75 protein-coding genes, 1 tRNA gene and 9 pseudogenes (1 of these 85 running past the window's edge) are annotated in these 86,904 nt (G+C 65.3%); 33 read left to right on the top strand and 52 right to left on the bottom strand.

What is annotated here, in order from left to right:
* Together AC2W7L_RS02495 and AC2W7L_RS02500 are read left to right on the top strand one after the other, a co-directional pair.
* Positions 1-711 carry the 3' portion of a calcium:cation antiporter gene (locus tag AC2W7L_RS02495; RefSeq protein WP_486003130.1) on the top strand. Its footprint begins 486 nt before the window's first position, so only the last 711 of its 1,197 coding nucleotides appear in the window; the start codon falls outside the window, past its left edge; it ends in the stop codon at positions 709-711.
* A gap of 136 nt (positions 712-847) precedes the next feature.
* Positions 848-1,297: a PaaI family thioesterase gene (locus AC2W7L_RS02500; RefSeq protein ID WP_486003131.1), complete on the top strand. Its 450-nt coding sequence runs from the start codon at positions 848-850 to the stop codon at positions 1,295-1,297.
* A gap of 18 nt (positions 1,298-1,315) precedes the next feature.
* Here AC2W7L_RS02500 and AC2W7L_RS02505 read toward each other — a convergent pair whose 3' ends face one another.
* From AC2W7L_RS02505 to AC2W7L_RS02515, 3 genes are all read right to left on the bottom strand, one after another.
* A complete protein-coding gene (locus AC2W7L_RS02505) occupies positions 1,316-2,917 on the bottom strand; it encodes an AMP-binding protein (protein WP_486003132.1) in 1,602 nt (533 codons plus the stop codon).
* 120 nt (positions 2,918-3,037) lie between these two features.
* Positions 3,038-4,060: a GmrSD restriction endonuclease domain-containing protein gene (locus tag AC2W7L_RS02510; protein ID WP_486003133.1), complete on the bottom strand. Its 1,023-nt coding sequence runs from the start codon at positions 4,058-4,060 to the stop codon at positions 3,038-3,040.
* 408 nt (positions 4,061-4,468) lie between these two features.
* Positions 4,469-4,708 carry a hypothetical protein gene (locus tag AC2W7L_RS02515; protein WP_486003134.1) on the bottom strand — a complete coding sequence of 80 codons (240 nt, stop codon included), beginning with the start codon at positions 4,706-4,708 and terminating at the stop codon, positions 4,469-4,471.
* Between the two features lie 412 nt (positions 4,709-5,120).
* Here AC2W7L_RS02515 and AC2W7L_RS02520 point away from each other — a divergent pair, with 412 nt between their 5' ends.
* Positions 5,121-6,020: a LysR family transcriptional regulator gene (locus tag AC2W7L_RS02520; protein WP_486003135.1), complete on the top strand. Its 900-nt coding sequence runs from the start codon at positions 5,121-5,123 to the stop codon at positions 6,018-6,020.
* 18 nt (positions 6,021-6,038) lie between these two features.
* Here the strand turns inward: AC2W7L_RS02520 and AC2W7L_RS02525 are convergent.
* From AC2W7L_RS02525 to AC2W7L_RS02570, 10 genes and pseudogenes are all read right to left on the bottom strand, one after another.
* Positions 6,039-7,600 (bottom strand): annotated as a pseudogene (locus AC2W7L_RS02525) (tripartite tricarboxylate transporter permease).
* A 6-nt stretch (positions 7,601-7,606) separates the two neighbouring features.
* A complete protein-coding gene (locus AC2W7L_RS02530; RefSeq protein ID WP_486003136.1) occupies positions 7,607-8,134 on the bottom strand; it encodes a tripartite tricarboxylate transporter TctB family protein in 528 nt (175 codons plus the stop codon).
* A gap of 5 nt (positions 8,135-8,139) precedes the next feature.
* On the bottom strand, positions 8,140-9,150 hold the full coding sequence (locus tag AC2W7L_RS02535; RefSeq protein WP_486003137.1) for a tripartite tricarboxylate transporter substrate binding protein: 1,011 nt from the start codon (positions 9,148-9,150) through the stop codon (positions 8,140-8,142).
* A gap of 42 nt (positions 9,151-9,192) precedes the next feature.
* Complete coding sequence (locus AC2W7L_RS02540) at positions 9,193-10,314, bottom strand: CaiB/BaiF CoA transferase family protein (protein ID WP_486003138.1); 1,122 nt, start codon at positions 10,312-10,314, stop codon at positions 9,193-9,195.
* Between the two features lie 2 nt (positions 10,315-10,316).
* On the bottom strand, positions 10,317-11,030 hold the full coding sequence (locus tag AC2W7L_RS02545) for an enoyl-CoA hydratase/isomerase family protein (RefSeq protein ID WP_486003139.1): 714 nt from the start codon (positions 11,028-11,030) through the stop codon (positions 10,317-10,319).
* Between the two features lie 274 nt (positions 11,031-11,304).
* Positions 11,305-12,105: a sulfite exporter TauE/SafE family protein gene (locus AC2W7L_RS02550; RefSeq protein WP_486003140.1), complete on the bottom strand. Its 801-nt coding sequence runs from the start codon at positions 12,103-12,105 to the stop codon at positions 11,305-11,307.
* A gap of 15 nt (positions 12,106-12,120) precedes the next feature.
* Entirely contained in the window at positions 12,121-12,927 is an 807-nt protein-coding gene (locus AC2W7L_RS02555) for a thioesterase family protein (protein WP_486003141.1), read from the bottom strand.
* A gap of 125 nt (positions 12,928-13,052) precedes the next feature.
* Positions 13,053-13,364, bottom strand: a complete 312-nt coding sequence (locus tag AC2W7L_RS02560; RefSeq protein ID WP_486003142.1) for an enoyl-CoA hydratase-related protein — start codon at positions 13,362-13,364, stop codon at positions 13,053-13,055.
* Positions 13,279-13,545, bottom strand: a complete 267-nt coding sequence (locus tag AC2W7L_RS02565) for a hypothetical protein (protein WP_486003193.1) — start codon at positions 13,543-13,545, stop codon at positions 13,279-13,281. The genes AC2W7L_RS02560 and AC2W7L_RS02565 overlap by 86 nt, the downstream gene beginning before the upstream one ends.
* A gap of 38 nt (positions 13,546-13,583) precedes the next feature.
* Positions 13,584-14,465, bottom strand: coding sequence for a LysR family transcriptional regulator (locus AC2W7L_RS02570; protein WP_486003143.1), 882 nt, complete (start codon positions 14,463-14,465; stop codon positions 13,584-13,586).
* 79 nt (positions 14,466-14,544) lie between these two features.
* Between AC2W7L_RS02570 and AC2W7L_RS02575 the strand changes: the two genes are divergently transcribed.
* The 6 genes from AC2W7L_RS02575 to AC2W7L_RS02600 all read left to right on the top strand — a co-directional run bounded on the left by AC2W7L_RS02575 (position 14,545) and on the right by AC2W7L_RS02600 (position 21,352).
* Positions 14,545-15,480 carry an EamA family transporter gene (locus tag AC2W7L_RS02575; RefSeq protein WP_486003144.1) on the top strand — a complete coding sequence of 312 codons (936 nt, stop codon included), beginning with the start codon at positions 14,545-14,547 and terminating at the stop codon, positions 15,478-15,480.
* On the top strand, positions 15,477-16,133 hold the full coding sequence (locus AC2W7L_RS02580; RefSeq protein ID WP_101543537.1) for an NAD(P)-dependent oxidoreductase: 657 nt from the start codon (positions 15,477-15,479) through the stop codon (positions 16,131-16,133). The genes AC2W7L_RS02575 and AC2W7L_RS02580 overlap by 4 nt, the downstream gene beginning before the upstream one ends.
* A 97-nt stretch (positions 16,134-16,230) precedes the next feature.
* The gene (locus AC2W7L_RS02585) at positions 16,231-17,655 is read left to right on the top strand and encodes an MFS transporter (protein WP_486003145.1); all 1,425 of its coding nucleotides are present in this window, start codon (positions 16,231-16,233) and stop codon (positions 17,653-17,655) included.
* On the top strand, positions 17,652-18,293 hold the full coding sequence (locus tag AC2W7L_RS02590) for a GntR family transcriptional regulator (RefSeq protein WP_486003146.1): 642 nt from the start codon (positions 17,652-17,654) through the stop codon (positions 18,291-18,293). The genes AC2W7L_RS02585 and AC2W7L_RS02590 overlap by 4 nt, the downstream gene beginning before the upstream one ends.
* A gap of 302 nt (positions 18,294-18,595) precedes the next feature.
* The gene (locus AC2W7L_RS02595; protein WP_486003147.1) at positions 18,596-19,606 is read left to right on the top strand and encodes an aldo/keto reductase family protein; all 1,011 of its coding nucleotides are present in this window, start codon (positions 18,596-18,598) and stop codon (positions 19,604-19,606) included.
* 294 nt (positions 19,607-19,900) lie between these two features.
* Positions 19,901-21,352 (top strand): MDR family MFS transporter, encoded by a 1,452-nt coding sequence (locus AC2W7L_RS02600; RefSeq protein WP_486003148.1) that lies wholly within the window; start codon positions 19,901-19,903, stop codon positions 21,350-21,352.
* Between the two features lie 54 nt (positions 21,353-21,406).
* Here the strand turns inward: AC2W7L_RS02600 and AC2W7L_RS02605 are convergent, their stop codons facing one another.
* Positions 21,407-21,955 (bottom strand): TetR/AcrR family transcriptional regulator, encoded by a 549-nt coding sequence (locus AC2W7L_RS02605; RefSeq protein ID WP_486003149.1) that lies wholly within the window; start codon positions 21,953-21,955, stop codon positions 21,407-21,409.
* A 114-nt stretch (positions 21,956-22,069) separates the two neighbouring features.
* Here AC2W7L_RS02605 and AC2W7L_RS02610 point away from each other — a divergent pair, with 114 nt between their 5' ends.
* A complete protein-coding gene (locus AC2W7L_RS02610) occupies positions 22,070-22,585 on the top strand; it encodes a DoxX family protein (protein ID WP_486003150.1) in 516 nt (171 codons plus the stop codon).
* Between the two features lie 10 nt (positions 22,586-22,595).
* Here the strand turns inward: AC2W7L_RS02610 and AC2W7L_RS02615 are convergent, their stop codons facing one another.
* On the bottom strand, positions 22,596-23,111 hold the full coding sequence (locus AC2W7L_RS02615; protein WP_486003151.1) for an SRPBCC domain-containing protein: 516 nt from the start codon (positions 23,109-23,111) through the stop codon (positions 22,596-22,598).
* A 16-nt stretch (positions 23,112-23,127) separates the two neighbouring features.
* On the opposite strand from AC2W7L_RS02615, the gene AC2W7L_RS02620 reads away from it, so the two are divergent.
* Positions 23,128-23,469: an ArsR/SmtB family transcription factor gene (locus tag AC2W7L_RS02620; protein WP_486003152.1), complete on the top strand. Its 342-nt coding sequence runs from the start codon at positions 23,128-23,130 to the stop codon at positions 23,467-23,469.
* 77 nt (positions 23,470-23,546) lie between these two features.
* Here the strand turns inward: AC2W7L_RS02620 and AC2W7L_RS02625 are convergent, their stop codons facing one another.
* Complete coding sequence (locus tag AC2W7L_RS02625; protein ID WP_486003153.1) at positions 23,547-24,779, bottom strand: MFS transporter; 1,233 nt, start codon at positions 24,777-24,779, stop codon at positions 23,547-23,549.
* 110 nt (positions 24,780-24,889) lie between these two features.
* On the opposite strand from AC2W7L_RS02625, the gene AC2W7L_RS02630 reads away from it, so the two are divergent.
* Positions 24,890-25,453 carry a hypothetical protein gene (locus tag AC2W7L_RS02630; RefSeq protein WP_486003154.1) on the top strand — a complete coding sequence of 188 codons (564 nt, stop codon included), beginning with the start codon at positions 24,890-24,892 and terminating at the stop codon, positions 25,451-25,453.
* Between the two features lie 105 nt (positions 25,454-25,558).
* On the opposite strand, the gene AC2W7L_RS02635 is transcribed toward AC2W7L_RS02630, so the two are convergent.
* Positions 25,559-26,635 (bottom strand): hypothetical protein, encoded by a 1,077-nt coding sequence (locus AC2W7L_RS02635; RefSeq protein WP_486003155.1) that lies wholly within the window; start codon positions 26,633-26,635, stop codon positions 25,559-25,561.
* A gap of 272 nt (positions 26,636-26,907) precedes the next feature.
* On the opposite strand from AC2W7L_RS02635, the gene AC2W7L_RS02640 reads away from it, so the two are divergent.
* On the top strand, positions 26,908-28,041 hold the full coding sequence (locus tag AC2W7L_RS02640; RefSeq protein ID WP_486003156.1) for a helix-turn-helix transcriptional regulator: 1,134 nt from the start codon (positions 26,908-26,910) through the stop codon (positions 28,039-28,041).
* Between the two features lie 283 nt (positions 28,042-28,324).
* Positions 28,325-28,828, top strand: a complete 504-nt coding sequence (locus tag AC2W7L_RS02645) for a hypothetical protein (protein WP_039208605.1) — start codon at positions 28,325-28,327, stop codon at positions 28,826-28,828.
* Positions 28,829-28,905: 77 nt separating this feature from the next.
* On the opposite strand, the gene AC2W7L_RS02650 is transcribed toward AC2W7L_RS02645, so the two are convergent.
* Entirely contained in the window at positions 28,906-29,349 is a 444-nt protein-coding gene (locus AC2W7L_RS02650) for an NUDIX hydrolase (protein ID WP_486003157.1), read from the bottom strand.
* Positions 29,346-29,966: a DNA-3-methyladenine glycosylase I gene (locus AC2W7L_RS02655; RefSeq protein WP_180954340.1), complete on the bottom strand. Its 621-nt coding sequence runs from the start codon at positions 29,964-29,966 to the stop codon at positions 29,346-29,348. The genes AC2W7L_RS02650 and AC2W7L_RS02655 overlap by 4 nt, the downstream gene beginning before the upstream one ends.
* A gap of 115 nt (positions 29,967-30,081) precedes the next feature.
* On the opposite strand from AC2W7L_RS02655, the gene AC2W7L_RS02660 reads away from it, so the two are divergent.
* Entirely contained in the window at positions 30,082-30,966 is an 885-nt protein-coding gene (locus AC2W7L_RS02660; RefSeq protein ID WP_486003158.1) for an aspartate dehydrogenase domain-containing protein, read from the top strand.
* Between the two features lie 144 nt (positions 30,967-31,110).
* Here the strand turns inward: AC2W7L_RS02660 and betT are convergent, their stop codons facing one another.
* The 4 genes and pseudogenes from betT to aztD form a co-directional block, all read right to left on the bottom strand.
* Positions 31,111-33,192 (bottom strand): choline BCCT transporter BetT, encoded by a 2,082-nt coding sequence (gene betT, locus AC2W7L_RS02665; RefSeq protein WP_486003159.1) that lies wholly within the window; start codon positions 33,190-33,192, stop codon positions 31,111-31,113.
* A 320-nt stretch (positions 33,193-33,512) separates the two neighbouring features.
* The gene (locus tag AC2W7L_RS02670) at positions 33,513-34,892 is read right to left on the bottom strand and encodes a short-chain fatty acid transporter (RefSeq protein WP_486003160.1); all 1,380 of its coding nucleotides are present in this window, start codon (positions 34,890-34,892) and stop codon (positions 33,513-33,515) included.
* A gap of 166 nt (positions 34,893-35,058) precedes the next feature.
* Positions 35,059-36,436: pseudogene (locus AC2W7L_RS02675) on the bottom strand (NAD-dependent succinate-semialdehyde dehydrogenase).
* A 228-nt stretch (positions 36,437-36,664) separates the two neighbouring features.
* Entirely contained in the window at positions 36,665-37,933 is a 1,269-nt protein-coding gene (aztD, locus tag AC2W7L_RS02680; RefSeq protein WP_486003161.1) for a zinc metallochaperone AztD, read from the bottom strand.
* A gap of 181 nt (positions 37,934-38,114) precedes the next feature.
* Between aztD and AC2W7L_RS02685 the strand changes: the two genes are divergently transcribed.
* The gene (locus AC2W7L_RS02685) at positions 38,115-38,468 is read left to right on the top strand and encodes a nuclear transport factor 2 family protein (protein ID WP_062241413.1); all 354 of its coding nucleotides are present in this window, start codon (positions 38,115-38,117) and stop codon (positions 38,466-38,468) included.
* A 107-nt stretch (positions 38,469-38,575) separates the two neighbouring features.
* On the opposite strand, the gene AC2W7L_RS02690 is transcribed toward AC2W7L_RS02685, so the two are convergent.
* From AC2W7L_RS02690 to AC2W7L_RS02700, 3 genes and pseudogenes are all read right to left on the bottom strand, one after another.
* The gene (locus AC2W7L_RS02690) at positions 38,576-38,914 is read right to left on the bottom strand and encodes a 3-hydroxyacyl-CoA dehydrogenase family protein (protein WP_486003192.1); all 339 of its coding nucleotides are present in this window, start codon (positions 38,912-38,914) and stop codon (positions 38,576-38,578) included.
* 102 nt (positions 38,915-39,016) lie between these two features.
* Positions 39,017-39,064: pseudogene (locus AC2W7L_RS02695) on the bottom strand (hypothetical protein); the annotation flags it as partial.
* A gap of 107 nt (positions 39,065-39,171) precedes the next feature.
* Positions 39,172-39,495: pseudogene (locus AC2W7L_RS02700) on the bottom strand (3-hydroxyacyl-CoA dehydrogenase NAD-binding domain-containing protein); the annotation flags it as partial.
* A gap of 175 nt (positions 39,496-39,670) precedes the next feature.
* Between AC2W7L_RS02700 and AC2W7L_RS02705 the strand changes: the two are divergent.
* Both AC2W7L_RS02705 and chrA read left to right on the top strand, forming a co-directional pair.
* Complete coding sequence (locus AC2W7L_RS02705) at positions 39,671-40,534, top strand: hypothetical protein (RefSeq protein ID WP_052239896.1); 864 nt, start codon at positions 39,671-39,673, stop codon at positions 40,532-40,534.
* A gap of 44 nt (positions 40,535-40,578) precedes the next feature.
* On the top strand, positions 40,579-41,802 hold the full coding sequence (gene chrA, locus AC2W7L_RS02710; RefSeq protein ID WP_486003162.1) for a chromate efflux transporter: 1,224 nt from the start codon (positions 40,579-40,581) through the stop codon (positions 41,800-41,802).
* 73 nt (positions 41,803-41,875) lie between these two features.
* Here chrA and AC2W7L_RS02715 read toward each other — a convergent pair whose 3' ends face one another.
* The 5 genes and pseudogenes from AC2W7L_RS02715 to AC2W7L_RS02735 all read right to left on the bottom strand — a co-directional run bounded on the left by AC2W7L_RS02715 (position 41,876) and on the right by AC2W7L_RS02735 (position 47,658).
* Positions 41,876-43,507, bottom strand: coding sequence for a long-chain-fatty-acid--CoA ligase (locus AC2W7L_RS02715; protein WP_486003163.1), 1,632 nt, complete (start codon positions 43,505-43,507; stop codon positions 41,876-41,878).
* Positions 43,508-43,744: 237 nt separating this feature from the next.
* Positions 43,745-44,506: an enoyl-CoA hydratase gene (locus AC2W7L_RS02720; protein ID WP_486003164.1), complete on the bottom strand. Its 762-nt coding sequence runs from the start codon at positions 44,504-44,506 to the stop codon at positions 43,745-43,747.
* 283 nt (positions 44,507-44,789) lie between these two features.
* The gene (locus AC2W7L_RS02725) at positions 44,790-45,362 is read right to left on the bottom strand and encodes a GNAT family N-acetyltransferase (RefSeq protein ID WP_486003165.1); all 573 of its coding nucleotides are present in this window, start codon (positions 45,360-45,362) and stop codon (positions 44,790-44,792) included.
* A pseudogene (locus tag AC2W7L_RS02730) lies at positions 45,362-46,608 on the bottom strand (trans-sulfuration enzyme family protein). The gene AC2W7L_RS02725 and the pseudogene AC2W7L_RS02730 overlap by 1 nt, the downstream one beginning before the upstream one ends.
* A gap of 132 nt (positions 46,609-46,740) precedes the next feature.
* Positions 46,741-47,658 (bottom strand): LysR family transcriptional regulator, encoded by a 918-nt coding sequence (locus tag AC2W7L_RS02735; RefSeq protein WP_486003166.1) that lies wholly within the window; start codon positions 47,656-47,658, stop codon positions 46,741-46,743.
* 86 nt (positions 47,659-47,744) lie between these two features.
* Here AC2W7L_RS02735 and AC2W7L_RS02740 point away from each other — a divergent pair, with 86 nt between their 5' ends.
* Both AC2W7L_RS02740 and AC2W7L_RS02745 read left to right on the top strand, forming a co-directional pair.
* On the top strand, positions 47,745-48,866 hold the full coding sequence (locus tag AC2W7L_RS02740) for a YeiH family protein (protein WP_486003167.1): 1,122 nt from the start codon (positions 47,745-47,747) through the stop codon (positions 48,864-48,866).
* A 218-nt stretch (positions 48,867-49,084) separates the two neighbouring features.
* The gene (locus AC2W7L_RS02745) at positions 49,085-50,458 is read left to right on the top strand and encodes an SLC13 family permease (protein ID WP_486003168.1); all 1,374 of its coding nucleotides are present in this window, start codon (positions 49,085-49,087) and stop codon (positions 50,456-50,458) included.
* A 91-nt stretch (positions 50,459-50,549) separates the two neighbouring features.
* On the opposite strand, the gene AC2W7L_RS02750 is transcribed toward AC2W7L_RS02745, so the two are convergent.
* Positions 50,550-51,137, bottom strand: a complete 588-nt coding sequence (locus AC2W7L_RS02750; protein ID WP_486003169.1) for a GNAT family N-acetyltransferase — start codon at positions 51,135-51,137, stop codon at positions 50,550-50,552.
* A 162-nt stretch (positions 51,138-51,299) separates the two neighbouring features.
* Here AC2W7L_RS02750 and AC2W7L_RS02755 point away from each other — a divergent pair, with 162 nt between their 5' ends.
* Both AC2W7L_RS02755 and AC2W7L_RS02760 read left to right on the top strand, forming a co-directional pair.
* Positions 51,300-51,626 carry a GNAT family N-acetyltransferase gene (locus AC2W7L_RS02755; RefSeq protein ID WP_486003170.1) on the top strand — a complete coding sequence of 109 codons (327 nt, stop codon included), beginning with the start codon at positions 51,300-51,302 and terminating at the stop codon, positions 51,624-51,626.
* 179 nt (positions 51,627-51,805) lie between these two features.
* Positions 51,806-53,263: an NAD-dependent succinate-semialdehyde dehydrogenase gene (locus tag AC2W7L_RS02760; RefSeq protein ID WP_486003171.1), complete on the top strand. Its 1,458-nt coding sequence runs from the start codon at positions 51,806-51,808 to the stop codon at positions 53,261-53,263.
* A 203-nt stretch (positions 53,264-53,466) separates the two neighbouring features.
* Here the strand turns inward: AC2W7L_RS02760 and AC2W7L_RS02765 are convergent.
* Positions 53,467-54,465: pseudogene (locus AC2W7L_RS02765) on the bottom strand (zinc-dependent alcohol dehydrogenase); the annotation flags it as partial.
* Positions 54,359-55,765 (bottom strand): shikimate transporter, encoded by a 1,407-nt coding sequence (gene shiA, locus AC2W7L_RS02770; protein ID WP_486003172.1) that lies wholly within the window; start codon positions 55,763-55,765, stop codon positions 54,359-54,361. The gene shiA and the pseudogene AC2W7L_RS02765, both read right to left, overlap by 107 nt.
* A 156-nt stretch (positions 55,766-55,921) precedes the next feature.
* On the opposite strand from shiA, the gene AC2W7L_RS02775 reads away from it, so the two are divergent.
* Together AC2W7L_RS02775 and AC2W7L_RS02780 are read left to right on the top strand one after the other, a co-directional pair.
* Entirely contained in the window at positions 55,922-56,719 is a 798-nt protein-coding gene (locus tag AC2W7L_RS02775) for an IclR family transcriptional regulator domain-containing protein (RefSeq protein WP_486003173.1), read from the top strand.
* A gap of 43 nt (positions 56,720-56,762) precedes the next feature.
* Positions 56,763-57,269 (top strand): annotated as a pseudogene (locus AC2W7L_RS02780) (putative immunity protein).
* A gap of 193 nt (positions 57,270-57,462) precedes the next feature.
* Here AC2W7L_RS02780 and AC2W7L_RS02785 read toward each other — a convergent pair.
* From AC2W7L_RS02785 to galU, 3 genes are all read right to left on the bottom strand, one after another.
* Positions 57,463-59,631, bottom strand: coding sequence for a hypothetical protein (locus AC2W7L_RS02785; RefSeq protein WP_486003174.1), 2,169 nt, complete (start codon positions 59,629-59,631; stop codon positions 57,463-57,465).
* Between the two features lie 118 nt (positions 59,632-59,749).
* A complete protein-coding gene (locus tag AC2W7L_RS02790) occupies positions 59,750-60,346 on the bottom strand; it encodes a GNAT family N-acetyltransferase (RefSeq protein ID WP_167198999.1) in 597 nt (198 codons plus the stop codon).
* A gap of 65 nt (positions 60,347-60,411) precedes the next feature.
* Positions 60,412-61,314 carry a UTP--glucose-1-phosphate uridylyltransferase GalU gene (gene galU, locus AC2W7L_RS02795; RefSeq protein ID WP_486003175.1) on the bottom strand — a complete coding sequence of 301 codons (903 nt, stop codon included), beginning with the start codon at positions 61,312-61,314 and terminating at the stop codon, positions 60,412-60,414.
* Positions 61,315-61,359: 45 nt separating this feature from the next.
* Here galU and AC2W7L_RS02800 point away from each other — a divergent pair, with 45 nt between their 5' ends.
* A complete protein-coding gene (locus AC2W7L_RS02800) occupies positions 61,360-62,121 on the top strand; it encodes a 5-formyltetrahydrofolate cyclo-ligase (RefSeq protein ID WP_486003176.1) in 762 nt (253 codons plus the stop codon).
* Between the two features lie 189 nt (positions 62,122-62,310).
* Positions 62,311-62,451 (top strand): annotated as a pseudogene (locus AC2W7L_RS02805) (FmdB family zinc ribbon protein); the annotation flags it as partial.
* Positions 62,452-62,465: 14 nt separating this feature from the next.
* On the opposite strand, the gene AC2W7L_RS02810 reads toward AC2W7L_RS02805, so the two are convergent.
* Positions 62,466-62,666, bottom strand: a complete 201-nt coding sequence (locus AC2W7L_RS02810) for a hypothetical protein (protein ID WP_486003194.1) — start codon at positions 62,664-62,666, stop codon at positions 62,466-62,468.
* 211 nt (positions 62,667-62,877) lie between these two features.
* On the opposite strand from AC2W7L_RS02810, the gene AC2W7L_RS02815 reads away from it, so the two are divergent.
* Positions 62,878-63,387 carry an SAF domain-containing protein gene (locus tag AC2W7L_RS02815; protein ID WP_486003177.1) on the top strand — a complete coding sequence of 170 codons (510 nt, stop codon included), beginning with the start codon at positions 62,878-62,880 and terminating at the stop codon, positions 63,385-63,387.
* Between the two features lie 229 nt (positions 63,388-63,616).
* Positions 63,617-64,078 carry a large conductance mechanosensitive channel protein MscL gene (gene mscL / locus AC2W7L_RS02820; RefSeq protein ID WP_486003178.1) on the top strand — a complete coding sequence of 154 codons (462 nt, stop codon included), beginning with the start codon at positions 63,617-63,619 and terminating at the stop codon, positions 64,076-64,078.
* A 136-nt stretch (positions 64,079-64,214) separates the two neighbouring features.
* Here mscL and AC2W7L_RS02825 read toward each other — a convergent pair whose 3' ends face one another.
* Together AC2W7L_RS02825 and AC2W7L_RS02830 are read right to left on the bottom strand one after the other, a co-directional pair.
* Positions 64,215-64,502, bottom strand: coding sequence for a hypothetical protein (locus tag AC2W7L_RS02825; protein WP_486003179.1), 288 nt, complete (start codon positions 64,500-64,502; stop codon positions 64,215-64,217).
* Positions 64,495-69,405 carry a DUF4011 domain-containing protein gene (locus tag AC2W7L_RS02830; RefSeq protein ID WP_486003180.1) on the bottom strand — a complete coding sequence of 1,637 codons (4,911 nt, stop codon included), beginning with the start codon at positions 69,403-69,405 and terminating at the stop codon, positions 64,495-64,497. Before AC2W7L_RS02830 ends, AC2W7L_RS02825 begins: the two co-directional genes overlap by 8 nt.
* A 107-nt stretch (positions 69,406-69,512) precedes the next feature.
* Between AC2W7L_RS02830 and AC2W7L_RS02835 the strand changes: the two genes are divergently transcribed.
* Positions 69,513-69,588, top strand: a tRNA-Arg gene (locus tag AC2W7L_RS02835).
* A gap of 153 nt (positions 69,589-69,741) precedes the next feature.
* On the opposite strand, the gene AC2W7L_RS02840 is transcribed toward AC2W7L_RS02835, so the two are convergent.
* From AC2W7L_RS02840 to pdxH, 6 genes and pseudogenes are all read right to left on the bottom strand, one after another.
* On the bottom strand, positions 69,742-70,806 hold the full coding sequence (locus AC2W7L_RS02840) for a universal stress protein (protein ID WP_167199018.1): 1,065 nt from the start codon (positions 70,804-70,806) through the stop codon (positions 69,742-69,744).
* Between the two features lie 182 nt (positions 70,807-70,988).
* Positions 70,989-71,489: an HNH endonuclease gene (locus AC2W7L_RS02845; RefSeq protein WP_486003181.1), complete on the bottom strand. Its 501-nt coding sequence runs from the start codon at positions 71,487-71,489 to the stop codon at positions 70,989-70,991.
* A gap of 621 nt (positions 71,490-72,110) precedes the next feature.
* Entirely contained in the window at positions 72,111-72,929 is an 819-nt protein-coding gene (locus AC2W7L_RS02850) for a C40 family peptidase (protein ID WP_486003182.1), read from the bottom strand.
* A 460-nt stretch (positions 72,930-73,389) separates the two neighbouring features.
* Entirely contained in the window at positions 73,390-74,076 is a 687-nt protein-coding gene (locus AC2W7L_RS02855) for an iron-dependent transcriptional repressor DtxR (RefSeq protein WP_167199027.1), read from the bottom strand.
* 263 nt (positions 74,077-74,339) lie between these two features.
* Positions 74,340-75,823: pseudogene (locus tag AC2W7L_RS02860) on the bottom strand (aldehyde dehydrogenase family protein).
* A gap of 29 nt (positions 75,824-75,852) precedes the next feature.
* On the bottom strand, positions 75,853-76,524 hold the full coding sequence (gene pdxH, locus AC2W7L_RS02865) for a pyridoxamine 5'-phosphate oxidase (RefSeq protein WP_486003183.1): 672 nt from the start codon (positions 76,522-76,524) through the stop codon (positions 75,853-75,855).
* A gap of 147 nt (positions 76,525-76,671) precedes the next feature.
* Here pdxH and serC point away from each other — a divergent pair, with 147 nt between their 5' ends.
* Positions 76,672-77,853, top strand: a complete 1,182-nt coding sequence (gene serC / locus AC2W7L_RS02870; RefSeq protein WP_486003184.1) for a phosphoserine transaminase — start codon at positions 76,672-76,674, stop codon at positions 77,851-77,853.
* Positions 77,854-77,863: 10 nt separating this feature from the next.
* Positions 77,864-78,994, top strand: coding sequence for an NAD(P)/FAD-dependent oxidoreductase (locus AC2W7L_RS02875; RefSeq protein ID WP_486003185.1), 1,131 nt, complete (start codon positions 77,864-77,866; stop codon positions 78,992-78,994).
* Positions 78,995-79,034: 40 nt separating this feature from the next.
* Here AC2W7L_RS02875 and AC2W7L_RS02880 read toward each other — a convergent pair whose 3' ends face one another.
* From AC2W7L_RS02880 to AC2W7L_RS02905, 6 genes are all read right to left on the bottom strand, one after another.
* Complete coding sequence (locus AC2W7L_RS02880; RefSeq protein WP_101554599.1) at positions 79,035-79,532, bottom strand: DUF456 domain-containing protein; 498 nt, start codon at positions 79,530-79,532, stop codon at positions 79,035-79,037.
* 173 nt (positions 79,533-79,705) lie between these two features.
* A complete protein-coding gene (locus AC2W7L_RS02885; RefSeq protein ID WP_486003186.1) occupies positions 79,706-79,867 on the bottom strand; it encodes a hypothetical protein in 162 nt (53 codons plus the stop codon).
* The gene (locus AC2W7L_RS02890) at positions 79,804-80,982 is read right to left on the bottom strand and encodes an MFS transporter (protein WP_486003187.1); all 1,179 of its coding nucleotides are present in this window, start codon (positions 80,980-80,982) and stop codon (positions 79,804-79,806) included. Before AC2W7L_RS02890 ends, AC2W7L_RS02885 begins: the two co-directional genes overlap by 64 nt.
* Before the next feature lie 8 nt (positions 80,983-80,990).
* Positions 80,991-81,950, bottom strand: coding sequence for a DUF3027 domain-containing protein (locus AC2W7L_RS02895; RefSeq protein ID WP_486003188.1), 960 nt, complete (start codon positions 81,948-81,950; stop codon positions 80,991-80,993).
* Positions 81,950-82,330: a cold-shock protein gene (locus AC2W7L_RS02900; RefSeq protein WP_167199047.1), complete on the bottom strand. Its 381-nt coding sequence runs from the start codon at positions 82,328-82,330 to the stop codon at positions 81,950-81,952. The genes AC2W7L_RS02895 and AC2W7L_RS02900 overlap by 1 nt, the downstream gene beginning before the upstream one ends.
* 314 nt (positions 82,331-82,644) lie before the next feature.
* Entirely contained in the window at positions 82,645-82,875 is a 231-nt protein-coding gene (locus tag AC2W7L_RS02905; RefSeq protein ID WP_101543627.1) for a hypothetical protein, read from the bottom strand.
* Positions 82,876-82,948: 73 nt separating this feature from the next.
* On the opposite strand from AC2W7L_RS02905, the gene AC2W7L_RS02910 reads away from it, so the two are divergent.
* A complete protein-coding gene (locus tag AC2W7L_RS02910) occupies positions 82,949-85,078 on the top strand; it encodes a helicase-associated domain-containing protein (RefSeq protein WP_486003189.1) in 2,130 nt (709 codons plus the stop codon).
* Positions 85,079-85,214: 136 nt separating this feature from the next.
* A complete protein-coding gene (locus AC2W7L_RS02915) occupies positions 85,215-86,849 on the top strand; it encodes a DNA repair helicase XPB (RefSeq protein WP_486003190.1) in 1,635 nt (544 codons plus the stop codon).
* The last annotated feature ends 55 nt before the right edge of the window (positions 86,850-86,904 follow it).

Raw genomic sequence — 86,904 nt, forward strand, 5'->3', positions numbered from 1 at the left:
GCCCTCATCGGCACCCCCGACGGTGCCTATGAGATCTGGCAGGAGATCCCGATCATCGTGGTCACCGTCGGTGCCTACGTCTTCTTCCTCTACCGCCAGATGGGACCGCAGGCCCGGGAATTCACCGAGGTGGTCCCCGTCGGTGCTGCCGCGGCGAGCGCCTCGTCGAATGCCGGAACGTCGCACTCCTCCCCCACCGAGGCGGCCGTCGAGGCTGACGACGGACCTCAGGGAATTGTCGAGATCCTTTCGACCCACCGTGTGGAGATCATCCTTCGGCTGGTCCTCCTCGTCGCCACGGTTCTGCCGATCGTCCTGCTCTCCCACGATATGGCCACGCTGCTCGATGACGGCCTGGGCCGCCTCGGCGCTCCGGTGGCGCTGTCCGGAGTGGTCATTGCGATGATCGTGTTCCTACCTGAGACGCTTACCTCTCTGCGCGCGGCGTGGAACGGGGAGATCCAACGTGTGAGCAACCTCTGCCACGGCGCACAGGTCTCAACGGTGGGACTGACGATTCCGACCGTTCTGGTCATCGGCATGCTCACCGATCAGCAGATCGTGCTCGCCGAGTCGCCGATCAATCTCGCGCTGTTTGCGATCACGCTCTTGGTCTCTGTCATCGGGTTCGCCGGCAAAAAGGTCACCGCCGTTCAAGGTGCCGCCCACATCATCATCTTCGTCGTGTTCGGTCTCGCACTCTTCGCATGAGTTGCCGGCACGGTGCCGGGACGGCAGGCGCGGGCGGCAGGCGCGGGCGGCAGGCGCGGGCAGCGAACCGTCACGGGTAGGCTGATTTCCGAACGTTCAATCAGCCTCCGGCGCTGCCCCGTACGAAGGAGAATCCATGGCCAACGACACTTCCTCGCAGCCCGCTGCGCCACTGCCCGACGTCTCACCCGAAGGCTCGAGCCGGTTCGTCGCGGCCACCGGACTCGTCGTCGATGAGGTCAGCGCCACCTCGGTGCGGGCACATGCCGACCTGGACGAGAATCACCACACTCCGTGGGGCGTCGTCCACGGCGGCGTGTACGCCACCATCGTCGAAAGCGCCGCCAGCATCGGGGCCAGCACGGCTGTGGCCGAGCGCGGCGAGTTCGCCGTCGGCGTCCACAACGCCACCGACTTCCTGCGCCCGACCGCGGCCGCACGGGTCACGGTCACCGCCGAGGCGCTCCACCAGGGTCGCAGCCAGCAGCTTTGGGACGTCGTCATCACCGACTCGGCGACGCAGAAGGTGCTCGCACGCGGACAGCTGCGCCTTCAGAACGTACCGCTTCCCACAGACGCGCAATAGACGCGAGAGTGGAAGGCCTCAGTTCCCGGCCATGTCCCGCAGAGCGTTCTTGCGGATCTTACCGGTCGACGTCGTCGGCAGCTCCTCGACGAACTCGACTCCGGCCGGTGCCTTATACGAGGCGATGCGGGTCTTGACGAACGCGATGAGGTCGGTTTCGGTCACCTCGGTGCCGGGCCCCAGGACGACGTAGGCCAACGGTCGCTGTCCCCACTTCTCGTCGGGCATTCCGACCACGGCCGCCTCGGCGACGGATTCGTGGGCGACGATGGCCTGCTCGACCTCGATGGTGGAGATGTTCTCTCCGCCGGAGATGACGATGTCCTTGGCGCGGTCGAGGATCTGGACGTAGCCGTCGTCGTGCATCACGGCGAGGTCGCCGGTGTGGAACCAGCCACCGCGGAACGCCTCGGCCGTGGCGTCGGGAGCGTTGAGGTAGCCCTTCATGACGTTGTTGCCGCGCATGATGATCTCGCCCATCGTCACTCCGTCGCGGGGCACGTCGGTGAGCACATCATCGTCGCGCAGTTCGACCACGCGCATGCGTTCGGCGCTGATCATGCCGATCCCCTGCCGGGATTTCAGCTTCGCGCGCTCCTCCACCGGCAGGCCGGTCCACTCGGGCTGCGGTTCGCACGAGGAGTACGGACCATAGGATTCGGTGAGTCCGTAGACGTGGATGACCTCGATGCCGAGGCCCTCGAGCAGGGCGATCGTCGTCGGCGACGGCGGGGCGCCGGCCGTGGTGATCGACAGCGAACCGCCCAGATCGTGGGCCTCCTTGGCCCCGGCGATGGTGTTGAGCACGACGGGGGCACCGGCCATGCGGGTGACCTTCTCGTCGTCGATGAGTCGCCACGCCTCGGGCCCGCGCACCGCCCGAATGCACACGTGAGTGCCCGACACCGCGGTCAGCGCCCAGGTCGTGCACCAGCCGTTGCAGTGGAACATCGGCAGCGTCCACAGGTACCGGGTCAGCGACGCGAAGTCCTGTGTGATGACTTCGCCGAGCGAGTTCAGGTACGCCCCGCGGTGGGTGTACATGACGCCCTTCGGCCGCCCTGTCGTGCCCGAGGTGTAGTTGACTGTGATCGTCGCGGTCTCGTCCTCGACCTCGTAAGCCCGGGGTGTTTCCGGCGCCGAGGCGGTCCAGTCGGCATAAGCTTCGACGTTGAGATCGGTCGCGGTGACCTCACCGGGGGTTCCATCTTCGTCGGGGTGGACGACGATGGTTTCGACCGCGTTCGCGGCACCGGCGTCGATGACCGGCTGGAGGAGTCCGGCATCGCCGAAGAGGAACTTCACCTCGCTGTGGCCGAGGATGTATTCGACCTCGGGCGGGGCCAGTCGGGTGTTGAGCATGACGAGCACACCGCCGGCCAACGGGACCGCGTAGTGGGCGATGAGCGCTTCGGCGCTGTTGGGGGCGAGCACCGCAACCGTGTCCCCAGTTTTGAGTCCGCGGCGAACCAGACCTTCGGCGAGGTTCTGCACGGTCTCGGCCATCTGCCGGTAGGTGAAGCGGCGCGGCCCATCGACGATCGCTTCCCTGTCGGGGTGAGCCTCGAGCGAGCGCTCGAGGAAGCGCAGCGGAGTCAGGGCGGTATCGAGTCCGGACATTGCAGGTCTCCTCATCGTCGATGATCGTGGCGGCCGTCGCCAGAAGCAGCTGCGACGGTGTTCGACATCAGACTACCGAGCGAGTGTGATCGCGTGCACACCACCCCTCGCCGAGGCGGCCTATTCGCAGGCGATTCCGTCGCCGTCGCGGTCGAGGTGCGACCCGTATCCAGGGTCACCGTTGCGCACGGGTGCCGCACCGGCCTCGCGGGCTGCCGTGCAGTTTTCGAAGAAGGTCGACGAGCTGGAACTCGAGGACTTCTGCTTGGCGGGGCGGGTCTCTTCCTTCGTGGTGACGTTGTCACCGTCGCCGGGACCGGGCCAGTCGGCATCCTCGGTGAAGGCGGGCTGGTCATCGCAATTGCCGAGGACGCGTTCCATGGCGTCCTTCTCGGCTGGGACGACCCACAGGTCGTATTTGTGTTTCACGGCGATCTGCCGGGCGACGTATTCGCAGCGATAGCTCTTGTTCGGCGGCAGCCAGGTCGCGGCGTCGCCGTCGCCCTTCTGCCGGTTGAGGCTCGAGCTCACGGCGAGCAGATTGAGCGGATCGTTGCCGAATTCCTTGAGCGTCTCCTCGTCGAACTTGAAGGCGCCCGTCTGCCACGCGTTCGATCGGGCGACGACGTGGTCGATGTCGACGGCATTCGCGCTGCGATCGAAGTCGTAGGTCTCGCCGGCATAGGGGTCGGCGAGAGTCCCGGCCAGGACGATGCAGCCTTGGGTTCCGGTCTTGAGGGTGATGCTCGTGAGATCGCGACGGAGCACGTCGTTGCGGGTGTCGCAGCCATTGTGGTCGGTGTCCGATCGCCATTTGAACAGGTCACCGTCGTAGCCGGTCTTCGGCGCCCGGCCCTTGACCGTGAGTTTGTCCAACATCGCCGAGGCGGTCCCCGTCGCCGAGCTGCCTGCGCGGCCTTCGTCCCCTTCCGCGCTTGCGCTCTCGTCGTCGGAATCATCGGACTTCGACGGCGAAGGAGTTTCCTCGCTCGGTTCCGCGGCCTCTCGAGTGGGTTTCGGATCGGCCGAGCTGGATGAGGCGGTGTCGATGGTCGGTTGGGCATCCTCGGCGCATCCGGAGAGGAGGCCGAGGGACAGGACTGCTGCAAGTGCCGCAAGAGCGCGGCGTGAGGAAGAGAGCAAGGGCATGGGCTTTCGGGCGTGCAGGCTCGCCGGTGGGGCGAGATGGTTCAGACGTGGTCGTGGACCGAGGCGACACGAATGTCGCGGCTCGATCCACTTCGATCAGTCTAGAGCCGGCGGTGCGGCAATGGCGCGCGGTCGGCAGGAACGTATCCCATTCGTTAGATACCCGGCGATCGGCAAGGTGAGATTCTCGGCGGCTACGTCAGGTTTCCAGACACGGGGGTGAGGTCACCGGCGGGTGGGTGCATGATGGAAGGGAACGGCGACCAGCCTCGGCGAGGAGGATTTTCGATGCGACACGATGAGGAGCGCCCGCGCACCAACGGGTTCCTGGCCGACGGGACGGTGCCGGGACATTGGACGCAGGTGCTCGGGTCGATGCGCGCGAATCCGTTCACGCATCTTTCACTGGATGAGGTGCACACCGAGGCGGCCCGCCACCTCATCGTCGCGCCGTCCCCTGAGGTGGCCCGAGCGTGCTTCGGGGAGATGCTCGATGCGTGCGGGGACTCGGTCGAGATCGTCACCGTCGAGGAGCTCGTGCCGGATCGCCGTCCCGGCGGCGTGGATGTTTCTGCCACACAGGCAGGACGGGTGGACGGATCTCGAGGCCGCCTCGGCGAAGTTGCGGGCGGTTCTGGTCAAGGAGAACTCAACGCGGGAGTCCAGCGACAAGCTGATCCTCATGGAGTACGGGATCAACCTGTGGATGTGGGCCGAACCGCCGTCGGGCGGAGGCGACCCCGTCTGCCACGCCGGCGAGCTCATCAGCTGGGAAAGCGCTTGGGCGCTGAGTGCGGGCGGAGGAAGTGAGGGTGACGCCGGGGCCGCGCGGAAGGAGCGAATGTCGCAGGCAACGCTGCCGCCGCGAAGCCTTCAACATCGGCGGTCACAGAAACTGGGCGTCCTGCCTCAGCACGCCCGCCGATCTACTTCGGCCTGCCGCCCGTCCTGCGCAAGCGCCGCTGGGACGGGTAGCCCGGAGACGACCGAGAGCTGTTCGCACTAGGCTGGAGTTATGTCGACAACCTCGCCGGCCGCGTCCAGAACTGCGGATATGCCATCTGCTCAGGAGCTGCTGGTCTTCATCACGTTGAACGAATCCGGAAGCATCACTGACGCCGCTGAGGAACTGCATCTGTCTCAATCTCAACTGAGCCGGATTCTGCAGAGGCTGGAGCGAAAGCTCTCCGTCTCACTGTTTCGACGCAGCACCGCCGGACTCAAGCTCACCCCGGAGGGTGAGATCTTCACCCGAACCGCATCGGCGCTGCGGAATTCCTACCTCCACAATATGCGACAGTTTCGCAACGAACTGGCCGGAGAGACAGGTGAGGTCCGACTGTCGATTCTGCCGTCCATGGCGTTTGAGTTCCTGGGGTCGTGGACCGACGCGTTTCGACAATCGCACCCACAGGCGACCATCACGGCAACGGATGACATATCGGGCAGCGCCTTGCAGCAGCTCGAGTCCGGAACGGTCGACGTCGCCATCTCCGCCTGCCTGCTCCGTTTGCCAGATGGCAGAGAACGGCAGCTGTTCCCCGAGCTCGACGACCTCAACCTCACAGCGATACTCTCCGAAGGTTTTGCTCTTGTCAGTCCTCCCGGCACCGATGTGCCGAGCGAGCTGACCTGGGACTACGCTCTTGGCCAATCCACTGTCGGATTCACTCCTGCAGCAAGCGTCCATCGCTGCATGTCGCAGATCAGCCAACTCGAGGGCATCGTCTATCAGCCGGAAACTCTGACGAACAGCCCGCTGACGATCGCCGGCATGGTCGAATCCGGCTTGGGCTCATCCATCGTGCCGGAATCGAATCTCGGCATCATGCGGATCCGCCAGTTGGTGACCACACCGCTCGAGGGGTACCGACGAATCGTCTGCGTCGCAACCGCTGATTCCCAGCACACAGCACTGGTGCGTCACTTCGTCACCATGTTGACAACGAAATGACGCACCGCGGCAGTCTGCTCAGTGCTTCCGCCTTGCCGGGTCAGTGGATCCGGCCGGTTCCTCCACGGGAAGCCCTGGAACGCTCGAGAACTTCTCGTAACTGCGCTTCTTCCGCAGAGCAGACCACGTCTTGAACCCGATGAACGCGGTCAGCACCACAATCAGCGCGAGCGAAATCGGCCGGGTGAAGAAGATGTCGAGGCTTCCGTCGGACATGATCAGCGACCGTCGGAACTCGGACTCGATCATCTCTCCCAGCACTACACCGATGAGCATCGGTGTCACCGGCAACCCCACCTTTGTGATGACGAAGCCGATCACCCCGAATGCAGCCATAACGAGGACATCGAAATATGAGTTGTTCAGCGCATACGTCCCCAATACACAAAGCAGCACCACAATCGGCATCAGAATCATATTCGGTATCCGCGAGACTCGGGAAAACAGAGGAAGCAGGGTTCGGCCCATGAAGTACATGAGGATGTTGATTACGATGAACCCGACGATGATCGAGTAGACGAGAACGGGCTCATCCGTGATGAGAAGCGGACCAGGAGTCAGTCCTTGGACCAGAAACGCCCCCAGCAGAACTGCGGTGACCGCATCGCCGGGGATGCCCAAGGTCAACAACGGAACCAAAGTGGCGCCGGAGGTGCCGTTGTTCGCTGCTTCTGCCGAGACCACGCCTTCTTCCGAACCCCGCCCGAAAGCCTCCGGCTTCTTCGAAACAGCTTTGGCCCGCGAATACGCCATATAGGCCGACACCGTGGGCCCAAGCCCTGGAATCACGCCGATCACATAGCCGATCAGGCCCGACCTGCCCGCCGTCTTCGCATACAGCCCCCGCGAAATCCGGTCTTCATGTGGCCGTTCAGGCTCTTTCACTGTCAAGGGGCTTGCAGTCGTGACCACCAATTTCGGTGCACTCACCTGGCGGAACACCTCGGCGAGGGCAAAGAGACCGATGATCACCGGGATGAAGTCGATACCCGACATCAGCGAGACCTGATCGAATGTGAACCGCGCGTTCCCGAAATCGAGTCGATGCCCACTGTCGTGATGAACAGCCCGATCGATGCTGAGATCAGTCCCCGAACAAATGACGATCCTTCGATGCCGGCGACGAGGATCAGACCTCCCAGAGCCAGCAGTAGGAACTCCGGAGATGAGAACTTCAGAGCGGCGGCGGAGATGACCGGGGCACCGACGAGCAACCCGATTCCGGAAATCAAAGCACCGAGGACAGACGCCGTCAGCGACAGTGACAGAGCACGTTTCGCGAAGCCACGCTTGGCCATGGCGTATCCGTCGGCGACTGTTGCCGCCGATGCTGCGGTTCCTGGTGCTCCGATGAGAATCGCTGAGATGCTGCCACCATAGATCGCACCGCAGTAGCAGCCGACCAAGAGCATCATGGCCGCTGTGACGTCCATCGAAAACGTGATGGGCAGCAGCAGTGCCACTCCCATCGTCGCGCCCAGACCGGGCAAGGCCCCGATGACGATTCCAGCGAAGAGACCCAACACCATCGCAAGCAGCGAAGCGATGGTGAAGACCGAACCCAATATGTCCATGATCATCAGTGATCACCAACCAATCAGTGAGAGTTGAACTTGCAGGAGCTCAGCGAAGACGACATAGGTCACACCTATCGTCACCACGAGAAGGATGATGATCTGCACTGGTCTTCTCAGTCCGAACGCGACGGCAGTCAGAGCCATGAGGATCAGTGAACTCAGCCCATAGCCGATGAGAACGGTCGTGTAGATCCATACTGCGATCCCAACCAGGATCAGTCCGTAAGCAATCAGCCGAGCCTTTCGGTCCGGACGACAGCCGGCGTCGGACGGACCCGCCGAGCCCGAGGTGTCGTCGGAGCCCTCGATCGAAACTGGCGATCCTGCTCGCAGCTGAATGAGCAGGTCCACCAGCCCACCGACTGTCACGGCCACACCGCTGAGGAAAGGGAGGAACCTCGGACCAACTGGATCCGTGGTCGATTCGATGACTTGCCGCGGGGTCAAGATCAGAATCAGGATGCCGATGAAGATGAGAACGAGCGGAAGGATCAGACGTGGCCACACCGTTCTCATCGTTGAGCTGCTTCGGGTCATGGCCCTCATTTCAATGGCCCTCCGTTGAACTCGTTGGCTTTGTCGACGACCGTTCCCATACCGTCGATATCCGACTGGAACGCCTCGCTGTCCTTGAATGCCGGCTTCATCTTCAGATTGGCGAAGCGCTTTTCGGTTGCATCGGTCGCCAACGCCGCCTTGACCTTCTTCTCCAAAAGAGCGACCAACTCCGGGCTCATGTCTGGTGGCCCCGCGATGCCGAAGAAGAGATCGTTGTCGATCGTGTATCCCAGTTCCGTGGCCAGGGGAACATCCTCAAAACCCTCGGGCTGGTGCGACCCGAGTACCAGCAGAGGCCGGAAGTCACCGGATTCCACATTGGGCACGGCGTCGACGGATTGGATGACAGCACTGTCGAGGTTATTGCCCAGGAGTGCGTTGATCATCGGGGCGTTCCCTTCGTAGGGAACGTCGGAAGTCTGCATCTCTGCCTCGCCCGACAGCGCCGCGAAACTTACATGCGCCGACGAACCGACGCCTGTCGTCCCGTAGCGCAAGCCTCCGGGTCGCGAATTGGCTTCGGCGACATAGTCTGCGAATGATTTGATCTCGGAATCCGCACTGACTACGAGAACGCTGGGCAGCGCAGTCAGCTCAGCAATCGGAGTGAGGTCGGTTGGTCCATACGGTGTGGATTCGAAATGCGGCTGCGAGCCGTAGGACGTTCCAGTGACGACCGTCAGGCTGTATCCGTCGGGATTCTTATTCATCACCTCGACCGTGCCGACGATTCCTCCGGCACCCGGCTTGTTGACCACCGGTATCTGTGCCCGCTGACCACCCGTACCCAATTCCTGTGCCAAGCCATCTGCGACGACGCGTCCGACGATATCTGTCGGTCCGCCGGCAGAAAACGGTACGACCAGTTCAACCGGTCGATCCGGAAAGCCGTCAGTTGTGCCCTCCACAACGGGAGTGCAGCCGACCACTGCACCGGACAGGCTCCCGAGGAACACCATGGCGATTCCACGGCGACTCCATTGTCTGTGTCTCATCTCTTGCCTTCTTCTTGTTCGTAATCACTGAGTGTCGCGGCGTCATCGCCATGACGGGTGATCGGCACCAAGTTTTGGTGCCGCTCTGTAGCCTTCGACAGGTGTGCGGTCGAACGTCACCGGGAACTTCACGGCCAGCGTCTCCGGGGCGTCTTCCAGCGGCTGGAGGATTCCGCGTTCAGCGGTGAATGGGCTCTCGACGATGTCCGTGAGTGTGTTCACTTTCGACCCCGGCACCCCCGTTTCCTTCATCACTGTGTCCAGATCATCGGCGCTGTACTTCGTGGTGACCTCTTCGATGAGACAGATAAGCACGTCGCGGTGTTCGACCCGGAGGTCATTCGTCGTGAAGCGTTCGTCGTCGAGCAAGCCGTTCAGTCCGACCGCCTGGCAGAAACGTGTGAAGTGGGTATCGTTGCCGCAGCCGAGCATGTATCCGCTGTCTGCTGTGGCGATGATCTGGTAAGGCGAAAGTGCCGGGTTGCCTTGGCCCATCGGCTGCGGGGCGGATCCGGTTGAGAGTGCTGAAAGCAGCCAGTTGTTGAGCATCCCGTACTGCGCGTCGAACATGGCGACATCCAGGTACTGCCCTTGCCCCGAACGCTCCCGTTCGTAGAGAGCAGCCAGCAGTCCCATTCCTCCGTAGAGTCCGGTAGTGATGTCGGCGATCGACGGACCGATCTTGACCAGGTCGCCCTCGGCTGTTCCCGTGATCGACATCAGCCCGGATTCTGCCTGCATGACGATGTCATAAGCAGGCCACGTGGCTCGGGAACCAGTTCGGCCGTAGCCGGAAACCGAGAGGTAGATCAGCCGCGGATTCTTCTCGGCCAACGTGGGGTAATCGACGCCGAGGCGCTCGGCCACACCTGTCCGATAGCTTTCGGTGACGACATCGGCGTCTGCTGCCAGTCCGTAGAACACCTCGAGATCCGCTGGATCTTTGAGGTTGAGTGCCACCGATCGTTTATTGCGGTTGACGGCGTGGAAGTAGCAGCTCACGCCGTGGTAAGTCGGCGGGGTGAATGATCTCGATTCATCACCGCTGCCGGGCTGTTCGATCTTGATGACGTCGGCGCCCAGATCGGCCAGCACGTGGCCGGCGAAGGGACCGGCCAAGGTGCGGGACAGTTCGAGGACGCGGACTCCGCTGAGGATACCCACCCTCAGTCGTTCTTCCGTGCGAAGGCCAGCGAGAATTCCTTGCGCGAATCAGTGACGGCCTCGGCCTCGAACATGTTCTTCCACGTGTGGAACAGGCGCTTCTGCTGGGCGATGACCGTGCGGTCGGACTCCATGGTGTCGCGCAGCAATGCCGCGGCAGCCTCGTCAACCGTTGCGTCGTCAACGACTGTGTTGAGGAATCCGCACCGCTCCATCTGCTCCGCAGCGTAACGTCTGCCGGTCAGGATCATCTCATTGGCCTTCGTCCATCCCATCAGTCGATGGAGGTTGACCGATTCGAGGACTGAGGGGATGCCGATGCGGACCTCAGGCATGGAGTACCACGAGGAGAGCCCACCGACGCGGAAGTCGGCGGCCGCCGCGATCTCGACGGCGCCGCCGATGACGTATCCCTTCATCGCCATCGCGACGGGCAGTTCGCAGTCTTTGACCGCTTCGCACACGCTGCCGAGCAGCGTGATGGTGTCAAGGGCCCGGGTGGAGTTCTTGTGTTCGAACTGTGAGGTGTCCATCCCTGCGGAGAATCCCTTGTCGCCGACAGCGTTGACGAGCACTCCACCCAGATCCTGATTGGCGGATGACTCCTGGAAAGCTTCGCGCAGCTCGACAAGTGCCTCCGCGGTCAGCGAATTGGCACGAGATGCGTTGTCGATGGTGACGGTGAGAATGCCGTTGTCGACGGACTGGCGGATCATGGGTTCTCCTCTGATGATGACGATGGTGTGAACTGAGAATCATCGTCGCACCAGCCTTCACCGCTCCGCTCGGCCTCTATTCTCGAATTGCATGCATAAGATGCATGAAGGATGTGTCCACGGATGACTCGCCTGCCCTCCACGGGAGTGTCATCCAACTGTGTCCGCGCCCCTTGATCGGACCGCCCACCACAGAGGGAGCCTTCTATGGCCCGGGCGGTCAGCGCTAAGACGGCCAGTCGGCAAAATCAGGCTTCGCTCTTCACCCCTCCGCTCAGACGAGTGCCACCACGATGCCCGCGGCGATGAGCAGCACGAAATAGCCCCAGGCGTGGAGGATCTCGGGGATCTTCGGCACTCGGCGGCGCAGGAACACGATGACCGGCAATCCGCCGATGAGCAGCGCCGCGGCCGCCACCAGGTCGAGCGATCCGACGATGCCCGGGGCGTCGATCGCTGCCGGAGTCAGGATCGTCACGAGCACGGCCGGGCTCATGATCACCAAGGTCAGCGGGTTGGCCAGGGTCGTGGCCACGGTCATCGTCGCCCCGGATCGGCGCATCATCGGCACCGTCATCACCGACCCGCCGACGCCGAGGAACGACGCCAGACCACCGATCGGCACACCCCAGACCGCTGCGATTCCGCGTCCGCCTTCACTGACCTCGCCGACCTCATCGACAACTGCAGCCTTGCGCCGGAAGAATCCGGGCCGGGCGAGCAGATCGATGGCAGTAGCCGCGATATACGCAACGAATCCCCACTGCAGCATAACTTCCGGAGCGAACCGTCCCGCGAAGGCACCGAGGCCTCCCCCGAGTGCGAGCAAGCCGAGCAGCCACCACCGCCCCTTGAGATGAGCGAGCGTGGATCGTTTCGTCGACACCGTCGCGACGATTGCGTTGACGAGCATCACCAGCGCCGAGGTGGCCGCCGCCACCCGCGCCGTGTCCTGTCCGAGGTCCGCATCGACCAGGGTGATGATCGGGACCGTGACGAAGCCTCCGCCGAACCCGAAGAGCACGGTGGTCAGGCCGACGAGGCAGCCGATGAGGACGAGCCCGAGGAATTCCACGCGGTCAGGCGAGCCTCAGAGCCGGGCGATGAGCAACGGTTGGGTCACGGCTCCAACGTAGCCGATCTCGTCGGCCAGGTCGCCGTTGGCAACACCGCGACCATCGGGTCCGACATGAGTGCGAACGTTCATGTTCAGCCATTCGGACTTCGGTTCGCGTGCAAAGGTCAGCGACAGCGACGGTGGGATGAACGTCCACTCGCCGTACGGCACAGCCGCCGAGACGCCGTTCGCCGAGTCCGCCACGATGACGAAGCGCTGCATCGGGCTGGTGTCCTCCCCTGCGACGAGCGGGATGCGCGGACGCACCCAGACGTCGGCGGCTCCGAGTTCCTGAAGGCCGCCGGAGACGAATCGCCATTCGATGGCACGCCCGTAGCCCCAGTCAGGGCTGATGCCGGGGAAGTACTTCTGCTCCTGCGGTTCCGGCACCGAGGATGTGTCGAAGTTCGCAGCCACCTCGGCGCTGGATTCGGGTGTCGAGCGCATCCGCCACGCGGTCGCGGTGACGGCAAGACGGTCTTCGGCCCAGAGTTTGGCTTCGACGAGTTCGATGCGCTTTCCGGGTCGGACGATGGTCGCCTCGGTGCGGATCCGACCCTGAGGGATCGGCCCGAGCATGTCGATGGTCAGCCGGCCGATGCTCATCGCCTCGTCTTCGCGGATGTGTTCGACGGCACGCGCGAGCAGTGCCGCGGGCGGCCCGCCGTGCTGCATCCGCTCGTCCCACGGGCTCGTCGTGGCCCCGGTCGAGTCGAATTCGTTCTCGCCGCGAGGAAGGTAGAAAGCCTCGGGCAGTGGTGTGACCTCGTTGTCTGTCACGCGTCCTCCTCAATCGTTCGTTAAGTTCTCAGGCTATAGTCTCTCGGCCTTCGCGGCGAAGGCGAGCGCGAATTCCTTCTGACTGTCGGCGATCGCCTCGACCTCGAAGGTGTTCTTCCACGTTCTCAGCAGTCGTTTCTGCTGGGCGATGACTGCACGGTCGCCTTCGTCCAGCCCATGAGGCGGTGGAGGTTGACCGATTCGAGCACCGAGGGGATGCCGATGCGCACCTCGGGCATCGAATACCAGGAGTCGCTGCTGCCTATGCGGAAGTCCGCGGACGCTGCGATCTCGGCCGCTCCGTCGATGCAGAAGCCGTCGATCGCGACGGCGACCGGAAGGTCGCAGTTCTTAATCGCTTCGCACACCTCGCCGAGGCGGCTGATCGTCTCGTACGCTCGTTCCGCACTCGTATGTGCGAACTGCGCGGTGTCCATTCCGCCGAGAATCCGCGCCCACCGGCAGAGGTGAGGAGAACTGCGCGCAGATCTCGTTCGCGCTCGCCTCGGTGAAGGCGTCGGTGAGTTGGCCCAGCATCTCCTCGGTCAGTGCGTTTTCCTGCGCAGTGTTGTCGATGGTGAGGGTGAGGACGTTGACGGTGCGGTCTTCTCTGATCATGCGGGGCTCCTGCCAATGAGATTGTCGCTGCCACAACCTTATTCCGCATCGAGGCTCGCCAGGGCAGCCTCGATAAATGCCGTCGCGGCGGGACTCGGATTGAATTCGCTCCATGCGAGGTATTCGACGCGCTTCGGCCCGTCGGTCACGGGCACGGTGACAAGTCCCCGTCCCTTCGGTACTACCGCCGGGGCAAGCAGCGCAATACCGAGGCCCTGGGCAACCAGGTCGAGCATCATGTCGACGAGCATCGATTCGAACGCGACAGTGCGGGTCAGTCCCGCCTCGGCGAAGGCCCGATCGGACTGCGAACGGCCGGGACTGTCCGAGGGGAAGTCAACGAATGTCTCATCAGTCAGATCAGCCAGCCGCAGCCGCTTGCGTCCGGAGAACTGATGACCGGGTCCGAGCACGGCCACGAGCCGTTCCCGTGCCAGAACGGCTTTCGCCACCCCCGTCGGCTCCACGTACTCAGGTAGACCGAGGACTGCCGCATCGAGACTGCCTGCTCGGATCCGTTCGATGAAATCGAGACTTCCGCCCACGCTCATGCCTATGCTCACCTGCGGGTATGTGCGATGGAAGCGGCCGAGCACCGCGGTGAGGTCGAGCCGTGTCACAGTCGGGATCGCCCCGACGCTCAGACTTCCTCGCATCTGACCGGTCGTGGCTACCGCCTCGGTGACGGTCCGTTCGGCGGCATCGAGAGTGGCCCGAGCACCGGCTACGAAAGCATGTCCGGCTTCGGTGAGTTCGACGCGTCGGCTTGTCCGGGCGAAGAGCTGGACACCGAGTTCGCGTTCGAGAGCTTTGATCTGATGGCTGAGCGCCGATTGGACGACATGCGTATTCTGAGCCGCTCGGGTGAAATTCCGCTCCTCGGCGACAGCGAGAACATAGCGCAGCTGCTGCAGTTCCATTTGTCCATGATCGCAGTTCATTAAATCAATGAAAACTATGTGTTGGACTCATATACCGTCGCGGGTCGACTCTGGAGGCATGACAACAGCGACTACTTCCGCACCACCGACCGCCTCCCCGTCCGGTCCACAGATCGGCACAACCCTGCTCACAGCACTGGCCCCCGCGGTATGGGGCACGACCTACATCGTGACCACCGAGTTCCTGCCCGCCGGCCACCCGCTCCTCGCCGCACTCGTGCGCGCCCTGCCGGCCGGACTCATCGGCCTCCTCATCGCCCGCCGCCTGCCCACCGGATCCTGGTGGTGGAAAGCCGCGGCTCTCGGAACGCTCAACATCGGGGTCTTCTTCCCACTCCTGTTCGTCGCGGCCGCCCGCCTGCCCGGCGGAGTCGCCGCGACGCTGGGTGCTGCCCAGCCGATCCTCATCACCATCCTCGCCATCCTCGTCCTCGGCGAACGCCTGTCCGCTTGGCGACTGGGCTGGGGAATCGTCGGCGTCATCGGAGTCGGTCTCGTCGTCCTCGGGCCAGGCGCCGGCTTCGACATCGTCGGAGTTGCGGCTGGCATCCTCGGTGCCGCCTCGATGGGAACCGGCGTCATCCTCGTCAAGAAATGGGGACTGCCGTCCGGCATCGGTCCGGTCGGCTTCGCAAGCTGGCAGCTCAGTGCCGGCGGGCTCGTCCTTCTCCTGCCCACTCTGCTCATCGAAGGCGTCCCTGCTCATGTCGACGTTCCGGGCATCGCTGGTTACCTGTGGCTGGGCGGCATCGGCGGGCTACTCGCATACACCCTGTGGTTCCGCGGCCTCGGTCGCCTGCCAGTCACCGCCACCGCCCTACTCGGGCTGCTCTCCCCACTGGTGGCCGCTGGACTCGGAATCGCCTTCGCTGGCGAGAGCCTCAACCCCGCACAGATCGCCGGCTTCGCCCTGGCTCTGGCGGCACTGGCATGCGGGCAGCTCTCCCCGACAGCATTCACCCGCGCACGCACAGAAAATGAGACCGCAGCATGAGAATCACCGTCATCGGAGCCACCGGCATGGTCGGGTCCTGCATCGTCGACGAGGCAGCTAATCGCGGCCATAACGTCGTCGCCGCCTCACGCCACCCGAACAGCACTTCCACCAGTTCGACCACCGCGACTCGACCCAGGGTTCAGCCGATGACTGTCGACGCTCGCGTCGCCTCCGACCTCGACATAGCGCTGACCGATGCCGATGCGGCCGTGCTCACCGTCCGGGCAGCGCCCGGCCAGACAACACAGTTCCTCTCCCTCACCGAGGCGGTGCTGTCCGCGACCGCACACGCGCAGGTCCCGCTACTCATCATCGGCGGTGCCGGACCGCTCCAATCACCGAACGATCCTGAATCCTTTGTCCTCGACGACCCGGAATTCGTCGCCGAGGAGTGGAGAGAGCTCGCCGCCGCCAGCGTCGCTCAGCTCGAGGCCTGCCGGAACCATTCGACAGACCACTGGGCCTACCTCAGCCCTCCGGCCGTGCTCGAACCCGGCGCCTGCCTCGGCGAGTATCGGCGCGGAACAACGGCTCTCCTGGTCGGGCAGGACGGACGCTCACGAATCAGCGTCGAAGATCTGGCGGTGGCCGTCGTCGACGAAATCGAGGTGCCGAGCGCCGAACGCCACTTCACCGTTGCCTCTCGCTGACCCGATGCGTTCTGTGCGGCCAGACTCACTCTTGTATCCAAGATGGATGCAAGTTAATGTGAGTGAGTCTTGACCACCACGACGACGTGAGACCGATATGGCCAGCCACATCCGCGAACAGGCCAAACTCATCACCGCCCAGCTCCTCTCCGGGGCCGGCATCGCCTCCGGATATGCCGTCGGCGGACTGCTCGCCGAAGAGATCACCGGGCAGACGTCGATGGCCGGATTCGCGCAGATGAGCGTCATTCTCGGCGCCGGTCTCATCGCCTATCCCCTCGCCGTCCTCGCCGGTCGCTCCGGCCGTCGCAAGGCGCTGACCTTGGGGTTCGGAATCGGCGCACTCGGGGCGGTGGTCGTCCTCATCGGCGTCGCCCTCCAATTCCTCCCCCTGTTCATGCTCGGGATGATGATGTGCGGTTCAGCGACGGCTTCAGGCCTGCAGGCCCGTTACGCCGCCGTCGACCTCGCCGACCCGGCCGCCGCCGGTCGTGCCATGTCGCTGGTGGTGTGGGCAACGACCGTCGGCTCCGTCCTCGGCCCGAGCTTCACCGCCCCCGGTGCCCACCTCGGCGAGACGTTGGGCATGAACGGTCTGGCCGGGCCCTACCTCATCTCCATGGTCGCCTTCGCACTGGCCACGCTGTCAGCCTCGACCCTGACGAAGTCAGCCTCGACCTTGACGAAGTCCGTGGCCGCCGGCACCGATCACCCGGGCGAACCCGACCTCGATGATCCCAGCCACGACGGAGAGGCCACAACCGAGGCCAACGCCAGCGCCGCCTCGGCGAGGGTACCCGCCGCGCCCAACGGATCTGCCGCCGAGGCGGCCGCCCCTCCCCCGATGAAACTCGGCGAAGCACTGCGCTTCGCTCTGGCCCGCCCGGTGCCGCTGTTCGCGATGATCACGATCATCGCGGGGCAGATGATGATGACCAACGTCATGGTCATGACCCCGGTGCACATGGATCATCAGGAGTTCAGCCTCGGCGCGATCGGCATCGTCGTGAGCATCCACATCGCCGGGATGTACGCCCTGTCCCCCGTGTTCGGCTGGATGGCCGACCGGTGGGGCTCGGGCGTCGTCATCGCAGGCGGGGCCGGTATCTTCGTCCTCACGATCGTCCTCGGCGTCATCGACGCTGTGGCCCCGGAGTCGTCGATGGTGCTGCTGTCGATCGCGCTGGTCCTGCTCGGAATCGGATGGTCGATGTTCCTCATCGGCGGATCGTCCCTGCTGACCGCCTCGGTGCCGGCACATGCGAAGGTGCCCCTGCAGGGCGCATCGGATTCGGCAATGAACCTCGGCGGGGCCCTCATGGCAGCGATGGCCGGGTCCGTGCTCGGCGCCGGCGGGTTCCTCTGGATCAATCTCATGGCCACGTTCGTCCTGCTCATCGCCGTCGGATTCTCGATTCGGGCGATCCCGCTCATGAGCTGGCCGGGACGTCGCGCCTCCACCCTCACCGAGGATGCCGACCAATCCGCTTCCGCCGCGGGACAGGACGGGGCGGGGAAATGAGCACGAAGACTGAGTCGATGAGCGCGGCCGAACGCGCCTATGCCTACGTTCGCGGGCAGATCCTCGGCGGCGAGCATCCGCCGGGAACGATGCTCGGCGAGGCCGCGCTGGCCACCGAGATCGGGGTCAGCCGCACCCCGGTGCGTGTGGCCCTGGCCCGTCTGCAGGACGAGGGGTGGATCCACATCTACCCCAAGCGCGGGGCGATCGTCCAAGGCATCGACGAACGCACCGTCGCCGAGCTCGCCGATGCCCGCTTCGTACTTGAGACGACCGCGGTCGAACGCGCCTCCGAACCCATGCGGCAGCGCTTAGCGGAGAAACTCGACGGTCTCATCACACAGCATCGCGCCGCCTTCGCCGAGGGGGATGTCGCCCGGTTCATCGAACTCACCCTGGAGTTCCACCGCGGTTTCGTCGAGGCCGGGGACAATCGGGTCATGCTCGAGATGTATGCGCTGCTCTCCGATCGACACCGGTTCAGCCTGCTCATGAACAGCCGGCACCTCCTCGATCGCTCAGACGAGCTCATCGCCGAACACGAGGCACTCGTCGCACATCTGCGCGCCGGCGATTCAGCAGCGTTCGCGACGACACTGCAGGGGCATATCGCGGAGAATGCCGGCCCGGCGCACTGAGGCACCGACTACTCCTCTTGGCGGCCCACTCCAGGGCGAGCAGAGCCTTCCGAGCGACGTATTCTTCACGGCACGCTTTAAGTCGAGAAGCACTGATTTGAAACAGTGCTTCCTGACTCAAACCGTGCCGGGGCCGCTCCGTGGCCGCACGCGCCAGCCGCGCACTCACCACCTGCGTCGCGTACTCACCACGATCACCCGCCGCGCACTCGCCACGAACACCCGCCGCGCGCTCACCGCTTCCGCCACCGCCGCCTCGCCGAGGGGTTCCCCACTCCCGCGCCCAGTCGTAGGCTGAGGTCATGGAGCACAGATATCTGGGAAACAGCGGACTCAAGATCTCCGAGATCACTTACGGCAACTGGCTCACGCACGGTTCGCAGGTGGAGAACGACACCGCCACGAAGTGCGTGCACGCCGCCCTCGACGCGGGCATCTCCACCTTCGACACCGCCGACGTCTACGCGAACACCGTCGCCGAACAGGTCCTCGGCGACGCGCTCAAGGGCCAAAGGCGCGAATCGCTCGAGATCTTCACGAAGGTCTACTTCCCCACCGGACCCAAGGGACACAACGACACCGGGCTGTCGCGCAAGCACATGATGGAGTCGATCAACGGCTCGCTGCGCCGACTCGGCACCGACTACGTCGACCTCTACCAAGCCCACCGCTACGACTACGAGACCCCGTTGGAAGAGACGATGCAGGCCTTCGCCGACATCGTCCGCTCCGGCAAGGCCCTCTACATCGGCGTGAGCGAATGGAACGCCGACCAGCTGCGCGCCGCCCACCACCTGGCCCGCGACCTCGGCATCCAGCTGGTGTCGAACCAGCCGCAGTACAACATGCTCTGGCGCGTCGTCGAGGAACGGGTCGTCCCGACGTCGAAGGAACTCGGCATCTCGCAGATCGTCTGGTCCCCGATCGCCCAGGGCGCACTGACCGGCAAATACAAGCCCGGCCAGCCGGTCCCCGCCGGATCCCGGGCGACCGACGAGGACGGCGGCGGCGCGGAGTCGATCAGAAGCCGCTATCTTCACGACGACAAACTGACGGCCGTGGCGAAGCTCGAACCGATCGCCGACGAGCTCGGAATCACGATGGCGCAGCTCGCGATCGCCTGGGTGCTCGCCAACGACAACGTCGCCACCGCCCTCGTCGGCGCCTCCCGCCCCGAGCAGATCGCCTCGAACGCCGAGGCGGCCGGAGTCACCCTCGACACGGACGTGCTCACCCGCATCGACGACATCCTCGGCGACCTGCCGGAGACCGACCCGAACAAGACTCAGTCACCAGCCACGCGCCTGACCTGACCCCTCACCGAGGCGGCCGACCGTCACGATTCCGACCGCGATCCCCATGTGGGGCCGCGGTCGGGTTCTTCCGCACCAGCGGTGGGTGGCCGGTACCCGGCCGGGAGATGAACTCGATGTATCTCACACCGACCCGGGACCACCTCGGCGGGGGCTGTGAGTTAAACTGCATAAAGCGGTTATATAACCAAGGAATTTACTTCCGGGCGCGAAGAGGGGCCGATTCAGCACACCGCCCGGGGAGGGCTGTCGCTGAAGGACGAGAAGAGACACAGACGACGAACAGGTCAGGGGATGCCATTGGCGAACGGAGACGACATTCAGAAGGACCCGGCAGAAGGCACCCCGGTCAACCGGAACCTCGTACTTGCGGTGCTCGTCTCCGGCGCGTTCGTCATCATCCTCAACCAGACGCTGCTCAACACCGCACTGCCGGCGTTCATGCACTACTTCGACATCACTTCCGGCGCCGCACAGTGGGTGACGACGAGCTTCATGCTCGTCAACGGCATCATGATCCCGGTGACCGCGTTCCTCATCGAGAAGTTCACGACGCGCGGCCTGTTCTTCACCGCCATGGGCCTGTTCATCATCGGCACCCTCGTCTGCGCGATCGCTCCGGTCTATCCGGTGATGCTCATCGGCCGTGTCATCCAGGCCTCGGCCGGCGGCATCATCATGCCGCTCATGCAGACGATTCTCTTCGCAATCTTCCCCGTCGAGAAGCGCGGTTCGGCGATGGGCACCTTCGGTCTCGTCATCGCCTTCGCCCCGGCCATCGGCCCCAGCCTCTCCGGCTGGATCGTCGATCACCTGCCGTGGCAGACGCTGTTCTACATGATGCTGCCGATCGCGATCATCGACCTCATCATCGCCTACTTCCTGCTCACGAACGTCACCGAACGGACCTTCCCGCGACTCGACGTTCTCTCAATCATCCTCTCCACCCTCGGCTTCGGCGGACTGCTGTTCGGCTTCGGCACCGCAGGTGACGCCGGGTGGCTCAGTGCCGAGGTTCTCATCCCGCTGGTCGTCGGTGCGATCGCGCTGACGTTTTTCATCACCCGCCAATTCAAACTCGAACAGCCGATCCTCGAGTTCCGCATCCTCCGCTACCGCATGTTCACCCTCAACACCCTGCTGGGCATGTGCGTGTTCATCGTCATGGTCGGCGGCATGATGGTCCTGCCGCTGTACATGCAGAACATGAACGACTTCTCGGCCATGGAGTCGGGCCTTGTCCTGCTTCCCGGTGCCGCGGTGATGGGACTGATGTCGCCGGTGACCGGTCGCGTGTTCGACGCCATCGGTGCGAAATGGCTCGCCATCGCCGGATTCGTCCTGCTCACCGGAACCACGTTCCTCTTCGCACGGCTGGAACCGGACACCGGTTTCATCTACCTCGCCGTGGTCAACACGATCCGCATGTTCGGTGTCGCCATGATCATGATGCCGGTGACCACGGCCGCACTCAACCAGCTGCCCGCGCACCTCATTCCGCACGGCACCGCTCTGAACAACACGATGCGTCAGATCGCCGCATCGGTCGGCACAGCAGCGCTCGTGACGATCATGGTCTCGGCCGCACGGAACCCGGAGACCTACGGCATGGCGGGCCTCGTCCACGGCGCGAACGTCGCCTTCTTCGTCGCCGCCTGCGTCGGCGTCCTCGGCATCATCGGTGCGTTCTTCATCAAGAACTCCCACGGACTCGAATCGGGGCGGAAGAAGGTCACCGGCAAGTGATTCCGGGGTACCGCAGGTGCCTCACCGCCACATCAGCGGATCCGCCCCGACTCCTCAACCGCTCCTGTCCGCACCCTCAAAGAGGTGGCCTGCCACGATGCGCGCCTGTTTGAGTGCGTCTTCGGACTCCACTGCGCCGCTGAGCACCAGCGTGGCGTATCCGTGGACGAGTGACCATGCCGCCACCCCGAAATCGGAGTCCGGCCCTGATCTGGTCTTCGCCACTCCGACCGAGAGCGCAGCCCACGCCCGCTGACGTGCCGCAGTCAGTTCGGCGTCGTCATCGTCGAGCAGCCGGGGCTGGAACATCACCGTGAAGTGGGATGGGCAGGCGAGCGCGAATTCGACATAGGCGACTCCGCGGTCGATGAGTCCGCCGTCGTCGACTCCGGCCAGCGCCTCTGCGAGACGGTCGTACCCTTCGGCCGCCAGCGCCGTGAGCAGACCGGATTTGGCACCGAAGTGATAGGTCGGAGCGGCGTTGGAGACTCCGGCCCGTTTCGCCAGCGCACGCATGCTCAGTTTGGCCACGCCGTCCTCGGCGATCGCCGAGGCGGTCTCCTCCAACAGGGTCCGACGCAGATCCCCATGATGATAAGTCACAGTTCGATCGTACCGGAGCAAACTTTTCATTGACAAGATACTTGTCGGCGGCCTATCTTTTCAGTGCAAAGATTCCTTGGGGCCGCGAGGCTTCGCTCATCGAAGGAGCCTCTCATGGCACCCTTGCTCTTTCTCCTCATCACAACTCTCGCCGTCTACGCCGTCGGGCGCTTCAACTCGGCAACGGCCGAACATGGCCTCGGCACGTGGCCGGTGGCGATCAGGTTCGGGCTGGCCGTGATGTTCATCGTCACCGGCATCTCCCATTTCGTCGGCATGCGCGAGGCTCTCATCGACATGGTGCCGCCATGGCTTCCGGCAGCAGCCGCGCTCGTCACCGTGACCGGGGTACTCGAACTGTTCGGAGCCATCGGCCTGCTGCTGCGCCCGACTTGCCCATGGGCGGCCGGCGGGCTGGGGCTGATGCTCATCCTCATGTTCCCGGCGAATGTGCACCTGGCGCTGACCGGCGAGAATCTGCCGTGGGACGACCAGCTGGTGCCGCGCACAGCAATGCAGGCCGTCTTCCTTGCCGCGGTCCTCGCAGTTCTCATTCCGGAGATCCGGGCACAACGGGGAACGCAAAGGCAGTACGCGCCGGGCGCGACGTCGAAGCCGTCCGCACTCTGACGCTCCGGGCCTATTTGTAGTAGCCCTCGCGGAGGTTGATTCCGTGCTCGATCCAGACCTTGAGCGCCGAGAGCATCCCGGTCCAGCCCATGCAGTTGCCGAAGGCGCCCTGAGCTCCGCCCTCGGTGAGCTTCCAGGACTTCTCCGTGATCGTTACGAGCGTCCGCGCACCGTCATCGACGGGAGTGAATTCGAAGGTCGTTGTCGTGCCCTTCTCCACGGAGTCGTCGGAGCCCTCCCAGCGGATGACGATCTTCTCGTCCTGGATGTTCTCGACGACCTCAATGGGGAATCGGCCCGGGAAGTCGGCGAAGTCCCATGTCACGTCGGCCCCGGCCTCCAAACGTCCGTGGGCGCCGCCGGTCGTGAAGTAGCGCGAGAGCTGCTCGGGATCGGCGACCGCTTCATAGGTCTCATGCGGAGTCTTCGAGATGTAGCCGGTGACCGTGAAGGACAGCTCCTCCAGTGGACGGGACTGATCGTTCTGCTCGGCGGGCGTGTTCTGGGTGCTCTGCTCATCTGTCATGTGATATTTTTACCACATGTCACGGGAGTTGGGAACAGGATCGGATGAATCCGACGATGCGGTCTTCAAGGCCCTGGCCAACTCCACCCGCCGACGCGTCCTCGACCTGCTGCGGACTCGACCGCGGACGACCGGTGAGGTCTGCGAGGCGTTTCCCGACCTCGATCGCACAACTGTGCTGCAGCATATTCGAGTGCTCGAGGGCGCTGAGCTGGTCACCGGCCGCAAGGAGGGACGCACCCGACTGCTGGCTCTGGCACCGCTCCCGATCAAACGGATCCACGATCGCTGGATCGGTGAGTACACACGTGCGGCCGTCGGACTGCTCGCGCAGCTCGATGGGGATTCCCAGCGCTGACCATTCAGCCCTACCCTTCAACCACAGGCTCAGTCGCACCCCGCAGTCTCCGGGTCAGCAGCGCCCACACTGACAGCTCAGCCGTGCCCGTTGTTCCGCATCTGCAGAGTCCGCGCGATCCACGACAGGGCACCGGTGAACAGCAGAAGCAGAGCACACACCAGGAAGGTCGACGACGACCCGAGATAGGTGAAACCGAGTCCGCCGACCACACCGGCGACAGCCAGCCCGATGTCGAAGTTCATATTCCAGGCGACGCTGGCCCGGCTCGGCGAACTGACCGAGGCGAAGGCCAGGACGAGACTTGCCGACTGCATGGCACCCAGACCCAGTCCGATGATGAGCATCGAGACGAACAGTGTCCCACCGTAGGAGACGACGGCGCAGACCAGCCCGATCGACGTCAGGACGAGTCCCAAGATGTTGAGAGCGAACGGCGGGAAGCTGTCCGAAACGGCCCCGACGACGAAGCGTCCGATGACCGCCGATGTCTGCATCCCGGCGATGAACAGTGCCGCCACGGCGACGTCTTCGCCCGGACCGAAGCCGACGATGATCCCGAAGACGATCATGCCGACGAGGAATGGAGAGAGCATGAGGACGAGCCCGAGTGCCTCCCCCGCCCGGCGTCCCACCTTCCGCAAGCTCCGCTTCTCGTTGCGACCGGGTCGAACCCCGACCGTCTCGTTGCCGCTCGGCGATTCTCCCGCATCGTCATTCCCTCGCCGAGGCGGCCGACCGGGTACGTATTTGAGCACAGTGGGGATGGCCAAGAGGAGGCAGGCACAGACGATGACGCGGAAGATCCAGATGGGGATCGTCTCGACCAGCCACAGTCCCAGTGGAGCTCCGACGGCCGCCGCCAAGGAGGTGATCCCACCGAAGAAGCCCAGCGCCTTGCCGATCCGTCCCGGCGAGGTCGTTCCCGGGACCGCTGCGTTGGCGAGGACGACGAAGAGTCCGAATCCGACGCCTCCGCAGAGTCCGGCGAGGACGAGTGCCAACAGGGGCGGGGTGACGAAGAGTCCGAGGAGTTGGCCGATGAATTGCAGCAGGAGAGCCAGCATGAGCGAAGCCTTGAAACCGAAGACCCGACCGGCCCACGGAGCGAAGGGCTGAGCGACGATGACTCCGATCATCATCGTCGTCAGCACGGTCCCGCCGGTGACGGTCGACAGTCCGTCCGTCGACGCAATCGTCACCATCGTCGAATAGCTGAAGAAGAAGGCGGAGAACCCGAACATCGCCGTCCACACCAAGCCCAGCAGGGCCGGGGTGTACGTCGCCTGAGACGGCTGTTCGGGGTTCATAGTCTGAGGTTACGACATCGGCACTGCATCTGCCGTATCAGAATCGTCTGCCTCTCCTGCAGCGGAGAAGTGTTCACCTGCGCGTCAGAAACGTCGCCTATCATCGGTTCATGAACTCATCGGAACTCAGCTCGGACCTCAAGCGCGACGCTCCCAGCGGCACCATCGACACCGCCTTCGTCCTCAAGTTCGAACCGCTCTATGTCCTCACTGATCTCGAGTCAGAGATCTTCAATGACATCGGTCCGAAGACGAAGGTCCGCGAATCGTTCAAACGCAAGCATTTCCTCAAGGTCGCCGAGTGGAAGGCCATAGGAGTTCTGCCGAGCCTCGAAGAGATCTCGTCCGATGACATCGATTTCGTCACCGGCGTTGCCCTCGACGACGACACACCCAACCGCTTCCGTCTGCCGTTGCTGCAGATGCTGCCCGGAGTGGGAATCCCGATGGCCAGCACGCTGCTCACCGTCGTCAATCCCAAGAAGTTCTCCATCATGGATTCCCGGGCGCTGACCGTTCTGCACGATTTCAATCTCGTGTCCACGGACAATCCGGCGCAGATGGACTATCAGACCTACCGCAAACTCATGAAGTCCCTGGCCAAGGGCGCCAACTGCGCGCCGATCGACCTGTATCGGGCTCTCATCGCCTGTTCGCGACGGGAACGGGACTGAGGCTGCAGTTCCCGGGCTCGGCTCTGCCGACGGTCAGGGAACGTCTGGTTCAGCCGTCAGCCGACGACCGTGCGGCTCTGCCGACAGCGTGGGAACGGACCGCACTCAGGCGGCAAGCTCCTGCAGACGCCTCTGCCAGAACACGATCTCCTCGGTCAGTCGGGCCGGGTCGAGACCATCCGCGTACTGGGTGAGCTCGTCCTCCTGCGTCGGTGACATGACTCCCGCTGCCCGCAGACGTTCGAACGGTGTGCGCGGTTCGTCGTAGATTCGCCGCTGCTCGCCATGACCGCCATCGGACCAGCCAGCCGGTTTGCGCGTGGGAGTGAAGTAATTGAGCCGGTCATCGACCGCGCGCCAGAGTCCGTTGAGTGCAGACCGGGCCTCGTCGGTGTCATAGCGGCGGATATTTGCGTACTCATGGACGAGATGCTGATGCCGCGACGCTTCCGGAAGTCGATCGCGGCGGAGATCTTTGAGCACCGGACTGAAGTGGATGTCCAGTCCCCGCGCCCACCTGTCGGTCGCCTCGTGGACGGTGTCATCGGCATTGCTCAGCTCGATGGCATTGACCCAGAAGGGAATCCCCTGCACCTCATCGAGTGACCATTGCAGCAGGTCCACCATGGTGTCCGGACCATTGTCGGCAAGACTGCGGGTGAAGACCCAACCGGTGTGCAGGCAGGAGGCGCTGATCGTGAACACACAGTTCGAGGCTCGGGTCGGTCCTGCGTGGGCGATGGTGTCGACGAGGAAGAACCCGGGTTCGTACTCGTTCGGTCCCGAAGCGAAGTCGAGGAAGTCTTCGCTGGGACTGGTGAACCGTTTCGTCGACACCCGACGGTCTCGGAAGTCCTCGGCTCGCGCGGTGCGCAGGTACCGGTCGATCGATGCCGGACTGACGGCGAGCAGCTCGGCCCGGACCTCGAGGCTGTAGCCGTCGCGGTCGGGCACCAGCGCGCCATGGCGTTCGGCCGCATCGAGCAGCTGCGGCATCACTGCGGCCAGGTACTTACCGCTCTGGAACCCGGACCATTCCCAGATCCGGACGAGGAGTGCACGCGATTCGGGTGAGTATTTGCAGCACCTCGACGACGGTTGGTCGGCGGGCGGATCATCGTAGGCATCGTCTTCTCCGACGCGGAAGGCCGCCAGGCGGCGCCGCGCATGGTCACGTGACAACCGGTGAGGATCATGACCTCGTCGAGGATCCACCCTTTGTCCTTCTTCCGTGCCGACGAATACAACTCGAGATAGTCATCGACATCGAATTCTGTTTCAGTCGTCTCTGGGGAAGGAATGCTCTGAATATTCTGCTGATCGTGCATCAATTTTGTTAGTTCCTCCGATTTCGGGGAAGCCACTTCTTTGTTTTCGCTCTGCCCCGGAACGATTTGCATAATGCTATTCTGAGTTCAGGCAGGAGGTCTTCCTAAACGACAGAAGACGCAGAGATGTCACAGACTGCAGCACGACTGCTCGGGTTATTGTCACTGTTGATGGTGCCCCGAACCTGGTCGGGAACCGAATTGGCAGATCGTCTGGAAGTGAGTCCGCGGACCGTCCGGAACGATATCGGCACGCTCCGCGATATCGGCTATTCGATCGACGGCACACGCGGAACCGAGGGCGGATACCGTCTCACCTCCAACGGCGTGGGCATCCCGCCGCTCATGTTCGACGCAGATGAAGCGGTCGCGGTCGCCGTCGGCCTCCACTCGGGGCTGAGCTGCATCATCGGCGGAATGGAAGAGACCTCGGCACTGGCGCTGGCGAAGCTCGAGACGATTCTCCCCGCCGCAGTCCGAGCACGGGTGCAGAGTCTCGCGCACTTCACTGTTCCGGTCGTCGGCAATCAGCCGATGCCGATTGTCGACCCCAACCTCATCGTCACTCTCATCGATCACTGTCGCCGGCGCGAACGCCTGCGCTTCGCGTATCTCGGTGAACCGTCCGACCACTCGCCCGGCAACACAGGCGACTCATGCGCCACAAGCCCAGGCGCAGCGGACCCAGACACAGGTGACTGCCCACAGCGGGACGACCCGAGCAGCGCCTCGGCTCACGAGGCCCATCTGGAAGTCGAGGCCTATCGGCTCGTCAACCGTCAGCACCGCTGGCACCTGCTGGCCTTCGATCCCAAATCCGAGGCTTGGCAGGTCTTCAGCGCCGAACGCATCGTGCCGAAGACCCCGAGCGGCCGCAGCTTCACTCCGCGCCCGCTGCCGGCCGACGATATCGGAGACTTCGTCGAACGACATGCGACGGAACCCAGGTGGCGACATTCGGCCCAGGTCGTCGTCGACGCCCCTGCACCCACGGTGATGAAGAGGCTCGCATCCGCCGAAGGCACGGTCGAAGCGCTCGAGGACGATCGCTGCCTCGTCACTGTCGGCGGGCAGAGCCTGGCCACCATGGCCCTGACACTGGCACGGCTGGACACCGACTTCACCGTCGTCGACAGCCCCGAACTCCGCGACACCCTCGATCGAATCTCGCGCCTGCTCGGTCGCGCGGCCGGCGACCACGCCGTGCCTGACCTCGCGACTGCCCGATCGAAGAATGCGCCTCGGCGAGCAGCCAAATAGGGATAAAGTCACAACCCGGCATAAAAGCCTTTGTGCGAATATGTGAAATTTCGCGGGCATGACACCTGAGTCATGACCATTCCTTGTCTCGTGAGAACACCGAGCGGTAACTTTCCTGGATACGTTTCAGGTTTCGACCCGCCTTGATGACGACTAATCCATTCGCGCCATTGTCGACCACAATCCCCTAACTCCCTGATTGGAGAAATGCGATGCTTCTGCCGTGCTTCGGCACAGCAACGAGTCCTCGTGCCACCCGCCTCGACACCGAGGGCGGGCCACGGTGACGGCGACAGACGACGACCGGTCGATGACGACCGGGCAGCTCCGCCGCGCCGACGACCTCGCCCAGCGCATCCGACGTACGAACATCGTCTATGCCCGCCTCTATGGACCGTTGGTGGTGATGGTCATCGCCGCTTCGTTCTTCCCCTACTACTCCCCCGAACCGGACAGTTCGGTCACGTACGGGAACCTGTGGCAGGAAGTCCTCATCATCGGACGGGGAGTCGATGTCTTCGCGCTCTTTGCTCTGCTGTTCACCACCGGTCTGCTGTGCCTGGCTGCGGTGGGACGAACGACGATCGCCGTCCTGATTGCGATCCTCACCGGCGCAATCGTCATCGGCTGCACCCTCCTGCAGGCACCCGGCTATGTCAGCCCACCGGCACTGACGATCTTCGGCATCATCGACATCTCACTGAGCTTCCTCATCGCAGCGATCACCCTGGTGCACTCCCTGCACCTGTTCACCCTCGACCTCGCGTTCCAACGCCGCGCCGTGTGAGAACAGCCGCCGCGCCGTGTGAATCGAATGGCGCACCACGTGAACCCAGTGCCACACCGCGTGCGCGGCGCCGCCGGTCAGCCTGACGATCTCCCCGCTGCTTGCAACGCCGGGATCACCTCATTGCGGGTCAGCGGTGCGAACTGGCGGGTCTCGGTGTCCGCGGGCAGAGGATCGATGGGAAACCACTCGGCTTCGGCGATCTCGGCCAGATGCGCGATGTTCTCCACATCGAGCCCCTCCGGCTGGCCGTCGTAGCAGAACACGTCGCCGATGACTCGGTGATCGGCCTCGTTCGCCGCCGCCGCGGCGAACGTACCCAGGGCGTGCAGCCGGTGTCGGTCCAGATCGAGTCCGAGCTCCTCGGCGATCTCGCGCACGATGGTGTCCTCAGCGGTCTCCCCCTCTTCGGGTTTGCCGCCAGGCAACATGAATGACGTCGTCCCGGCCTTGCGCACCATGAGCAGCCCCGGACGCTGCGGGTGGAGGAGGACGAGCGCGGAGACTCGGATGTCGTTCATTTCGACCACACTCCGGAGGCACCTCGCCGGTGGGAGTCGAGCAGGTGCGTATCGACCATGCCGATGGCCTCCATCAGGGCATACATCGTGGTCGGTCCGACGAAGCGGAATCCCTTCTTCTTCAGAGCCTTCGACAGGGCCACGGACTCCGGTCCGGTCGTCGGGATCTCGGCGACGGTGCGCGGCCGCGGCGTCTGCGCAGGCTGGAACGACCACAGAAACGCATCGAGCCCGCCATCTTCACGCAGCTCGATCACGCGAGCAGCGTTGTTGATGCAAGCTTCGATCTTGCCCCGATGGCGAATGATCCCGGGGTCGGTCAGCAGCTGCTCGATCTCGACGTCGCCGAAGCGGGCAACGGCCTCGGGATCGAATCCGGCGAAGACCTCACGGAATCGCTCCCGCTTCTTCAGAATCGTCAGCCAGGAGAGTCCGGCCTGGAATCCTTCGAGGCTCATCCGCTCGAACAGCCCCGCCTCGTCATGGATGGGCAGGCCCCATTCGCTGTCGTAGTAGTCCAGCAGCATCGGGTCGCCGTACGCCCAAGGAGTGCGGGCCAGTCCGTCGTCGCCGATGACGGCTCCGCCGGAATGGCTTGGCTGTGTTTCGTCGTCCATTCTGCAACCGTATCGCGTCGCACTGACATTGCCCGCACGCCCCATACTCCGGCCCCCCAGGTCATGGTCACGCCGGTCTGAGCCCCATGTCAGTGATCTCCGATAGGGTGCGGCCATGACCTCAGTGCTCCTCCTCGGATTCGGTGCCATCGGCCGTCACGTCGCCCAGCTGCTCTCTCCCGAGCTCGCCGCCGGGACGCTCAGCCTGACCGCTCTGGTCTCTGATCGAGCCAAGCATGACGGCCGCCCGAATCACGGCGCCGAGGTGGTCGACCTCCCTGGTCTTGCCCGGCTCGCCGGTCGTGCCGACATCGACACTTCACCCTCACCGAGGATGTTCGACGGTTTCGACGTCATCGTCGAATGCGCCGGTGTCCCTGCCGCCGCCCAGCTCGGTCCGTCGGCTATTGCGTCCGGTCGCCCTCTCGTCCTCACCAGTGTCGGTGCCCTGGCAGCGCCCGAGGCCCGTGCGGGTCTGCTCGCTGGCCCCGGCCGGTTGTATGTGACCAACGGGGCGATCGGTGGACTCGATGTGCTCGAAGCGGCGGCGCAGGCCGATGGCCTCGACACCGTCGAAATCACCACTTCGAAGGAGGCGAGCGGACTCATCCGACCGTGGATGTCCGAGACCGAGGCCGCGCGTCTGCGTGACCTCCGCCCCGGGGACGGACCCTTGACGGTGTTCACGGGCAACCCCGCCGAGGCGATCGAGAAGTTCCCGGCCAACGTCAATATCGCCGTCGCTCTCGCTTGGGCCACCCGCGGACAGTCCGCCGGCACGTCCGATGCCGACATGCTCGGCGCATCGTTGGAGCGGGTGCAGGTCGTACTCCAAGCGGTGGCCGGTCAGACCCAGTCCGCCCATCGGATCCGAGCAGCCGGGTCGGCAGGAGAGTTCACCTTCGACATCCGCTCGACGCCGAGCCCGGAGAACCCCGCCACCAGCGGGCTCACGGCCCTGTCCGTCACCCGCACCCTGCGCAATGTGATTGCGGGGTGATCGCCTGACCTTTCCCGGGCTCGCCACGCACCGTCCGGCCGCCTCGATGCGGGAGAAACGTGCCGCCTCGGTGCGAGAAACGACAACGCCCGGGACCGCCGACCATCAGGCCAGGATCCCGGGCGTCGCTCTCACCCAGCGGATTCAGTCATCCCGGTGGATGATGTTCTCCTGCAGCTGGAGGAATTCGACGTGGCGTTCGTACTGGTCGAGCACGTCATCGATGATCTGCTCCTTCGAGAAGCCCATGATGTCGTAGCCCTGACCGGTGCCGCCGTCGAGGTAGACCTCCATCCGGTAGTAGTCCTCGCCGGTTCCGCGCGGAACCATTCCGCCGAACGACGGCACACTGACCTTGTGCGGCCAGACCTGATAGCGGAACGGGTATTCCCCGTCTCCGTCAACCTCGAACTGGAAGAGTTCGCCGTCGTCGACGAACACGCCTTCGGAATCGACGCGACCGCAGCGCGAGGAGATCCCACGGCCTTCCATCTCTGCGGCCACCTCGTTGAGGGTGGGGATGAGCACCTTCTGCTCGAACTCCTGGGCACGCGCCTGATTCGGGAAGGACAGCACTCGGCCGAGCTGACGCTGCCAGGTCTCGTGACCGGGGCCGCGGGAACGACGCGCCAACGAACCGGGCAGGGTCGTATCGACGCTGTCGACGCGGTTCGCCTCCACCCGCAGTGCCTTGTACAGGCCGATCATGACGAGGATAACGACGAAGGCGAAGGGCAGACCCATGATCACCGTCGCGTTCTGCAGTGCGCCGATGCCCCCGACGAGCAGCATCGCCACCGTCAGGGCACCGGTGAGCACGGCCCAGAAGATGCGCAGACCGGCGCGACCGTCCTCGGAGGGGTTGCGCAGATTCGACGACAGGTTCGCCATCACCAGGGCCGCAGAGTCCGCGGTGGTGACGTAGAACAGCAGAGCCGTGAGCGTGGCCAGACCCGCGATGAGGAAGAAGGCCGGGTAGCGGGAGAGCAGGTCGTAAAAGCCGCCTTCGGGGCTGACCATGACCGCTTCGCCGAACTTCTTGTCACCGCTGCGGATGATGTCCAGGGCCGAGTTTCCGTAGATCGAGATCCACATGAAGATGTAGATGAACGGAATCGTCAGGGTGCCCAGCACGAACTGACGGATCGTGCGTCCGCGGGAGATGCGGGCGAGGAAGAGCCCGACGAACGAAGCGAAGGCGATCCACCAGGCCCAGAAGAACAGGGTCCAGTCGGTCATCCATGTGCCGGTGTCTTCGAAGGCGAAGGTCTGTCCGGCCATGTCCGGGAACAGGCGGACGAAATCCGTGATGTTGAGGACGAAGGCGTTGAGCAGGAACTTCGTATTTCCCGCCACGAGCACCCAGAGGCTCAGCGCGATGGCGAACACGACGTTGAGGACGGAGAGGAACTTGATGCCTTTGTCCACACCCGAGACCGCCGAGAGCGTGGCGACTCCGACACCGACGACGACGATGCCGACCTGGGTAGCGGTGCCGATCGGGATCCCGAAGACCGTGTTGAGGCCGACGTTGACCATGACGACGCCGATGCCCAGTGAGGTGGCCACGCCGAAGATCGTTCCCAGCAGAGCAGCGAAGTCGACCGTCTCGCCCAGAGCACCGTGGACACGTTTGCCGAAGATCGGGGCCAGCGCCGAACGGATCGCCAGCGGCATGTTCATCCGGTAGGCGAAGTAGGCCAGAGCCATACCCATGAGGGCGTAGAGTCCCCAACCGCTCAGGCCGTAGTGGAAGAGCGCCCAGACCGTCGATTCGCGGGCGGCATCGACCGTTTCGGGTTCGGTGCTCGGTGGGGTGAGGTACATCGTGACCGGTTCGGCCACGGCGAAGAACATGAGGTCGGTGCTGATGCCGGCGGCGAAGAGCATCGACGCCCAGGCGACGAGGCCGAATTCGGGCTTCGAGTGTTCGGGGCCGAGCTTCGTGTTTCCGTAGCGGGAGGCCGCCAGGTAGATCACGAAGACGAGGACGGCGAGGACGAGGAGGACGTAGAACCAGCCGAACCAATCGGAGGTCCAGCCGACGACGGCACCGAGGACCGTCTCGGCATTGGTCGGTGAAATGAGAGCCCACACGGTGATGGCGAGCGCCACCAGGGCCGCCGCCAGGAACACCTTCTTATTCACGGGAGGAAGCGAGGGCTTCACCTTGGCCTTCGCCTCTCCCTTCGGGTCACCCGGCGGGGTGTCGACTGATGCTGACATGGTTGTACTCCTTATCCGGACGCGTTGGCGTCGTGGCATCGGACTCGGTCGAGCAGAGTGCTCAACCGAGCATAATCAACGGCTGTTGCTTCAAGATTCTCCGTCATCGCCGCATCCCCGGTTCCACGGGGACGGCCAACAACGGAGGTTACCACATAGACACTTAAGGTCACTTTATGCCAAGCGAATCTTCAGATCAGCGACTCACCCTCGCCGAGGTGGGGCTTCACCGACCATGGCAGCGTCGGTTCCGCTCCGCCCACCTCGGCGGGACATTCATCGAGGCTCGGAGTAAATCGAGCTTCAGAGTGAATCGAGTCTCAAAGTGAGACGAAGAGCAGCGCGGCAGCCATCACCACCCCGGAGCCGAGGAACGTGATGACGGTGTAGCCGAGGATGTCGCGCATCTTCAGCCCGGCGATCGCCAGCACCGGCAGCGCCCAGAAGGGCTGGAGCATGTTCGTCCACTGGTCGCCGTAAGACACGGCCATGATCGCAATCGACGGGTCGACGCCGAGCTGGTTGGCCGCATCGAGCATGATCGGTCCCTGGACCGCGAACTGGCCGCCGCCGGAGGGGACGAAGAAGTTCACGAGTCCGGCCGAGAGCAGGGCGAGAACCCCGAACGAGGCCGGGTTCGCGATCGAGACGATGGCGTCGGAGAACACTGCGATGAGTCCGGTCGAGGACATGATGCCCAGGATTCCGGCGTAGAGCGGGAACTGCAGGAGGATCTCGCCGACGTTCGACGCCGCCTCCTTCGTCAGATGGATGAGCTCGAACGGGTTGCGCACGAGCAGGAGGATGAGCGCGAGGAACGACCAGTTGACGATGTCGAGGGTCAGTCCCCCGCCCTGGGCGAAGTGGATGACGAGGTAGGCGACGAGCGCGAGACCGACGACCAGGGTGAGCACCCGTGAGGCGTCGATGCGGTCGGCCGGGGTGACGACCTCTTCGTCGACCTGCGACTGTTTCTCCGAGCTCACCGAGGCAGGGAGTTCGTAGACGGGGGCGCCGGCCCTCGGAGCGACGAGGAAGAAGAGGAGCCCACAGACGATGATGACGCCGAGGATGGCCAGCAGGTTCCAACCGGCGAAGATGGTCTCCGACACGGGAACCGTCTTCCCGCCGAGGGATTCGGAGAGGAAGGAGTCCGGAGTGGCGGCGGTCAGCGGGCCCGATCCCGAATAGCCCATATGCCAGACGACGAACCCGGAGTAGCCGGCGGCGACGAGCAGCGGGAAGTGCACCTTGATACCGCGCTCACGTGACTGCACGGCGATCTCCCGGGCCAGCAGTGCGCCGACGACGAGGCCGAGCCCCCACGTGATGAGGCTGGCGAGGGCGGCGACGAGGAAGACGAAGACGTAGGCGAAGGTGGCGTTGCCAGGAACGCGGGCGAGCCAGGCGAGCAGCTTCCGCACGGGTCCGGTGTTGGCGAGGATGTGTCCGAGCAGGAGGATCAGACACATCTGCGTCATGAACTCGAGCAGACCGGCCAGTCCCTCACCCCAGCCGGTGACGACGTCAGTCGGGCCGGCATCGGTGAAGATGAATGCGAGGACCGCGACGATGAGGGTGAGGACGATGGCGAAGGTCAGGGCCGAGGGGATCCACTGTTCGAGGAATCGGTTGACCGGCCGCATGATCCCTTTTGAGGCTGCGGCGTTGACCTGGGTTGACGGCTTCGGTGCCGACATGGGAAGACCTCCCGCTGAGAAGTATGAGAAATAGCTGTGTGTGGTCTCAGCATACAATCAGGGCGCTGCCCCCTGGTAGGAAACAGCGCCCTGACGGCGATCACAACCCTGTCACGATCGGAACCCGCGCTCTCGGGTCCCGAGCGCACCGATCAGTTCTGACCGATCAGCTCTGTTTGTACACGAGCTGCTTGTTGACGAATTCGTCCATCGCCAGCGGCCCGAGTTCCCGGCCGACGCCGGAGCGCTTGACTCCGCCGAAGGGCAGGTATTCGCGGCTTCCTTCGGGAGCGTTGAGGAAGACCATTCCGGAATCGATCTGGTCTCCGACGCGTTCGGCCCGGGCGATATCGGTGGAGAACACGGCGGCGCCCAGACCGAAGGGGGTGTCGTTGGCGAGCTCAACGGCTTCTTCTTCGCTGCTGACCTTGTAGACGATGACGGCGGGCCCGAAGAGCTCTTCGTAGTATCCGCGCATGCCCTTCTGCACATCGGTGAGGACGACGGGTTCGACGTAGGCTCCGCCAACGTCGTACTTCTTACCCCCGGCCAGCAGGGTCGCGCCCTCGCTGACGGTGTCCTGGACCTGTTCGACGAAGCGATCGGCGGCGGCCACCGACGACAGCGGGGACAGGCGGGAGCCTTCCTCGCCGGGCACGGCGGGGGTGTTCTTCTTGGCCGCCTCGGTGATGGAGGAGACGAAGTCGTCATAGATGTCGTCCATGACGATCATCCGCTTGGGCGAGTTGCAGGCCTGGCCGGTGTTGCCCATGCGGGTGTCGAAGAACGTCTTTGCGGACTTCTGGACGTCGTCCGTGTCGAGCAGAATATAGGGGTCGGATCCGCCGAGCTCGAGCACGACCTTCTTGAGGTTCTTTCCGGCTTCGGCAGCGACGGCGGCACCGGCACGCTCGGATCCGGTCAGGGACACACCGTGGTTGCGCGGGTCGGGCAGGATGATGTCGGCGACCTGCTCGTTGCTGGCGTAGATGTTGATGTAGGCGCCGCGGCAGACCTGCCTCGATGAAGATCTCTTCCATGATCTGAGCCGAGCGGGGGCACTGCGGAGCGTGCTTGAGCAGGATCGTGTTGCCCAGGGCCAGGTTCGGGGCGGCGAAACGGGCGACCTGGTAGTAGGGGAAGTTCCAGGGCATGATGCCCAGCAGCGAGCCGACGGGCTTGCGGCGGATCATGGCGGTCGCGTCCTTGGGTCCGCGCAGAGGTTCGTCGGCCATGAAGGCCTCGGCGTTGTCGGCGAAGTACCTGTAGATCATCGAGCTCAGCTGGACTTCGCCCTTGCCTTCGGGCACGGACTTGCCCATTTCGACCCTGATGACCTCGGCGAGCTCTTCGGCACGTTCGGCGTAGATCTCGGACACGCGGGTCAGCAGCGCAGCGCGCTCGGCCACCGTGGTCCGGCTCCACTCGTCGAATGTCGTCGACGAACGATCGAGGGCCGCGAGGATCTCGGCATCGGTGGCGGTGGGGAATTCTTCGGCGACTTGGCCGGTCGCCGGGTCGGTCACGCGATACATGGTGGTCATGGCTGTCCTCTTTCACTTCGACGGGGTTGCGCGGCCACCGGTGGTGGGACCGCAGGTCCATCCCCCACGCTAAGGCCGAACTCCGGCGTGGGCAACGGTGGTCTTGTTTCCTGGGCGGATTCCCAGCCGACCCCGAGGCGGACGGCCCGGTCCGGCGGTGCGTTCACGGGCACCGCCGGGTCGGGTCCAGTCCGGTTTCGCGTCGCTGTCAGCGTCTGCCGAGGGTCCTCAGCCGGTGACGCCGGTGAGTTCGTTCGGTGCGTGCGGCAGCGTTTCCTCGGCCATCACCTCACCGGATTCGAGATCGACGATGTGGATCTTCTTCTCTCCCGGATCGCTGACATAGGCGACTTCGTCCTGGACGAAGAGCGTCGGGCGGGCCTTCTGCCATTCGACGGGTTCTTCCCATTCGTCGATGACCGGGTATTCCTCCGTCACCGAGGCGGTGGCGGGGTCGATGATTTTGAGGTTCCCGTCCGTGGTCAGGACGACGCCCTCCCCGTCGGGTCCGCGGCCCAGGGATCGGAAGCTGTAGGAGGCGTCGAGGTCGACGAGCGAGAGCTTGCCCGACTTCGTGTCGGTGACGCTCACCCGTTCGGGGCGTTCGAGTTCGGCGTCTTCGTCGACCTTGTAGTCGCCGAGGATGTACTGCGATTCGTCGCTGCCGGACTGGTTGCCGATGCGACCGAAGGAGTCGGGAGCGTCGATCTTCTCGAACTTCCCGTCCTTGTACAGAAGGATTCCGTTCTCGCAGCCGAGCGCGATGACCTCGTCCTTCGCAGCGGCTTCGCCGTGGACTCCGGGGCACTCGTCGCTGCTTGCGATCTCTTTGCCGGAGCTGTCGACGACCTTCGCACCCGAGCGTTCGTCCTCGGCTCCGACGGTGTGCAGCATCGAACCATCGGCGAGTTTCACGGCGACACCGTGGTGGGGTTCGTCGACCTCGGTTACCTGGGGCTTCGGGGCGCCGTCGGAGAAGTCCTCGGTGTCGAAGGTCTGGATCTTGCCGTCGCCGTCGCCGAAGAGCACGGTGGCCTCGCCGTGGTTGACGACGTGTCCGGGCAGTTCGGTGTCGAAGACGGTGTCGGTGAGCTGCGGGTCGGCGGCGTAGCTGTGGGTGTGGTCGCCGTGCGGCTGGGTCCAGACTCCGGCGTCGAAGAGGCGGAAGCCTTCGGCGACGGAGACCATGAGGTGGCGGCCGTCGCCGACGGGGTTGAGGCGGTTGAAGCCCTTAATCTTGGTGTCGTCGATGACCTCGAGCGTCGTCGCGTCGAGGGTGAGGATCCCTCCGTCGTAGGTAGTCACGATCCGCGGCTGGGCACCGGCGAGCTCCTGGGCGTGCCCTTTGTCGTCCTTGCCGTCTGCGGCGCCCGCGGTCTTCTCGTCCTTGCCGACCGCGTCGTAGTCGGTGGCGTCGTCGCCTGCCTGGCATCCGGTGAGCAGCAGCGCCGAGGCGACCACCGCCGATCCGAGCATCGTGTGGTGTCGTTTCATCATTCGCACTCTCTAGTTAGTGAGACTCGTTATCATTAGCAGGTCGATACTAACCCGATGCAGGATGGATATGCGAAATCAGGTGACGATCGAGGTCGACGAGAAGCTCGGTGGCCCGAGGGGTCCGGATCGATCCGCCGAGGCCGGGCCGGACTATGTCATGGGTCACTGTTACGGTAGTGCCATGCCCAGTGTGACTGAACTCGTGAAGCGCTACTACTCCACCGTCGATGCCGGAGATGCGGGCGCCACCTCGGCGCTGTTCGCCGCCGACGCCAGCTATGATCGGCCCGGCTATCCGACGATGGTCGGCCAGCAGATCACCGACTTCTACCACGGCGAACGCGTCATCGATTCCGGTGCGCATTCGCTGCAGGAGATCATCGTCGACGGCGACCGCGCATCCAGTCGCGGAGTCTTCAGCGGCCGCCTCAAGGACGGCTCGGAGACCTCGGTGGGATTCGCGGATTTCTTCCTCTTCGACACCGAGGGTCTCATCGCCGAACGCACCACGTACTTCTACCAAGCAGCGGTCTGAGCCTAGGCGGATGAGTCCTCGGCGGCCGAAATTCAGCGGGCCGACGGTTCAGCGGCTGAGACCCCGCTGTTGAGCCTCAGCGGACCGGCGATCCAAGGACTGACGGTTCAGCGGCCCTGGCCGCGGGCGTCGAGCACCGCCTTCTGGATCCGATCGCGGGCGGCGGCGGCCTGCGGAGTCGGCGTCGGGCCATAGGCTTCTTCGACCTGCTCGAAGACGTCTTCCATGCCTGCGGGGTCGACGTCGACGGGCAGATCCTCGATGGCGGCGAAGGCCGGGCCGATATGGTCCATGAACCCGCGGATCCCGGCCTCTCCCCCGCCGAAGTGCATGCCTTCGAACTGACCGACGGCCGACCATCGCAGACCCAGCGAATTCTTCATCACGGTGTCGAGGTCTGCGGCGGCGACGACTCCGTTCTGCACGAGCGAGATCGCTTCTTTCATCAGCGCATTCTGCAGCCGATTTCCGACGAACCCGCGGATCTCACGTCCCAGCACCACCGGTTCGCGGCCGCAGCTGCGGTAGAACTCGACCGTGGCGTCCACGGTCTCGGTAGAGGTCTGCGGTGATGGCACGACTTCGACGAGCGGCATGAGATGCGGTGGATTGAATGGATGGCCGACGATGACGCGGGAGGCCTCGGACTCCGGCAGCGCGGCGCGATCGATGAGGCCGGGATCGTCGACGATGAGGTTGCGAACACGGTCTCGGTTGGAGCCGCCTCGGCGATCTGGGAGAACAGCACCGGCTTCGATTCGGGATCCTCGGGACCGGATTCCTGGACGAAGACTACACCGGCGACGGCGGCCTCGACGGTCTCGGCGATTTCGACGGTGCCGACCTGCGAGGCCAGCTCATTCCGGGCGGAAGCGTCGGCGGTGACGTCGGCCTGGAGCTCGGCGACCACTTCGGCGAGGTCGGAACGCGGGTCGAAGACCCGCACCGTGTACCCGCTGCGGGCGAAGAGATAGGCGAACGACCGGCCGATGGTTCCGGCGCCGATGACGGCGACTGTTGAGCTCATGCGTCCAGGCTATACCCGGCCCATCCCGGCCGGCGGCGGAGTTCACTCAAGCGTGCGGGGACGTTCACTCACGCGCGTGTCGGCCGTATCTCGGCATGCACTGGCCCGTTCGCCGTAGTCGAATCGTTGCCCTGGACCTCCCGCCGTGGCCGGGATCGGGTGGCACAATGTCACCATGAGCGCGAACCCAGAACTGAGAACAGTGGACTCGGAGATCCTCGCCCTGGCGGAGGACGAATACGCCGCCGCTGCGGAGACCGCGCGCATCGACGTGCGCGAGATCCACACCGCCGACGAGGCGGCCAGGGCCTCGATGCTGCTCGACGAAGTCTGGAACGTCGACGAGACCGGCACGAACGTGTTCGAACCCAGCCTCATCATCGCCTTCGCCCACGCCGGCAACTATGTCTCGGCCGCGTACAGCGTCGACGAACCCGACGAGATGATCGGTGTGACCATCGGCTTCTTCGGCCAGCCTCTGGGCACGGTCATGCACTCGCATATCGCCGGCGTCCGCCACCAGATCATCGGCCGCGGCGCCGGATCCGCGATGAAGCTGCACCAGCGCCTGTGGTGCCTCAACCTCGGCATCACCGAGATGACCTGGACCTTCGACCCCCTCATCGCACGCAACGCGTACTTCAACTTCCAACGCCTGGGCGTCGGCATGGTCGAATACCTCGAGGACTTCTACGGTCAGATGCGCGACGGAGTGAACTCCGGCCAGGCCAGCGACCGGATGATGGTGTCCTGGCCGCTCGACCGTCCGGCACGGGCCTCGGTCGTCGATCCCGGATCGGCCTTCCCCTGCCTGCGCGCCGATGATGACGGCGAGCCGCTGCTGAGCGAAGTGCCGAAGGAGACCGAATTCGTCTCACTCGACTTCCCCTCCGACATCGAGGACCTGCGCGGCCAGGATGCCGACCTCGCCAGCCGCTGGCGACTGGCGCTGCGCACCGCGCTGACCGGCCTCGTCGGCGACGGTTGGGTCGTCGACACCTGCCTCAAGGGCGGCACCTATCTCCTCCACCACCCCTGAGGCCCGTTCACCTCTGCGTCACCTGATTCGTGTTCACTGATCCGATGACCACTGCACCTGCCCGCACCGCCGAGGTGGCCGGATCGTTCCTTCGCCTGGGCCTGACGTCGTTCGGCGGCCCCGTCGCCCACCTCGGGTACTTCCGCGAGACCTTCGTCGGCCGCCGCTCCTGGCTGGACGACCGCGAATACGCCGACCTCGTGGCCCTGTGCCAGATGTTGCCCGGCCCCGCGTCGAGTCAGGTCGGCATGGGACTCGGGCTGCGCCGAGCAGGTCTGCCTGGGCTCGCCGCCGCGTGGGTGACCTTCACTCTGCCGTCGGCGATTCTGCTCACCCTCTTCGCGCTCGGGCTCTCGGCCTTCGGCGAGCTCGGCGATGCCGGATGGCTGCTCGGACTCAAGGCCGCCGCGGTGGCCGTCGTCGCCGGTGCCGTGCAGTCGATGGCGAAATCGCTGACCCCGGATGCCCGGCGCGCGAGCATCGCCGGTCTCGCCATCGTCCTCATGCTCGTCATCCCGAACTCGATCGTGCCGACGGCGCTCGTCCAGGTCGCCGCGATCGTCCTCGGCGGAGTGCTCGGTCTGGTCTGGCTGAAACGGCCCCACAGAGGGGCGAAGAATCGGGAAACCCCCGCCGAGACTCGCGTTGCCTCGCGTGGCGCCAGGCGACTTGGCATCTCCGCCCTCATCGCCTTCGTCGCGCTGCTCGTCGGACTGCCCGCGCTCACCGCAGTGACCGGGGACGCGACGATTCGTCTCATCGACATCTTCTATCGGGCCGGGGCGCTGGTCTTCGGCGGCGGTCATGTCGTCCTGCCGCTGCTCGAGGCCGAGCTCGTGCCCACAGGGCTCGTCGACCACGACACGTTCCTCGCCGGCTACGGTGCCGCTCAGGCCGTGCCCGGTCCGCTGTTCACCTTCGCGGCGTTCCTCGGAGCGTCGATGACGACGGGACCCAGCGGCATCCTCGGCGCCGGCATCGCACTGCTCGCGATCTTCCTTCCCGCCGGTCTGCTGGTGATCGGGATCCTGCCGTTCTGGGAACGGCTGCGCTCCTGGGAACCGGCGACGGCGGCACTGACCGGAGTCAATGCCGCCGTCGTAGGGCTGTTGGGGGCCGCGCTCTACGACCCCGTCTTCGTCGAGGGGATCACCTCGCCTGCGACCCTGGCGCTGGCCGTCGCCGCCTTCATCGCCGGGACCATGTGGAAGGTCCCGGCGTGGGCGACGGTCATCGGCGCCGGGCTGCTCGGCTGGCTGCTGCTGTGAACCGGACGGTTCACGTGGCAGCGATGACCGTAGTCAGGACACCTGCCGGTTCATGCGGTCTCGATAACCGAGATCAGGACTCTTCCCAGTCCTTGCGCAGTCGCTTCTTGTCGAGCTTGCCCACCGAGGTGCGCGGCATCTCGTCGACGACCTTGACCTCATCGGGCATCTGCCACTTGGCGAAACGAGAACTCAGGGTCTCGACGATCGACTCACGGGTCACCTCGGCGCCGGGGTTGGCGACGACGTAGGCGACGGGCCGCTCATCCCATTTTTCGTCGGGGACGCCGATGACGGCGGCCTCGCTGACGTCGGGGTTGTCGAGGATCGCGTTCTCCATGTCGATCGACGAGATCCACTCGCCTCCGGACTTGATGACGTCCTTGAGCCGGTCGGTGATCTTGAGGTAGCCGTGTTCGTCGATGGTGCCGACGTCACCCGACCGCCACCAGCCGTCGAGGAACCGGTCGGCGTTGTCGGGCAGCTGGAAGTAGGATTCGGTGATCCACGGGCCACGCATGACCAGCTCGCCCATGGACTTTCCGTCGCGCGGAAGCTCATTGCCCTCCGGATCGACGGTCTTCAGTTCGACACCGATGATGGGCAGACCCTGTGAGCGCTTGAGATCCCACTTCTCTTCCGCGTCGAGGTCGAGACCGGGTCGGATCTTCCAGTTCGTCGTCGCCAGCGGGGTGGTTTCGGTGGCCCCGTAGCCGTGGATGACGTCGGCCCCGGTGAGCTCCTTGAACCCGCGCATCATCGACAGCGGCGGCTCCGAGGATCCGGAGACCAACCGGACGCCGGAGAGATCCGGAGCCTGCGGCATCTTCTTCATCATCTGCAGCATCGGCCCGAAGATGGCAGGGGCGCCGTTGGCCAATGTGACCTTCTCCTCGACGAAGGCCTGGGCGATGGCGCCGAACTCCTCGGCGGCGAACTTGCCCGGCAGGACGATTTTGGCACCGGCGGCCACAGCGTTCTGCGGGAAGCCCCACGACAGCACATGGAACATCGGGGTGATGGGCATGACGCAGTCGTCGAAGTTCGCGTGCAGTGCGGCAAGACCGCCCATGGTGTGCAGGTAGATCGAGCGGTGCGAGTAGTACACGCCCTTGGGTCGGCCGGTGGTGCCGGTGGTGTATCCGGCGTAGGCGGCGGTCTTCTCGTCGACGACGGGCCAGTCGAAGGTCTCGGATTTGTCGGCGATGAGGTCTTCGAAGGACACGACGTTGGTCAGGCTCGTCTCGATCTCCGCGATCGGCTTGTCGGTCATGACGACCCAGCCCTTGACGTCGAGCTTCGGCGCCAGCGATTCGGCGACCTGCAGCAGGGATTCGTCGACGAAGATCCAGTCCGACTTCGAGTGGCTGACGACATAGGCGAGGTCTTCGGGAGCCAGGCGCAGGTTGAGCTGGAGCATGGTCGCGGCCACACCGGGGACAGCGAAGTAGAGCTCGAGGTGGCGGCGGGAGTTCCAGTCGAGGACTCCGACCATGGAGCCGGCGCCGATGCCGAGGTCGGCGAGACCCTGCGCGAGCTGAGCCATCCGCTTGAACTCGTCGGCGTAGTTCGACCGACCCCAGGAACCGTCCGAACGGCGGTAGACGACTTCGACATCGCCGAAGACGGTGGCAGCGTGCCGGATGAGGGTGGTGGTGTTGAGCTGGTAGCTGTCGCCCAGGGTGGACGGAATTCCTGTCAGCATGAGACTCCTTCGTTCGTGCTACGGTCCCTCCTCGCCGCTGTGGCCGCGGCGGGAGAAGTATCGTGATCGCCGGTTTCGTGGTGGGCGATCGTCACCATCACATCAGCTCCGCAGGTGGCGCGGATGCAGTCGCATCGATTCGTGGTCAAACAGTTATGAACCAGTCCGCGGTCGGGCGGTGGTGGACCTGCCCGTGGCCTGGCGGTCATGAGCCGGTCCGTCCGTGCCATCCCGCGATCATTCCCCGGTGAAGCCGGGTGCCCTCTTCTCGAGGAAGGCCGCGACTCCCTCGGCGAAGTCCTTGCTCGCCCGCAGCGCATCCTGGCCTTCGACCTCGCGGCCGAAGGACGAGTCGACTTCAGCCAGGCTGGCCCGATTGATCGCTCGCTTCGAGGCGGTCAGGGCGCGAGTCGGACCCTGCGCGAAGACCGCGGCGACTTCCTCGGCCCGTGCCAGGTGGCTTCCGGCCGGAACGACTTCGCTGGCCAGCCCCCAGTCGAGAGCATCGGCGGCCTGCAGCTTCTCTCCCGTCAGCGCCATGCGCAGGGCCCGGTGACGCCCCGCCGAGGCTGCGACCAGCGCAGTCGACCCACCGTCGGGCATGAGACCGATCTTCGTGAAGGGAAGCATGAGATAGGACTTCTCGCTCATCACCAGATAGTCGCAGGCCAACGCGAGCGAACAGCCGATGCCGGCGGCCGGTCCGGACACTGCCGCGATCGTGGGGATAGGCAGGTCGAGGATCGAGGCGATGATCCTATTCGCACCGTCGAGGTCGATGCCGTCTTGTCGTTCCAGCCCTCCCTGCAGATCCGCCCCGGAGCTGAAGGACCGCTCATTGCCGGTGAGGATGAGGGCTCGGGAGTTCGCTGCCGCCTCGGTGACGGCCGTGCCGATGGTCTCGAACGTCGACTCGTTGAGCGCGTTGAGGCTCTCCGGACGATTGATGGTCACGGTCGTGACATCGCCGCTGACTTCGGTGAGAACACTGGTGGACAATGCGACTCCTTCGTACGAATCCGATGATCCGAGTAGCTTTCGGGGCGACTGCTTCCGTCCGTCGGGGAGGAGTGCGGAAGCATCTACCGCCACTTTAACGTACGTTAAGTTGATCTGCGTCTCATAAGCGAGGCGGATTGCTCGCTGCCGAGAAACGTGCTCAGCGTCGAGAAACGGGTTGTGGCAAAGCTGCTTCACCGAAGAACGGGTTGAGCGTCGAGAAACGTGGGCGCACCCGCGTGCCTCGACGTTTGACCCGTTTTTCGGCAGAATGCGACGAGCGTCAGGCCAACGTTGCCTCGAGCTGGGCGGCGGTGAGGTCCCGATCGGCGAAGACCAGTCGCACGGCAGTCGGGTCGGAGTTGCCGGCATCGGGTGCCCGGTGGACGAGCTCGAGTCCGAGCCTGCGGGCGACCACGGCCGAGGCGGCGTTGGCCTCGAGCAGATACGCCACCACCGGCAGTGCGGGGTCCACGGCACCCGCGGCTGCGATCGCATCTCGCGAGACCGCGGTAGCCAGCCCCTGGCCCTGTGCTTCGGGTCGGAACCGGTAGCCGAGGTTCCAGAACGCTCCGGGTGTGCGGCGGGAGGCGCCGGGGCCTGCGACTCCGCGCAGCGAGTAGCCGCAATAGCCGAGGATCTCCCCACCCGGAACCCGTCTGACCATCCACGGCCCGATTCCGTCGAGCTCCCACTGTGAGACCAATCGGACGAGGATCGCTTCGGCGTCTTCCCCATCGGTCAGGCGCCCGCTGGGCAGGTGCGTCCAGACCCGCGGGTCGGAGTCGATGGTGAAGAACTGATCACGGTCGTCCGTGCTGGGCCGGTCGAGCACGTAATCGGGCGCCTGCCCCATCAGGCCAGGGCCGCCTCGAGGTCGGCCCACAGGTCCTCGAGGTTCTCGATGCCCACGCTCAGACGGATGAGCCCCTCGGGCACGGTCGCCGGTTCCGCGGGGTGCCGGCGGCGACGTTCGATGAGGGATTCCACCCCGCCCAGGGACGTCGCCGGCGTCCACAGTCGGACCGCCTCGGCGATGGCGGTGGCCTTCTCCGCGGAGTCGACGGTGAAGGAGATGATCGCTCCGAACCCGTTCATCTGCGCGGCTGCACGAGCATGGCCGGGATCACCTGGCAGACCCGGGTAGCGGGTTTCGACGACGGTGGGGTGGGCGGCCAGGCGTTCGGCGATGGCGTGTGCGTTGGTCTGCGCGCGGTCGAGGCGCACGGCCAGGGTGCGCAGTCCACGCAGGGCCAGCCAGACCTCGAAGGGTCCGGCGATGCCACCGCGCATGGATCGTTCCGTATGCAGGTCCTCGCGCAGTCCGACATTGCCGGTGACGACCGCGCCGAGGACGACGTCGGAGTGCCCGGCCAGGTATTTCGTCACCGAGTGCACGACGATATCGGCGCCCAGATCGAGCGGCGTCTGCAGCAGCGGGGTGGCGAAGGTGTTGTCGACGGAGACGAGGAACCCGCGGTCCTTGGCGGCGGTGGTCAGCGCGGGAACGTCGGCGACCTCGAGCATCGGGTTCGTCGGCGATTCGATCCACAGCATTCCCGGGGATCCGGCTTCGCCGGCACTCGCCGAGGCGGCCGCCCCGTCCGCTGCCACCTGACCCGGCGTCGCGTGCCCCGCTTCGTCGAGGGCGGCGATGACCGCCTCGGTGTCGGAGATGTCGACGGTGACGATGTCGAAGTTCTGACGCCCAGCGATCTGCTCCGCGGAGGCGAGCGCCCCCTGATAGCTGTGGGTCGGGATGATCAGCGTGCCGCCGGCGGCACGAGGCTGACCACCGCCGAGATCGCCGCCAGGCCGGAGCCGAAGACCAGCCCGGGCAGGCTCGCATGTTCGAGCTGACCGAGCGCCTCTTCGAACGGCGTCCACGCGGGAGTGTCGAAGCGAGCATAGGCATAGGGCGAGGCGGTGATGTCGCCGGCGCTGACGAAGGTCGAGGACAGATCGATCGGCGGGTTCACCGCGGCACCGTCGGCGCGCTGCGGGCGTCCGGTTTCGACGACGAGAGTGTCCGGGGCGAAATCCGACGAAGCGGCGGGCTCGGACGAAGCGGCGGATGAGGTGGAGGGCTCAGGCTGTGTCATGTCCCCAATATATGCCCCACTCCATCACACGAATTCGGCAGTCGCATGACGAGAATGTTTCGGGAGTCCGCAGAGGTGCGTGCCGATTCCTCCGCTTCTCGCTGTTCCGAATTCTCTGGTCGTCCGAACCTTCTACTCGACGCTGTCGACCATGTGCTCGAGCAGCAGTTGCGCTCCGGGTGACGGCCGTCTGCTGCCCGACCACACTGCATGGAGTTCGCGGGTGAGATCGACGTCGTCGGCCACCGGCAGCGGCACCAGACGTCCGGCCCGGAAGTCATCGCGCAGAGCGAGTTCCGACAAGACCGCCGGGGCCACAGAGGTGGCTGCGGCGATGCGCAGGGCAGAGTTCGATCCGTACTCCCCCGCCACGCGGACTCCTCCCACACCGAGCAGTGCCGCGTCGATGGCCTCCCTGGTGCCCGAGCCGATCTCACGCACGAGCAGCGGCACCTGCGCCAGATCCTCGGCGGTGATCGGCTTCGTCCAGGCGTGGGCGAAGTCCGGGCCGCAGGCGATCATGAGTCGGTCACGGCCGACCACCTCGGCGTTGAGGTCCTTCGGAAGGGACACGGATTCGATGAGTCCGAGGTCGCAGGTCTGCCGGCGCACCCGGTCGATGACGGTCGCGGAGTTCTCCACCGACAGTCCGATGTCGATTGTCGGGTGTGCGGCGCGGAATGTCGTGAGGTGGTGGGGCATGAGGTATTCGGCGACCGTCAGCGAGGCGCTGACCTTGACGGTTCCGGCACGGGCCTCCTGGATCGCGCGGGCCCCGGCGTAGAGCGTGTCGTAGGCTTCGATGACCTTCGACGCCCATTCGGCGACGGCGCGGCCCTCGACGGTGAGTTCGGTGCCCCGCGGAGAGCGCCGCAGCAGCGGCACCTTGAGATCGCGTTCGAGGTTGCGCAGGCTGCGGGAGGCATTCGGCTGGGCGAGATCGAGTTTCGCTGCGGCCTGGCCGATCGACCTGGCGTTGCCACTGAGGGCCACCAGCAGCCCCAGAGCCTGGAGCTCGGGCCAGTTCTTCATATTCCCGAGATCGTGCATATGCTCATCATGACATATCAGATCCATATGGGTTGCGAAGAAATCACCGTCTACTGCGACCGTGCAGGCGTTGACAGACTGAAGTCATGAACCGCTTCGTCTCCCTCTTACCCGGACTCGCCGTCGCCGCTGTGGCCACGGCCGTCGCGTGGCCGATCTCCATGCTCGCCCCCGTGCTCTCACCGCTGCTCGTGGCGATCGTGCTCGGCATCCTCCTGGGCAATCTCGTGCCCAACCTGTCCGAGGCGTTCATGCCCGGACTCAACTTCGCCGCGAAGCCGCTGCTGCGCCTGGGCATCGTCGCCCTCGGCGCGCAGGTGGTGCTCGGTGACATCCTCGAACTCGGCTGGCTCGTCCTCGTCCTCGCCTCCGTCATCGTCGCCGCCGGCATCCTCTCCGCCCTGGCACTGGCCAAGCCGCTCAAGGTCGACCGCCCGCTGGCAGTGCTCATCGGCAGCGGCTTCGGCATCTGCGGTGCCGCCGCCGTCGCCGGAGTCGAGTCGACGCTGAAGTCGAAGAAGGAGGATGTGGCCGCCGCGATCGGCCTCGTCGTCCTCTTCGGCACCCTGATGATCGCGATCGTCCCCGGGCTCTCGACTGCTCTGGGCCTGTCCCCGGAGACCGCGGGAATGTGGGGCGGAGCCGCCACGCACGAGGTCGCGCAGGTCGTCGCGATCGGCGGGATCATCGGACCCGCGGCCCTCGAGGTCGCCGTGCTCGTCAAGCTCGCCCGCGTCATCATGCTCGCGCCCACCGTCGCCGTGTTCAGCTATGCCGTGCGCCGCAGTGAGGACACGGCGATGGCGAACTCCACCGTCACCGAGGCGGCCGCCGGTTCCGCCGAGACCTCCGCAGGTGCGGGCTCGGGTGCAGGGAATGCCGACCGGGATACCCAGACCCCGGGGTCGGTGTCGACCGCGACGAAGAAGGCTCCGGCCCAGGGCAAGCGCCCGCCGATCGTGCCGCTCTTCGTCGTCGGCTTCCTCGTCATGGCGGCGCTGCGCACCTTCGGTCTGCTGCCGGAGTTCGCGGTCACCGGACTCAGCTGGGTCCAGACCGTGTGCCTGGCGATGGCGATGTTCGCCCTCGGTCGTGGAGTGCAGTGGCGATCGCTGAAGAACCTCGGCGCCCGGCCGATCGCGCTGGCCACACTGGTCACGATCATCGTCGCCCTCATCGCCCTCGGCGGAGCCCTCCTCCTCACCTGACCCCGCCCAATTGCTACCTGACGGCGGCCCAGATACCTCGCGCGAGGTTGCTGGGCCGCCGTCAGGTAGTAATTGGAGGCGCATCGGCGAGGATTTCCGATAATCGGGACTTTCTGACGGATCGGACACGCCTCACCTGTACCCGCCGGTAACACTGGTAGTCTCTCAGCGAATCAGCCAGCGATGCTCAGTGTCGCTTCAGCCTTCGCAAGGACATCATGCTCACTCAGATCATTGCTCTGCTCATATTCGTCGCCCTCTTCGCCATCGGCGCGGTCCGCGGGGTGCAGATCGGCGTGCTCATGCTCGTCGGAGCGGCCGGAACCGGGCTCCTCTTCACCGATATGGTCGTCGACGACATCGTCGCCGAGTTCCCCTTGGACATCATGATCCTCCTGGCCGGGGTCACCTATTTCTTCGCAATCGCGCAGGAGAACGGGACCGTCGACAAGATCATCGACTGGGCCCTCGAACGCGTCGGATCCTCGGCGGTGCTGCTGCCCGCGGTGTTCTTCGTCATCACGGGCTGCATTGCGGCCATGGGTGCTCCGCTGGCCGGCCTGGTGATGATGCCGGTGGGCATGCAGGTCGCCCGCAAGTACGGCGTCGACTACGCACTCATGGGCCTGGCGATCTGCTTCGCCATCGGCGCCGGCGGCTTCGCCCCGACCAGCCTCTACGGAATCGTCACGTACTCGACCGCCCACGATGCCGGAATCGACCTCTCCCCGTTCCTGCTCTTCGGCATCGCCGTGGCCGTCTACCTCGTCATGCTCGTCGTCGCCTACTTCATGTACGGTCGGTCGCTGTTCTCGACGACGACAGTGTCGGCCGCCGAGCATGCTTCGGTCGGGAGTGCCCAGTCGAAGATCTCCCGCGGTTCCGCCTCGGCGTCGAGCGTCGCCTTCGGTGAGGACGACGAGGACGAAGCGCTCTTCGACTCCTCCACCACCGACGAGGCGGGAGAATCCAGGCCCTTCACCTTCGTGCAGATCCTCACCGTGATCTTCATGGTCGGCCTCATCGGCAGCGTGGTCGTGCTCGCGGCCCTCGGCCAGGAACCGGACATCGGTCTGCTGTGCTTCATGTTCGGAGCGATCCTTGCGCTCGTCGACCCGAAGACCGGCAAGGCCGCGATTCCGAAGATCGACTGGCCGACCGTGCTGCTCGTGGGCGGCATCATCACCTTCGTCGGAGTGCTGCAGAACATGGGTGCCGTCGACCTGCTCGGAGAGGGCGCCGAGTCGATCGGTTCGCCGCTCATCGCCGCCTTCGTCCTCTGCATCGTCGGCGGTCTGGTCTCGGCGTTCGCATCGACGACGGGCATCCTGGCCGCTCTCGTGCCGCTGGCACTGCCGCTCATCGCCGCCGGCGGGGTACCCGGCTGGGCGCTCATTGCGGCACTGGGCGTATGCTCGGCCGTCGTCGACGTCTCACCGTTCTCGACGCTGGGTGCCACGGTCGTCGCGACCGCCCCGGTCGAGGACAAGCCGCGACTGACCCGCATCCTCGTGAAGTTCGGCATGTCGATGGTCGTCATCGGACCGGTCGTTCTGGTCGGCGGCCTCGTCATGCCCGCCATGATGTTCTGACCGGAGTTCATCGAAAAACGGGCTGGGTGCCGACAAACGCGTGTGCGCATGCGTGCGTCGACGCCCAGCCCGTCTTTCGGCGTCGTAACCTTCAGCCCAAGGGCTTCGACAGCAGCACGAATTCGAGGTCGTCGACCTTCGGTTGCCCGAAGCGGTCGTCGCCATAGGGGAAGGGCTCGACTTCTCCGGTGCGCACGTAGCCGCGGCGTTCGTAGTAGGCGATGAGTTCGTCACGCTTGTTGATCACGCTCATCCGCATGGATGTCGCGCCCCAGTGTTCGGCCACCCACGCCTCGGCGAGACCGATGAGCGCAGACCCCACGCCTCTGCCCTGACCCAGCGGAGACACGGCGAGCACTCCGAGGTAGGCCGCTCCGTCCTCGGGTTCGCGCACGTAGACGCTGGCCACCGCGCGCCCCTGCTCATCGCGGGCGAGCAGGATCTGGGAGTCCGCCTCGGCGAGCATGTCCTCGGCCATGGGAACGTCGAGCCGCTGTCCGCCCAGCAGGTCCGCCTCGGTGGTCCACCCTTGTTTCGACCCTTCGCCGCGGTAGGCCGAGGACACGAGCTCGACGTAGTCGGGGATGTCGGCGGGCAGGAGTTCGGCGACTTCGAATCCGGCTGCGCGCAGCTTCTGTCGGTGCGCATCGACCACGGTCGCTGAGGGGTGTGCGGTCATAGTGGGGACTCCTTCACGGCTTTCAGTGGGGCTTCAGCACCAGGCTAGTCGGATCGTTCTCGGCAGACCTATAGTGTCAACTATCAGGACGCGACGAACGACGTTCGATCGCCAACGACCATTGCGCAGTGCCGCCGGCACGGACATTCGGGAGGAATGACCATGGACATCGACATCTCGGGAGAGACCTTCACCATCGCCGAGGATGCTGCGGCCAAACGCTTCACCGTCGCCCACGCGGGCAAAGTCATCGGCCTCGCCGATTACATCGACCGTGCGGCCGGAGTCGATGACACCGCCGAGGGCACGGTGCGCATCTTCACCCACACAGAGGTGTCGCCCGAGTGGGGCGGGCGCGGCTTGGCAGCCAAGCTGGTGCGCTATGCACTGGAGACCAGCGCCGAGGAGGGGCTGAAGTTCCGCACCACGTGCTCCTATGTGCAGAATTTCCTTGCTAAGAACGGCGAGTTCGACAAGTTCGTCGCCTGAGTCCGCTCCCCCGGAGCTCGTCTTCGCTCCAGCGCCGCTGGGCACCGTCAGGGAAATCGCCATGACACAGCTGAGCGCAGAGCACTAAACTGGAATTGGCCGCGTTCCGATTCTGCGGCGGGGACGTTCTCACGCCGACCACGCGGTTCAGCTCTGACGACGCTCAAGGAGGATTCGTCGTGGACATCACCCCGATCATCGACAAGCTGGGCACCGGACTGTTCATCGGCGGCAGATGGCGAGAGGCCGAAGGCGGTAAGACCATCGACGTCCGCAATCCCGCAACCGGTGAGGTCATCACCACCGTGGCCGACTGTTCCGCCGCCGATGCCCAAGAGGCCATCAAGGTCGCCGGTGAGGCACAGGCCGGCTGGGCGGCCACGTCGCCGCGAGAGCGCTCCGAGATCCTGCGGCGGACCTTCGAACTGCTCATCGATCGTGCCGACGACATTGCCGCTGTGATGACCGCTGAGATGGGCAAGCCCTTCGCCGAGTCCAAGGGTGAGGTCACCTATGGCGCCGAATTCTTCCGTTGGTTCTCCGAAGAGGCGGTGCGCATCGAAGGCGACTATTCCCAGTCGCCGGACGGCAAGAACCGCATGCTCATCTCTCGCGAACCCGTCGGGCCCTGCATTCTCATCACCCCGTGGAACTTCCCGCTGGCCATGGGCGCGCGCAAGATCGGTCCCGCCATCGCCGCCGGCTGCACCATGGTGTTCAAACCTGCGAAGCTGACCCCGCTGACGTCGCTCATGCTCGTCGACGTCCTCGTCGAAGCCGGACTCCCCGCCGGGGTGCTCAACCTCGTCACTTCCGAGTCTGCGCGCCGTGTCGTCACTCCCTGGATGGAGTCAGGCATCGCCCGCAAGGTCACATTCACCGGGTCCACCGAGGTCGGGGTGGGGCTGCTCAAGCAGGCTGCCGACACAGTCATGAAGACCTCGATGGAGCTCGGGGGCAACGCTCCGTTCGTCGTCTTCGCCGATGCCGACATCGACAAGGCTGTCGAAGGCGCGGTGGTCGCGAAGATGCGCAACGGCGGCGAGGCCTGCACCGCGGCGAACCGCATGTTCGTCCATTCCTCACTGGCAGAGGAGTTCTCCTCGCGGTTGGCCGAACGCATCGGCGCGATGAAGGTCGGCAACGGCCTCGACGAGGACACCGAGATGGGCCCGCTCGTCGATCAGGATTCCCTCGACAAGGTCGCCGGCCTCGTCGATGAGGCCGTGGCCAAGGGAGCAAAGGTCCTCACCGGAGGGTCCCGGATCGAAGGCAATGGGTTCTTCTACACCCCGACGGTGATGACCGACATTCCCGATGACGCCGAGATCCGCACCACGGAGATCTTCGGCCCCGTGGCACCGATCGTCACTTTCGACTCGGACGAAGAGGGCATCGCTCTGGCCAATGAGACGGAGTTCGGGCTCGTCGGCTACCTGTTCAGCGAGAACGTCGAACGCGCCCTCGGCCTTGCCGACAAGATGGAGGTCGGCATGGTCGGACTCAACACCGGACTGGTTTCGAATCCGGCGGCGCCATTCGGTGGAGTGAAGATGTCCGGCCTCGGCAGGGAGGGCGGCCGTGTGGGCATCGACGAGTTCCTCGAGGTCAAGTACGTGGCGATGCCCCGCAGCTGACCCAGGCCCGGAAAGCCGCTGCTGCGCGCGATCTTCGACGGCGGCTGACTCCCTCGGCGCTCCCCGGGACGGTCAGCCGCGCAGGTCCACCCACTGTTTGACCCCGGGTCGACGGCCGGCATTGATACCGAGCAGATGGGGTGCTTCGTCGAGCGAGAGTGCCGGGCCGACGATCGCCTCGGTCGCAGCGTCTCGAGCATGGCGACCGCGGTCGCCATATCCTGCGGATGTTCGTAGATGAAAGAGCCACGAATACTCAGCTGCCGTTGGACGATATCGAAGCTCGACGCGCCGAGGCGGCCCTGATCCTCTCCGACGATTGTGACCTTTGCGAAAGGAGAGAGCTGGTCGACGACTGCGGCGAGTCCCTCTGAGACGCCGGCCGCATCGATGACGACCTGGGGTGCCGGGCAGGCGCCGGGGACGAATGCCCGGGCTCCGAGCTCGACCGCCGATCGGAGCCGGGTCTCGTCCGGTTCACTCACCCAGGGACGATAGCCGAGATCCACGAGAACGAGTATTGCCAATAGTCCTTGAGCTCCGGCACCGATGATGAGGACGTCTTCCCCTCCTTGCAGTTCGGTGCGGCGGATCGCCGATGCCGCTACTGTCAGCGGTTCGGCGCATACGGCGCGCTCCACAGGTATCCCAGCCGGCACGCGGTGGCAGAATCCGCTGGGATGGTCGACCACCTCGGCGAGGAATCCCGGCTGAGTGAGCACGCCGGCGCTCAGCCGGGAGACACATGCCGAGGTCATGCCCCGAAGACAGTACTCGCACCGCCCACAGGTGATGTTGGGTTCAAGCGCGACTCTGTCGCCGATCGCCCATTCCTCGGCCCCGCTCCCCACCTCGATGACCTCTCCGATGCCTTCGTGTCCGAGTCGCCACGGCAGCTCGGGAGGCGTCCGCGAACCGGAGGCCAGGCTGAGGTCGGTGCCGCAGATTCCCACCGCGAGCATCCGCACCCTCACATGCCCGGAGGCAGGGCGCCCAGGCGGTCCCGGTCGAGTGAGGACCTCGACGCGACCGGGCGCGGTGATCTCGACAGACCGGATCGTTCCGCTCGAGGCAGACTTCGCTTCGACGCGCTTCTCACCGGTCGGCAGGGCGGCGGCGAAAGAGGGGCGGCGAACCATCAGGCGGACACGACCTGAGTGGATTCGACAGTGGAGCGTTCGGCGCGGCGGCCGATCTGCCATTGCGCACGAGGTGCATGGCGATCGAGATCGAGATGAGGCAGCCTCCCCCGAGGTAGGCCGCCACGAGGTACCAGGTCCCGTTGCCGAGTCCGACGAGGAATGTCGCGATGAAGGGGGTGAAGCCGCCGGCGATGGCACTGGCGAGCTGGTATCCGACGCCCGCTCCGCTGTAGCGGAATTCTGGGCTGAACATCTCGGCGAACAGCGGCTGCTGGACGCTGACGACGGCATCGTGGGCGATGTTGATGAGCAGCACGGCGAAGATGACGATGCCCACGATGTTGCCGGCCTCGAGGAAGAGGAAGAACGGGACCGCGCTGACGAGGCCGATGACGCCGCCGGTGAGGTAGACCCGCAGCCGTCCGTAGCGGTCGGAGAGGTAGGCGAAGGCAGGGATCGTGACGATGCCGAGACCGCCGACGAGGAGCGTGATGTTGAGCATGATCTGTCGATCGAGCCCGAGCTGCTCGGTCGAATACGACAGAGCGAAGGTCGTGACGATGTACATGGTCAGCAGTTCGATGAACCGCAGGCCGACGATCTGGAAGATCTGTGCCGGATAGCGTTTGAAGGCCTCTAAGATCGGCAGCTTCGCGGTCTTATCGGTCTTCGCATTCTTCACACGCTCGACGTACTCCTCGGATTCCTCAACGCCTGCACGGATCCACAGCCCGACGAGGACGAGGACGGCGCTGAAGAAGAACGGAATGCGCCAACCCCAGGCAAGGAATGCCTCAGCGGAGAAGTTGCTGCTGAGCAGAGCCACGAGCCCGGTGGCCAGCAGCAGCCCGAAGGAATAGCCGATCTGCACTCCGCTGGAGAAGAATGCCCGCAGCTTCGACGGTGCGCTTTCGACGGCCATGAGCGCCGCACCGCCCCATTCCCCGCCGACGGCGATCCCCTGGATGCAACGCAGCAGCACCAGCAAGGCAGGAGCGAGCCAGCCGACGGATTGGTAGGTCGGCAGGAATCCGATGAGGGCGGTGGCCACGCCCATGATCGTCATCGTCCACACGAGCATGGACTTGCGCCCGAGGCGGTCGCCGAAGTGGCCGAAGATGATGCCGCCGAGCGGGCGGAAGATGAATCCGACGCCGAAGGTCGCGAATGCGGCGAGTGTTCCCGCATGGGAACTGTAGTCGGGGAAGAAGAGCTCCCCGAAGACCAGTGCGGCGACGATTCCGTAGAGGAGGAAGTCGTACCATTCGACGACTGCGCCGATGAACGACCCGGCGGCGGCCCGCCTGGCCCGCTTGAGTTCCGCGGAGGCTCCCGCGTGCGTGCTGTCCGGTGCTGACATGACATTCCCCTTCGAATGATGGCCTCGCGGTTCCTCCGCGATGAGGGCGTGCTCGTGCTTGTCGCAGATCACAGTATCACGATGTGCGGTAAACGTACACGTGTGCACATAGCGCACAATGCAGAATGGGTCGGACCTTGCCGATACCCTGGGACGGTGAAGTCAGAGAAGAATTCAGGAGCAGATGCGTCGACCGGCGACCATTACGTGAAGTCTGCCGAAAAGACGCTGTCGGTGCTGTTGGCGTTCACTTCTGACGATCCGCGACTGACGGTCACTCAGGTTGCCGAGTCGACGAGTCTGACTCGGGCTGCTGCCCGCAGGTTCCTTCTCACGCTCGTCGATCTCGGGTATCTCAGCAGTGACGGCACCCAGTTCTCGCTCACCCCGCGCGTGCTCGACATCGGTGCAGGGTTCCTCGCCGGGCTCGACCTTCCGAAGGTCGCTCAGCCCCATCTCAACCGGCTCGCGAACGATCTCGACGAATCCGCGACGCTGAGCATCCTCGACGAGGACGATATCGTCTACATCGCCCGCGCCACTGCCCCGCGGCTGCACACCGTCACCGTCAATCTCGGCAATCGACTGCCGGCCTGGGCGACGTCGATGGGCCGGATCCTCGTCTCCGAGCTGCCGTCGACGGATCGGCAGGCTTTCCTCGACCGCACCGAGATCTCCACATTCACCGACAGGACAGTGTCTTCCAGGGAGGAGCTCGGCAGGGAACTCGAGCGCATCCGCGAACAGGGATGGTGCCTCGTATCTCAGGAGCTCGACGAGGGGCTGCGAGGATTGGCCGTGCCCGTCCGCCGAGGCGATACCACCTTGGCCGCGCTCAATGTCTCATTGCATACATCCCATCTGCGTGGACTCTCGATCGAGGACGACGTCGTTCCGCGCCTGCAGGCCGTCGCAGCGTCGATCGCCGAGGACTTCGGCGGGCGCTCCCAATGACGAACAGCTGCCCCACCGCAAGGGTGACCGTCCGGGTTCTCCTGTGATCCTGCCGGAGGTCCGTGATCCTCGCCTGATCACGATTCGCCGAGGCGGCTCCCTCACCGATGCCGACCACCGCCTTCTCGCGCTGTGGGCCGCCGACTGCGCCGAACACGCCCTGCCCTTCTTCGAAGCCGTCTGCCCCGAGGATGAACGACCTCGCGAAGCCATTGCCGCCGCCGGCGTGGGCCGCCGGTGAAATGCCGATGAAGGAGGCTCGCGCCCTCGGCGGTCATGCCATGGGTGCCGCACGGCCGCTGCGTGGACCGCCCGGTTCGCCGCCTATGCGGCGGGTCAGGCAGCCTGCGTCGGACACGTCGCCGAGCACGATCTCGGGGCGGCGGCCTACGCGATCAAAGCCGCTCGCGGAGCCGCCGGGAAGGACATTGCGGCCGGTCGTGCCGAACGCGACTGGCAACGCGACCGTGTGCCGCCCGGCGTCCGCGACCTCGTACTGGAGGACCAGGCACGCCGCGATGCGATCTGTTGGTTCGTCTTCAGCGCCTGATCGCTGGCGGCCCACTCCACGACAGACAGCACATGTTTGAACGTGTGCTCTCTGTCGTGGAGTGTGCTGCTGGCGACTCACCAGTTCGTGGACACTCGAGCCTTGACGCGCAGAAGCCCCGCACGTCTTGTGCGGGGCTTCTGCGTCTGCGCTGCGAAGGCCGAGTGGCCCTCGAGTCAGCTGCGATTGGGCATCAGGCGCGGCGGCGTGCGAGGACGTCGTTGACGGCGCCGAGGTCGGCGGCCTTCGTCGTCCGGATCGCCTTGCGCCCGTGGCCGAGCGGACCTTCCTCGCGGGCGGAGTCGCTGAGCTCGGGACGGTAGCCGAGCTCTTCGGCGAACTGAGCCGCGATGTCCTCACGGCTGCGGGCTTCGGTCTCGTACGAGCTGGCGTCGGCCGCACTCGCTGCGGGCACCGAGTGCTCGGCTTCGGGCGCATCAACGTAGCTGGGCACCGGCAGCGGAGTCGGCGACCAGCCGTCACGCGACTTCAGTCGCTGCATGAACGGATCGTCGACCTTGCTGGCCGAGGCGTCCAGCGCAGCGTGCACATCCGCATCGGCGTGCTCCCGATCGGTTGACTCCGTGTCGGTCTCAGCGACGAGATCGGCTCCGAGCGAGACCGGAGCCTGAGTGGATGCGGTCCGGGTCTTCTCCGCAGGCTCGGTCTTCTCTGCGAACTTCGCAGAATCGGGCGAAACGTCGACCTCACGTTCGTTCGAGGTGCCCTTCGACTCGGGCCGCGTCTCAGCCGTCTGCGCCGAAGCCGCTGTGTCAGCGGTGTTCGTGGTCGATGCGCCCTCGGAGTCGGCGGTCGCCTCGGCGGCGGAGTCACCGTCTGCGGCGGCGTTCTCCTTCACGACCGGGATCGGTCCGGTGAGGAGGACCTGACGCGTGGTGTGGCCCTCGGCGGCTTCCTTGCGGATGCGCACGAGTGGGATCTCACCGGTGTCGGCCTCTTCGCGGGACTTCTTCGCCTCGGCGGAGCGGTTCATCGCGGCGCGCGCCTGGGCGGCCTTCGCCGCTGCGCTCGTGCCCTGTGCCGCCGCGGCGATCCGTGCAGCGGTTCCGCTCGAGGTCGGTGCAGGTGCCGTGCGCGGCTGCTGCTTGACCGGAACGGTCTGCGACTTCGTACCCACCCGAGCCGTTGACCGTGCTTCGGCTGCAGGCGCAGCGCTCGTCTTCGAACTGGTTGTGGCGGCAGGTGTGGCCGCTGTCGCCGATCGTTCGGTCGGCGCAGGCTTGGCAGCACGCTCCGGCTGAGTGACTCGCTCAGGCTTGGCAGCAGATTCAGGCTTCGCCGCTGACCGTGACCGCGTGGTCTCCTGCAGTCCTCGCAGCTTCTTCTTCGTGTCCCGCTTACGCAGGTTGAGCGTGCGCACGAGGAACAGAGTGACCACGGCGAGTCCGAGGAAGACGCCGGCCAGGGCGATGTGCACGACCGAGAAGGCCGCGAGCACGCTGGACACAAGAATGCCGAGGACCGAGGCGAGGAAGACCAGGGAGAAGCCCCTGACCATAGTGTTCAGCGACTTCAGTGACTCCCGCAGGGTCGTGGCTTGCTCAGTCATCGCATGTTCCTCATCGGTTCCGATGGTCGGATTGGAATTCTTCTGGTTGTGTCCGTCTGTGGTGGGCATCCCTTCGCCGAGGCGGCCGCCGCGTCCCGTCCGAGACTGGCCCTCGCGTGGTCCGCCTCCTTGAGGGGTTGGACCAGCGCTGCTCGAAGCTGTCCGGGTCATCGACGCGCTGCGGCCGGTTCCGTTCGCGTGCGGCGGGTGCGCCTGAAGCGGACGGCCCTGTCGGTCCGCCTGCCCGGCGGAGCGTCCGCTGTCGTTGAAGACGGCGTGGACCGCGGGGTGGAGCGGCCGCACATTGTCGGTGACGGCGCCTGCTCGCACGCCCGTGTCAGTGCCGACTCCTACGCTGGATCCGACGACGCTGCGACCGGCAGCCGCATGGTCGCTGGACAGGGAGGAGTGTGTTTCACCGACCGCAATGGGAAGGACGTTGAGCTGTGCGTGATCGGCAGCCTCGGTGATGGTGTGCGATTCGGCGTGACCGTCGATGACGGCGAACTCGGGAGTGGAGGCCGAGAGACTCAGCTTCGGGGCCTCGGCTTCCTGTGAGATGTTCGGGGTCGGCACCGACGGTGCCTTCCGGGGTTTGTCGTGGAAGACCTGGATGCGCTCCGAATGGTCGTGCCCGGGGATGGCTGTCTCGGCGGAGACGACAGCGGCCTTGTCCGGAACCGTGTCGATTTCGACACGCGAGAGATCCGTCGCGGACTTCCGAATCATTGCGGGCACAGCAACGGCGAAGACCACGACGATGGCGATGACGACGATGATGCTGGTGTCCACAATGCCACCCTAAGTTGCGGCCATCGGGGAAGACGTGAAGGCGCAAGGTGTGTCGGTCAGTTAGGGACGAAGTTCACCGAATTCCCAGGTGGTGGCTGAGCCCCCCGGACTGTCGCGCCTACCCCGCGCTGGTGCCATGTCGGTATGCGGCGAGCAGACCCTGCGGCACCTCGTCGGCGAGCAGGGCGAACGTGCGGTGGTCGCACCACTGCCCGTCGATATGCATGTACTTCTCGCGCAGCCCCTCGTCACGCAGACCGAGCTTCTCGACCACGCGCAGGCTCGCTGTGTTCTCAGGGCGGATGTTGATCTCGACGCGGTGCAGGCCGAGGCCGAAGAAGCAGTGGTCGGCGGCCATGGCCACGGCAATGGGGGTGATTCCTCGCCCGGCCACGCGCGAATCGATCCAGTACCCGATCTGCCCGGACAGGATCGAGCCCCAGCTCAGTCCCGATACGGTGATCTGGCCGCGGAAATTCCCGTCGACCTCGATGGCGAACGGCACGGTCTGTCCGCGTTTGGCCTGCTTGTCCTGCATCCGCACCATCGTGCGGAACCCCGGCAGCTCCTGGCCAGGCGCGGGCAGAGTCGCATCCCACGGTCGCAGCCAGTCGCGGTTGAATCGGCGGACTTCTCGCCAGGCCTCTTCGTCGCGGCGGCGCAGCGGTCGCAGCACGATATCGGACTGTCGATCAGTCAGGATGACAGGCCACACGCGGCTGCCCTCGCTCTCGGGTTCAAGATCGGTCCGCCCTGACGGGCTGAATCGATGAGGTCAGCTCAGTCCAGCGTCGGCACGAAGTCGCGCAGCCACGCCTTGAGATCGTCGCCGAGGTCGTCGCGGTCGCACGCAATCTGCACGACCGCTTTGAGGTAGTCGAGCTTGTCACCCGTGTCGTAGCGGGCGCCCTTGAACACGACTCCGTACACCCCGTGGCCGTCGTCGTCTCCGGCGAGTTCCTGCAGGGCGTCGGTGAGCTGGATTTCGTTGCCGCGTCCCGGCTCGGTGGTCTCGAGAACGTCGAAGATCTCCGGAGCCAGCACATAGCGGCCGATGACGGCGAAGTTCGAGGGAGCATCCTCGGTGGCGGGCTTTTCGACGAGGTCGGTGATCTTGACGACTTCGTCATCCGCTGTGGTCTCGACGGCCGCGCACCCGTAGAGGTGGATCGCCTCGGGCGGGACCTCCATGAGCGCGACGACGCTGCCGCCGGTGTTCTCCGCAACCTCGATCATCTTCGGCAGGATCGGGCTGCGCTCATCGATGAGGTCATCGCCGAGCAGGACGGCGAACGGTTCGTTGCCCACATGCTGACGCCCCTTGAGCACGGCGTGCCCAAGTCCCTTGGGATCACCCTGGCGCACGTAGTGGATATCGGCCAGTTCCGAGGGATGGCGCACAGCTGCGAGCTTCTTGTCGTCCCCCTTCTGCGCGAGCGCTGCCTCAAGCCCGTCGACTCGGTCGAAATGGTCCTCCAGCGGCCGCTTGTTCCGGCCGGTGATCATGAGAACGTCCTGCAGGCCGGCATCGACGGCTTCCTCGATGACGTACTGGATCGCCGGCTTGTCGACGACGGGGAGCATCTCTTTCGGGGTGGCCTTCGTTGCGGGGAGGAACCGAGTTCCGAGACCGGCGACGGGGATCACGGCCTTGCGAACGGTGCGCTGCGCTTCATCACTCATGAAGTCATCTTAACGAATCCGCCGACCCCGGTTAGTCTGAATTGCGTGGACTCACAATCTTCGAAGGCGCAGCTGCGGTCCCGCATCCGCGCCGCGCGCACAGACCGCTCCCTCGCCGAGGCGACTCCCGCCTCACCGTCGTCCGTGACGTCAGCATCACCGCAGGTCACCCCCACCGAGGCGACCTCGACCACTGCCTCGCGCGTGGACCCCGCAGAGTCCGAAGGCTCCGTGGCCGCCGCCGCGTGGGACCTCATCTGTCAGGCGCCGGTTCGCTCCCTCCTCGCCTATGCGGCGCTGCCCGGAGAGCCGGACCTCGACTCTGCGTTGGACCGGTTCCTCGCAGCCGGCGGCACCGTCTACCTGCCGGTCGTCACGACGGTGGGTCAGCCCCTTATGTTCGGTCAGGTCACCGGTTCGATGGCCAGCCTGACGCCGCAGGGCAGATGGGGAATCCGCGAACCGGCCCAGGATGACGACCTGCTCACCGCTGCCCAGCTGCTCTCCCCCACGGTCGGCCTCGACCTCATCTTCGTCCCCGCACTGGGGTTCGGCGCCGATGGCGCCCGCCTGGGCAACGGCGGCGGCTTCTATGACCGAACCTTCGGCCCGCACGGGGCGCAGCCTCTCGGCTCGGGATCTCGAGAGTCGGGGCCCCAAGGCTCAGGGCACCGTGCAGCGGAGCCGCGGGTCGTCGGGGTGTGCTTCGCCCAGGAACTCGGTCTGAGCGGCCTCGTCGCCGAGGACTGGGATCTGCGCATTCCCGCGGCCGTCACCGAGAACGGAACTCACACCTTCACCAACTGACTCAGGCCGTCTTCGCGGGCCGAGTCACGCCGTCTTCGCGGGCTGACTCACTTCTTCACCGACTGTTCATCGGGAATTGGCACGCACTCGCGCGTGTTGATATGTGGATAACCTTGTGCATATCGCGGACCGGTGCTCCGGGGAGGTTCCGGTGTGCACTATAATCTTGTCGTCGAAGAAAGGTCTCGAATGCCCGTCTACTCCTACGCCTGCAAGAGCTGTGGTCATGCCTTTGATATTCATCAGGACTTCAGCGATGACTCACTCACCGTCTGCCCGGAATGCCAGGGCCGCCTGAAGAAGGTATTCGGCGCTGTGGGCATCAGCTTCAAGGGATCCGGCTTCTACGCCACCGACTCCCGCTCGAGCAAGTCGAGCACCGTCAGCTCCTCGAGTTCTGACTCCTCTTCGAAGGAATCCTCGAGTTCGTCGGCGAAGGAAACCTCAAGCACCTCCTCGTCGAATTCGTCATCGAGCACCTCCTCGGCAGCGAGCACTCCAGCCGCCAGCTGATCGAATCGGTTCCCCGAACCGGCTCTCTTCACTCAGACACTGATCGCCTGTGGACGACACGAATCGTCCACAGGCGGCTTTCGCGACCTTGCCGCCGGCCATGCAGCGCCGCAAGCTCGGCACATGGGCATCTTTCACCGCATTCGAACCTCGTCTCCGAGCTGGGCACGACCGTCTCACATTCGGCCTCAGCGCATCCTCGCTGCCATCTGCCTTGCCTGCGCCTGTGCTCTCGCCGTCTGGATGCTCACGCCGAGCAGTGCGGGAACGGCGATCGTCGTCGCGAAGTCGGACCTGGCGCCTGGAACCGAGCTCACGGCACAGGACCTCAGGCTCACTCAGTTCCCTCCCGATCTGGTTCCCGACAAGGCGTTCAGGTCGGTTGATGAGGTGACGGGTCGGGCCACCTCGGCGGGGCTGTCGCAGGGGTCACCGCTGACCTCGTCGATCGTCCTCGACCAGCAGGCGCTGCCGAAGGGCAGCCGTGATCTGCTCATGCCGATCCGCTTGGCCGATGATGCCTCGGCGGCGCTTCTCCAACCGGGGCAGAAGATCCGTCTCTTCTCATCCCTCCCAGACGGAGGGTCTGAAGTCGTGGTCGAAAAGGTGACGATCGCCCGCCTTGTCGACAAACCCGAAGGAATAGCTGCGGAGTCAGGACAACTTGTATCCGTGATCCTCTCCGCTGCGGATGCCGAGCATGTCGCCGAGTTCGCCGGACTTCCGATCAGCTTTGCGATCCTCCCTCAATAACCTCTCTGCCAACGGCGGGCGATCAGACCAGCTGAACGGCTGTGGGCGGAGATTCGTGCGCTCACAGAGCCTGCTTTCTACATTGCTTTTCGGCACTGCGGATCATCAATACCATGGTCAGACTCGCAGAACATTTCTGCTGACAATGTGTTACCCATGTGTACTATTGGAACGTAATTGAACAATTCGATAACAGCATTTCAGTGAACACACACCGAAAGGGTCTCTAATGCTTAAGGGATTCAGAGACTTCATTCTCCAGGGGAATGTCGTCGAACTGGCAACAGCGGTCATCATCGGCGGCGCATTCACCGCCATCGTCACCGCCTTCTCCGACAAGATCATCAACCCGCTCATCGCCGCCGTCGGTGGCGCTGAGGGCCCGGCCCTGCAGATCCCGCTCAAGGAAGGTGTCCCTGAGGCAACTCTTGATATCGGTGCAGTCATCACTGCGGCCATCAACTTCCTCATCGTTGCCGCCATCGTCTACTTCATCATCATCGTGCCGATGAACAAGCTCAATGAGCTGCGCAAGCGCGGAGCTCCCGAGGAAGAAGTTCCTCCGACCACCGAGGATCTGCTCGGCGACATCCGCGAAATCCTGCGCAACCAGACCGCTTCGGTTGCTGGTCCTGCTCAGGGTCCCGCTACCGACGGACCGGTCGATCCGAATCAGCCTCCGCGGCACTGATCTTCAGCCGATCGCACAGAAGGCCCGCTCTCATCTGAGAGCGGGCCTTCTTCGTATCTCGAGCCCGTCGAGCGCTGGGAACAGCTGGATCAGCAGCTGCAACAAGATATGTCGGATTCTCGAACCGGGGCGGGTCCTATGACCAGTGCGGGGGTTTCTGCGAATGGTAGTAGTCTTCGCTGAAGCCACCGCCACCGGTCTCGGCTTCATTGCGCAGAGTGGCGCGGTATCGACGTTTCGCCGCTTCGATCCGGGCTTTCCGAGCCTCCTCGGACTCGGACTCGTCGGCGCCTTGCGCCGGTCCGTCTGGATCAGTGCCAGGCTCGCCAGTGCTGGGCTTGTCGACGCCGGCCCCTCCCTCGTCAGGTCCGACCGCCTCACGGTCCTGGTCGGCATCCTCGGCGTCGGACGGCCGCTCAGGCATCGTCGTTCTTCGCCCCCGACTTCGCCGAGGCGGTCCCGCCCGACTCGGTCTCAGCCGAATCCGTGTCGACCGTAGATTCCGTCCCGGCCGAACCATTGACAGCCGAATCGGTGCCGGCCGTGGAATCCGTGCCTGCCGAACCCGCGCCAATCGAGTCCTCACCGACCGAAACGGCGGTGCCCGAGTCCTCACCGACCGCGTCGGCGCCGGCGGAGTCGTCGTCCGCCTCGGCGACCTGATCGTTGCTTGCGGTCTGGACGAGGCCGGCGGACCGGAGCTCATCGGCGCGGATCTTGCCGGTGTCGAAGGTCGGAAGGATGTCATCTTCGACGGGCCCGGCGGAGTTAGACCGTGGGATGAACACCTCGGAGCCCGTGACCTTCTTCGCCTGTGCATGGCGTTCGCGGTAGCGGTCCACCGCGGCCTGCAATTGGGAATCGCCGCGGCTCGAGTTGCCCTTCTGCGCCAACGCGGTGCGCAGCAGATCCTTGATCTCACCGTCGCCGCGCACCACCGCATCCGACTGGATCCAGTCGATCATCTGGTCGAGGCCTTCGGCAGAGTACTTGTGCATCGGCAGACCGGGCACGAGCTTCGGGCGGCTGCCGGTGCGGCCGACGACCACGGAGGCGGCACGCGCCGCGTTGAGCACGGCCTGCGGGCTCATCGTCTCCACGGTGGCGCGCCAGGCTTCGAAGATCTTCTCGGTCTCGGTCTGCGGGTCGACGAACGCATCGGTCGACCACACGCGCATGAACTTCCAGCCTCGGCGGCTCAGCTGTTCGGGCAGCACCCGGTCCCGCTGGCGCAGGCTGCGCATCGACGCGTATTCGGGTCCGTCACCGGCGACGGCGATGATCATTCCGTGCTCGTCTTCGGTGGAGTTCGCCACGGCCAGGTCGATGCCGTTGTAGTGTTCGTGAGCGACGACGCCGAGCTGCAGCAGCCGGTCGGCGATGTCATTGAACAGCGGATCGTAGATCTCGCCGTGCGGTCCGGGCTGGTGGACGCCGCCGGTCGCGACCTCCTCGAGCAGCTGCGGGAGCATGACCGCTCCCCCGTTGAGTTTGCTGCGGTCGAAGTCCTCGGCCTCGATGCTCGAGACCAGGGTCAGCCGCTTCCTGGCCCGCGTCATCGTGGCCGCGAGGATGCGACGACCATCCGGCCCGGACAGCGGACCGAAGTCGTGGATGACGCGACCGTGGACGGTGCGGCCATAGCCGAGGGTGAAGATCACGGCATCGCGCGACATGCCCTGGACGCGTTCGGCGTCGGTGACGACGAATGGTTCCTTCGACGAATCGTTGAAGAACGCCGCCACATACGGCAGATCCTTCATCGCCCGCGAGATCGCCGTCGCCACTCGCTGCGCATGATGCGGGGTAAGCGCGACGACGGCCAATGACTCCCGCGACCGATTCCGCGCGTGCTTGAGCACCAGATCGACGACGCGTTTGACCTCGGCGTCGGGGCTCTCGACCCGACCGGTCCCGATGTCCGTGGGGCCCCTGCCGTCGGCGACATAGGAGAATTCGAGGCCGCTGCCCTCACCCGTGTGGGCGGTCGGCAGCGTCGAGATCGTCGAATCGTAGAAGTGCCGGTTGGCCAGGTCGATGAGCCCGACCGGGGACAGCCGGTAGGAATTCGACAGCCGCATCCGCGGCAGGAACTCGCCGAGGCGGTCCTGCACCGATCGCGGATGTTTCCCGTCGTCCATGCCGAAGCGATCGACGGCGATCGAGAACGGGCGCGGACCGAGCAGTCGCGAGTCGCCGAGCGAGATGACCTGCCGGGCGCGGGTGATGCCGGGAACGACATCGGCGACCGAGAGTCGTCCGGCATCGGCGATGACGACCGCGTCGAAGAGCGGCAGGGCCGAGAAGAGTTCGGGCACCGTGTACGGGCTGCCCATCCACACAGGGGCCAGAGTCGTCAGCAGTTCGGGGGCCTGAGTGGAGATCCGCTTCGTCGAGGTGTGCTTCGACAGAAGCTCCTGTTTGATCACCCCGGCGGCAATCGGGTCGGAGTCGATTCCGCGCTTCCATGCCTGCGCGTGGTTGTAACGCAGGCGGGAGGCACCGGCGGCGACGAAGGCGCGATCGTTCTCGCGGAAGCCTTCGGCGACCTGGTGGAGAGCGGCACCGTCGTGACGGCCGATCGCCGGATCTTCGCCGGCCATGGTCTGCAGCACGGAGGCCCAATAGGCGAGATCGAATTCGGGGCCGACGAGTGATTCGTCGACCTTGCGGCGACGCAGGTCGGCCATGAGGTTGCCGAGGCCCTCACCGTCGAGTTCACGCTGCAGGCGGGAGCGTTCGGGCAGTTCGGCGAGGTTCTCGGAGTCGCTGCCCATCGCTTCGGTGCGTGCCTGGAGTTCCTCGATGAGCATCGATCCGAGGTCACCGCCGTCCGGGGTGGTCTCGAGGATCGGCTTGAGCTTGGCGATGTCGGCTTCGACGCTCTGGAGGATCTCGTCGGATTCGAGGACGCCGCGCGGAATCTGCGGGCGGCCGTCGTGTCCGGCAAGGTCTGCGAGGATAACGCGCTGGGCGCGGACGTCGATGAGGGCGTCGTGGAGGTCGGTCACCTCGGCGCCGGGGCGGAGGAATTCCGCGGCTGACTTCTTCAGGCGACGGCGCTGCATCATGCCCATCTCGACTCCGACATCGGCCCGGTACTCGGGTGTGCCGGTGGCGGCGATGAGGTCGTCGAGTCGGTGGTCGTAGACGTCGGGCGCGAAATTGTCGAGTGTCTTGCGCACGCGCAGGAGCACGCGGATGGCGCGGGACCAATCGTCGATATTGCGACGCGGGTTGAGCTTCGCTTTCTGCAGCACCGGTTCGGTCGCAGAGACGAGGTCGGGGATCATCCGACCGATGCGCTCGGCCACCGTGCGTGCGGCTTCGGCTTCCTCGACGGATTTGAGGTCGGCCCCGAACCAGACGGTGTCTTCGACATCGAGGGTGAAGGCGCCGAGTCGAGCGAGTTCGCCGAGCTTGCCGCGCAGGATGTTCCGGCGGTCTTCGCTGGCGCCGAGGATGTCGTCATCGAAGCGCACCGGAGTCTGCGGGGAGTTGTCGCCGGAGGTGAGTTCGGCGAGGTGCTGCATGGTTTCGTAGACAGAGACGTCCCACGGCTTGCGCCTGCGGTGCAGGGACGAGACGTGATCGGCCAGGGTCGCGCGCTGTTCGTTGAGTTCGGTCAGCAGGCGGGAGAGGTCCGGGCGTTCGGATTTCTCTGCCGAAGCGATGAGACCGATAAGCTGCTTGCGGATGTCTTCCGAGCCGGCGCGGGTGTCGACGGCGAAGTCGGAGAGTCCCACCTCGCCGAGGCGTGCGGAGAAATCGTCGAGGGCATCGGAGGTCTGCGCAAGGAAGAGCACGCTCTTGCCGGTGTGTGCCAGGGTGGTGGCCACTGCGACGGCGACCTGGGTGGCGCCGGTTCCGGGCGGGGTGTCAACGACGACGGAGTGACCGGACACGGCGGCGTCGACGACGGCCTGCTGGTCACCGTCGACATCGATGACGAGGAATTCTTCCTGCGGCTTCCGGTCGGGAAGCGGCGTGATCGGTTCCTGGAGCGCAGCGGGAACGACGTCGTCACCGTCGGCTTCAGCCGCGGGTGCTGTCTTCTCAGACGTGGTCGCCGATCCGGCTTCGGCATCGGTCGACGTCTTCTCGCCGTCGGTGGTCGTCTCGACGGCGGACTCAGCGGCAGTGACCGGCTCTGCGGCATCGAGTGGTTCGTCGGTGATCGGCACGGTCGGCTGACCGTAGTCCTCATCGGCATCGGCATCCGCTGCATCAGCGGAACCGGCAGCTGCCTTCGACGAAGCATTCTCGGCCGCAGGCTTCTCGGACGCAGCCTTCTCACCGGTCTTCTCGCCGCTGGTTGCCGACTCATCAGCGGACTCAGCAGCATCCTCGGCGGGGTCGCCTTCTGCCGTTTCCGCAGTCTTCGTCTCAGCTCCGGACTTCGCTGCGTCCGCGGAGGTCGCTTCCGGCGCTGACCTTTCATCGCCTGCGGGTTCGGTGTCCTTGTCTGCGGATTCGGCGGCGGCGACACCGGCGACTCTCTTAGCTTCGGCACGCTTCTGCTCTGCTTCGGCTTTCTCTGCCGCTGCGATCTTCTCATCCGGGAGCACTCCCGGCTGCGGAACATAGGAAGGGCCGCCGAGCGAGGCGCGCACGTCTTCGTCGCCGGCCAACGCCCGCAGCACAGGGTGCTGGGTGGGCAGGTAGTCGGTCGAGAACGGGCTCGCGATATTCGCGAACGTCGAGATGATCAGGCGGTGATTGATCCGCAGGCCGGGTACGCTCTGCCCCAGATCGCGCAGACGGTCGAGAGCCGGACCCGGGTCGAAGCCGTGCGGGCCGCCGGTTGCGTCGACCCATTCGTCGACAGGCACGTCGAGGTCGTATTCCTCACGGAGGTGCTGGACGAGTGCCGGGTTGATCGTAATCTCGTTGTCGAGCACGATCTCGTAGTCTTCGACGCGGGATCCGCGAGGCACCAGCGTGATGTGGCGCATGACGACGGGGGCGTTGAACTTGAACTTCGAATCCTTCTCCGTCCACGAGGCGAAACCGATCGCCAGGTGGGCGGTGCGGATGCCGCGTTCATTGTCGAGCTGCTCGGCCTTCGACCGGATGGATTTCGCTCGACGGCGCGCATCGGCGAGGATGTCGTGGTCGCGGATCAGGCTGGAGAGTCGGGTGGCGCGACCGGCCAGCAGCTGTGCCAGGCCGGAGGGGTGGGCGCCGGAGAGGTCGATGCTGCCGTCACGGGAGTCCCGGAAATGCAACATGGTGTCGCGACCGCCCAGATGGGCAGCCTGCTTCTTCCACTCGGCGAAGACATCTCCGAGTTCTGGGAACTGTTCGTCTCTAACGGAATCCGACACAATTCGACCCTAACGAGAAACTGTCCATAATAGGTGCTGGCACACCGTGGAACAGTGAGGTTTCTTCTACGCTACACTGGGTGATCGTGGTTGAGGATGACCACCTGGCCCCCGTAGCTCAGGGGATAGAGCACCGCTCTCCTAAAGCGGGTGTCGGCAGTTCGAATCTGCCCGGGGGCGCCAGAACCACTTACCCGAGCAAGATCCACTTGCCGACGTCGCACCGACCCACCATCACCGAGGCGGCCGATCGATTCGATCGCGCTCGGTGATTGTCTTCCGGCCCGAAGGAATGATTCGAGCCGTGGGCCCGGGAGTCCCGGGCTCAGTCGGGGTCTAGAGCCCTGGTTCCGCCGGAGCCTCGTTCTGCTTGCGTCGACCGTGATCGCGGGCGACGCGGACGACCATCGTCGGGCACTGCGAGTACGGCAGCACCGACTGCGACGTCGAACCGAGCAGCAGACCGGCGAATCCGCCGCGTCCGCGCGAACCGATGACGAGCACTTCGGCCGTGTCAGAGGCTCTGACGAGCACCTCAGCAGGCTGACCGTCGAAGAGCGTCCAGGTGACGTCGAGGTCCGGGAACTCCTCGGCCAGGCGCTGCTTGGCGACGACGAGCTTGTCCGCTCCCTCGTTGACGAGCCGCTCGAGATCGGCGGTGCTCGGCAGCCATTCGGGCCCGATGACCGTCGTGGTGATCACGGCGACGATGTGCAGCGGTGAACCACGGCGCACGGCCAATCGGGCCGCCTTCCACAGCGCCGGGGAGTCCGCACCGAGTGAGTCGACGCCGACGACGACCTTGCCGTCGAAGCGCAGACCTTCGATCGACTCGGCATTGGGATCAGGGGTTTCGACTTCGACGCCGTCCTGTCGGATCGGCCGTGATGAGGTCGGGTGCGCGGGACGCTCGGCCTGGTTGTCCCAGCACGCGGGGACGACGACCGTCGGGCATGCGGAGTGCGCCGGCAGAGCACTCGACACCGTTCCGAGGAGGCGACCGGCGAAGCCGCCGCGACCGCGGGATCCGACGACGGTGAGGCTGCCGGACTTCGATTCGTCGATGAGCACGCCGGCGGCGTCACCGATTTCGATGACGGCTTCGACGGGGACTCCGGCCGCTTTGACCTCGGCAGCTGCTTCCTTGAGCGTGTTCGTCACGGCCGCGCGGATCGAGCTGTCGTCGATCGGCACATAGGACACGTCGATGGCGGCGGCTGCCACGCTCGGGATCGTGTAGGCGCCGACCAGGCGGATCGGACGGTCCAGGGAGCGCGCTTCTTGGATTGCCCAGGCCAGGGCGTTGCGGCTCGGCGGCGAACCGTCGATTCCGACGATGACGGCTTCGGCCTCACCGGCCGGGGCCGGGTCGGCGTTCTGGGGGCGATCCTGCTCACTCATGGCAAGCTCCTCGGGTCGAAGCGAACTTCTGTTTCGTCCACCCTAAATCACATTGCCGGTGAGAACTTCACCTATGTCACATCGTTATCCGAATTGCACCAACATTCGGACAACACCGTCCCCTATCTGGGACGATGCCGAATCTCGGCCGTGGAAACCGGAGTCCGGAACCGCCTCGGCGATCAGGCGGCGCTGGAGTATTCGAGGAACGGGCGCCACTTCTCGACGGGCTTGTCGATCCCGCGCATCCACAGTTGTCCCAGACGGGGCTCCTGCGGGAGGAAGCTGAGCTTCCATCCGATCTCGCTGAGGGTGCGGCTGCCTTTGCGGTTGTTGCATTCGCGGCAGCAGGCGACGAGGTTCTCCCAGGTGTTCGCTCCCCCGCGAGAGCGTGGGACGACGTGGTCGACGGTGTACGCCGGCTTGGAGCAGTAGGCGCAGCGGTGTCCGTCCCGGCGCAGGACTCCCCGACGGGAGAGCGAGACGCGGCGGTTGCTCGGCGGGCGCACATAGCGGGTGAGCAGGATGACGGAGGGCTGATCGAGACTCATGTGCTCGGATCTCACCGGAATGTCCTCTGCGGCCAGGACTGTCGCCTTCCCGGTCAGCACGAGCACCACGGCCCGTGTGAACGGAACGACCGACAGCGGTTCGTAACCGGCGTTCAGCACGAGAGTCTTCATATCTCGCCCCTCATCTTCTTCTCTTCTGGGCCGAAACCGGCTGCCCCGGCCCCAGGGAACACAAAAGGCGCCGTGCTCATGGGCACGACGCCTGGGAAAGAGGGCACGGAGACAGATATGTGCTCCGCACCACAGACTGGAGCGGCTATTCGAATTATTCGACTATGCCCCATCTGCTTCCCTTCGAATCAGAGGTCGACGCCACCTGGCGCCAACCGTTCATGGAACTCAATCTTCTCCAGAGTAACGCCGCGCGCGCCCGTGACCCAATTCATACGGCTCGCGTCATGGAAACTTCGGCTTGCGTTCACCGAACCGGGAGTTCAGCGCACTCACCGGAGCGGGCACAAGCGGGCGGGTGCACGGGTGGTCGCAGGCGGGCCGACACAGGCAGGCGGGCGCACGGGCGGTCGGCCCGCCTCGGCGAGGTTGTCGGGCGAATGGAGCACATGAACTGCTTCGAAATTCATATGTGGTGATCTCGATCAGTACGTACGAATTTCGAACTAGCGAAGGCTGACACACCGCCGGTGCGCGGGCTCAACTTTCCGGGCATACGAAAAGCTCCCCGTGCGACTCGAGGACCGTCGAGTCGTGCGGGGAGCTTTTCGGTGAAGAAGATCAGAGAACGCGGATGAAGGTGACGTCGCCCATCCAGCTGTAGCTGCGCTTCGAGGTTCCGGATCCGGGCGATCCGGCGTCGTACATCTGTCCGCCACCGGCGTAGATGCCGATGTGGCCGGGGTGCCAGACGAGGTCACCGGGCTTGGCTTCGGACTGCGAGACGACCTGGCCTGCGGCCTTCTGAGCACCGGAGGTGCGGGGCAGGCTCACGCCGACATGGTCGTAGACCCACGAGGTGTAGCCGGAGCAGTCCCAGCCGCTCTGACTGGTGCCGCCGTAGACGTAGGGAGTGCCGACGCCCTTGGCTGCCCAGGCGAGGACCTGCTCGGCCTTGGATCCGTCGATGGATCCCGAGTCCTTGGAGTCGGACTCACCCGAGTCGGACGATCCGCTGTTGGCGGTGTCATCGGAGGTTCCGGCCGGCTCGTCGGAGTCAGCGGAGGAGGTTTCGGCCGGCTCAGGCCTGGGCTCGGGCTTCGGAGCAGCCTCAGCAGTGATGGTCTGGTTCTCGACGCTGAAGGAGTCGGACTTCTTGTCGTCCTTCTTGCTGTTCGAGTCGTCGCCGATGGTGACGGTCTGGTTCTCGAAGTCGACCTTCTGGGTGGTCTCGGCTTCTGCGGAGACCTTGCTCTGGTCGTCGGCTCCCTGGCCGGCAGCCGGCATCACCGCGGCGGTCAGCAGACCACCGCTGGCAGCCACAACTGCTGCACGACGGCCGAAGACGCCCGAGTTGGCGTTCAGAAGTTCAGTGAGTTCGGTCAGTGGAGTCTTGACCTTGGCATCGGCGGCGCGGCGGCCATGCTGCTTAGTTGCCACGTTTTCCCTCTCGTTCCTATTGGCAACTCTGTGCCAACCGCCGCTATCGGTCCTTGGTATCTCACAGCGAGCGCGGCGCTCGGATCTCGTTGTGAAGTCGTCTTTTCGTGAACGACCTCAATAACTGTAACCAATCGGTGACTGATTGTCACGTTTTTTGTCACAACCACCGGAGGGAAACCGTGATGTTTTCCATAAAGACCCAGGTCAGAGGCTCAGAATGGCTTGAAATCTTCGTAACATTTTCTCGTTATACGACGTGACCCAGGGGGTGGGCAGCCACTCCCCGGGTCAGAGATCACAGCGATTTGTAACGAATCGGGGTTCAGGCACCCGCTCTTTCGTTACCGCTACTCGGCCTTGCCGTTACCAAGCCATAGCCCCGCCGTTATCGAGCCACAGCCGGTTCGTTACTGGGCGGAGACTCTTCGTCGTGACCGGGCGGAGACTTCTGCGTGTCTCAGGCTCGATAAGCGAAGACGTGCGAGGCGGTCTCGATCGGCAGATCGAGCACGTCCTGTGCGCCGGGCACCTGCACGGTGATGTATTCGCCGTTGCGCGAGATCTCGACGTCGCTGCCCGGCAGGACGCCGGCGACCTGGAACTGCTGAAGCAGATGGATATCGACCTGCAGCGGTTCGGCCAGCCAGGCGATCGTCAGCTTCTTCGCGCCGTCCCGGCCGACTGCCGTGGCGAGGTCGATGACGTCGGCGGTCTTCGAGGCTTCGCCGCCGATGACGTCGAGTCCGGGGATCGGGTTGCCGTAGGGCCCGGTGGAGGTTTCGGAGAGCAGCGTCACGAGCTTGCGTTCGACCTGCTCGCTCATCACGTGCTCCCAGCGGCAGGCCTCGTCGTGGACGAGTTCCCATTCGAGTCCGACGACATCGGAGAGGAGACGCTCGGCGAGACGATGCTTGCGCATCACGTCGGTGGCGATCCGTCGGCCCTCCGGAGTGAGCTCGAGATGGCGGTCGTTTCCGACGTGGAGCAGTCCGTCGCGCTCCATCCGCGCCACCGTCTGTGACACGGTGGGGCCGGAGTGATCCAGGCGTTCGGCGATGCGGGCACGCAATGGCACGATCGACTGTTCCTCGAGCTCGATGATCGATTTGAGGTACATCTCGGTTGTATCAATGAGGTCGTTCACTTCTGACCAGCCACTCCACTCTTCGTCTTCAGGTCGTTTCGACCGTTACAGGCGTTGTCACCATTTCGGGTCGTTCCGACCCTGCCCCGCCCCGCACAGGCGAACCCGTTCGCGGCCGTTGCGATCTGCCCCAATCCTATCGTGCGTTCAGCAATTCCCGTGATTCGAGGATTCGCCCCGTCCCGGAGGAGACCTCGGTCAGCGCCCGACGGCTCGACCGGGGTGTGCATCTGCCCGCTCGGGAGGAATTCGCACCGCCCGGCTCAGCCCGCGTTCGTGTAGGTCGTCTTGTGCACTGTGAAGAACTCGCGTGCCGCCCGAGCCTGTTCGCGGGGACCATAGCTCGACCCTTTCCGTCCGCCGAAGGACACGTGATAGTCCACTCCTGCCGTCGGAGCATTGACCATGACCATCCCGGAATCGGCGTAACGCTTGAAGTGGGCCGAATATTTCAGGGAGGTCGTGAAGATGCCCGCGGACAGTCCGAACTCGGTGTCATTGGCCACGGCCAACGCTTCGTCGTAGTCGGCAACCTCGATCACCGAGGCGACCGGCCCGAAGACCTCTTCGACGTTGATCGTGTCGCCCGGCTTCGTGCCCGTGACGAGCGCGGGGGCGAGGAAATACCCCTCCGTGTCCGAATCGATGAGCTCACCGCCGGTGACCTCCCCGCCTTCGGTTCGGGCCTTGGCGATGTAAACGAGGTCCTGGTCAAGCTGAGCCTGAGAGACCACGGGTCCGATGGCGACGCCCTCGGCGCGGGCGTCTCCGACGGTCAGCGCCGCCATCTTCTCCTTGAGCAGCGCGACGAATTCGTCGTGCACATCGGAGGTGACGATGAGGCGGGAGGACGCGGTGCAGCGCTGACCGGTGGAGAAGAAGGCTCCGTTGATCGCGGCCTCGGCGGCCGCTTCGAGGTCGGCGTCGCCGAGCACGACGAGCGGATTCTTCCCGCCCATCTCGCACTGCACCCTGATCTGGTGGGCCGCAGCCGATGCGATGACGGACCGTCCGACGGCGACGGATCCGGTGAAGGTCACGGCGTCGACCTTCGCCGAGGTGGTCAGTGCGTCCCCGACCACGGAGCCCGGCCCCATGACGAGGTTGAGGACCCCATCGGGCAGTCCCGCCTCGGCGAGGATATCGACCAGTGCGTACGCACTGGCGGGGACGAGTTCGGCAGGTTTGAACACGATCGTGTTGCCGAAGGCCAGAGCCGGGGCGATCTTCCAGGCCGGGATGGCGATCGGGAAGTTCCACGGGGTGATGATGCCGATGACGCCGATGGGCTCGTGCGTCATCTCGGCAATGAGTCCGGGGCGGACCGAGTCCACGACCTCACCGGTGTTGCGGATGGTCTCGCCGGCGAAGAACTTGAAGATCTGGGAGGCGCGCAGCACCTCGCCCTTGGCTTCGGCGAGCTGTTTGCCCTCTTCCCGGGCGAGCAGATCGCGAGCTCATCGGCGCGTTCGGCGATGAGGCTGCCGGCCTTGTCGAGGATCGCGAATCGCTGCTGTGAGCCGAGGTCCGCCCAGGCGGGGGCGGCAGCGCGGGCGGCAGCGATCGCCGAGGCGACCGTGGCGGCATCCGCGCGGGCGTACCGGCCGATCACATCGGACGGGTCGGACGGGTTCGTATTCGTCGACCGGTCGTCGCTGGGCACCCGTGAGCCGCCGATGAAGTTGTCGAAGACGGCGTCGGGTCCGAACTGTGTAGTGGGGGCTGACATATAGGTGCTCCTTTGCATCGTGTGCGCTGCGGCGAAGAGGTCAGAACTTAAGGGTAGAGGCGGACGACCTCCCAGGCAGAGGCATCGTCGAGGTCGGCCGTTTCGTGGCTGCCGTCGGCGCGGCGGAAAACCCAGCGGTCGTGGAACCGGTTCTGCTGGCCCTGCCAGAATTCGATCTCGAAGACGCGCACGCGGAACCCGCCCCAATGATCGGGCCGCGGCACGTCCCGGCCCTCGAATTCGGCGGCTGCGGCATCGTATTCGCTCTGCATCTGCTCCCGGCTGGTCACCGGTTGGGATTGCTTGGACACGGTCGCCCCGATCTGCGATCCACGGGGGCGCACGGCGAAGTACGCGTCCGAGTCCTCGGGGGCGGCCGCCTCGGCGAGGCCGCGGATGCGGACCTGTCGTTCCATGTCCTGCCAGGGGAAGTTCACGGCGATGCGGGGGTCGGCCTGCAGCTGGCGGCCCTTCGCGGAGTCGTAGTCGGTGAAGAAGAGGAGTCCGCGTTCGTCGAGGCCTTTGAGCAGGACGATCCGCGAGCTCGGGCCCCACTCGTCCAGGGTCGAGACGGTCATCGCATTCGGTTCGCGGACATGGTCGGCCGCCTCGTCGTACCACTGGCGCAGCAGGTCCAGGGGTGCGGTGTCCGGATGTTCGAAGACGGCAGAATCATAGGACTTCCGGGTCTGCGGGAGGCGATCGACGGGCTCACTCATGCCTTCACTCTACGACGCGGCACGGACACGAGTCAGCCGGGTCCTGCCTCGGCGGGTGCGGTCGAGGCGGGGATCGTCGAGACGGCACGTCCGTCACATGACGGACCGGTCCCGTGCGCCGGTGGGGCCCGCCGTAGAATATCGAGCGTGACTGCGACGAATATTGAGATCCCGAACGACCTTCTGCCCGCCGACGGACGCTTCGGCTCCGGCCCGGCCCGCATCCGCCCCGCCCAGATCGAGGCGCTGACCTCGGCCGCGACCGAGGTGCTCGGCACCAGCCACCGCCAGGCGCCGGTGAAGAACCTCGTCGGCCGCATCCGCTCCGGACTGACCGAGCTGTTCAGCCTGCCCGAGGGCTACGAAGTGGTGCTCGGCAACGGCGGGTCCACCGTGTTCTGGGACGTCGCGGCCTTCGGCCTCGTCCGCGAGCGGGCCGCGCACGCGACCTTCGGCGAGTTCGGCCAGAAGTTCGCGAAGGCCACCGACACTGCCCCGCATCTGGCTTCCTCCCTTATCCTCAATGCCGAACCGGGCACGGCTGCGATCCCCACTCCGGAGGCCCTGGCTGCCGCTGGTCTCGTCTCCTCCCCCGCCGGGGCGACCACCGGCGCTTCCGCCGCCGACGTCTTCGCATGGCCCCACAATGAGACGTCGACCGGCGTCGCCACCCAGATCACACGTCCGGCCGGGATCGCCGAGGATGCCCTCGTTGTCATCGACGCTACCTCCGGTGCCGGCGGGCTGGCTGTCGACATCGCCGAGACCGACGTCTACTACTTCGCCCCGCAGAAGAACATGGGCTCCGACGGCGGCCTGTGGGTGGCGATTATGTCGCCGCGCGCGATCGCCCGCGCGCAGGAGATCAAGGACTCCGGGCGCTGGATCCCGACCTCGCTCGATCTGGTCACCGCGATCGAGAACTCGGCCAAGGACCAGACCTACAACACCCCGGCCGTGGCGACCCTGCTGCTGCTCGCCGAACAGATCGAGTGGATCAACGGCAACGGCGGCCTGTCGTGGGCGGCCGAGCGGACCGCGGAGTCCTCCGGGCTCGTCTACGACTGGGCTGAATCCGCCGAGGCGGCCCACCCCTATGTCGCCGAGCCGGCCGACCGCTCATCGGTCGTCGCCACCGTCGACTTCGATGAGTCGGTCGACGCAGCGGCCGTGGCCAAGGTGCTGCGAGCCAATGGCGTCGTCGACGTCGAGCCCTACCGCAAGCTCGGCCGCAATCAGCTGCGCATCGCGACCTTCGTCTCCGTCGACCCCGACGATGTGCGGGCCCTGCTGGCCTGCATCGACTTCGTCATCGACGCACTCAAGTAACGCGACCGACATGCCTGCACACACCGTCGACAGCTCCGCCCGCGTCGGCATCATCGGCAGCGGAATCGCCGGGGCCAGTGTTGCCTTCGGCCTCGCCTCCCGCGGGGTCGACGTCACCATCGTCGACGATGCCATGGCCGGGCAGGCGACAGCTGCCAGCGCGGGGATCATCGCACCGTGGGTGTCGACGAGCACCGGTGCCTACTACGAGACGTACGCGGCGGGAGGGAACTTCTATCCGGCGTTCCTCGAGGCGCTGCGTACGCTCGGCATCCCCGACCTCGGCTATCGCAGGTCCGGTGCCCTCGTCGTCAACAAAGACCCGGGGCCCCTCGCCGAGGCGGCTGCGACCATCCGTTCTCGTGTCGCGCCCGCGGGGACCGTCGCGGGCGAGGTCCATGACCTCGATGCTGCGGAGCTTCGCGAGATCTTTCCGCCGATCGCTCCGGACATGACCGGACTCCTCATCACCGGAGGCGGCCGTGTCGACGGGCGGGTTCTGCGCGATGCGATCCTCACCGGAGCGCGCCTGCATGGCGCCAGAACGGTCGCAGATTCTGCACAGGATGTCACCGCATCGAGCGCGGGCACATGGTCGGTACGCACCACCTCGGCGACGGAGGACTTCGACGCCCTCGTCATCGCAGGTGGGGCGCGGAGTGCCGAGCTCCTCGGACGACTCGGCCACGCTGTGGGGATCGTCCCTCAACGTGGTCAGCTGCTCCATCTGGAGCTGCGCGGAGTCAACACATCGCCGTGGCCGACGATTCACCCTCTCGACCATCACTACATCACACCCTTCGACGGAGGCCGCATCGTCGCAGGCGCCACCAGGGAGGACGGGGTCGGCTTCGACGTCCGCGCCACTGCCGCCGGAACGCAGCAGGTCCTCGACGACGCGCTGCGGATCGCCCCGGGCCTCGCACAGGCTACCGTTCTCGAGACCCGCGTCGGAGTGCGCCCCATGTCGACGCGCGAGGGGGCACTGCCGTACGCGGGTGCGGTGCAGGGCGCGGACGGACTGTGGCTGGCTTCGGGATTCGGCGCCGGCGGACTCACGATGGGCCCACTCATCGGCGATGGTGTGGCCAGACTGATCCTCGGCGAAGAAGCACCGGAGATCGCCCACCTGGCTCCGTGAGCGGTGCTCTGCCGGTGATCGTGAAGGGTCCCAGCTGCCCTCAGCCGAAGAAGTGGATAAGCACGCCGATGCCGAAGGTGATGGCGGCGAGCATGGCGAGGATGAACTCGATGGCAGCGCCGAGGCCGATCGCCTTGATCGATTCCCAGCTGGAGTTCCACGCCGTCTTCCCGTCCTTGAGGCGGGCATACTCGGCAAGGTAGAGGCCGCCGACGAAGCCGATGGGCAGGCCGAGCACGGGGATGACGAAGAAGCCGATGATGGCGAGCACCCCGCCCAGCAGCACCGAGGAGTTCGGCACCTGCATGGATTTCAGCTTGCGACCGGTGAGCACGAGTGAGGCGCTCATTCCGGCCGCGACGAACACGGCGACGATGGCGAAGATGATCCACGCGGCCGGTCCGCCGATGATGATCGCCCAGATGAGCACCGCGATGGCGATGAGAATCGACCCGGGCAGCACCGGCACGATGATGCCCAGGCAGCCGACGAGGATCGCCAGGCCCACGAGCGCCGAGGTGATGATGTCAGTTGTCACAGTCCGTCCGTTTCCTTTGGGCGACCCTCGAATCCCTCGCCGAGGCGTCGACCGAAATTCTATGACACGAACCTCCGGGCCCGCCCAGTGCGGACCCGTTCCGAGCACCGCCGTCCACACAGACCTGACCCTGCCGAACGCCTCCCAGCGGACAAGCTGCCCGCCAGGCCTCGTCAGTGCCCGGTGCCGCCCGGTGGTCGGCCCTGATAGCTCATGTGCAGACGGATCCGCGACTTCGGATCCCGGTGGAGGCGCAGATCCTTGGCCGTGATCATCCACAGCAGCCCCACCGCGAAGGCGATGATCCCCGAGGCGGCTCCGACGCCCAGCGCCATCCGCGGTCCGAAGGCATCGGCGACCCATCCGGCCAGAGGTGCCCCGATCGGGTGCCGCCCATGACGACGGCCGCGTAGATCGCCATCACCCGGCCACGGTAGTTCGGGGCCGTGGTCGTCTGCACATAGGCGTTCGCCGAGGTCATCATCGTCAGTGAAGCGAAGCCGACGAACATCAGCGAGGCGGCGAAGAGATAGTAGTTCGGCATCAGCGATGCCACTCCGACGGCCACGCCGAATCCGCCGGCGGCTCCGAAGATGAACCGCAGCCGGGGCTTCTCCCGCCTGGCCGAGGCGAGCGCGCCGGTCACGGACCCGATGGCCATGACGGAGTTGAGCAGGCCGAAGCCGCTGGCGTCCTTGCCGAACTCGATCTTCGCCATCGTCGCCGTGTAGATGTTGAAGTTGAATCCGAAGGTCGCAACGATGAAGAGCACGACGAGTACGACCGTGATGTCCGGGCGCCTGCGCAGGTATCTGAGTCCTCCGAGGACTCCGCCCGTGCCGCGCCGTCCAGAGGGATGCAGCTGCGACTTGTCGAGGCGGATGAGCACCGTGAGCGTCGCCGCGAAGCCGAGGCCGCTGATGAGGAACACGGGACCGGGGCCGATGACCGCGGTGAGCACACCGGCGACGGCCGGGCCGATCATGCGGGCGCCGTTGAAGGACGCCGAGTTGAGGCTGACGGCGTTCGGCAGCAGCTTCTCGCCGACGAGTTCGGAGACGAAGGCCTGCCGGGCCGGGTTGTCCAGGGTGGTGAGCATCCCGAGCGTGAACGCGAGCACGTAGACGTGCCAGAGGACGATGACGTCGGTGATGGTGAGGACGAAGAGGACGAGTCCGATGAATCCCAGCAGCGCCTGAGTGACCATGAGCAGTCGTCGTTTGTCGAACTTGTCGACGAGGTTGCCCGCGAACGGGAACATGATCAGCTGCGGTCCCAGCTGCAGAGCCATGGTGAGGCCCAACGCCGAAGCGTTGTTGTCCGTGAGCATGGTCAGGACGATCCAGTCCTGCGCCGTGCGCTGCATCCATGTCCCGGTGTTGGAGATCAGGGCACCGGCGAACCAGTGCCGGTAGTTCGGCTCCGACAGCGACCGGAACATCTGGGACATCGAGTGTGTCAGCCCTCCTGGAACTCGAGTTCGCCGGAGTAGTCGTCGACGACGGCTTCAGCGGGCTCGTGATCGGGCTTGCGCACGTCCGTCTCCGAGTGTGCTCCGCAGCCGGATTGGAGTCCGACCACGCGACCGTCGAACGGTGACCACGCATTGGCGCAGACACCGAACTTCTGTCGCAGCGATCCGGCGATCGGCATGAGGTAGCCGCAGCTGCCGCAGTTCGCCGATGCCCGGGAGGCGAATTCGCCGTCGGGTCCGGCGTCCGAATCGGCCCAGCGGCTGGCCGCGGCGCTCAGCCCGTCGGAGGAGAGCACGCGTTCACGACCGACACCGAACTCGAAGTTCGCGATCTGGTCGACGTTCTCAGCCGAGTTGTCCTCGGTCTGCTGGAAGCCCGGCTGCAGGTTCGGGTCCTGGTCGAGCTTCGGCAGGGTGTCACGCGGACCCATGTCACCGGGTTCGAGTCGTTCCTCCCACGGCACCCATTCGGGGGCGACGAGGGCGTCGGGTCCGGGCAGCAGCGCGGTTTCGCAGACCGTGACCTTCTTCGCGCGCGGGGCGCGGGCGAGCACGGCCACCCACCGCCAACCGCGGTAGGTCGGGTCGGTGCACACGAAGTAGTGGGTGACCAGGCGGGTCGCCTCGGCCACCGTTCCCAGGTGTTCGCCGACGACGGCAGTGCCGGCCACCTCGGTGATGGCGGTGCGGGCGATGTCGATCGCCGCCGCCAGCTGGGTGTCGAGGACGACCTTCTCCGTGCTCGACCGGCCACGGCCGGTCTTCGATTCCTTCGCCGAGGCGGTCGTGCCGGAATCCCCAGCGACCGCACGTGCAGCGGCGGTCGTTTCACCCGCGGCGGCGGGCGCGTCAACGCCCGGGGTCGCCTCGGTGGTCTGTTCGGCGTCGTTCTCGGCGGGCGCGGCGGTCTGCCGGGCCAGCCAATCACTGAACAGTGATGACATCAGGACTCCAAATCGTCGGCAATCGCCCGCAGCAGGCTGGCGACCTTGTTCCCATGGGTGGGGTCCGGATAACGGCCGTGCTGCAGTCCGTTGTTGAGGTCATCCAATACTTTGATGACATCTTCAACCATAACTGCCATGTCCACGGCCGGACGTCGGCGGGCCTTGGCAACCTTGGCCGGAGTGTTCAGGGGGCGGGCCTTGAGCACCTGCGCTCCGCGGCGGGAATCGACGACATCGTATTCGAGTCGGGTGCCCTTGGTGACTTCGAGTCCTTCGGGCAGCACGGAGGAATGGAGGAAGGCCTGTGAGCCGTCCTCGGCGATGACGAAGCCGAAGCCCTTGTCGGCATCGAACCATTTCACGCGTCCGGTGGGCATGATGTCCTTTCTGTCTGGTCGTACCCGCGGTGGCGGGCTGATCGTACGGTGCCCGCTGCTGCGGGCGGTATTGTGCGTGGGGCCGAGCGCCGTCGTGGTCGCGCGGCCATGTAATCCTGGATCTCGTTCATCCGGGTAGGTCGTGAACACCGTGGGGGTGAACTCACTATCGGCGGCGGGAGATCACGGGCACGTGCGCGCTGGGGTGGTCGGCCGCCTCGGCGAGGTGGGGATCCGCACGGCCTTGATCACGTTGTGCGGTAGTGGCTCATGCCCGTCCCCGAACCTGCGAAGGTGAGGCATGAGTGGTGGTTTCAGCGGTGGCCCACCCCGGTCTGTCTGCGTCGGATGGCGGCTCGGATCATGGCCACGCAGGCGAGGATGACGGCAATGGGAACGAGGATCATGGGCAGGTAGGTCAGCAGCGGACTGGGCGTCAGTCCCATCCAGGCCTGGCCGAGGACGCCGATGAGGCCGAGCGCCCCGATGGCTGCGGCGGCAACCGCGGCGACGACGATGGTCGTGTCGACTCGAGTGGCTGACAATGCGCGTCCTTCCGACTGATCTCTGATCCTATTCTGCCCCTCCATTGTACCCCTCGCGATAGACTGATCTGCGATGTCAATGACCTTCAGCCAGTGGCTGTCCCACAGTGCAGATGCCGACTTCGAGTCCTTCATCCGGACCCGACGCGACCTCCTCCAACCCGAGTCCCCGACGATGGCGGCCCTGGCCGCGGCCGCGTCCTCACGCATCGGGGTCTCACGCGGCATCGAAGCCCTCGATGCGCAGACGCTCGAGGTCTTCATCTCCTTGGCCAAGGCGGCCCGGACGACGCCGGAGATCGAGATCACGGGCAATCCGCACATCGACCCCTCCCTCGCCGAGGCGGCACTCCCCCGCCTGCGCGACCTCGGCCTGGCATGGCCGGCCGGTGGGTCTGCGGGGTCTGGTGGGGCTGCTGGGTCTGCTGGGGCCGCGGTTGGGGGCGTGTGGAAGATCCAGTCGGAAGCCATCACCCTGCTGCCGACTTCTGCGGCCGAATCCTCCCGGGCCTACCCGTGGCAGATCGATGGGTCCGCAATCGATTCGTCCACGGCCACGATCGGCCAGCCGCTCATCCACAACAGCGAACAGGCCGCCGTGGCCGAGGTCATCTCGTCCCTGCGCGGACTCGTCGATGAACTCGCCGCCTCCCCGATCTCCCGGCTGACCAGCGGCGGCATCTCGAAACGGGATGTCTCCCGACTCGCCCGCAGCCTCGAGCTCAATCTCGAGCAGACGATCACACTGCTTCTGGCGGCGAAGTCGCTGCACCTCATCGGGGTCCTCGACGATGCCCTCGACCCGCAATGGACGGCCGCCGATGACGCCGATTCCGCCCTCGCCGGCGACCGTGCCGAACTGTGGGCCGCACTTGTCGGGGCCTGGCTGCGCGAACTGCTCGATGTCACTCAGCTGGCGGCAGGCGCGAGCGAGAACGAACGCCTCACCGTGCTCGCCGCCCCGAAGAAGTCCCTGTTCAAGGGGTACGGGCTGTCGGTGCCGGCAATGCCGCTGCTACGCTTCGCCGTGCTCTCGGTGCTCCACGACATCGGTCTGGGATCGGCACGGTCGGCCGGATGGATCCACGCCGAGGTGCTCCGACGCCACCCGCTGCTGCCGGCACACGAGTTCGCGATGACCGAAGCCGTTCTCCACACCTGCGTCACCTTCGGCCTGGCGACGACACCGCTGCAGCAGCCGGATCATTTCGGGCCGAGCCGGTTCGGCTTCCGCCTGGCCGCGGGACTGGATCGGGCGATGGCCGAGCACGCCGAGCAGGACCCCTCGATCCTGCCCCTGGGTGTGTCAGTCGAAGCCCTGACCGTGCCCGGGGACGTCATCGCCGCGGTCACCGAGGGGCTCGGCGCCGAGGTCGACACCGTGCTCATCCAGTCCGATCTCACCGCCGTGGCCACCGGCCCGATCGAACCGCGGGTCCACCAAATTCTGCGCAAGTATGCGGTCGTCGAGGCTCGTGGTCAGGGCACCGTCTATCGCATCGACGCAGAGACCATCGAGGACACGATGCAGGCCGGTCTCACTCCGGAGGAGGCCTTGGCCGAGCTCGCCGAGATCAGTGCCGAAGAGCTGCCGTCGACGCTGGAGTTCCTCGTGCAGAACACGGCGTCGAAGCTGCGCCGGGTGCGGGTGGCAGGGGCTCGGGCAGTGCTCATCGTCGACGATCCGGTCGACCTCGATGTCATTCTCTCCGATCAGGCGATGATGCCGGCCGGACTCGAACGCCTGGCCCCGACGGTCGCGATCGCCCAACTCGGACCGGAGCGGACGATGCATCTGCTCGAAGCCGGGGATCATCATGCTCTGCTGCATTCGGCGGCCGGACCGGTGCGCAAGCGTCGAGTGATCACGGAATCGGAACCCGAGGTCAGCGTCAGGCGACGTCCGCGGGTCAGTGACGGCCACCTCGGCGAGTACATGCGGATCCTGCGTTCGGCACCGGCCGCGGCGGCCGCGCAGGTGAGCACGGATGAGCCCTTGGGTCATATGGACCGGCTGCGGGAGGCCGCGGAGGCGAAGCAGCGCGTGCTCATCCGGATCGCCGATTCGCAGGGCAAGGAGCGGACGATCGAGATGCTGCCGGCCACCCTCAACGCCGGCCGCGTCCGCGGAGTGGTGACGACCACCGGAGCCGAGGCCTCCCTGGCCGTCGCCCGCATCGTCTCCGTAACCCCCTCCCCCTAATTGCTACCTGACGGCGTCCCAGCAACCTGGCGCCAGGTATCTGGGCCCCCGTCAGGTAGCTCGGAGCGGGAACAATCGGGGTGATGGACGTGTTGTGTCCTCTGGTGTCATCACACTTCGGGAAGGGAAGTATTGAATGAATGGTCCGTTGATCGTGCAGTCCGATCGGACTGTGCTGCTGGAATCGGGACATCCCCTCGCCGTCGAGGCGGCCGTGGCGATCGCCCCGTTTGCGCAGCTGTCGCGGACCCCGGAGTACATCCACACCTACGAGATCACTCCGCTGGGACTGTGGAACGCACGCGCCAGCGGTCATGATGCCGAATCCGTCGTCGACGTGCTCCTCGAATTCGCGAAGTACCCGGTCCCGCACGAACTCCTCGTCGACATCGTCGACATCATGGACCGTTTCGGTGTGCTCACGCTCATCGACCATCCGATCCACGGGCTGACCCTGACCGCAACGGAGACGGGACTGCTCGACGAGCTCGTCGGCCAGCCCGATCTCGTCGGAAAGTTCGGCAAACGCATCGATGCCGAATCCGTCCTGGTCCACCCGTCCGAGCGCGGCGAACTCAAGCACGCGCTGCTGCAGCTGGGGCATCCGGTCTCCGACCATGCCGGCTATGTCGACGGCGAGGCCCACGAGATCTCACTGTCCGATGATGCCCACGGCGGTCAGTGGCATCTGCGCGACTACCAGAAGCAGGCCATCGACCAGTCGCTGTCCGGTGAGTCCGGGGTCGTCGTTCTGCCCTGCGGTGCCGGGAAGACGATCGTCGGTGTCGCCACCATGTCTCGCGTGCAGACGACGACGCTCATCCTCGTGACGAACTCGGTCTCGGCCAAGCAGTGGAAGGACGAGATCCTGCGCCGCACAACCCTGACCGAGGACGAGGTCGGCGAATATTCGGGATCGACGAAGGAGATCCGCCCGATCACCATCGCCACCTACCAGGTGCTCACCACCCGGCGGAAAGGCTCGTACCTCCACCTCGAGCTCCTCGATGCCAAGGACTGGGGTCTGGTCATCTATGACGAGGTGCACCTGCTGCCGGCACCGATCTTCCGGCTGACGGCAAGCCTCCAGGCTCGTCGTCGCCTCGGCCTGACCGCGACGCTGGTGCGTGAGGACGGACGCGAGGACGAGGTGTTCTCCCTCATCGGGCCCAAGCAGTACGAGGTGCCGTGGAAGGAACTCGAACGGCTCGGGTACATCGCCTCGGCCGCCTGTCATGAAGTCCGCGTCCGCCTCGACGGCGGAACCCGAACCGCGTATGCCCGCGCCGACGGCGAGGACAGGTACCGGCTGGCGGCGACGTCGGATGCGAAGCTGACGATCGTGTCCGAGCTCGTCGCCGATCATCCGGATGCGCAGATCCTCGTTATCGGGCAGTATCTCGATCAGCTCGAGGAGATCGGAGCCGAACTCGGTGCGCCCGTGCTCACCGGGCAGACTCCCGAGTCGGTGCGCCAGGAGCTCTTCCGTGAGTTCCGGTCCGGGGAGATCCCGGTGCTCGTCGTCTCGAAGGTCGCGAACTTCTCCGTGGACCTGCCGGCCGCCTCGGTGGCGATCCAGGTCTCCGGAGCCTTCGGATCCCGGCAGGAGGAGGCCCAGCGCCTCGGACGGATCCTGCGGCCGAAGGAAGACCAGGGCTCGGCCACGTTCTACACCGTCGTCGCCGCGGATACCGTCGATGAGCACTTCGCCGCTCAGCGCCGCCGCTTCCTCACCGAACAGGGCTACAGCTACAGCATCGAAGTCCGCTGACTCCCCTTATTGCTACCTGACGGCGGCCCAGCAACCTGGCGCGAGGTTGCTGGGC

This window comes from Brevibacterium sp. LAARM3_SD1, assembly GCF_057364765.1.

Bases quoted from the DNA above. Each gene is read 5' to 3' on its own strand.
- AC2W7L_RS02630 (WP_486003154.1), top strand. From the start codon at position 24,890: ATGAACTCATCGGAACTCAGCTCGGACCTCAAGCGCGACGCTCCCAGC.
- AC2W7L_RS02895 (WP_486003188.1), bottom strand. From the start codon at position 81,950: ATGTCATCACTGTTCAGTGATTGGCTGGCCCGGCAGACCGCCGCGCCC.
- AC2W7L_RS02560 (WP_486003142.1), bottom strand. From the start codon at position 13,364: ATGGACACCGCGCAGTTCGCACATACGAGTGCGGAACGAGCGTACGAG.
- chrA (WP_486003162.1), top strand. From the start codon at position 40,579: ATGACCACTGCACCTGCCCGCACCGCCGAGGTGGCCGGATCGTTCCTT.
- shiA (WP_486003172.1), bottom strand. From the start codon at position 55,765: ATGTCAGCACCGGACAGCACGCACGCGGGAGCCTCCGCGGAACTCAAG.
- AC2W7L_RS02685 (WP_062241413.1), top strand. From the start codon at position 38,115: ATGCCCAGTGTGACTGAACTCGTGAAGCGCTACTACTCCACCGTCGAT.
- AC2W7L_RS02915 (WP_486003190.1), top strand. From the start codon at position 85,215: ATGAATGGTCCGTTGATCGTGCAGTCCGATCGGACTGTGCTGCTGGAA.
- AC2W7L_RS02615 (WP_486003151.1), bottom strand. From the start codon at position 23,111: ATGACAGATGAGCAGAGCACCCAGAACACGCCCGCCGAGCAGAACGAT.
- AC2W7L_RS02735 (WP_486003166.1), bottom strand. From the start codon at position 47,658: ATGCACGATCTCGGGAATATGAAGAACTGGCCCGAGCTCCAGGCTCTG.
- betT (WP_486003159.1), bottom strand. From the start codon at position 33,192: ATGTCAGCATCAGTCGACACCCCGCCGGGTGACCCGAAGGGAGAGGCG.
- AC2W7L_RS02530 (WP_486003136.1), bottom strand. From the start codon at position 8,134: ATGACCCGAAGCAGCTCAACGATGAGAACGGTGTGGCCACGTCTGATC.
- AC2W7L_RS02600 (WP_486003148.1), top strand. From the start codon at position 19,901: ATGCCATTGGCGAACGGAGACGACATTCAGAAGGACCCGGCAGAAGGC.
- AC2W7L_RS02500 (WP_486003131.1), top strand. From the start codon at position 848: ATGGCCAACGACACTTCCTCGCAGCCCGCTGCGCCACTGCCCGACGTC.
- AC2W7L_RS02825 (WP_486003179.1), bottom strand. From the start codon at position 64,502: ATGCCTGAGCGGCCGTCCGACGCCGAGGATGCCGACCAGGACCGTGAG.
- mscL (WP_486003178.1), top strand. From the start codon at position 63,617: ATGCTTAAGGGATTCAGAGACTTCATTCTCCAGGGGAATGTCGTCGAA.
- AC2W7L_RS02690 (WP_486003192.1), bottom strand. From the start codon at position 38,914: ATGAAAGAAGCGATCTCGCTCGTGCAGAACGGAGTCGTCGCCGCCGCA.
- AC2W7L_RS02505 (WP_486003132.1), bottom strand. From the start codon at position 2,917: ATGTCCGGACTCGATACCGCCCTGACTCCGCTGCGCTTCCTCGAGCGC.
- AC2W7L_RS02655 (WP_180954340.1), bottom strand. From the start codon at position 29,966: ATGGACGACGAAACACAGCCAAGCCATTCCGGCGGAGCCGTCATCGGC.
- AC2W7L_RS02580 (WP_101543537.1), top strand. From the start codon at position 15,477: ATGAGAATCACCGTCATCGGAGCCACCGGCATGGTCGGGTCCTGCATC.
- AC2W7L_RS02625 (WP_486003153.1), bottom strand. From the start codon at position 24,779: ATGAACCCCGAACAGCCGTCTCAGGCGACGTACACCCCGGCCCTGCTG.
- AC2W7L_RS02815 (WP_486003177.1), top strand. From the start codon at position 62,878: ATGCTCACGCCGAGCAGTGCGGGAACGGCGATCGTCGTCGCGAAGTCG.
- AC2W7L_RS02670 (WP_486003160.1), bottom strand. From the start codon at position 34,892: ATGTCGGCACCGAAGCCGTCAACCCAGGTCAACGCCGCAGCCTCAAAA.
- AC2W7L_RS02595 (WP_486003147.1), top strand. From the start codon at position 18,596: ATGGAGCACAGATATCTGGGAAACAGCGGACTCAAGATCTCCGAGATC.
- AC2W7L_RS02585 (WP_486003145.1), top strand. From the start codon at position 16,231: ATGGCCAGCCACATCCGCGAACAGGCCAAACTCATCACCGCCCAGCTC.
- AC2W7L_RS02890 (WP_486003187.1), bottom strand. From the start codon at position 80,982: ATGTCCCAGATGTTCCGGTCGCTGTCGGAGCCGAACTACCGGCACTGG.
- AC2W7L_RS02620 (WP_486003152.1), top strand. From the start codon at position 23,128: ATGTCACGGGAGTTGGGAACAGGATCGGATGAATCCGACGATGCGGTC.
- AC2W7L_RS02910 (WP_486003189.1), top strand. From the start codon at position 82,949: ATGTCAATGACCTTCAGCCAGTGGCTGTCCCACAGTGCAGATGCCGAC.
- AC2W7L_RS02575 (WP_486003144.1), top strand. From the start codon at position 14,545: ATGACAACAGCGACTACTTCCGCACCACCGACCGCCTCCCCGTCCGGT.
- AC2W7L_RS02660 (WP_486003158.1), top strand. From the start codon at position 30,082: ATGACCTCAGTGCTCCTCCTCGGATTCGGTGCCATCGGCCGTCACGTC.
- AC2W7L_RS02900 (WP_167199047.1), bottom strand. From the start codon at position 82,330: ATGCCCACCGGACGCGTGAAATGGTTCGATGCCGACAAGGGCTTCGGC.
- AC2W7L_RS02545 (WP_486003139.1), bottom strand. From the start codon at position 11,030: ATGATCCGCCAGTCCGTCGACAACGGCATTCTCACCGTCACCATCGAC.
- AC2W7L_RS02840 (WP_167199018.1), bottom strand. From the start codon at position 70,806: ATGAGTGAGCAGGATCGCCCCCAGAACGCCGACCCGGCCCCGGCCGGT.
- AC2W7L_RS02845 (WP_486003181.1), bottom strand. From the start codon at position 71,489: ATGAAGACTCTCGTGCTGAACGCCGGTTACGAACCGCTGTCGGTCGTT.
- AC2W7L_RS02715 (WP_486003163.1), bottom strand. From the start codon at position 43,507: ATGCTGACAGGAATTCCGTCCACCCTGGGCGACAGCTACCAGCTCAAC.
- pdxH (WP_486003183.1), bottom strand. From the start codon at position 76,524: ATGAGTGAGCCCGTCGATCGCCTCCCGCAGACCCGGAAGTCCTATGAT.
- AC2W7L_RS02520 (WP_486003135.1), top strand. From the start codon at position 5,121: ATGCCATCTGCTCAGGAGCTGCTGGTCTTCATCACGTTGAACGAATCC.
- aztD (WP_486003161.1), bottom strand. From the start codon at position 37,933: ATGATGAAACGACACCACACGATGCTCGGATCGGCGGTGGTCGCCTCG.
- AC2W7L_RS02565 (WP_486003193.1), bottom strand. From the start codon at position 13,545: ATGATCAGAGAAGACCGCACCGTCAACGTCCTCACCCTCACCATCGAC.
- AC2W7L_RS02610 (WP_486003150.1), top strand. From the start codon at position 22,070: ATGGCACCCTTGCTCTTTCTCCTCATCACAACTCTCGCCGTCTACGCC.
- AC2W7L_RS02750 (WP_486003169.1), bottom strand. From the start codon at position 51,137: ATGACCGCACACCCCTCAGCGACCGTGGTCGATGCGCACCGACAGAAG.
- AC2W7L_RS02640 (WP_486003156.1), top strand. From the start codon at position 26,908: ATGTCACAGACTGCAGCACGACTGCTCGGGTTATTGTCACTGTTGATG.
- AC2W7L_RS02650 (WP_486003157.1), bottom strand. From the start codon at position 29,349: ATGAACGACATCCGAGTCTCCGCGCTCGTCCTCCTCCACCCGCAGCGT.
- AC2W7L_RS02885 (WP_486003186.1), bottom strand. From the start codon at position 79,867: ATGGCGCTGGGCGTCGGAGCCGCCTCGGGGATCATCGCCTTCGCGGTG.
- AC2W7L_RS02740 (WP_486003167.1), top strand. From the start codon at position 47,745: ATGAACCGCTTCGTCTCCCTCTTACCCGGACTCGCCGTCGCCGCTGTG.
- AC2W7L_RS02875 (WP_486003185.1), top strand. From the start codon at position 77,864: ATGCCTGCACACACCGTCGACAGCTCCGCCCGCGTCGGCATCATCGGC.
- AC2W7L_RS02705 (WP_052239896.1), top strand. From the start codon at position 39,671: ATGAGCGCGAACCCAGAACTGAGAACAGTGGACTCGGAGATCCTCGCC.
- AC2W7L_RS02570 (WP_486003143.1), bottom strand. From the start codon at position 14,465: ATGGAACTGCAGCAGCTGCGCTATGTTCTCGCTGTCGCCGAGGAGCGG.
- AC2W7L_RS02725 (WP_486003165.1), bottom strand. From the start codon at position 45,362: ATGGGGCAGGCGCCCGATTACGTGCTCGACCGGCCCAGCACGGACGAC.
- AC2W7L_RS02535 (WP_486003137.1), bottom strand. From the start codon at position 9,150: ATGAGACACAGACAATGGAGTCGCCGTGGAATCGCCATGGTGTTCCTC.
- galU (WP_486003175.1), bottom strand. From the start codon at position 61,314: ATGAGTGATGAAGCGCAGCGCACCGTTCGCAAGGCCGTGATCCCCGTC.
- AC2W7L_RS02590 (WP_486003146.1), top strand. From the start codon at position 17,652: ATGAGCACGAAGACTGAGTCGATGAGCGCGGCCGAACGCGCCTATGCC.
- AC2W7L_RS02755 (WP_486003170.1), top strand. From the start codon at position 51,300: ATGGACATCGACATCTCGGGAGAGACCTTCACCATCGCCGAGGATGCT.
- AC2W7L_RS02745 (WP_486003168.1), top strand. From the start codon at position 49,085: ATGCTCACTCAGATCATTGCTCTGCTCATATTCGTCGCCCTCTTCGCC.